The following is a 111,159-nucleotide window of genomic DNA, read 5'->3' as shown; positions in this document are numbered from 1 at the left end:
ACCGCCCCGAGCTCGACCCCGACGCCGAACGCCCCTGGGAGCGCCCGATCAGGCGGCTGGCCTCCCGACACCAGGTGCTGGCCGTGGAGGTCATCGACCCGCGCGAGCTGGAGCTGCCGGACGTCGGCCGGGTGGCGTTCACCGATCCCGAGACCGGGAACGTACGTGAAGTGCACCTTTCTCCCAAAGTCCGGCAAGCATATGCAGAAGCCGCCGCCCTCCAGCGTGAGGGCACCCGGCTCGCCCTGCGCCGCGCCGGGATCGCCCACCTGGTGCTGCGGACCGACAGGGACTGGGTGTTCGACGTGGCGCAGTTCGTCCTGCGCCAGCGCCGCATGAGCCACCTCGCCCACCGGAGACCCGTATGACGTTTCTCGCCCCCGGCTGGTTGTGGCTGTTCGTGCTGGTGGCGCTGCTGGTGGCCGGATACGTCGTGGCGCAGTTCGCCCGCCGCCGCTACACCGTGCGCTTCACCAACCTGGCGCTGCTCAACCTCGTCGCCCCCGCCGGGCCGGGCTGGCGCCGGCACGTGCCTCCGGCGCTGTTCCTGGTCATGATGTCGTTCCTGGTGGTCGGCGCCGCCAAACCCGCCGACCAGGTACGCGTCCCCCGCGACCGCGCCACCATCATGATCGCCCTCGACGTCTCCCTGTCCATGGACGCCGGCGACGTGCAGCCCAACCGGATCAGCGCCGCCAAGGCAGCCGCCCAGGCGTTCGCCAGGGAGCTGCCCGACCGCTTCAACGTCGGCGTGGTGTCCTTCGCCCGCTCGGCCAACGTCGTCATCTCGCCCACCACCGACCACCAGGCCGTCGTCACCGCCATCGGCAACCTGACCACCCGGCCCGGCACCGCGATCGGCGAGGCCGTCTTCAACTCCCTCGACTCGGTGCGCTCCTTCGACCAGCAGGCCGCCACCGACCCGCCGCCCGCCGCGATCGTGCTGCTGTCCGACGGCGACAACACCTCCGGCCGGTCGGTGAACGAGGCCATCGAGGCCGCCCAGCAGGCCCACGTCCCGGTCTCCACCATCGCGTACGGCACCCAGGAGGGCACCGTCGACATCGACGGCAGGCCCGTGAACGTCCCGGTCAACAAGCAGACCCTGCAGTCGCTCTCCGACGGCACCAGCGGCCGGGCCTACGCCGCCGAGTCCGGCAGCGAGCTGCGCGACGTCTACGAGCAGATCGGCACCTCGCTGGGGTTCAAGCTGGTCAGCCAGGAGATCACCCAGTGGTTCATCGTGGCCGCGATCGTGCTCGGGCTGCTGGTGGCCGGCGCCGCGGTCTTGTTCGGCACCCGCATCCCGTAACGTTTTCCCACGTGGCCCACTACTTCTCCGAACGTCCCGAGACCGCGAGCAGGCCGGGCTCGGTCGACCTGGTCCTGCCCGACCTGCACCTGCGGCTGGAGACCGACCGGGGCGTGTTCTCACCCGACCGGGTCGACGTCGGCACGCGCGCGCTGCTGGAGTCCGTCCCGCCGCCGCCGCAGGAGGGCGACCTGCTCGACCTGGGCTGCGGCTACGGGCCCATCGCGCTGACGATGGCCTCGCGGGCGCCAGGGGCGACGGTGTGGGCCGTCGACGTGAACCGGCGCAGCCTGGAGCTGACCGGGCGGAACGCCCAGGCCGCCGGCCTTTACAAAGTAAGACCTGTTCATGTTGATGAAGTGCCGGATGACGTGAAATTTCGGGCCATCTGGTCCAATCCCGCCATCCGGATTGGCAAGCCGGCTCTGCACAAGATGCTCACCAGGTGGCTCACCCGGCTGACGCCCGACGGCGTCGCCTACCTGGTCGTCCAGAAACACCTCGGCTCGGACTCCCTGCAGCGCTGGCTCGGCGAGCAGGGCTGGCAGGCCTCCCGCGAGGCCTCCCGAGCCGCCTACCGCATATTGAAGGTGGCCCGATGAGAAGGCAGCTGCGCCCCACCGACGTCAAGCGGCTCAACCGCACCTGGCGCAGGAACACCGACAACCGGCTCGCGCTGATCCTGGAGTCGGTGACGGGCCCGTTCAACGTCGGCTCGATCTTCCGCAGCGCCGCGGCGTTCGGCGTCGACCAGATCTGGCTGGCGGGCAACGCCACGCCGCCCACCAACCCCAAGGCGGGCAAGACGGCGCTCGGCACCGAGCGCCTGGTCACCTGGCACGAGCCGGTCCCGGCCACCGAGGCGGTCAAGGCCGCCAAGGACGACGGCTACGCCGTGCTGGCCATCGAGCTGACCGGCGAGGCCGTGCCGCTGCACCGCGCCGACCTCGGCCGCGACGTGTGCCTGGTGGTCGGCAGCGAGGACCACGGCTGCTCCCCCGCCCTGCTGGAGGCCGTCGACGGCGTCTGCTACATCCCGCAGGTCGGCCGGGTGGGCTCGTTCAACGTGTCGGTGGCCGCGGCCATCGCGCTGGCCGAGGCGCGCCGCCAGGAGTGGGAGAATCTCCCCGAACCGTGACCGAACCGTCCACCATCGGAAGGGACACCGGGTCGTGCTCAGCCGTCGTTTCGCCTTTCTCGACCATCCGGGGCCGCTGGCCTTCGCCCACCGCGGCGGCGCGCTGGAGGGCGCCGAGAACTCCCTGGCGGCCTTCGAACGCGCGGTCGGGCTCGGCTACGACTACCTGGAGACCGACGCGCACGCCACCGCCGACGGCGTGCTGCTGGCCTTCCACGACCACACCCTCGACCGGGTGACCGACCGGCGGGGCCGCATCTCCGAGCTGCCCTACCGGGAGGTCCGGCAGGCCCGCATCGCCGGCGTGCACGAGATCCCGCTGCTGGAGGACCTGCTCGGCACGTGGCCGCAGGTGCGCTTCAACATCGACGTCAAGGAGGCGGCGGCCATCGCGCCGCTGGCCGGGGCGGTCCGGCGCACCAACGCCTACGACCGCGTCTGCCTGACCTCCTTCTCCGACGAGCGCCTGGTCATGGCCAGGGCCGCCATGGGCCGCGAGGTGTGCTCGGCGCTCGGCCCGCGCGGCGTGGCAGCGCTGCGGGCCGCCGCCGCCACCTCCGGCTACGGCCGGCTGCTGGCCCGCCTGTCGCGCGCCGGGATCCCGTGCGCGCAGGTGCCGATCGGCTTCCGCGGCCTGCGCGTCACCACCCGCCGCCTGGTCCGCACCGCCCACGCCATCGGCATGCAGGTGCACGTGTGGACGATCAACGACACCGTCCGCATGGAGCACCTGCTCGACCTCGGCGTCGACGGGATCATGACCGACAACGTCACCGGCCTGCGCGAGGTCCTCGAACGGCGGGGCCTGTGGCACCCGCGCGGCATGGCGGCCTGACCGGCCCGCCGGCGGCGACCTTCCTCTCCTGAGGTGATCACTGTAAGGTCATGTGCACGACACGTGGACGTGACCCACGACCTGCGAAGATGGGCACTTCGTCAGGCATGACCCCACCCCGTGGCCGGGCCGCGCGAGGCCCCCCGGCCCCCGGCCGCAGAGGAGCGACACGACACCATGGCCTCCACCGCACCCCCCGCGGCCCTCGACGACTCCCCCGCGGCGCGCCGCCGCGAGCAACGCGGCTGGTACTTCTACGACTGGGCCAACTCGGCCTTCTACACCACGATCATCTCGGTCTTCCTGGGCCCGTACCTGATCCCGGTCGCCAGGACCGCGGCCTGCGCGAAGGACTTCCCCGCCCTGGCGCCCGGGACGTGCGCGTCCCAGTTCGACGCGCTGGTCCTGCGCCACCCCGGCCTGGGGTACGTCGACGTGCTCGGCGCCGACATCAGGCCCGCTGCCTTCTTCGGGCTGACGCTGACGGTGGCGGTGTTCCTGCAGATCGTGTTCCTGCCCATCGTGGGCGCGCTGGCCGACCACACCGGCCGCAAGCGGGAGCTGCTCGGCGGGTTCGCCTACGCCGGCGCGCTGGCCACCATGGGCCTGTACTTCGTCGAGGGCGACCGCTACCTGCTGGGCGGCGTGCTGTTCGTGGTGGCCAACCTCGCCTACGGCTCCTCCGTGGTGGTCTACGACTCCTTCCTGCCGCAGATCTCCACCCCCGAGGAGCGCGACGGGGTCTCCTCGCGCGGCTGGGCGATCGGCTACCTCGGCGGCGGGCTGCTGCTCCTGCTCAACCTCGCGCTGTTCCTGCAGCACGACAGCCTCGGGCTGAGCGAGGGCATGGCGGTGCGCATCAGCATGATGTCCGCCGGCCTGTGGTGGGCGACGTTCACCGTCATTCCGCTGCTGCGGCTGCGCAACCGTCCCGTGGCGGCGCACGAGACCACGGCGCTGCGCTCGGTGCGCGGGAGCTTCCGCCAGCTCGGCCGTACGCTGGCCGAGCTGCGGCGGTACCCGCTGACGCTGCTGTTCCTGGTGGCCTACCTGGTCTACAACGACGGCGTGCAGACGGTCATCGGCAACAGCGCGGCGTTCGCCTCCGAGGCGCTCAAGCTGGACAAGACCGTACAGATCACGGCGATCCTGATGGTGCAGTTCGTGGCGTTCTTCGGGGCGCTGCTGCTGGGGTGGCTGGCGCGCGGCTTCGGCACCAAGCGCACGGTGCTGGCCAGCCTGGTGCTGTGGACCGGGATCGTGGTGGTGGCGATGTTCGTCGGCGAGGGGCAGGCGCTGCAGTTCTACCTGATGGCCTTCGCCATCGCGATCGTGCTGGGCGGCACGCAGGCGCTGTCGCGGTCGTTGTTCTCGCAGGTGATCCCGAAGGGGCGGGAGGCGGAGTACTTCAGCCTGCTGCAGATCAGCGACAAGGGGTCGGCGTTCATCGGGTCGCTGACGGTGACGATCGCGCTGCAGGTCACCAACAGCTACCGGATCGCCATCGTGTCCATGATCATATTCTTCGTGGTGGGCTTCGTGCTGCTCGCCCTGACGAACCTGCCCAAGGCCATCAGGGCGGCCGGCAACGAGGTCCCCTCGCGGATCTGACCCGCGTCAGGGGCCGTAGCGGCGCGAGAGCCAGTACGAGGTGCCCACCAGGGCGCCGGTGCCCAGGATGGCCAGCAGCACCAGCGGGCCGACGTGCCCGCCGCTGGTCATGGTGCCGCTCTCCAGCCGGATCTCGGCCCGTCCGGGAGCCTGGGCCGGGCGGGTGACGGGCTCGGGGGGCCGGGAGTCGCGGGCCTCCAGGCCGGGGATGGCCTCGACGTCGTCGTCCCGGCGCGGGGCGTGGGCCTGCTTCCTGGCCGGTTCGTGCCGCCCGGACCGGGGGGCCGCGTCGTCGTCGCCGTCGTCACTGTCGTCACTGTCATCGTCGTCGCCGTCGTGGGCGGCCAGGGCGAGCGCCGGGGGCGGCCCGGCCGCCGCCTGGGCCGGAAGCAGCACCCCTCCCCCGGCGAGGACGAACGCGAGCGCGGCGACCGCCGCGGCCCAGCGTGGCATGAGATCCATCTACGCCTCCTGATCGACGTCGCGGTCCCCTGAAGCCTGCGCGGCCGCCGTGGGGCGGCCGTGAGCGGGCCATGAGAGTCCTCTCACGAAGGGTCGCGCGTCAAACACGCAACGTCACAGATCGGCGGCCAGGACCATGGTGCCCGGCCCCCGGGCGGCGCCGGGACCGGGCATCGGCAGCACGGTCTCGGCGGTGGCCTCGCCGCCGCAGTGGGGGCAGGTGACGACGGGCGTGAACTCCCGCCCGCAGGAGTGGACGAGCAGCGCGGGCGGCCCGCCGGGCGGGGTGGACCACCGGTCGCCCCAGGCCATGAGCGTCAGCAGCGCGGGCACGACGTCACGCCCGGCCTCGGTCAGCAGGTATTCGTGCCGCACCGGACGCTCCTGGTAGGGGCGCTTCTCCACGACGCCGGTGGCGACGAGATGGTCGAGCCGGCGGGCCAGCAGGTTGCGCGAGATGCCCAGGTCCTCGGCGAGGTCGTCGAACCTGCGCAGGCCGAGGAACAGGTCGCGCAGGATCAGCGGGGTCCACGGCTCGCCGATGACGCCGACGGCCTGGGCGATGGAGCAGTGCATCTCACCGAACCTGTTCATGCACCCATGATAGTGGGTTGATAATGTGAACCCATGACAGTTCACATTCAGGACTCACCCGCCGGCGCGTACCGCCGGGCCGGCGAGGCGCACGACGCCCAGGCACTCAAGGCCACCCTCGCCGACGGCGTGGTGTTCCACTCGCCGCTGAGCCACCGGGCCGGCTTCGAGGGCCTGCCCCAGGTCGGAGCGCTGTTCGAAGCCGTCTTCGACGTGCTGTCGGACCTGCGCTACCAGAGCGACATCGGCGATGACCGCACCCGCATGCTCACGGCGACCGCCCGGGTGGGCCGCCAGCCGCTGCACGAGGTGGCCCAGCTCGAACTGGACGACGACGGCCTGGTCCGGGAGATCACCATGTGGATCAGGCCGCTGCCGGGACTGACCGCGCTGATGGCCGCCCTGGGCCCCCGCATCGCCAGGGACAAGGGCAGGCCGGGCCTTCCGCTGCTGGTGAAGGCGGCCTCCGCGCCGCTGGCCGCGATGACGAGGTTCGGCGACCGGACCCTGGTGCCGCTGCTGGCCTGAGACGCAGGCTGCGGCCGTCGCTCTAAAGAGAGAGCAGTGCTCTTGACAGGAGAACACCTGCCACGAGAGCATTGCTCTCACAACAGAGCAACGCCCTCAGCCAGGAGTCACCCATGACCTCCCCCCGCCTCACCTCCGCCGCCTTCGCCCTCGGCGGCGTCCTGCTGTTCGTCTACCCGGTGGTACGGCCGTCCGGCGACGACGCCGCCGCCATGGCCTCGACCGCCTGGGTCACCGGCCATCTGGCCGCGATGCTCGGGTTCGTCCTGCTCGGACTGGGCACGCTCGGCCTGCACCGGGTGCTCGGCGACCGCCTGTCGCTGCGCGCGGCCGCGGTGACCTGGGCCGGCGCCGGCCTGACCCTCCCCTACTACGGGGCCGAGGACTTCGGCCTGCACGTCATCGCGCAACGTTCGCTGCGCGACGGCGCGCCCGCGCTGATGGAGCTGGCCGAGCAGTTCCGCTTCGCCCCGGCGGCGGTCACCATGTTCGCCGCCGGGCTGGCGCTGCTGGGCGCCGGCACGGTGATGGCGGCCGTGGCCGTGTGGCGTTCGGGGATCCTGCCCAAGGGGGCCGGGACGGCGCTCGCGCTGGGTCTGGCGCTGTTCATCCCGCAGTTCTTCGGCCCGTACCCGGTGCGGATCGCGCACGGGGCGCTCGTCATGATCGGCGGGTTGTGGCTGGCGGCGAGCCTGCTCAGAGCCCCGCGGACGACCGTCGCGGCCTGAGGAAGCGGCACCGCTGGGAGCGGACTCGAATAACCGAGGCCCCAAGCGCGATTGGATCACCCCGCGGGTGGGAATCCCATCACGGTACCAAGCGTTAGACACCGTGGGAGACAGACCCCCCACGTATGGGGGCCCTGTAGGAGGCATTTAGACATGGGCGAGCGCGCGCTTCGTGGCACCCGGCTCGGGGCAACCAGCTACGAGAACGACCGTAACACGGATCTGGCCCCACGCCAGGAGGTGTCCTACACCTGTCCTAAGGGCCATCGCTTCGAGGTTCCGCTTGCCGCCGAGGCCGAGATCCCCGCTACCTGGGAGTGCCGCATGTGCGGCGCGACCGCGGTGCGGGTCGACGGTGAGCAGCCGGAGTCGAAGAAGACCAAGCCCCCACGGACTCATTGGGACATGCTGCTGGAGCGGCGGTCCATCGAGGATTTGGAAGAGGTGCTCAACGAGAGGCTCGCGGTCCTGCGTGCCCAGCGGCGCAAGAGCGCCTGACCCCTTCTCACGGTGAAAACCCCCGGGCGACGCCCGGGGGTTTTGCTGTGCCCGCTACCAGCGGTTGCGCGCCTCCTCGGCCCAGCCGGTGAGGCCGTCGAGGTCCACCCACGCGCCGTCGTCGTCCTGGACGCGGCCGGAGAAGTGGCCGAAGCACTGGTGGGTCTCGTTGGCCACCACGCCGAGCTGGGTACGGGCCACCTTCTCGTGGAACGGCCGGAACTCCACCTCGACCCGCGGGCCGCTGATCCGCCAGGGGCGCAGCCAGTCGCCGCGGTCGTAGGTCCACTCCAGCTCGTCGCCGATCTTGTGCAGCCGGCCGCCGGTGAACAGGGCGTTCTCGGTGACGCCGGTGCCGTCGGTCCACTTGCCGCCGAGCTGGACGGACCTGCCGGGCCCGCTGCCGGCCGCCCAGTTCCAGGTCACCGCGTACGGCCACTTGCCCCGGCCGTGGTCGAGCACGGCGAAGGAGTCGGCGGGGTCGATCGCGAACTCGTCCTGGCCGAGGCGCAGCCGTCCGCGGGCCGGGCGGCCGACGTCCTTGACCGTGTACTGGAACCGGTTCGGCCCCCAGGGGACCACGACGCCGAGCGACTCGTGGCCCTGCGGCAGCGGCACCTCCAGGTCGATCCGCACGCCGGGGGCGGTGGCGCGGATGACGGTGGCGGCCGGGTCCTGCCGGATGTCGATCGCCAGCCCGCCGCCGCGCACGGACACCGTGCCGGCGCCGCTGCGGTCGGGGAAGACGGCGCCGCGGGCCAGCGGCACGACGACGTCCTTGGCGAACTCCGCGCCGCCGGCCCGGTCGAGCACGTAGACGCCGTGCACCCCGGCGTAGTCCAGCGAGGAGGCCACCAGGCCGATGATGTGTGAGGGGGTGACGACGCCCCAGTACTCCCAGCGCTTGCGCCGTCCCCAGCCGCGCAGGTTGGCCCGGTGCAGCGGCGTGCGGGTCCAGCCGACCGCGGCGGGGTTCAGCCGCCCGCCGGGCAGGCACAGGTCGGCGGGGGCGGTGAGCTCCCGTTCATGGGTGGTCATGGAAGGCGAGCCTCCTCGTGACGGAGCGGATGAGGTCGGCGGGCAGCTTCAGCTCGGCCCGGTCGTAGGTGAGCAGGCCGTTCAGCTCGTCCTCGACGTCGGAGAGCTGGGTGTAGACGGTGGCGCTCAGGCCCTGGCGGATGGCCGGGACGATCTGCTCCTCGTGCAGCCGGACGAACGCCGCGCCCAGCTCTTCGGCGGTGCGGTAACGCCGGTAGCCGAACTCCTTCTCGCCCCAGGTGCGGCCCTCGACGGCCAGGCTGTAGCCACCGTACTCCGTCAGGGCCAGGACGCGGCCGTCCGGGCGGGGCGGCCGGAAGCGGCGGAAGTAGACGTGCAGGCTGAGCAGGTCGCCCGCGCGCTGGTCGTGCCAGCCGCTGGCGTGGTCGATCGTGCGGGTGGGGTCGAGCCGGGCCAGCTCGGCGGCGATCCGCGCGGCGTCGAACTGGCCCCACCCCTCGTTGAACGGCACCCAGACCGCCAGGCCGACCACGTTGCGCAGGTGCTCGACGGTCTCGCGCAGCTCGGCCTCGAACGCGGCCCGCCCGGCGGCGTCGGCCCGTCCGAAGCGGTGGTGGCGGCGGTCGTCCAGGCGCAGCGGCAGCAGCGCGGGGGTGGTGACGACCAGCGGCCGGTAGCTCTCGCCGCCGTTGACCAGGTCCTGCCAGACGAGCATGCCGAGCCGGTCGCAGTGGTGGTACCAGCGCAGCGGCTCGATCTTGATGTGCTTGCGCAGCATGGTGAAGCCGAGCTGCTTCATCATGACGATGTCGTCGACCATGGCCTCGTCGGAGGGCGGCGTGTAGAGGCCGTCGGGCCAGTAGCCCTGGTCGAGGATCCCGGCGTGGAAGTACGGCCGGCCGTTCAGCAGCAGCCGGGGCACGCCGCCGGCGTCGGGGCCGACGGAGAAGGAGCGCATGCCGACGTAGCCGCGGACGCGGTCTTGGCCGAGCGAAACGCTCACGTCGTACAGGAAGGGGTCCTCGGGGCTCCACGGGCGCGCGCCGGGCAGCGGGACGCGCACCGGCCGGCCGGCGGGGACGGTGGCGCGGGCCGCCACCTGGCCGTCGGCGAGGATCTCGACCTCGGCCTGGCCGCCCGCGGCGTGCACGGTCACCTCGACGCACTCCTCGGCGAGCACGGGCGTCAGCGTGAGCCGTTCCACGTGCGGCTCCGGCACGCGCTCGGCCCAGACGGTCTGCCAGATGCCCGACTGGGCGGTGTACCAGATGCCGCCGCGGCGCAGCCGCTGCTTGCCGCGCGACTGCCAGCCGGTGTCGCTGTCGTCCCGGACGGCCACGTCGAGGGTGTTGGCGCCCTCGGTCAGCGCGTCGGTGACGTCGAAGGAGAACGGCAGATAGCCGCCGCTGTGGCCGCCCACCTCGACGTCGTTGACCCACACCCGGCAGGTCTGGTCCACGGCGCCGAAGTGCAGCAGCACCCGACCGCCGGCGGGCCCGGCGGGCGGTTCGAACGTGCGGCGGTACCACAGGGTCTCCCCCGGCAGGAGCTGGCGGCCGACGCCGGACAGCGGCGCCTCCGGCGAGTACGGCACGAGGATGTCGCCGTCGTAGGCCCCGGGCCGCGCGCCGTCGTTGATCGCGTATCGCCAGCGGCCGTTGAGGTTGACGTAGCTGTCGCGGACGAGCTGGGGGCGGGGGTACTCCGGCAGCGGGATCGGGTCGCCGGTCACGAGAGCCACACCGCCGTGTCGGCGGGCAGGACGCCGCCGTCCAGGGGGCCGCTGGCCAGCAGGACGTCGTGGTGCGGGGGCAGCGGCACCGCGTCCGGGCCGAAGTTGACCATGAGCGTGAAGCCGGGCTCGCGGCGCAGGGCCAGCACGCCGGGCGGCGCGTCGAGCCAGGTCAGGTCGCCGTCGCCGAGCGCGGGATGCTCGCGGCGCAGGGCGATGGCGGCGCGGTGGAGGTTGAGGGTGGAGCCGGGGTCGTCCCGCTGGGCGGCGACGGTGAGGTGGGCCCAGTCGGCCGGCTGGGGCAGCCACGTGCCGCCCGGACCGAACCCGTACGGCGCGGACGTGCCCGACCAGGGCAGCGGCACGCGGCAGCCGTCCCTGCCGATGAAGGCGCGGCCGGTGCGCTCGAACATCGGGTCCTGCCGCGCCTCATCCGGCATGTCCAGATATTCAGGCAGGCCCAGCTCGTCGCCCTGGTAGAGGTAGGCGGCGCCGGGCAGGGCGAGCAGCAGCAGCGTCGCGGCGCGGGCGCGCCTGAGCCCGAGCTCGCGGTCGACGGCGACCTTCCCGAGCAGCACGTCGGCGGTGGGGGCGCGGACGAGGTCCTGGTCGATGCCGAACCTGGTCGCCATCCGCGGCACGTCGTGGTTGCCCAGCACCCAGGGGATCGACCCGCCCGTCTCGCGGGCCAGCCGGTACGACTCCTCGATCACCGCGCGGAACTCCCCGGCCGACCACGGCAGGGGCATCAGGCGGAAGTTGAACAGCTGGGCCAGGCCGTCGCCGGTGAGGTAGGGCCGGGCCTGGGCGGGGTCGGCGAACCAGATCTCGGCCACCGTGCCGCGCGGCCCGGGGTAGGCGGCCAGGATCTTGCGCCAGGACCGGTACAGCTCCAGCAGTTCGGGCTGGTGCTCGTACGGCACCGCGGACTGTCCGGGCGCCAGCGGCGCGCCCTGGCTGCCGGGGACGACGTCGGACAGGCCGTCCTCCTTGAACAGCATGGCGGCCACGTCGATGCGGAACCCGGACACGCCGCGGTCCAGCCAGAACCGCAGCACGTCCTCGAACATGGCGGTGACGCCGGGGTGCCGCCAGTTCCAGTCGGGCTGGGCGGAGTCGAACAGGTGCAGGTACCACTGGCCGTCGGGGGTCCGGGTCCAGGCGGGGCCGCCGAACATGGACTGCCAGTTGTTGGGCTCGTCGCGGAAGACGAACCAGTCGCGCTCGGGGCTGCCGGGGCCGGCGGCCAGCGCCTGCCGGAAGCGCGGGTGGGCGGCGGAGCAGTGGTTGGGCACGATGTCGACGATGACCTTGATGTCCCGGGCGGTGGCCGCGGCGACGTAGGCGTCGAAGTCGGCCAGCGTGCCGTAGCGGGGGTCCACGTCGGTGTAGTCGGCGACGTCGTAGCCGCCGTCGGCCAGCGGCGAGGGGTAGAACGGGCTCAGCCAGACGGCGTCCACGCCCAGGTCGGCCAGGTGGTCCAGGCGGGCCAGCGCGCCGGGCAGGTCGCCCTGGCCGTCGCCGTCGGCGTCGGCGAAGCTGCGGGGGTAGATCTGGTAGACGACGGCCTCGCGCCACCAGGCGTCGCCGTCGAAGACTGCGGATCGGTCGGGCACTGCGTTATCGGACACTGCGGATTCTCCAGATGAGGCAGGCGCCGAGCGCGGCGAAGGCCGCCGCGACGGCGTACATGAGCGGGTAACCGCCCGCGGAGGTGACCAGGGGCGCGGCGATGACCGGCCCGAACGTGCTGGAGGCGGAGTTGGCCAGGCTGACGATCCCCAGGTCCTTGCCGCGGTCGGCGTCGGCGGGCAGGAGCTGGGTGACCATGGCCTGGTCCACGGCGGCGAACATGCCGTAGCCCGCGCCGAGCAGGACGCTGGCGGCGATGGCGGCGGGCCAGCTGGTCAGGAAGGTCAGCACGAGCCCGGAGGCGGCCATCGTGAGCCCGCCGACGAAGACGGCCGTCCTGCGGTTGCCGAACCGGTCCGACAACCAGCCCGCGACCAGGGTGGGCGCGACGCTGCTCAGCGTGAAGACCGCGACCAGCACCACGACGCCCTGCTCGACGGTGGAGCCGGGGAAGAGCGCCTCGTAGCCGACGCCGTCGCGCAGGTAGTACTGCAGGTAGCCGATCGCCATGGCGAGGGTGAGGGTGATCAGGAAGCGGCTCAGCCAGGCCCAGGCGAAATCGGGGTGCTTGCGCGGGCTCACCTTGAAGCTGCGCAGCAGCGCGCGCAGCCCGAACGGCGGCAGGTCGGCCGGCGCGCTCGCGGGCTCCTTGGTGAACAGGCTGAACGGCAGCACCAGCAGCAGCACCAGGACGGCCATCGCGACGAACCCGGCCTGCGAGCCGGTCGCCACGACGGTGACCACGACGCCGCCCAGCAGCGGCCCGGCGAGCTGGCCCACGCCCGCCAGCGCCGACGCCTTGCCCCGCTGGCTGATCGGCACCTGGTCGGGCACGGTGGCGATGGCGGTGGCCAGGGCGGCGGTGAAGGCGAGCTGGGCGACCGCCCAGCCGACGACCAGCCCGGCCAGGGAGTCCTGGCGGGACAGGAAGACCAGGGACGCGGCGCAGACCAGCGCGCCGCCGGCGACCCAGGGGCGGCGCCGGCCCATCCGGGCGCGGGTGCGGTCGGACAGGGCGCCGAACAGCGGGTTGGCCACGATCGTGCAGACGGCGGCCACGGCGAAGACCACCGCCAGCGACGCCTCCTTGTGCTGCGGATCGATGCGCGCCACGTGGGAGGGGAGCAGGATCTGGTTTCCGACGGTCATCGCCATGATGACCCCCATCTGGGCCAGCGCCAGCAGGGACATCCAGCCCGCGGACACCCGTCTGTCAGGCGCTAGGCGCGTTTCGGCCATGCAGGTCCTCCCTGGGGGGAACGTGAGAGGATGTCACGTTAGAACATGACAGGTCGTTATGTTAAGACTTGTTCGTGGAGAACCCCGGCATCCGGCGCCGACCGGTCCAAAGGCGCAGCATCGACAGGGTCGAACGCATCCTCGACGCCTGCGCCCGCCTGCTGGACGAGGTCGGCCTGGACGCCCTCACGATCTCCGACGTCGCCAGGAGCGCCGGCGTGCCCTCCGGCACGATCTACCAGTTCTTCGACGGCAAACCGGGCATGCTGCGCGAGCTGGCGCTGCGCAACCTGGAGGTCCTGCTGGCCCGGCTGCGGGCCAGGGTCGCCGAGGAGCCGCCGCTGACCTGGCCGCGGGCGGCCGAGCTGGTGCTGGCCGAGACGGTGGAGATGCGCAGGAGCGTGCCGGGCTTCACCGTGGTCGACTTCGCCGACACCCGGCCGGGCGGCCCGTCGTTCCTGCCCGCCGGGCGGGTCCGGGAGAGCGGGGACGTGCTGGCCGAGCGGCTCTACCACTTCGCGCTGGAGGAGGCGGGGCTGCCGGCGCTGCCGGATCCGTACCGGGTGATGCGGCTGGCGATCCAGTCCACGGCGGCGGTGCTGTACCTGACGTTCTCCGCCACGCCGCAGGGCGATCCGGCCATGATCGAGCAAGGACGCAGGCTGCTGCGGGCCTACTTCGTGGACGTGGCCTCAGAAACATTCCGGTAACAAGGATTGACCGTTCAAAACCGGACGAACTACCGTCTTCCACATTCTATAGAAAGCAGAATGCAGGAGGCGGTGCATGGACGCGACGGCACGCGCGGCGATCGTCACCGACGTCGCGGGAGCGGTGGAGGTGCGCGAGTACGGCCTGCCGCAGCCCGGTCCGGGAGAGTTCGTCCTGGAGGTCGAGCTGTGCGGCATGTGCGGCACGGACGCCCACATCTACCGTGGCCGGCTGGCCAGCGTGCGCTTCCCCGCGCTGCTCGGGCACGAGATCGTCGGCCGGCTGGCCGCGCTCGGCGACGGCGTCGCGGCCGACCACGCGGGGCGGCCGGTGGCCGTCGGCGACCGGGTCGGCGTGTTCCCGTCGCTGAGCTGCGGCCGGTGCTTCGAGTGCCAGGTGCGGCGCAGGCCGGGAAGCTGCCCGGACCGGCGGCCGTCCTACGGGTTCGCCTCCCCCGCCGACCGGCCGCCGTACCTGACCGGCGGCTTCGCCACCCACCTGTACGCCTCGAACGCGGGAACGGTGTTCTACCGGACCGATCTGCCCGCCGAGGTCGCCGTGCTGCAGGAGCCGCTGTCGGTGGCCCTGCACGGCGTGGAACGTTCCGCGATCCGGATCGGCTCCACCGTCGTGGTCCAGGGGGTGGGCGCGATCGGCCTGATGGCCGTGGTCGCCGCCCGCGCCGCCGGGGCGGCCAGGGTGGTCGCCGTCGGCGCGCCGGGCGCCCGGCTGGAACTGGCCGCGCTGCTCGGCGCGGACACCGTCGTCGATCTCGGCGAGGGCCCGGACGGGCGCCGCCGGGCGGTGTTCGACGCTCTGGGACGCCCGGGCGCCGACGCCGTCATCGGCACCGCCGGCTCGCCCGAGGCGTTCACCGAGGCGCTCGGCCTGGTCGCCGACGGCGGCGTGCTGGCCGAGCTGGGCAACTTCACCGACCGCGGCGCCGTCCCGTTCAATCCCCACAGCGACCTGCTGAAGCGGGACCTCACGATCGCCGGCGTCTACGGCGCCGGCCCCGACATGCAGCGCCGCTACCACCAGGCGCTGACGATCCTGGAACGCGGCGGCAGCCCCTTCGAGCGCGTGGTCAGCCACCGCGTGCCGCTCGGCCGGGTCCGCGAGGCCCTTGAGGCCCTGGGCTCGGGCCACCCGCTGGACGGCCGGGACGTCGTCAAGCTCGCCGTCGCCCCCTCCGCCTGAAATCCCCCATTCCCCTCCGGGAGGACACCAGTGTTGACCAACACCCGGCTCGTCACGGCCGCGGCCGTGCTCGCGCTCAGCGTCGCCGCCTGCGGCTCGCCGTCGCAGGAGGTCGCGGCCGACGGCGGCGGCCTCGGCACGGCGCAGGCCCCGGTGTCGATCCGCGTGATCGCCAACGACGCGTTCGCCAAGCAGTGGCAGGACAAGCTCGTGCCGGAGTTCGCCAAGAAGCATCCCGGCATCAAGGTCACCGTGGACGGCATCCCCTACAACGACCAGCTCCCCAAGACGATGCTGGAGCTGACCGGCACCACCGCCACCTACGACGTGGTGCTCGCCGACGACCCCTGGCTGCCGCAGCTCGCCAAGACCGGCGCCCTGTACGACCTCAAGGGCCCCGAGCTGGCCAAGTGGAACGACCCCGGCTACGACTGGGCCGACTTCAACCCCTCGCCGCTGGCCGCCGGGGAGTGGGAGGGCAAGCAGTACGCCGTGCCGGTGCGCTCCAACCTGCTGCTGATGTTCTACAACAAGTCGCTGTACAAGAAGGCCGGCGTGGCCGAGCCGACCGCCGAGACCACCTGGGAGCAGTACTTCAAGGACGCCCCCAAGCTCGTCCAGGACACCGACGGCGACGGCAAGACCGACTCCTGGGCCGTGGGCACGTACTTCACGAAGGACCCGCTCACCCCCACCGTGTGGCAGACCGTGCTCAACTCCGACGGCGGCAAGATCCTGGACGGCACGAAGGTCGCCTTCGGCGGCCCGGCGGGCGTCAAGGCCCTGCAGACGCAGGTCGACCTGCTCAAGTACGCGCCGCCCGGGGCGAGCACGTACCAGTTCAACGAGCCGCTGGAGGCCTTCCGGCAGGGCAAGACGGCCACCATGTTCATGTGGGGCAGCGTCTACAAGGGCACCGCCGTGGACAAGGAGACCACCACCCTGACCCCCGAGCAGGTGGGCCTCACCACCCTGCCCGCCGGATCGACCTCGCCGGGCGCCCACCGCGGGATCTGGACGGCGGGCGTCTCCAAGAAGTCCACGCACCCGGCCGCCGCCTGGACCTGGCTGCAGTGGGTGACCTCCAAGGAGGGCGAGCAGTTCACCGGCAAGGCGTTCGGCACCTTCCCCGCCCGCAACTCCAGCCTCGACGGCACGCCGCCGGCCGAGTGGGCCGGCCCGGTCTACAAGGCGCTCAAGGACGGCTACGAGGTCGTCTCCAAGGGTGAGATGTGGCGGCCCAGGCTGCCCGAGTCCGACGCCGTGCAGCAGATCCTGGCGCTGCAGACCAGCCGGGCCATGTCCGGGCAGGCCACCGCGCAGCAGGCGATCGACCAGGCCGCCAAGGAGATCGGCGACCTGCTGACGTCCAAGGGCTACAACCAGTGAGGCGTGCCCGACTGGGAGAGCCGGGCACGGCCTGGCTCTTCCTGGCCCCCGCCCTGCTGCTGCTGGCGGGCATGCTGCTCTACCCGATCCTCTACACGGCCTGGGTCAGCGTGTCCGACTTCGACCTGGCCTCCTTCCAGCCGTCCGGCTGGGTCGGCCGGCAGCACTACGAGGCCGTGCTGCGTGATCCGGGCTTCCTGGACTCGCTCCGGGTCACCGGCGTCTACCTGGTGATCGCGCTGCCGTTGCAGATGGTGCTCGGGTTCGCCATCGCGTTCCTGCTCAACGTCGCCTGGCGGGGGCGGGGCGTGCTGCGCGCCCTGTTCCTCATCCCGATGGTGGTGGCCCCGGTGGTCGCCGGCGGCGTGTGGCGGATGCTGCTCGACCCGCTGTGGGGCGTGGTCAACTACGCCCTCGGCCTGGTCGGCGTCGGGCCCGTCGAGTGGATCGGCGACCCGGCGCTGGCCATGGTCAGCCTGATCGTCATCGACACCTGGCGCTGGACGCCGTTCGTGGTGCTCATCGCCTCGGCCGGGATCATGGCGCTGCCCGGCGACGTGTACGAGGCCGCCCGCTCCGACGGCGCCGGCCGCTGGGCGATCCTGCGGCACATCACGCTGCCGCTGCTGGTGCCGGTGATGGCCGCCGCGTTCGTGGTGCGCTGGCTGGGCGCGGTCAAGATGTTCGACATCGCGCTGGCCGCCACCAGGGGCGGGCCGGGCAACTCGACCAACGTCATCAACCTCTACATCTACGAGAAGGGGTTCCGGAGCCTGGAGTTCGGCTCGGCCTCCTCGATGGCGACGATCGTCCTGGTCCTGACGATGCTGATCACCTTTGTCCTGTTCCGCGTGACCCGGCGTCTGGAGAACCGATGGTGAGACGGTACGCGGCCGTCACCGGGGCCGTCCTGGTGACGCTGGCCTTCCTGTTCCCCGTGCTCTACATGGTCTCGATCTCGTTCAAGCTGCCCAGGGACATCTTCACGGTGCCGCCGCGGTGGCTGAGCGAGTTCACCCTCGACAACTACGTCAGCTACTTCCGGCAGGCGCGCATCCTGCCCCGCATGGTCAACACGGTCATCGTGGCGGCCGGCGCCTCGGCCATCTCCATGGTCGCCGGCTCGATGGCCGGGTACGCGCTGTCGCGGCTGCGGATGCGCGGCGCGGGCGTGGTGGGCGGGCTGATCCTGGCCTCGCGCGCGGTGCCGCCGATCGCGCTGGTGGTGCCGCTGTTCCTGGTGGCCAGGAAGCTGGGGCTGACCGACCAGTACATCACCGTGATCCTGGCGTACGTGACCTTCCTGGTGCCGTACGTGGTGTGGCTGATGCGGGCCTTCTTCCGCGGGCTGCCCAAGGAGCTGGAGGAGGCGGCGATGATCGACGGCTGCTCGCGGTTCGGGGCGTTCTTCCGGATCATCGTGCCGACGAGCCTGACCGGCCTGGTCTCGACGTTGATCTTCTGCATCATCCTGGCCTGGGAGGAGCTGCTGTTCGCGCTGATCCTCACCAACGACCGGGCGGTCACCATCCCCGTCGCCATCGCCGGGATCGCGGCCGACACCGAGAAGGGCGGGATGTGGGGGCCGCTGGCCGCGGTCGGCGTGCTGACCGTGCTGCCCGTGGTGGTCTTCGCGCTGCTGGTGCAGAAGTACCTGATCAAGGGTCTCGCGGACGGCGCGACCAAGGGGTGAGGAGCCGATGAGGATCACAGACGTCCGCGCGCGGGTCATCGAGCTGCCCTATCCCCGGCCGTTCGTGCCGTCGTGGGCCCCGGAGGGCGCGCACCGGGCGATGTCGGCGGTCGTCGTCGAGGTCGAGACCGACGAGGGCATCGTCGGGGTGTCCGGCGGCGACATGGGCCACGGCACCGGGCCGATGCTGCTGGAGGCGATCCGCGGCTGGATCCGCCCGCAGCTCGTCGGCCTGGACGCCTTCGACACCACGCACGTCGCCAACCGGCTGCGGTACGTGGCCGAGTACGTCTTCCCCCGGCCGTGGGTGGTCGGCGTCGCCGTGTGGGACGCCGTCGGCAAGGCCTGCGGGCAGCCGCTGTACAAGCTCTGGGGCGGGCACTCGGGAGCTGTCCGCGCGTACGCGAGCTTCGGCGAGCTCCGCGACCCCCGGCAGCGGGCCGAGGACGCCCTGGCCGCCGTCGAGCGCGGTTTCCAGGGCATCAAGCTGCGCGTGCACGCGGCCACCGTGGCCGAGGACGTGCGGCAGGTCGCCGCCGTCCGGGAGGCGGTCGGCCCCGACGTGGCGATCATGGTGGACGCCAACCAGGCGGCCGCCCGCTGGCGCTACGCCCCCGACGGCACCCGCCTGATCTGGGACTTCGAGCGCGCCCTGACCACCGCCAGGGAGCTGGCCGGGCTCGGCGTGGCGTGGCTGGAGGAGCCGCTGCCCCGGCACGACTACCGCGCCCTGCGCGAGCTGACCGCGGCCTCGCCGATCCCGATCGCGGGCTGCGAGCACAACCGGGGCATCGGCCAGCTCGTGCGCATGCTGGAGGATGGTTGCTTCGACATCTTTCAGCCCGACGCGAACGAGAGCGAGGAGATCGGCGCGCTGCGCGACTTCGGCGCCATGGCCGCCGCCCGGCAGCGCAGGGTCATCCCGCACGCCTGGGCCACCGGGCTCGGGGTGGCGGGCAACCTGCAACTTTGCGCCTCGCTGCCGAACTGCGACTGGCTGGAGTACCCCTACGATCCGCCGGTGATCGTCCCGGAGGTGTTCCACGCCATGCTGACCGAACCGCTGCTGCCCGACTCCCGCGGTCTCGTCGCCGTTCCGACGGGGCCCGGAATCGGTGTAGAGCTGGACCACGCGGCGATCGAGCCGCTCACCGTCCAGCGGGTCTGAAGGGCTCCTCAACCATGGCCGAATCGCGTTCCCCCTTCCGCACCAAGGCGGATCTTGCGGCGGAGCACATCAAACATCTGATCATGAGCGGCGAGGCGCCTCCCGGCACCAAGATCACCACCAGGGTGGTGGCCGAGGCCGTCGGCATCAGCGAGACGCCCGTGCGCGAGGCGATCAAACAGCTCTGCTCCGAGGACTGGCTGGTCGAGCGCCCGCACGTCGGCGCCGTGGTCGCCGAGCTCACGGTGGCCAACGTGCGCGAGCTCTACAGCGTCCGGGCCGCGCTCACCGCGCTGGCGCTGGAGCTGGGCGGCGTGCCGCTGGAGGGCGCCCGGCTGGCCGAGGTCGACGCGGTGCTCGCCGAGTGCGAGACCGCCGTCGCCCGCGAGGACGTCGCCGCCTTCGCCCGCCTCAACCGGCGCTTCCACTCCCTGCTGTGCGACACCGAGCACAGCAAGCTCACCCACCGCATGCTGCAGAGCCTGTGGGCCCGCACGGAGACCGCCCAGCGCGGCTTCCGCCTGGTGCCCTGGCGGCTGCCCAAGTCGCATGCCGAGCACATCGCCATCAGGAACGCCCTGGTCGAGGGCGACATCCCGCTGGCGGGCAGGCTGCAGCACGCGCACGAGATGGCCGCCATGAAGGCCCTCATCGAAGGAATCCAGGAGACATATGGCTGACACCCGCAAGGCTCTCGTCGGAGCCGCATGGCAGGAGGCCGACCAGACCTTCACCGTCCGCTCCCCCGCCACCGGCGAGCCGCTGGCGCAGGTCGCCGACTGCGGCCCGGAGCTGGCCACGCAGGCGATCGACGCGGCCGCGGCGGCGCTGCCCGGCTGGCGGGCCATGCCCGCCCACGAGCGCGCCGACCTCATGCGCGCCGCCGCCCGCGAGCTGACCGCCCGGGCCGACCGGATCGCCGCGATCATGACGGCCGAGCAGGGCAAGCCGCTCGCCGAGGCGACCGGCGAGGTGCTCTCCGGCGCCGACCACCTGCTGTGGGCCGCCGAGGAGACCCGCCGCCTGTACGGCGAGACCGTGCCCGGCGCGCACGAGGGCAACCGCATCTGGCTGCTGCCCGAGCCGGTCGGCGTGGTCGCGGGCATCACGCCGTGGAACTTCCCGGTCTCGATGATCACCCGCAAGCTCGGCCCGGCGCTGGCCGCCGGGTGCACGGTCGTGCTCAAACCGGCCGAGCAGACCCCGCTGTCGGCGATCGCGGTGGCCGAGGCGTTCGTCGCGGCCGGGCTGCCGCCGGGCGTGTTCAACCTGGTCACCACGTCCCGGCCGGCCGGGTTCGGCCAGGCGGTGATGAGCGACCCGCGGGTGCGCAAGGTGTCCTTCACCGGCTCCACCGAGGTCGGCCGCGAGCTGATCAGGCAGAGCGCCCACGACGTCAAGCGGCTCAGCGTCGAGCTGGGCGGGCACGCGCCCGTGCTGGTCTTCCCGGACGCCGACCCGGTCGCCGCGGCCCGCGCGGTGGCCCGCAGCAAGTTCCTCAACGCCGGGCAGGCCTGCACCTCGCCCAACCGGATCTTCGTCCACTCCTCGCTGGCCGCCGCCTTCACCGGCGAGCTGGTGCGCCAGGCGCGGGCGGCCGTGCTGGGCCCGCTCATCGACGAGGCGGCCGTGGCCAAGGTGAGCAGGCACGTCGAGGACGCCGTCGCGAAGGGCGCGGCCGTGCTGACCGGCGGGAGCCGTCCGGAGGGGGCCGGGACGTACTACCCGGCGACCGTGCTGGGCGGGGTGAGCGAGGACATGCTGGTCTGCCGGGAGGAGACGTTCGGGCCGGTCGCGCCGGTGCTGGAGTTCGACGACTGCGACAAGGTCGTCGAACGCGCCAACGCCACCCCGTACGGGCTGACCGCCTACGTGTGGACCAACGACCTGACCAGGACCCTGCGCGTGGCCGAGGAGCTGCAGTTCGGCATGGTCACCGTGAACGGCGGCCCGCTGGCGCCGCCGCAGGCGCCGTTCGGCGGGATCAAGAGCAGCGGCTACGGCCGCGAGGGCGGCCACCACGGGGTGGCCGACTACCTGGAGTACAAGTACCTCAGCGTGGGGCTGGGACGATGACGGAGAGCACGATGAAGACGAGCCCGCGCGCGGTCGCCGAGCGCGAGATCACCCGCCGGGTCGACCTGTGCCTGCCCGACGGCCGGCTCAACCCGGCCGCGGTCGGCTGGAGCCGCACCCCGCTGCACCGCGCCAACATCCGCGGCTGGGGCCGCACCATGCGCTGGGACTACTGGTGCGTCACCAGCCCCGGCCACGTGTTCGCCTTCAGCGCCAGCAGCCTCGACTACCTGGCCGGCGAGTCGGCGTTCTTCCTCGACCGGCGCACCGGCGAGCAGGTCTCCAGCCGGGGCCTGCTCGTCCCGGCCAGGGGCGTGTCCTTCTCCGAGCGCGGCGGCGAGGGCAGCGTGCGCATCGGCGCCGGCCCGGTCCGCATCAGCGTCGACGAGACCGCCGGCGGCACCCGGCTGCGGCTGAAGTCGGCCGAGATCGCCGCCGACGTGCTGGTGCGCCGGGTGCCGGGCCGCGAGAGCCTGTCGGTCGTGGTGCCCTGGGGCCCGCGCCGCTTCCAGTACACGGTCAAGGACGTCGGCCGGCCCGCCGAGGGCACCGTGCGCGTGGGCGGCCTGACCTACGAGTTCGACCCCGCCGACGCCCTGGCCACGCTCGACCTCGGGCGCGGGCGCTGGCCCGGCGACATCCGCTGGAACTGGGGCGCGGCCGCCGGGCGCCCCGGCGGCCGCGACGTCGCCCTGCAGCTCGGCGGCAAGTGGACCGACGGCACCGGCAGCGTGGAGAACGGCCTGATCCTCGACGGCCGCCTGCACAAGATCAGCGAGGAGCTGGTCTGGCGGTACGACACCACCGACTGGCGCGCTCCCTGGCGCATCGAGGGCGAGCGCGTGGACCTGGAGTTCGTCCCCGAGCACGTGCGCGAGGCCGACGTGCGGCGCGCGTTCTACATGCGCAGCCAGGAGGCCCAGGCGTTCGGCCACTACCGCGGCACGGTCGTCGCCGACGACGGCGAGAGCGTGACGGTCGACGGCCTGTACGGCTGGGCCGAAGAGGTCTACCGGCGCTGGTAGCGGCGGTGGCGCCGTCAGGCGTCGCGGTCGCGGCGGACGACCTCGCCGTGCACGACCCCGTCGCGCCCGGCCTCGTCCCGCCGGGGCTCGTCGTGGACGACCTCGCCGTGCACGACCTTGCCGCCCTGCGGGGCCCGGTCCGCTCCGGAGCCGGGCGGGAACAGGTTCGCGTACGGCGAGGCCGCCGCCATCCGCTTGACCCGCCGGTCGAAGAACCCCGAGGCCAGCCGCCGCATCAGCGGCCGGGTGAAGGGCAGCACGAAGACGAAGCCGACGAGGTCGGTGAAGAAGCCCGGGATCATCAGCAGCGCGCCGCCGGCCAGCAGCAGGCCGCCGTCGGCCAGCTCGCGGTCGGGCACCCGGCCCTCCGACAGGGCCGCCTGCAGACGCCGCCACACCCGGCGGCCCTCGCGGCGCACCAGCCAGGCGCCCAGCAGGCTGCCCGCGACGAGCAGGCCGACGGTCGGCCATCCGCCGATCATCGATCCGACCTGGATCAGCAGCCAGACCTCCAGCACCGGGACGCCCAGCAGGGCCAGCAACAGCAGCAGCCGCATCGTTTCCTCGATTCCGCGCACACGTACATCAGGAACAACGTCCGGCGGGCCGCGCGCGTTCCTGGACGCGGATCCTCAGCGCCCGCCAGCCGCCCCTCAGCCGCCCGTCAGCCGGCCGGTCAGCCGCGGGTGCGGCGCAGGCGGCGCGGCAGGCCGGTGACGCCCCACATGCCGATGCGCCACAACGCCTCGGACATGACCTTGCCGTTCATCTTGCTCTTGCCGACGGTGCGCTCGACGAACGTGATCGGCACCTCCACCACCCGCAGGCCGTGCCTGGCCGTGCGGAGCGTGAGGTCGACCTGGAAGCAGTAGCCCTGCGACTCGACCCCGGCCAGGCCCACCTTCTCCAGCGTGGCGGCCCGGTAGGCGCGGAACCCGGCGGTGGCGTCGCGCACCGGCAGGCCGAGCATCACCCGGGTGTAGATGTTGGCGCCCTTGGACAGCAGCTCGCGCCGGTGGGGCCAGTTGACCACCTTGCCGCCGGGCACGTAGCGGGAGCCGATCGCCAGGTCGGCGCCGTCGGCCAGCGCCTGCAGCAGCTTGGGCAGCTCCTCGGGCTGGTGGGAGCCGTCGGCGTCCATCTCGACCAGCACGTCGTAGCCCTCGCCCAGGCCCCAGCGGAACCCGGCGATGTAGGCCGCGCCGAGCCCCTGCTTGCCCGGCCGGTGCAGCACGTGGACGTGCTCGTCGGCCTCGGCCAGGGCGTCGGCGACCTCACCGGTGCCGTCGGGGCTGTTGTCGTCGGCCACCAGCACGTGGGCGTCGGGCAGGGCGGCGCGCACCCGCTCGACGATCGCGGGCAGGTTGTCGCGCTCGTTGTAGGTCGGGACGACGACCAGCACCCGGCCGACAGTCTCCATCATGAGCCGTTCCCCATTCGGTCGCCTCGCCTGCCGCGCCGTGCGGCGACTCCGACAGCCACCGCTCCCATCAACATCAATGCCCATTCAGGAAGCTCGCCCACCTGTGTGGCGATCGTTTCCTGGGTGCGCACGGGCACCTTGACCACGTTCATGTCAGGGACAAGTTCACGGGTCTGCCAGGAGACTTTACCGTCAGGCGTGACATATGCGGAGATCCCGGTCGTGGCGGCCGTGACGACGGCCCTGTTGTGCTCGACGGCCCGCAGCTTGGACATCGCGAGCTGCTGCGGCGGCAGGTTGGACAGCGCGTAGCTGGCGTTGTTGGTCTGCACCACCAGCGGGGTGCCGCCGGCGCGCACGGTGCCGCGCACGGTGTCGTCGTAGGCCACCTCGTAGCAGTTGACCGCGCCGACCGTGACCGGGCCGAGCTTCAGGTCGCCCGGCTTGGTGCCCGCGACCGACTGCCGGCCGACCAGGTTGGCCCGCTCCCACAGGGCCAGCACGATCTCCTTGAACGGCGTGTACTCCCCGAAGGGCACCAGGTGCTGCTTGTCGTAGTGGGCGCCGGGACCGCTCACCGGGTCCCACACCAGGCTGCGCGTGGCGCGGTGCTCGTCGCCGATGGCCACGACGGCGCCGACCAGGGTGGGGACGCCGACGTACTTGACCGACTCGTCGATGACCTGGCGGGCGAAGGCGCTGGTGTAGGGGTCGATGTCGGTGGAGTTCTCGGGCAGGACGACGATGTCGGGCCTGGGCAGGGCCCCGGCGCGCACGGCGTCGGCCAGCCGCTTGGTCTCCTCGGCATGGTTGCGCAGGACGACGGCCGGCTCGTCGCCGAGCGGGTGCATGCCGCGCCCCGGGACGTTGCCCTGCACGATGCCGACGTTGATCGAGCGGCCCTCGTCGCCCGGCCGCGGCAGCGCGAGCGTGAGCAGCGGCACGGCCAGCGCCAGTGCCACCGGGACGGCCCTGCGCACGGCCGTGTTCACGGCCGGGTTAACGGCCTTGTCCACGGCCTTGTCCACGGCCTTGTCCACGCCGGCGGCGGGCCGCACCAGGACGGCGTGGGCCAGCAGGGCGCCGCACAGCGTGACGGCGAAGGACACCAGCGGCGCGCCGCCCAGCGCGGCGTAGGAGGTGAACAGCGACTCGCCCTGGCTGAAGGCCACCCGCGCCCACGGGAAGCCGCCGACGGGCACCAGGCCGCGGGCCCACTCCATCATCACCCACAGCGCGCCGAACCACAGCGGCCACAGCCGCAGCCGGAACACCAGGGCCGCCAGCGCGGCCATGACGGCGTAGAACACGCTCTCGGTGGCCACCAGCATGACCCAGACGTCGTCGCCGATCGTGCGCACCCAGGCCAGGGCCGGGAACAGGAACACGGCGCCGCCCAGATACCCCAGCCACGCGGCGCGCCGCGGACGGGCCCGGTAGAGGGCGGCCACGATCAGCCCGATGCCGACCGGCGCGCACAGCCACCAGTCGAGCGGCGGGAAGGCGGTGTAGAGCAGCAGCCCGCCGGCCACCATGGCCACGACCCGCGCGACCAGGACCCGCCGGCCCTCGCCCGTGGCGCGGACCCCGTCGCCCTCACCCGAAGAGGAGGCGGCGGTGTCGGAGGCGTCCGCCTCGGGAGCCGGTTCGCGCCCGGGGACGGGCGGAACGCTCGTCTTGTCCTGAACCACGCCGGGTCTCCTCGCAAAATCGCACGCCTGCTTGCGAAAACGCTACCGCCCCCGGGCCGCGCTCAGACCGGCGGCGCACACGGAGATCGAAAACGGCCGCTCACAGGCGGCCGGCTGGGTGATCCCGTTTCGGGACGGGATCACCCGGCGCGATCCGCGATCCTGCGCACGAGAGCGGGAAGAGGGCCCGGAAACCCTTCGGACCGGACCCGTCTCGTCGGCGGCGAGCGCGGAATTCCGTTGTCTACTGGGCTCCCGGACCCGTCCCGGGTCCAACCCCCCAACCGGTTGGGGTGCCCCGACTCGACGGACCGACGGCCCTGCACCTGGCTGTGTGGACGAAGTCACACTCCGTCACGGACGCAGGATCCGGCGATGTCAGAGACGGCCAACCGGCCAAGTCCCGTGCTGGACTGCGCAGCAAACTACCGACTCCACCTCAGATGTCAACCGTGTCCCGATCAGCGGGAACATCAAGTTTCCGCAGGTGGGACATGTTCGGCCTGCCGTCGTAAAGCGGGTCAAACCCCATTTGCCGACGTCGGGGACCTGCCCGGCAGGCCCGACAGCGCCTGCGACAACGGCCCTTCGTGGACGACGCCCAGCCGTTGCGTGGCACGCGTCAGAGCAACATACAGGTCGCTCGGCCCGCGTGGCGACTGGGCGGCGATGAGGTCCGGCTCGGCCACGATCACCGAGTCGAACTCCAGGCCCTTGGCGTCGGCCACGCCCATCACCGCGAGGGGCGCGTCCAGGGCGGCGGCCCCGGCGGCCCGTCCGGCGCCGGGCGTGACCACCGCGGCGCCCTCCACGGCCGCGACCAGCCGCGCGCCGAGCGTGTCCAGCAGCGCGTCGGGCACCACCACGGCGACCTTGCCGCCCTCCCGGACCTCGGACCCGGCCAGCTCGGGCAGCGCGGCCAGCGGCGCCGACCAGGGCCGCGCGCCGAGCTCGCGCACGGACGTCGGCGCCTCCAGGGCCGGGTCGATGGTGGCCAGCACCCGCGCGGCCACCTCCATGAGCTCCACGGGCGTGCGGTAGTTGACCGTCAGGCGCTCCTGACGCCAGCGCCCGGCCACGTACGGGTCCAGCACCTGCGCCCACGAGCGCGCCCCCGCCGCCGAGCCGGTCTGGGCGATGTCGCCGACGATCGTCATCGACCGGGTCGGGCAGCGCCGCATGACCGCCCGCCAGGCCATCGGCGACAGCTCCTGCGCCTCGTCCACGATCACGTGCCCGTAGGCCCAGGTGCGGTCGGCGGCGGCGCGTTCGGCCGTGGTGAGGTAGGGGCCGTCGCCGCGCTGGCGATCGGCCAGCCGCTCGGCCTCCATGACGTCGGACAGCCCGGTCAGCTCCAGCACCTCGCGCGCGTAGGCCAGCTCGGCCTCGCGCTGGTGCTCCTCGGCCTGGCGGGCCGCGGCCAGCTCCTCCTCGGCCTGCATCGCCGAGGCGCGCAGCACGTGCTCGTCGATGTCGCCCAGCAGTTCGGCGGCCTCGTCCAGCAGCGGCACGTCGGCGTCGGTCCACTCGGCCGAGTCGCGGCGCAGCAGCGCCCTCTCCGCGGGGCTCAGGACGCCCCCCGCCGCGTCGAGCCGCTCGGGCGACCCGTACAGGCCCAGGAGCAGCCGCTGGGGCGTCAGGTACGGCCACAGCCGGTTCAGCGCCGCCTTGACCACCGGCTCGGTCCGCAGTTCCTCGCGCAGGTCGGCCAGCTCGTCGTCGTCGATGAGCCCCTTGCCGATCTTGCGGGCCTGCTGCCGGGCCAGCGCGTTCAGCAGCGACCTGACGAACACCGCGCGCGCCTGGTTGTGCGGGCGGCGCGAGCGCACGGCCTTGTTCTTGGCCGCGTCCAGCATGGCGCGGTCGACGGTGAGCGTCAGCCGCCCCAACGGCAGCTCGACGGGCTTGCGCGGCACCTTCTGCCGCTCGCGCACCGCGCGCTCGATCACCTGGGCCATCCGCGCGTCGCCCTTGACCGCGGCCACCTCCGGGCGGTCGCGCCGGGTCGCGGTCACGCCCGGGTACAGCTCGCCCACGGTGGACAGCAGCACGTCGGTCTCGCCGAGCGAGGGCAGGACCTGCTCGATGTAGCGCAGGAAGGTGAGGTTGGGGCCGAGGATGAGCACGCCGCGGCGCTCCAGGCGCTCCCTGTGGGTGTAGAGCAGGTAGGCGGCCCGGTGCAGGGCCACCACGGTCTTGCCCGTGCCGGGACCGCCCTGCACGACCAGGACGCCGTTGAGGTCGCTGCGGATGACGCGGTCCTGCTCGGCCTGGATGGTGGCGACGATGTCGCGCATGCGGCCGGTGCGGCGCTCGTCGAGGGCGGCCAGCAGCGCGGCCTCGCCGTTGAGGGTGGCGCGGTCGTCGTCGGTGAGCGCGTCGAGGTCGAGCAGGTCGTCGTCGACGCCGACGACGCTGCGCTCCCTGGTCTGCAGGTGGCGGCGCCTGGTCACGCCCATGGGCGCGGCGGGGGTGGCGCGGTAGAACGGCTGCGCGACGGGCGCGCGCCAGTCGATGAGCAGGCGGCGTTGCTCGTCGTCGGTGAGGCCGAGCTTGCCGATGTAGAGCCGGCCCTCCTCGACGTGGTCGAGCCGGCCGAAAACCAGGCCGCGCTCCACCGCCCACAGCCGGGCCAGCCGCCCGGCGTACATGTCGGCGAAGGAGTCGCGCTCGGATCTGTTCTGCATCGTGCCGACGGCGCCCGTGGCCAGCACCTCCTTGAGCCGGCGCTGGGTGCGCTCGCGCAGCTCGTCGAGGCGGTCGTACAGACCGGTGACGTAGGACTGCTCCTTGGCGAGCTCCGTTTGACGAGTTGCCGCCTGACCATTATTGTGGTTAATGGGACACTCCGGGCCATTCTGCTTGTTGTTGCGACAAACGATGACATTAGCACGCCTGTCGAGGCACTCCCATCTTCCCTTCCCCCTTCCGGGTCACGGCTTGGTTTCGCCCTCTTGACCAGCATGGGAGAACTCCCTATGTTCACGAGTTAGGAAAGTTTCCTAACTTCGTCGAAGGGGTCCTCCTGATGAGCGGTCCGGTTCCGGGAACGCCCAGTCTGCTGCGTGCGATCAACGACCGCGCGGCCCTGCGGGCGCTCCTCGAGCGCGGGTCGCTGACCCGTCCGGAGCTGGGCGCCCTGACGGGCCTGTCCAAGCCCACCGCCTCCCAGCTCCTGTCGCGCCTTCAGGACGCCGGGCTGGTGGTCCTGGACGGCATCAGAGAGGGCCTGCCGGGCCGTACCGCCGAGGTCTACCGGATCAACCCGGCGGCGGCCTACGTGGGCGCCCTCGACGTCACCCCCGACCGCATCGAGGCCCGCGTCGCCGACATCACCGGCACGGTCGTGGGCTCGTACACGCTGCCGACGGCGCGGCGGCCGGGCGGCGAGCTGGTCGACCGGCTGGGCGCGGCGCTGGCCGGCGCGAACCCGCCGGACAAGCTGCGCCGGGTCGTCATCGGCGTGCAGGCGGCGATCGACCCGGCCACCGGCCGGCTCGGCTACGCCGCCGCCAAGGACGTGCCCGGCTGGCAGATCGACGACCTCGTGCCCACCCTCAGCGCGGGTCTCGGCACGGCCGTGGACGTGGAGAACAACGTCAACCTCGTCGCGCTGGCCGAGCAGGCGCACGGCGCGGCGCGCGGGCACTCCGACTTCGTGCTGCTGTGGGCCGACGAGGGCATCGGCTCGGCCATCGTGCTCGGCGGGCGCATGCACAGGGGCGCGACCGGCGGCGCGGGCGAGGTGGGTTACATGCCGACCCCGGGCGCGCCGACGGCCCGCGAGGCCGGCCGCTACGCCAACCACGGCTACCAGGCGCTCACCGGCGGCCCGGCCGTGCTGCGGCTGCTGCGCTCCTACGGCGTGCACGGCACCGACTTCCGCCAGGCCATCGCCAAGGCGGTACGCGTGTCGGAGGGCTCGGGGCAGAAGGCCGACGACGCCAAGGCGGGGCTGCGCGACATCGCCGCCCGGCTGGCGGTGGGCCTGGCGGCCATCACCTCCGTCATCGACCCCGGCCTGATCGTGCTGACCGGCGGCGTCGTGCTGTCGGGCGGCGAGCCGCTGCGCGAGCTGGTCGAGCACGAGCTGCACGCGCTCACCATCCCCCGCCCCGTCGTGCGGCTGTCGCACGTGGAGGGCAACCCGGTGCTGGCGGGCGCGCTCGACCTGGCTCTGGACACCGTGCGCGACGAGGTCTTCAGCTCGACCGTCCCTTCGTGAGCCATTTTTTCCCTTTCATGATCCCCCAGCGGTAGGAGGCACCCCCCGTGCGCTTCGTCCCCCTGGCGGCTGTCGCGATCCTCGCGCTCGCCGCCTGCACCGCCGGCAGGGAGGCCGGGCCCTCGCTCGGCTCCCAGCCAAGGCCCTCGGGCTCGGCCTCCGCGGCCCTCCCGGCGGCCACGATCCAGCTCTGGCACGGATTCTCCACCGACGCCGAGGTCAAGGCGTTCGAGGAGGCCATCGCCGGGTTCCACGCCAAGTTCCCGCAGATCACCGTCAAGGCCACCAAGGGCGTCCAGGACGACCAGATCACGCAGGCCATCCGGGGCGGCAACGCGCCGGACGTGGCGGCCTCGTTCACGACGGACAACGTCGCCCAATGGTGCAGGTCGGGATCGTTCCAGGACCTCACCCCGGTCATCAAGCAGGACGGCATCGACCTGTCGGTGCTGCCCGAGGTGGCACGTTCCTACACCGGCTTCGGCGGCCGGCAGTGCACGCTGCCGCTGCTGGCCGACGCCTACGGCCTCTACTACAACAAGGCCCTGATGAAGGGCAACCAGCCGCCCAGGACGCTGACCGAGCTGGCCGAGCTGACCAAGAAGCTGACCGTGCGGGACGCGAACGGCGACATCAAGGTGGCCGGGTTCGTCCCCAGCACGCAGTACTACGAGAACAGCCCCAGCCACCTGGCCCCCATGGTCGGCGCCACCTGGTACAACTCCGACGGCACCTCGGCCATCGGCACCGACCCGGCGTGGAAGGCCCTGCTGCGCTGGCAGAAGGACCTCATCGACTGGTACGGCTACGACAAGCTGGAGAAGTTCCGCAAGAGCCTGGGCGACGAGTGGAGCGCCGACCACCCGTTCTACAAGGGCAAGATCGCGATGGTCCTGGACGGCGAGTGGCGCAACGCCATGATCGCCAACGACGCCAAGAAGCTCGACTACGCCACCGCTCCCCTGCCGGTCGCCGACGACAAGCCCGACCTGTACGGCAGCGGCTTCACCGCCGGCACCGTCATCGGCGTCCCCAAGGGCGCCAAGAACCCGCAGCAGGCCTGGGAGCTGGTCAAGTACCTGACCACCGACACCAGCTCGCTGGTGACGCTCTCCAACGCCCTGCGCAACGTCCCCACGACCAAGGCGGCGATGGAATCGCCCGACCTGGCCAAGGACGCGAACTTCGCCACCTTCCTCGACGTCTTCTCCCACCCCAAGACCTCGACGCTGCCGCCGAGCGTCAACAGCGTGTTCAACCAGGAGGCGCTGGCGACCTTCGTCGTCAAGTGGGAGAAGGGCGCGGTCACCGACCTCGACGCCGGGCTCAAGGGCGTGGACAAGCAGATCGACGACAAGCTGAAGCTGTCCGGGGGCTGATCGGCGATGGCCTCCTCCCCCCACGCCGCGCCGCCCAGGCGGCGCGGCGAGGGCCTGCGCGCCCTGCTGTGGCTGTCGCCGTGGATCGTCGGCGTGTCGGTCTTCTTCGTCTATCCGCTGCTGTCCACGGTGTACTTCTCCTTCTACCGCTACGACATGACCAGCACGCCGGAGTTCATCGGGCTGGACAACTACGCCTACCTGCTGCACGACCCGCGGGTGGCGATGTCGGCCAAGAACACGCTGTGGCTGGTGGCGATCATGGTGCCGGCCACGGTGCTGTTCTCCCTGGCCCTGGCGCAGCTCGTGGTCCGCCTCAAGGCCGGCGTCGGCGTGCTGCGGACGATCTTCTATCTGCCGTCGCTGGTCCCGCTGGCGGCCGGGACGATCACCTTCGTCTTCCTGATGAACCCGGCCACCGGGCCGTGGAACAAGTTCCTGGCCCTGTTCGGCATCCACGGGCCCGACTGGTTCGGCGACCCGGCCTGGTCCAAGCCGAGCCTGACGCTGCTGTCGCTGTGGAGCTGCGGCCAGCTCGCCGTGATCTTCATGGCGGCGCTGCTGGACGTCCCCCGCCACCTGTACGAGGCCGCCGCCATCGACGGCGCCGGGGCCTGGCGGCAGTTCCGCAGCGTGACGCTGCCGACGATCGCGCCGGTGCTGATGTTCGCCCTGGTCACCAACGTCATCTACGCCCTGCAGTACTTCACCCAGGCGATGATCGCCTCCCGGGTGGCCTCGGGCTCGACCGACTCCCCCGGCTCCACCTTCACCCCCGGCTACCCGGACGAGTCGCTGCTGACACTGCCTCAGTGGCTCTTCCAGTCGGGTTTCCGCGACTGGACGATGGGCTACGCGTGCGTGCTGGCGCTGCTGCTGTTCGCCACGTCGATGATCTTCACGTTGATCCTGCTGCGGCAGTTCCGCCGGGCCGAGGAGGCGATATGAGCGCGACCATGACCGCCCCGGCCCCGCCCGCGGCGCCCGCGCGGCGGCAGGGGGTCAGGGCGCGGCGGCGGCGCACGCTGATGTGGATCGCCACGCACGCGACGGCGATCGTGCTGGCCCTGATGTTCCTGGCGCCGGTGGTGTTCCTGACGCTGACCGCGCTGATGACCGACGAGCAGGCGCTGACCGGCGACCTGTGGCCGCGCACGTGGAACTTCGACAACTTCGTGGTGGTGTTCGAGAAGTCGAAGCTGCTGCGCTGGGGGATCAACACGCTGCTGTACGCCGGCCTCGGCACGGTCTTCACGCTGGCCTCCTCGATCCCGGTGGCCTACGCGCTGGCCCGCTTCCGCTTCCGGGGACGCCGGGCGGCGTTCCTGCTGGTGATCACCGCCATGATGCTGCCGCCGCAGGTCATCGCGGTGCCGATCTACCTGGTGTGGGCCCGGCTGGGGCTGACCGACAGCCTGTGGCCGCTGATCCTGCCGATGCTGTTCGGCGACGCGTTCTCGATCTTCCTGCTCCGCCAGTTCCTGATCACGATTCCGCGCGAGTACATCGACGCGGCGAAGGTGGACGGCTGCTCGGACTTCAGGACGCTGGTGCGGGTGATCCTGCCGATGGCCCGTCCGGCGGTCGCCGCCGTCGCCCTGTTCCAGTTCTTCTACTGCTGGAACGACTACTACGGGCCGCTGCTGTACGCCGGCGTCGAGCAGGAGGGCTGGACGCTCTCGCTGGGCCTGGCCACGTTCAAGGCGTTCCACAGCGTCCAGTGGAACCTCACCATGGCCGCCACCCTGCTGGTGACCGCCCCGGTGATCATCGTGTTCTTCCTCGCCCAGAAAGTCTTCATCGAGGGCGTGACCTTGACAGGAGTGAAGGGTTGAAACTCGCCGTGGTCGGGGGCGGCTCGACGTACACGCCGGAGCTGATCGACGGGTTCGCGCGGCTGCGCGACGAGCTGCCCGTGACAGAGATCGCCCTCATAGATCCGGATCCGTCCCGTCTTGAGCTGGTGTCGGGGATGTCGCGGCGCATGCTGGCGCACGCCGGGCATCCGGCGCGCGTGCTGGCCACCTCCTCGGTGGCCGAGGGGGTCGCGGGGGCCGAGGTCGTGCTGTTCCAGCTCCGGGTGGGCGGGCAGGCGGCCAGGAACGTCGACGAGACGCTGCCGCTGGAGTGCGGCTGCGTGGGCCAGGAGACGACCGGCGCGGGCGGCCTGGCCAAGGCGCTGCGCACGGTCCCCGTCGTGCTGGAGCTGGCCGAGATCGTACGCCGGGAGGCCCCGGACGCCTGGATCATCGACTTCACCAACCCGGTCGGCATCGTCACCAGGGCGCTGCTCGACGCCGGCCACCGGGCCATCGGGCTGTGCAACGTCGCGATCGGCTTCCAGCGCCGCTTCGCCGCGGGTCTGGGCGTCGACCCCGGCCGGATCTCGCTGGGTCACGTCGGGCTGAACCACCTGAGCTGGGAGCGTTCGGTCCACCTCGACGGCCGGGACGTGCTGCCCGAGATCATCGACCGGGCCGGTGAGGAGATCGCCGAGGCCCTCGGGCTGCGGGTGGAGCTGATCCGGCGGCTCGGCGTCATCCCGTCGTACTACCTGCGCTACTTCTACGCCCACGACGCGGTGGTGCGCGAGCAGCGCGCCAAGCCGTCGCGGGCGGCCGAGGTGGCCGAGATGGAGACCCGGCTGCTGGAGCTGTACGGCGACCCGTCGGTGGTGACCAAGCCGGAGCTGCTGGACCGGCGGGGCGGCGCGTTCTACTCCGAGTCGGCGGTGGCGCTGATCGCCTCGCTGCTCGGAGACCGGGGCGACGCCCAGGTCGTCAACGTGCGCAACCAGGGCACCCTGCCCTTCCTGGACGACGACGCCGTCATCGAGGTGCCCGCGGCCATCACCGCCGCCGGCGCCGCGCCGCTGCCGGTGCCGCCCGTCGAGCCGCTGTACGCGGGGCTGATCGCGCACGTGTCGGCGTACGAGGCCCTGGCCCTGGAGGCCGCCCGCCGGGGCGGCGCGGACCGCGTGCGCGACGCCCTGCTGGCGCACCCGCTGATCGGCCAGGACGACGTCGCCGAGGAGCTGACCGGCCTGCTGCTGGCGGCCAACCGCGAGCACCTGCCCTGGACGGTGGGCTAGTGGCGGGCCCCCGGCTGCTCCTGGCCGTCGACGGCGGCAACAGCAAGACGGACGTCGCGGTGGTCGCGGACGACGGCGAGGTGGTCGCGACCGGCCGGGCGGGCCCCTTCGAGCCGCAGAGCGCCGGCGTGGCTACGGCCGTGGACGTGGTGGCCGAGGCGGCGGCCCGCACCGGCCTGCCGGCCCAGGCGTTCGGCCACGTGTCGGCCTGCCTGGCCGGGGCCGACTTCCCGGTGGAGGAGGAGGCGCTGGCCGCCGAGTTCGCCGCCCGCGGGTTCGGCGACGTGGTCGTGCGCAACGACACCTTCGCCCTGCTGCGGGCCGGTACGTCGGCCCCGTGGGGGGTCGCGGTGGTGTGCGGCGCGGGCATCAACGCGGTCGGCGTCTCCCCCGGCGGGCAGGTCGCCCGCTTCCCCTCGCTCGGCCGGATCAGCGGCGACTGGGGCGGCGGCCAGGGCGTGGCCGAGGAGGCGCTGTGGCACGCCGTGCGCGCCGAGGACGGCCGCGGCGCGCCGACGGCCCTGGCGGAGCTGGTCACGGCCCACTTCGGCACGGCCACCGTCGAGGAGCTGGTGCTCGACCTGCACTTCGGGCGCGTGGACGAAGGGCGGCTGCACGAGCTGGCCCCCGGCGTGCTGGCCGTCGCGGCGGCCGGGGACGCGGTCGCCCGGTCGCTGGTCCAGCGGCAGGCCGAGGAGGTGACCGTGATGGCCGAGGTCTGCCTGCGGCGGCTCGGCCTGCTGGGGACGCCGGTCGAGGTGGTGCTCGGCGGCGGCATGCTGACGGCCCGTGACCCGCTGCTGACGCCGCTGCTGGAGGCGGCGTTCGCGGCCAGGGCGCCGCAGGCCGAGCTCGTGGTGGCCGACCTGCCGCCGGTGGCGGGGGCGGCGCTGCTGGGGCTGGAGCACCTGGGTGCTCCGGAGGCCGCGCTGGCCCGGCTGCGCTCGCACTTCGCGCTCCCGGTCACCCGCTGACGGGCCCGTCCCGCTCATCGGGTACGCCCCCGGGCGCCGGTCCTGCGGGGACGGCGCCCGGCTGGGCGTTCAGGGGAAGGCGTTTCACGGTCGGGCCCGGCGGGCGTTCCGGCAGAAGGGGCACCGGCCGGGCTCGGCGGTCTTCGGGGGAAGGCGTTCCGGTCGGGCTCGGCGGTCTTCGCGGGAAGGCGTTCCGGTCAGGCTCGGCGGCTTCAGGCGGAGGCGTTCTGGTCGGGCTCGGCGGGGGTGACGTCGGGGGCGACGACGGGGGCGCGGTGCTCGTAGGGCGTGCTCAGGACCACGGTGGTGCGGGTGGAGACGTTGGCCGAGGCGCGGATCTGCTGCAGCAGGTCCTCCAGCGCCACCGGCGAGGCCACGCGGACCTTGAGGATGTAGCTCTCGTCCCCGGCGACGCTGTGGCAGGCCTCGATGGCGCTCAGATGGGCCAGCCGCTCGGGGGCGTCGTCGGGCGCGGCGGGGTCGATCGGCTTGATCGACACGAACGCGGTCAGCGGCAGCCCGATCGCGTCGTGGTCGATGACGGCGGCGTAGCCGCGGACGACGCCGCGCTTCTCCAGGCGGCGTACGCGCTGGTGGACCGCGGAGACGGAGAGGCCGGTCTCCCTGGCCAGGTCGGTGAAACTCATGCGGCCGTCGTGGGCGAGCAGCGTGACGATCCGGCGGTCGATCTCCTCCATCGGTCAAAGGTAGCCGGTGATGGTCACGACATGGTCCCGACGGGAGCGACCCCTCGGTTCATCGCGTGCTCGACCAGGGTGATGAGCACCTGGCGGCCGGAGTCGCGCCGGCGGGCGTCGCACAGCACGATGGGCACGTCCGGTTCCAGCCCGATGGCCGAGCGCACCTCGCCGACGGTGAACGGGCGGGTGCCCTCGAAGCAGTTGAGCGCGATGATGAACGGCTGCTCGCGCTTCTCGAAGTAGTCGACGGCCGGGAAGCAGTCGGCCAGGCGGCGGGTGTCGGCCAGCACCACGGCCCCGAGCGCGCCCATGGCCAGCTCGTCCCAGACGAACCAGAAGCGTTCCTGCCCCGGGGTGCCGAACAGGTAGAGCATGTAGTCGTCGCGGATGGTGATGCGGCCGAAGTCCATCGCGACGGTGGTGGTGAGCTTGCGCTCGACGCCCGACAGGTCGTCGACGTGCGTGCCGACGTGGGTGAGCGCCTCTTCCGTGCGCAGCGGGCGGGTCTCGGAGACGGCGCCCACCATGGTGGTCTTGCCCGCGCCGAAACCGCCGGCGATCAAGATCTTGATCGCGGTCGGCAGCCGCCAACGGTCGACGCGACCGAATTCCATCCAGCACCGCCCGTACAGGTCCCGCGCACGTCGCGGCCTTCGCGCATGGTCAGTGATATCTGTCAAGGCGCGTGGTGAAGGCCGTTCGACGTGCCTGGCATCGAGTCACCCTAGCAACGCCACATTTTCCACTCAAGACATAAACTTTCACAACGAACCAAATGTCACGATTTATCGTCGCTAGTCCCATAAATCGCCTGGCGGGCGACGGGCGGTCAAGAGACTTGTCAGCTTATTCGACGAGATCGTTAGGTCGCGGGGCCCAGGTCCGAAATGCCGGTGAAGCCGGCGTTGAAGCCGATCCGTCGGCCCAGGTAGGCGGCCGTCCGCGGGCTGCAACCGCGCAGCGCCTCGATCAGGCCGGTCGCCTCGCCGGCCAGGGCGGCCATCGCCGTGGTGACCTCGCCGCCGGTGACCCCGAGCCCCAGGACGTTCAGGTCGCCCCAGCTCAGGTCCCTGCGGTAGGAGGCGACGTCGCCGAGCAGGTGCAGGTATCGCTGCACCTGGCGGCTGACCGTCCGCAGCTCGTCCAGGTGGCCCCTGGTCCAGCCGTCGCCGGTGTAGATCCAGTGGGACAGGTCCACGAAGCAGGAGCCGCGGCTGTCGGCGTTGTCGAGGTAGCGCTCCAGCGTGGGCACGGCCCTGGTGTCCCGCCACACCCAGGCCCTGGCCATCCCGGCCAGCGTCCGGGCGAGCTGGTCGTGCCAGAGCCGCCGCGCGAGGCCGAACCCCTCGACGGTGGCCAGCTCGTCACGCAGGTCGGCCAGGAAGCGGGTGACCGGCGACCGCGGCACCGCGCCGCCGGCGACCTCGACGCACTCGCGCGTCAGCCGGTCGACCTGCTCGCGGGTGGTGGCGGTGTGGTCGACCAGACGGCCGACGGCCAGCACCCACAGGGCGCTGCGGTTGACCGCCTTCAGCCCGCCCGCGCCCGCCCAGGGGGCGCTGAAGGCCGTGCCGAGCGTCAGGGCCTGGTAGAACTCGGCGTCGAAGGCGGCGCCGGGGAACAGGCCGTCGTACAGCTGGGCGCAGCGCCGCAGGTCCCTGCCGCACTCGGCGGCCAGGGCGCAGGTGCGGCCGAGCCGGTACGCCTCCTCCAGCTCCTCGCCGGGCACCCTAGGGCCACCCGCACGGTACACAGCTCATGGCGACGCCCCCCAACCCCCGGCCGGACGAATGCACCTGCCGAAGAATTCTTTCATGATCACATACACCCCATCAACCCATCCCCCGGCAACGCGGAAGGCGGCATCACATGGGAGCGGCGCCGGGTGGGAGCGGGGGGAAGTCAAGGGACAGGGAAGGCAGCCCAGAGAGCCGGGGCGGCGCCGGGTGAGAGCGGGGCGAAGTCGGGACGGAGGCAAGGCGGCCCAGAGGGCCGGGGCGCCGGGCGAAGCGGGGCGAAGTCAGGAGGGAGGGAAGGCGGCCCAGAGGGCGGTGGCGTCGTCGTGGGGCTTGCCGCGGACCGCCCCGCGTTCGGCCTCCAGCCCCCGTACGGCCGAGATCACCGCCCCCGGCCCCCCGGCGGACAGCTCGGCCAGCACCGACTCCCAGCTCCACCCGTACCACTCCACCAGCCGGGTCACCCCGTCGGTGAACAGCCCGGCCCCCAGCAGCCCGGACGCCTCCACGACCCCGCTGACCGCCTGACCGGCGGCCTCGGGCCGGGTGGAGGCCACCCAGAACCCGCCCTCGGCGTTGCGCATGCGCCGCACCAGCTCCGGCGAGTACGGCCGCCCGCCCGGCAGCCGCTCCACCCGGTCGTCGCCGATGACCTCGGCCCCGCCGTCGGCCCGCGCGAGCACCACCGGGGAGTCCCCCAGCACGAGGTACTCCACCGCTCCCCCGCCGAGGCGCATCATGGCCACGGTCGTGGACGGCGAGTCGGGGTCGACCAGGTCGCACGTGCCAGCATGGGCGCCCATGGTGACGGAGATGGCCTCGGCCAGGATGTCGGCCAGCGGCGAGCGCCCGCCGGCGGCCAGCCCGGCGGCCAGCGCCCCGCCGAGCCGCCCGACCAGCCAGGCGACGCCGTGGGCGCAGCCGCCGCCGGCCCCGGCCGCCGCCGTTGCCCCGTCGAGCACGACCGCCCACGAGGGCCCGGCCACCGCCAGGTCCTCGTTGGGCCGCGCCGACCCGGGCCGGGTGGCGTACCTGACCTCGGTGAACATGCCGTTACGGCTGGACGGTCACCAGCTCGCGCGGCGTGTTGTTCAGCCGCTCGCCGCCGGTCTCGGTGCAGACCACGATGTCCTCGATGCGGGCGCCGTGGCGGCCGGGCAGGTAGATGCCGGGCTCGACGGAGAAGGCGAACCCGGCCTCCATCGGCTCGTCGTTGCCCGCGACGATGTAGGGCTCCTCGTGCGTCTCGATGCCGATGCCGTGGCCGGTGCGGTGGATGAAGTAGTCGCCGTAGCCGGCCTCGGCGATGACCTCGCGGGCCGCCGCGTCGATCGACTCGCACGACACGCCCGGCCGCACCGCGGCGCAGGCGGCTTCCTGGGCGCGGCGCAGCACCTCGTAGTAGGCGGCGAACTCGGCGGGCGGCTCGCCCACGCAGTAGGTGCGGGTGGAGTCGGAGCAGTAGCCGTTGTGGAGCTGGCCGCCGATGTCGACGACGACCGGCTCGCCGGCCTGGATCACCCGGTCGGACACGTCGTGGTGGGGGCTGGCGCCGTTGGGCCCGGAGGCGACGATGACGAAGTCGACCGTGGCGTGGCCGGCGGCCAGGATCGCCTCGGCGATGTCGCGGCCCACCTCGCGCTCGGTGCGACCGGCGCGCAGCAGCTCGGGCACCTGCCGGTGGACCGCGTCGATGGCCTCGCCGGCCTCGCGCAGGGCCGCCACCTCGGCCGGCGACTTGCGCATGCGCAGGTCGCGCAGCACCGTGCCGGCCAGCACCTGCTCGGCCTCCGGCAGCACGTCGCGGAAGCGCAGCGACGACATGGCCCACATGCGGTCGGCCAGCCCCACCTTGGCCACCCGGCCCAGCCGGGCGGCGGCGATGGCGTAGGGGTCGTCGGTCTCGTCCCAGGCCACGAACTCCAGCCCGAGCCGGGAGGCGGGCGAGGCCTGCGCGGCCGGCAGCTCAAGGCGGGGCACCATCATGTACGCCTCCCCCGAGGCGGGCACCACGAGGCAGGTCAGCCGCTCCAGCGGCTTGGCGTCGTAGCCGCTGACATAGCGCAGGTCGGGCCCGGGGGTGAGCAGCAGGGCGTCGAGGCCGGCCTTGGCGGCGGCCTCCTGCGCGGCGGCAAGACGGGACACGGGATACAGGTCTGAGGACGTCACGAGCCAAATCTACTCGGACGCCCGGCGCCCCCACTCCAGCAGGCCGCTTGTCCGCCGAGGGCTAAAATCCGCGAAAACTTCTCACAACATGAGAGCCCATGACTACACTCCGTTCCACATTGATCACGTAGTGTGGGACCAATTGTCCAGTTCCACTGCACTTTGAGAGTGAGGCCATGGTCGACTTCGCAGGCGCGGCAGAGCTGGTCAGGGAGGCCCCGCACGGGCGGGCGCGCACGGCGGGGGCGGAGCTGCTGGCCGTCCGGCTGGCCCACGCCGAGCGGCTGGGCAACATGGGCTGGGCCGAATGGAACCTGCGCACCGGGGCCGCCATCTGGTCCGACCAGGTCTACGCGATCTTCGGAAGAGACCGTGAGGAGGGGCCGCTGTCCCTTCCCGACCTGGCCGCCATGGTCGAGCCGGCCGACCTCGACGCGCTCGACCGGCTGCTGTGGCACGTGGTGGAGGGCGTCGAGCCCGTGCACGCCGAGTTCCGCGTCAGGCGCGGCACGGGCGAGCTGCGCGACCTGCGCGTCGTGCTCGAACCGCTGATGTCACCCGGCGGCCCGGTCGGCATGCACGGCGTCATCCAGGACATCACCGGCCGCCGCAGGGCCGAGCGCATGATGTCGGAGTCGCGCCGCCAGCTCCTGGAGGCCCGCGAGCAGGCGGCCGAGGAGCGCCACGTGATGCTGGCGCTGCGCGAGGCCATCCTGCCCGCGCCCACCGGCTGCCTCGATCTGCCGGGGGCCAGGATCGCCGTCCGCTACGTGCCGGCCGAGAAGACCGCGAGCCTGGGCGGCGACTGGTTCGAGGCCGCCACCACGCCCGACGGCCGCCTGCTGCTGGCCATCGGCGACGTGTCGGGCCACGGGCTGCCCGCCATCGCCCACATGGCCCACCTGCGCCACGCCCTCGTCGGCCTCGCCATGACCGGCGGGCCCGCCGACCGCCTGCTGTCGTGGCTCAACGACCTCGTCCTGCACCAGCTGAAGGACACCACCGCCACGGCCGTCATCGGCCACCTCGACCCCGGCGCGCTGCTGTTCACCTGGGGGCAGGCGGGCAACCTCGCCCCGATCCTGGTGCGCGAGGGCCGGGCGTCCCTGCTGGACAGGCCGCTGGGCGTGCTGCTCGGCGCAGTCTCCGGGCGGCCCTACGAGCTGGCCCGCACCCGGCTGCGCCCCGGCGACCTGCTGCTGATGTTCACCGACGGGCTGGTCGAGCGGCGCACCCGCGACATCGACGTCGGCCTGGAACTGGTGCTGGCGGCCGCCGCGGGCCTGTCCGCCCACGACCTCGAGGCCGGGCTCGACCGCCTCCTGGCCGGCATCGGCGGCCCCAACCCCGAGGACGACGCGTGCCTGCTGGCCGTCGCCGTCCCGGAGCCGGACGGGAGGGCGGCGGGAGTGCGACCATAGACGGGTGCTCATGCTTCTGGACACACCGTCCCTCTACTTCCGCGCCTTCTACGGCGTGCCCGAGTCGGTCAAGGCGCCCGACGGCTCCCCGGTCAACGCGGTGCGCGGGCTCATCGACATGATCGCCACGCTGGTCCGTCAGCACTCCCCGGCGGCGCTGGCCGCCACCATGGACGCCGACTGGCGGCCCGCCTTCAGGGTGGCGGCGATCCCGACCTACAAGGCGCACCGGGTGGCCCACGGCGACGTCGAGGAGGTGCCCGAGGCGCTGGTGCCGCAGATCGCCGTGATCAACCAGGTCCTCGACGCCGTGGGCATCGCCCGTCCCGAGTCGCCCGGCTACGAGGCCGACGACGTGATCGGCACCCTCACCCACCAGGCGCGCGGCGCCGTCGAGATCGTCACCGGCGACCGCGACCTGTTCCAGCTCGTCGACGACTCCCGCCCGGTCCGCGTCCTGTACACCGCGCGCGGCATCCGCAACCTGCAGTTCGTCGACGAGGCGTTCGTCACCGCCAAGTACGGCGTCCCCGGCCGCGCCTACGCCGACTTCGCCACCCTGCGCGGCGACCCCAGCGACGGCCTGCCCGGCGTGCCCGGCGTCGGCGAGAAGACGGCGGCGGCCCTGATCACCCGGTTCGGCTCGCTCGCCGCGCTGCTGGAGGCGCTCGACTCCGGCGTCACCGAGGGCTTCCCGGCCGGCAGCCGCAACCGCCTGGCCGCCGCCCGCGACTACCTCGACGCCGCGCCCGCCGTGGTCGAGGTGGCCTCCGACGCGCCGCTGCCCGCCGCCGACCTGACGCTGCCGGACAAGCCGCGCGACCCGGAGGCCCTGGTGGCCCTGGCCGACCGCTACGGCCTGGACAGCCCGCTCAACCGCCTGCTGGAGGCGCTCAGGAGCTGAGGAACTCGCGCACGGCGTCCTGGGCCGCCTCGCGCAGGCGGCCGTGCACGGCGGCGTTCTCCTCGCGGTCGGTGCGCACCTCCACCACCCGCGGCCCCTCGCCGCGCATCGCCTTGGACAGCTCGCTGACGTCCCCGAGCAGCGTGTACGGCGTCCCGCTCGCGGCGGCGGCGTAGGCCAGGTCCACGCCGTGCGGCGTGCCGAAGACGCGCTCGAACGGTTCGCGCACCGCCGCCTGCGGCAGCAGCGAGAAGATGCCGCCGCCGTCGTTGTTGACCACCACCATGCACAGGTCCGGCCTGGGCTCGCGGGGGCCGAGGATCAGCCCGTTCTGGTCGTGCAGGAACGACAGGTCGCCGAGCAGCGCGTACGAGGGCCCGTTGTGCGCCAGCGCGGCCCCCATGGCCGTGGACACCAGCCCGTCGATGCCCGAGGCGCCGCGGCTGGCCATGAGCCTGATGCCGCGCCGCGGCCGCATGAACTGGTCGAGGTCCCTGATCGGCATCGAGGAGCCGCAGAACAGCAGCGCGCCGTTGGGCAGCGCGTCGGCCAGGTCGCGGGCCAGGCGCGGCTCGGAGGTGCCGGAGACGTCCAGGACCGCGTCGAGGGCCGACCGGACGGCCGCGTCGGCCTGCCGCCAGGCGTGCAGCCAGCTGTCGTCGCCGGAGGCCACCGGGATCTCCACGGCCTGCGCGACCTGGGTGGCCGACCGGGTCGGGTCGGGCCAGCGGTCGAGGTCGGGGGCGACCACGATGTGCTCGTCCGTCCGCTTCAGCCACGACAGCAGCGGCCGTGACAAGCCGGGGCGGCCCAGCGTGACGACCACGTCGGGGCGGTGGGAGTCGGCGAACTCGGGTGTGCCGAGCAGGTAGTGGTAGCTGGAGATGGAGTGGTCGCCGTAGCGGGCGCCGCCGTTGGGCTCCGACAGCACCGGCCAGCCGGCCATGCCGGCGGCGGCCACGTAACGCCGGACGTTGGCCGCGCCGTCGCCGACGACCAGCACGCCGCGCCTGGTGGGCGGGATGTGCAGGGCGATGGGCGGGGGCGCGACGCGGGCCCGCACCCAGGGGCCGTTCGCGCCGCCGTCGAGCGGCTCGGACCAGCTCGTGTCGCCGTCGGGGATGAGCGGCTCCCGGAAGGCCAGGTTGAGGTGGACGGGGCCGGGGTTGGCCGCCCCGGCGGCCCGCTGGTAGGCGCGGCAGGCCAGCGAGCGCCAGTAGGCGACCATGCCGGGACGGTCTTCCGGCACGCCGACCTCGGCGAACCAGCGGACGGCGGTGCCGTACAGCTTGATCTGGTCGATGGTCTGGTTGGCGCCGGTGCCGCGCAGCTCGGGCGGACGGTCGGCGGTCAGGACGAGCAGCGGCACGCCCGACTCGTCGGCCTCGATCACGGCCGGATGGAAGTTGGCCGCGGCCGTGCCGGAGGAGCAGATCAGCGCCACCGGCCGCTCGGAGCGCTTGGCCAGGCCGAGCGCGAGGAAGGAGGCCGAGCGCTCGTCGATGCGCACGTGCAGGCGCACCCGCGACTCGGCGTGCAGCGCCAGGGCGAGGGGGGCCGAGCGGGAGCCGGGGGCGAGCACCACGTCGGTCAGGCCACAGCGCACCAGCTCGTCGACGAGCACGGTGGCCAGCGCGGTTGCGGGGTTCAAAGTGACGCCTCCTGCATCCGGCCGAGCCACTGGGGAGATTCAATCTCAAATTCCGACAAATGCTGAAAATTCACCGAGGGGCGGCGCACCGGGAGCCATCCGTCCACGGGCACCAGCGAGTCCTCCACCACGTCGCCCGCCAGCAGCGACATCGTGCCCAGCCCGCACGCGTACGGCAGCGACGGCAGCGCCGCCGCCAGCGCGACCCCCGCGGCCAGCCCCACCGACGTCTCCACGGCGCTGGAGACCACGGCGGGCAGCCCGCACGCCTCCACCACCCGCAGCGCGGCGCGCACCCCGCCCAGCGGCTGCACCTTGACCACCGCGATGTCGGCCGCCTCGGCCGCCCTCACCTTCAGCGGGTCCTCGGCGCGCCGGATCGACTCGTCGGCCGCGATCGGCACGTCGACCGCCTTGCGCACCGCCGCCAGCTCCTCCAGGGTCGCGCACGGCTGCTCGGCGTACTCCAGGCCGAACCGGTCGAGCTGCTTGAGCCGGGTGACGGCCTCGCCGACCTCCCAGGCGCCGTTGACGTCGACCCTCAGCCGCCCGGACGGCCCCAGGGCGTCGCGCACCGCCTCCACCCGCGCCAGGTCGTCGGCGAACGTCTGGCCGCGCTCGGCCACCTTGACCTTCGCCGTGCCGCAGCCGGACCCCCGCACCAGCTCGTGGGCCTGCTCGGCGTCGACCGCCGGGACGGTGGCGTTGACCGGGACGCGGTCGCGCACCGGCTCGGGCCAGCCGTCGAAGGCGGCCTCACGGGCGCACGCCAGCCAGCGGGCGCACTCGCGCGGACCGTACTCGGGGAACGGGGAGAACTCGCCCCAGCCCGCCGGGCCGTGCAGCAGCACGCCCTCCCTGACGGTCTGCCCGCGAAACCGCGTCCGCATCGGAATCCGGAAGACCACGGGAGAACGCGTCACGACCCTACCCTGCACCTGTGTCCGACCTGTCGCCATTAACCTTACGAGCATGTGGAGGAACCCGTCGCATCCGGACCGTCCGCTGCATGCCATTGTGCAGCCTCCCGGCCCCGGCCTTTTCACCGCGATCCGCGACGCGCTCTCCGGCGACGGCCCGGCCGTCCTGCCGCTCCAGCCGGGCCACGAGCACCAGGCCCTCCAGGCGCTGCGGCCCACGCACGCCGGCGGTGAGCCGCGGCCCGGCGGCGAGGGCGTCCCCGCCGACGTGGCGGTCGTCATCGCCACCAGCGGCAGCACCGGCGCGCCCAAGGGCGTGCAGCTGTCGGCCACAGCCCTGCGCGCCTCGGCGTCGGCCTCGCTGAACAGGATCGGGGCCGCCGAGGGCGACCGGTGGCTGTGCTGCCTGCCCGTCTCCCACGTCTCCGGCCTGCAGGTGCTGGTCCGCGCCCTGCTGTCGGGCAGCGAGCCGATCATCCACCCCTCCTTCGACGTGCGGGCCGTGCTGACCTCCGGCGCCCACCACGTCTCCTTGGTGCCGACGCAGCTCCACCGGCTGGTCGAGACGGGCGCCGACCTGTCGGTGTTCCGCACGATCCTGCTCGGCGGCGCGGCGCCCAGGGCGGGGCTGGTCGAGCGGGCCGTGGAGCTCGGCGCCCGGGTGTTCACCACGTACGGGATGAGCGAGACGTGCGGCGGCTGCGTCTACGACGGCCGCCCCCTTTACGATGTAGATCTCAAAATCGGCGAGGACGGCCTGATCAGGATCGCCGGGCCCGTCCTCTTCTCCGGCTACCGCTTCGCCGGTCGTAGCGCCTTCGACGGCGACTGGTTCGTCACCTCCGACCTCGGCGAGCTGCACGAGGGCCGGCTGCGCGTGCTCGGCCGGGCCGACGACGTCGTCAACACCGGCGGCGAGAAGGTCGTGGCCGCCGTGGTCAGCGCGGTGCTCGGCACCCACCCCGAGGTCGCCGACGTGGCCGTGGCCGGCCTGCCCGACCCGGAGTGGGGCGAGGCGGTCACGGCGTTCGTGGTGCCGGCCGACCCGGCCGCGCCGCCCACGCTGGCCGAGCTGCGCGCCTACTGCCGCGACCGGCTGCCCGCCCACGCCGCGCCGCGCGACCTGCGGCTCCTCCCCCGCCTGCCGCTGCTGCCCAACGGCAAGACCGATCTCGTACGGCTGCGCACAGGAACCTGACGCGGTGCGGCTGCGTCATAACGGGGAGAAGGAAGGGAGCCTTCATGAACCAGACCCGCAAGATGTGGGCGTCCGCGGCGGTCGTCGGCGTGATCGTCGTCGGCGGCGCGTCGGTCGCGGCGGCCGCCTCGGCGGGCAAGCTCGACGCGGTCGCCAGGGAGACCCGGGCCGTGGTCGACCAGACAGCCGAGCAGGCGGCCGACCAGGCAGCCGAGCAGGCGTCGCCGACCGGCCGTCCGGTGCCCTCGCCCGGCGACACCGACGGCGTCGTGGTGTCCACGGAGGTCAATCCCGACCCGCGCGAGGTCATCGACTACTGGACCGACAAGCGCATGGAAGAGGCCGAGCCGATGCCCATGCCCGAGGGGACCGGAAGCTTCGAGGTGGCGGAGTAGTTCCCGCCTTCCAGGGGGTGGCACGCCCTCTGGGCGTTCCGCCCCTTTTTCATCCCTCCGGGAACAAATAGCGGTGGATGGCGTTATTGATACTGGTGCGCCGTGCGGAGTGACCACCGCCCCACCACAACCTGCCTGATCGCTTCGACTCCGTACGGAGGAGGTGTCCTCATGCCCAGAACCGCCGTGGCGACCCCACCCGCGACTCTCGACCAGCTCATTGAACGAGGGCGAGCCCAGGGTCACCTTTCTCTGGCGGAGCTGCGCGACGCGTTCGCCGAGGCCGGCATCAGCCCCTCGGAAGGCCGCACGATCCTGCGCGAGCTCTCGGAGGCCGGTGTGAGCCTGGCTGCCGAGAACGAGCCGTCGCTGACCAAGACCGCCGCCAGGAAGACCACCCAGAAGACCGCGACCAAGAGCGCCCCCAAGCCGAGGAAGGCTTCCGGGGCAAAGGCTACCGGCCGCACGGCCGCCGAGGCAAAAAACCCGGTGGACGGCAAGCCGGAGCACGAGGAGGACGTGGCCCCCGACGACCTCGAACTGACGGCCGAGGACGCCGAGATCGAGACCGAGGCCATGGACCTCGACGACAACCAGTCCGTCATGGGCGACTCGGTGCACACGTACCTGAAGTCGATCGGCCGCCGGACCCTGCTCACCGCCGCCCAGGAGGTCGAGCTGGCCCGCCGGATCGAGGCCGGCCTGTACGCCGAGTACAAGCTGGAGACCGACCCGGACGTGCCGCCGTCCGTGCGCGACGACCTGCACCTGGTCATCGAGGACGGCCGGCAGGCCAAGGACCACATGCTGGAGGCCAACCTGCGCCTGGTGGTCTCGGTGGCCAAGAAGTACACCGACCGCGGCATGTCCCTGCTGGACGTCGTCCAGGAGGGCAACCTGGGGCTGATCAGGGCCGTGGAGAAGTTCGACTACACCAAGGGCTTCAAGTTCTCCACCTACGCCATGTGGTGGATCCGGCAGGCCATCCAGCGCGGCTTCGCCGACTCCGCCCGGACGATCCGGCTGCCCGTGCACGTGCTGGAGATGCTCTCCAAGCTGTCGCGGGTCGAGCGGGACATGCACCAGAGGCTGGGCCGCGAGCCCACGCCCGAGGAGCTGGCCGTCGAGCTCGACAAGACGCCGGACCAGATCGAGGAGCTGCTGCGCACCAGCCGCCAGCCGATCTCGCTCAACGCGACCATCGGCGAGGACGGCGAGACCACGATCGGCGACCTCATCGAGGACGTCGACTCGCCGGAGGCGTCGGAGATCGTCGACCGCCAGCTGCTGGGCGACCAGCTGCGCGGCGTGCTCGACAACCTCTCGCCCCGCGAGTCGAAGATCATGGCCCTGCGCTTCGGCCTGGTGGACGGCAAGCCGCACACGCTGGACGAGATCGGCAAGCACCTCGGCCTGACCCGCGAGCGCATCCGCCAGCTGGAGAAGGAGTCGCTGTCGAAGCTGCGCCACCCGAGCAACACCCGCCCGCTGCTCGACTGGGCCAGCTGATCCGTACCACCCGGGCCGTCAGCCCTTGGCGGTGACGGCCCGGAACGCACGAAGAGCCCCGGCGCGCACGGCGCCGGGGCTCTCGTGTGCCTTCGGTCGGACCCTCCGGTCAGACGGTGGCGGGCACCGGCCGGGGCACGCGCGGGATGCCCCACATGCGGTTCTCCTCGCGCAGCGTGCGCAGCCGGTCGACCTCGGCCGTCCACATGGCCCCGCGGGGGGTGGCCCTGGCCTTGCGGCGCGCGATGCGGTCGTCGTAGGAGCGCACGCCGAACGTGGCCCGCTGCCCCGCCTCGGCGGCCCGCAGCGCCTCGGTCAGCGCGACGTCGAACGCCCGGCCCGCCGCCAGCAGCTCGATCTCGTCGGCCGCGGCCGCACGCAGGTCGCGCACGATCTGCTCGGCCTGCCTGGCCTTGTCAAGCAGCTGCGGGAAGCCCTTGGAGATCTCCTGGTCCGCGTGGTAGCGAACCTCGGCCTCCCGGCTCACCCGCGGACGGAAAAACGCCATCGACCCTGCCCTTCACGCAGTCTTTGCTGTTCAACCCACAAGGGTACGCCGTCCGACACCGCCCCCGAACACCGGGCGACGGACGGGGCCGCCCAGTAAGATGATCACCATGCCCGCAAAGAGACCTCCCGTCCCACTCTCCCGCGAGCGCATCATCGAGGCCGCACTCCACATCGCCGACAGCCAGGGGCTGCGCCGGCTCACCATGCGCCGGCTGGGCGACGCCCTGGAGGTGGAGGCCATGGCCATCTACCACCACCTGCCCCGCGGCAAGGAGGCGCTGATGGACGCGCTGGCCGAGCACGTCACGTCCGTGCACGTGGAGCAGGCGGCCACCTGGCAGGAGACGGCCAGGGCGTGGTGCCGGGCGGGCCGGGAGCTGCTGCGCGAGCATCCGGGCGTGCTGGCGCTGGCCCTGACCAAGCCGCCCAAGGGCGCCACCGCCGTCGCCATCAGGGAGCAGACCGAGCAGCTCGCCGACGGCGGCCTGAGCGACGCCCCCGAGGCCGTGCGCGCGCTGCGGGCGTTCGTGTTCGGCAGCGTGGCGGTCGAAGTCCAGCAATCCGGATGGGCTGACCCGGAAGTCGATGAATGGGTCAGGCGAGACGAAAGGGCGGATGTGGACTTCGAAAGAGGGCTCGACGCTTTGCTCAAGGGGTTGCAAACGTAGTGCGCGTGTCGCGCTTGGCCCGTTATCCTGCATAAGGCACGCTGTGTCGAAGGTCACACGACCGGGGGATCCTCCTGTAACAGTCCGAACGGGCTATGTCGGACCGTGTGACCCACGTCGCACACTTGCCAGAACAACAAACCCGAGCCGCTCCCGTCCCTCTCCCGGGAGCACCCACGAGATATCGGAGGCACGCCGATGTGCCCGCACGACCCGGCCTGTCCGTCTGCCGAGGCGCCGGACCGCGAGGCAGCACGCACCCTCGCATGCCACCCCGAGCAGGGGTGGAGCCTTCTCTGCAACGGCGTCGTCCTGTTCGAGGACACCGGGGAGCTGCTGCCCAGCGGCACCGTCATCGCGCCGCACCGGCCCGACCCCCTGGTGGGCGCCGCCTGACGGCGGCGTAATCACCGATCCACCGGGCCACGACCTCGCCCACCCGGGCGGGGTCCCGCTTCAGGTCGTGGCCCTCGCCCGGCAGGACCACCAGCCGGGCGCAGTCCGCCGGATCCGGCACTCCGAACGGATCCCGGTCCCCGTTGACCACCAGCACGTCGACCCCGGCCCCGCGCAGCTCCTCGGCCCTGGAACGCTCCGGCCTGCCGGGCGGGTGCAGCGGGAAGGCCAGCGCCACCACCGCCGCCGCGCCCACCGCCGAGGCCGTACGGCAGGCCACCCGGGCGCCGTTGCTCCGGCCGCCCTGCACCAGCGGCAGCCCCGGCCACCCGGCGCGCAGCTCGCCCAGCACCACTTCCCAGGCCTCGTCCTGCCGGGCGGCCGAGCCCGGCGCCCGCGCCCCCGCGACCCGGAACGCCTGCGACACCCTGGCCACGGTCGCCCCCGCCCCGAGCGCGGCGTCACGGACGGCCAGCAGGTCGGGCGCGTCCACTCCCCCGGCCGAGTCGTGGGTCAGCACCAGCAGCAGCCGGGGCTCGGCCGCCTCGTCGACCTGCACCAGCGCCGGCCCCCGCGGAGTCATGATCTCCATGGCAGCACCGTACCTGGGGAGGATCCGCCGTTGGCTCCCAGGTCTGATGACGGCGCGCCGGACAACCGGGATGATGGCTTGCATGCCAGAGATGCGCCCCATCCGGGATGACCTGCAGGCCACCCTCGACGCCCGCCGCGACCTCGGCCCCGACTACGAGGCCGCGCTCGTCGAGTCCTTCGTCGAACGGCTCGACGCCACCATCGCCGCCCGCGTCCAGGCCGAGCTGAGCGGCCACGACCTCACCCCGGCCAAGCCCAAGCAGCGGCAGAACAACGGCGCGGCCATGATCCCCGTCGCGCTGGGCTCGATGGGCCTCGGCATCCCGCTGACCGCCATCGCGTCCGGCAACTCGGGGCTGGTCGGCCTGACGATCACGTGGCTGGCGATCGTCGCCATCAACGTGGCCGCCGCCGTGGCCATCATGCGCCGCGGCTGAGCCTTCTCCTCGGGCGGCGCTCAGGCGTCGCGGTGGAAACGCAGCCGGACCTCGGCGGCCATGGTCTGGTCCTCGTGCTCCAGGCCGTAGGTCCACACCTGGCCGGCGTCCTCGGTGCGCCCGCGCAGCGGCAGCGTGCGCGCCAGCAGCTCGATGGCCAGCGCGCCCGTCTGGGGGTCGGCCCCGCTCTCGACGGCCTCGGCGAACTCGGCGCAGGCCAGTTCCAGGTGCGCGATGCCGAGCAGCACCCGCAGGCCCGGCAGCTCCCGCGCCGGGGCGAACTCCAGCGCGTCCAGCAGCAGCCCGGCGGCCTCCCCCGGGTCGCCGTACTCCAGCAGCGTCTCGGCGAGCTGGCGGGCCGCGTGCGCGGCGGCCTCGGCGTCGCCTGAGTCAAGGCTCGCGTCGAGGGCCGAGCGCAGCTCCTTGCCGGCCTCCTGGGGGCTGCCGGCCAGCCGGGCCAGCGCGAGGTGCGCCAGCGGGACGTAGGCCGGGGTGCCGACGCCGAGCACGGCCTGCCAGGCGGCCCTTGCCTGGTCGTCGCGGCCCTCGCGTTCGAAGCCCTGGGCCAGGTGGCAGGCGGCCTGGGCGGCGTACTCGGGATGGCCGGTGGCCAGCGCGGTGCGGGCCGCGGCGCGGGCGGCCTCGGTGTCGCCGCGCTCGTCGAGCACCACGGCCAGCCCCACGGCGGCCTGGGCCCGGTCGGGGCTGTCGGGGTCGGCGACCAGCTCGGTCAGGATCGCCGCCGCACCCTCCAGGTCGCCGCCCTCGGCCAGCCGGCGGGCGGTGTCGAGCGGCGGGGTCTGCAGCTCTGAGAACGTCAAGAGAGCTCCTTCCGGCGACGGATCGCACCGAGCCTAACGGCTCGTCGCGATCATGTCTGCTCACTTGACGGTGCAGGACTGGGCCGGGTCCGGCGCGGGTCCCCGGGCGGGGACCCGCGCGGGCGGATCAGTCCTCGTACGCCTCCAGCGGCGGGCAGGAGCACACCAGGTTGCGGTCGCCGTACGCCTGGTCGATGCGGCGCACCGGCACCCAGTACTTGCCCTCGCGCAGCGAGGCCACCGGGTAGGCCGCCTCGGTCCGCGAGTACGGGTGGGCCCACTCGTCGGCGGTGACCGACTCGGCCGTGTGCGGCGCGTTGCGCAGCGGGTTGTCGGTCTTGTCGTAGTCGCCGGAGGCCACCTTGGCGATCTCGCCGCGGATGGCGATCATGGCGTCCACGAACCGGTCGAGCTCGTCCAGGTCCTCGCTCTCGGTCGGCTCGATCATCAGCGTGCCGGCCACCGGGAACGACATGGTCGGCGCGTGGAAGCCGTAGTCGATCAGGCGCTTGGCCACGTCGTCGACGGTGACGCCGGTCTCCTTGGTGATCTGGCGCAGGTCCACGATGCACTCGTGGGCCACCAGGCCGCCGCGGCCGGTGTAGAGCACCGGGTAGTGCGGGGCCAGCCGCCTGGCCAGGTAGTTGGCCGACAGGATGGCCTGCTCGGTGGCCGCGGTGAGGCCCTCGGAGCCCATCATCCGCACGTACGCCCACGAGATCGGCAGGATGCCCGCCGAGCCGTACGGGGCGGCCGAGACCGGGCCGACCGGGCTGCCGTCGCGCAGCGGGTGGCCGGGCAGGTAGGCGGCCAGGTGGCCGCGGACCGCGACCGGGCCGACGCCGGGGCCGCCGCCGCCGTGCGGGATGCAGAACGTCTTGTGCAGGTTCAGGTGGGACACGTCGGCGCCGAACTCGCCCGGCTTGGCCAGGCCCACCAGGGCGTTGAGGTTGGCGCCGTCGACGTAGACCTGGCCGCCGGCCTCGTGCACCTTGGCGCAGACCTCGGTGATCGACTCCTCGTACACGCCGTGCGTGGACGGGTACGTCACCATGATCGCGGCGAGCTTGTCGCGGTGCTTGGCGATCTTGGCGTCAAGGTCGGCCAGGTCGATGTTCCCGTCGCTGTCGCAGGCCACGACCACGACCCGCATGCCCGCCATGACGGCGCTGGCCGCGTTCGTGCCGTGGGCCGAGGACGGGATCAGGCACACGTCCCGCTCGGTGTCGCCGTTGGCCTGGTGGTAGGCGCGGATGGCCAGCAGGCCGGCGAACTCGCCCTGGGAGCCGGCGTTCGGCTGGATGGAGACCGCGTCGTAGCCGGTCACCTCGGCCAGCCAGCCCTCCAGGGTGCCGACGAGCTCCCGGTAGCCCTCGGTCTGGGCCTCCGGCGCGTACGGGTGCACGCCGGCGAACTCCGGCCAGGTGATCGGCTCCATCTCGGTGGTCGCGTTCAGCTTCATCGTGCACGAGCCGAGCGGGATCATCGAACGGTCGAGCGCGATGTCCTTGTCCTGCAGCCTGCGCAGGTAGCGCAGCATCGCGGTCTCGGAGCGGTGACTGTGGAAGACCGGGTGGGTCAGGTAGTCCGACTCGCGCAGCAGTTCGGCCGGCAGCGCGTCGGCCTCCAGCGCCACGTCCTGGCGCTCGACGCCGAAGGCGGCCCACACCTTGACCAGCTCGGCCGCGCCGGTCTTCTCGTCGCAGGCGATCGAGACGTGGTCGTCGCCGGCCTGCCACAGGTTGACGCCCCGCTCGGCGGCGGCGGCAACCACCTCGGCGGCCCCGCCGGGCACACGGACGAGCACGGTGTCGAAGAACTCGCCGTGCACGACCTCCAGGCCGGCCTCGCGCAGCCCGCCGGCCAGCGCGACGGCGTGCCGGTGCACGCGGTGCGCGATCCGGCGCAGGCCCTCGGGGCCGTGGTAGACGGCGTACATGCCGGCGATCACGGCCAGCAGGACCTGGGCGGTGCAGATGTTGCTGGTGGCCTTCTCACGGCGGATGTGCTGCTCGCGGGTCTGCAGGGCCAGCCGGTAGGCGGGGTCGCCGTCGACGTCGACCGACACGCCGACCAGGCGGCCGGGCATCTGCCGCTGCAGGCCCTCGCGTACGGACATGTAGGCCGCGTGCGGCCCGCCGAACCCGAAGGAGACGCCGAAGCGCTGGGAGGAGCCGACGGCGATGTCGGCGCCCAGCTCGCCGGGGGCGGCCACCAGCGTGAGGGCCAGCAGGTCGGCGGCGGCCACGACGAGCGCGCCCGCCTCGTGCGCCCTGGCGGCCACGTCGCGGAAGTCGCGCAGGCGGCCCGAGGCGCCCGGGTACTGGACGAGCACGCCGAAGCACTCCGGCAGCTCGCCGTCGAGGTCGTGCTCGACCAGCGTGATGCCGAGCGGCTCGGCGCGGGTGGCCAGCACGGCCTTGGTCTGGGGCAGCGTGTCGGCGTCGACCACGAACACGTCGCTCTTGGACCTGCCGGCCCGGCGGGCCAGCGTCATGGCCTCGGCCGCGGCGGTGGCCTCGTCCAGCAGGGAGGCGCCGGCGACGTCGAGGCCGGTCAGGTCGGAGACGACCGTCTGGAAGTTCAGCAGCGCCTCCAGGCGGCCCTGCGAGATCTCCGGCTGGTACGGCGTGTAGGCGGTGTACCAGCCCGGGTTCTCCAGCAGGTTGCGCCGGATGACGGCGGGCGTGACGGTGTCGTAGTAGCCCAGGCCGATCATGGAGGTCAGCACCCGGTTGCGGGAGGCCAGCTCGCGCAGCTCGGCGATGGCCTCGGTCTCGCTCGCGGCGGCCGGCAGCTTGAGCCGGTCCTTGACCCTGATGGCCTCGGGCACGGCCACGGCCACCAGATCGCCGACGGACTCGAAGCCCACGGCCTCGAGCATGCGCTGCTGCTCGGACTCGGATGGGCCGATGTGCCTGGACGAGAACGGCGGAGCGGACAGGTCGGTCATGGAGGTTGCCTCCCGAGGCTTGGAGACCGGCGCCAGGGCGCGGGCGAGTGCCGGATCTCCCCCTCTGTCATCGCGACGTCATCGCGACCTGAGAGCTTCACCCCACCATGGGGCTTGCACCGTCGGTGAGGTGCGCCTGGCGGGCGCACCTGCTTTCCAGAGTTGCCTCACCCGAGCGGTACGGGATGCCTGAGAGATTCCGGGGAGGGTTGCTCCTTCGGCGCCCCAGGACCGAAGCCCAGGGACTCTCCCGCACGGGGTCATCAGCCTTACTCTGTCCTAGATTACTACGGTGTGTTCAGCGGTTCAGCTCACCCCGTGCGGCGTGCGCGACGCCGCTTGGCGAGCTCGTCAGCGGGATGGTCGGCCGGGACGGTGTCCTCGACCGCCGCCCGTTCCCCCGGCAGCTCCGCGAGGGAGCCCTCGACCTCTCGCCAGACCCGGCCGAGCGCGATGCCGAACACGCCCTGGCCGCCCTGGAGGAGATCGATCACCTCGTCGGCCGAGGTGCACTCGTAGACGCTGACACCGTCGCTCATGAGCGTGATCTGCGCGAGGTCGGCGACCCCGCGGTCACGCAGATGCTGCACCGCGGTGCGGATCTGCTGCAACGACACCCCGGTGTCGAGCAGCCGTTTGACGACCTTGAGCACCAGGATGTCGCGGAAGCTGTAGAGCCGCTGCGAGCCCGAGCCGTGCGCGGCTCTTATCGTGGGCTCGACCAGGCCCGTGCGCGCCCAGTAGTCGAGCTGCCTGTAGGTGATGCCGGCCGCCGAGCAGGCTGTGGGCCCGCGGTATCCGATGTCGTCGGGCACCGTCGCGGGCTGCTCGTCGAAGAGCAGTCCCTGCTCTCCGGCACGCTGCCGCGCGCTCTCGCGCCGCACCGGATCTTCCTGGCCGGCCGTCTTTCCCTCGCCGCTGCTGACCGCCACGCGGACCTCCGGCTTTCTCTCATCCCATGGCCTGATCTGGGGGTTCGTAAAGGGCGACCACGGGTTTCACTTGCACCGTAGGACCGTGACCATGCTCAGTCAACGATCCGGCTCGGCGCGTCGTGAAGCGTAAATGCACTGAAATACCTACCCCGCCCTGCCGAAGTCCTCGGGAGTGATCGTGTCAAGGAACTCCCTGAACTTCTCCACCTCGTCCTCCTGGTCGTCAGGGATGATCACACCGGCCTCCTGGACGACCTCTTCGCTGGCGAAGATGCGCGCGCCGGTGCGCAGCGCCAGGGCGATGGAGTCGGAGGGGCGGGCGCTGACCTCCACGCCGTTGGAGAACACCAGGTCGGCGAAGAAGATGCCGTCACGCAGGGCCACGATGTTGACCGCGCGCAGCCCGACGCCGAGCGCGCTCAGCACGTCCCTGAACAGGTCGTGGGTGAGCGGCCGGGGCGGCGGCTCCTCGGCCTGCGCCAGGGCGATCGCGGTCGCCTCGGTCATGCCGATCCAGATCGGAAGGAACCGTTCCCCGTGTGCCTCCTTGAGCAAGACGATCGGCTGATTTGTGGGCATCTCAACTCGAACGCCCACGACCTCCATCTGCAACACGGGCTGCTCCGTATTCGGCCGGCCGGTCACCCGGCACAGCTGTTGACTGGGTCGTTTCTGCTACACGCCTATGCATTTCAACGTAACACCCGGCAGGCCTGGAATGTGCCCCGGCCTTCCAGCTCTGTGCCCTCAGCGGCCCAGGACAGACCTGACGCCGAGACGGACCAGCGAGGCGTGCAGGTCGAGCAGGAGCGTGGACAGCTCCCTGGCGGCCTCGTCGGCCTCGCCGATGGCGCCGGGCGCGCGCCGCTTGAGTATGGGCGCGACGGTCTGCTCGACCAGCCCGCACTCCCGCTCGGCGGCGGCCTTGACCGCGCGCAGATGGCGGGCGTGCAGGCCGAAGCGGGCCAGGGCGCCGACGCTGCGCGCGATCTTCAGCGCCTCCTCGTCGTAGCGCCTGGCCACGGGGGCGAGCAGGCCGTAGTCCTCCAGCTCGGCGAGGGTCTCCTCGTCGATGCCGGCCGCCTCCAGCAGCTGGGCCCGGTCGTACCGGATCTCCTGGGTCTGCTGCACCGCGCGCGGACGGCCGAAGCTCTCGGCCATCCTGTCCTTGATCACCCGCAGCGGCAGGTAGTGGTCGCGCTGCTCGGTCAGGATGAAACGCAACTGCTCGACGTGGAGATGGGTGAACTTGCGGTAGCCCGAGGGGCTGCGCTCGGGCTCGATCAGCCCCTCACCCTCCAAGAAGCGGATCTTGGACACGGTGACGTCGGGGAACTCGCCCTGCAGCAGGGCGAGCACCTCCCCGATGCTCATGTGCGAGCGTGCCGCCTGTGAGCTCATGCGCCGGCGTTGACCCTCATCAGGAAGACGAGGCGGAACTTGCCGATCTGCACCTCGTCTCCGGAGTGCAGGGGAACCTCCTCGATGCGCTCCCGGTTGACGTAGGTGCCGTTGAGGCTGCCCACGTCGCGTACGGAGAACTGGCCGCCGCGGTGGCGGTAGAACTCCACGTGGCGGCGGGAGACGGTGATGTCGTCGAGGAAGATGTCGCTCTCCGGGTGGCGCCCGGTCGTGGTGAGGTCTTTGTCCAGCCGGAACCGGCTGCCCTGGTTGGGCCCTCTGGTCACCGTGAGCAACGCCGTGCCGGGCGGGAGCTGTTCGACCAGCGCCCGTTCGGCCAGGAGCATGTCGCCTGTCTCAGCCTCGTACGCCTCGATTCCCGCGACCGAGATCGTCGACGTGGTGTCCCCGGAGACCTCGGGTCTGGTCAGCGGTGACCCACAGCGGGAACAGAAACGGGCATCCTCGGGGTTGGCGTGCCCGCACTGCGTGCAGTAGACGCTCGGCATCGATCGGCTCGGCCTCCTACCGCGAAGACGCGGCGACGGTGCTGGGGACGCGCCTGCCTTCGCTCTTCAAGTTTGCGAATGCCGCAACTTACGCTGATCAGCGGCAAAGGTCAAGGCGGGGCGCTGGACTGCGGTTCGGACGCTGACAAAGTTACCGCCGCCCCCACCCCGTGGTCCATGCCGCCGCGCGTTTCTACATTACGATCTTGCGGCACTCCGCGCGCACATCTCGGGCGAAGGCTTTTCCGCTACTCTACGTGATCAGACGGCCGCCTGCTCGACCACGCGGGCCCACCGTTCGAGCAATGCCTGCGCGCCGTCCATGTCGGGGGCCTCGGCCCACAGCTCGGTGACCGGCTCGGCGGCGGCGGGCAGGATCAGCACCCACGACCCGTCGTCGCGGGCGACCCGCACGCCGTCGGTGGTGTCCACGCGCCAGCCGTCGGGCTCGGCCTCGGCGGCCTCGATGACCGAGCGCATCACCGCGCCCTTGGCCGCCCACTGGGTCGGGACGCTCCGGCGCAGCAGCTTGACCTCGGGGATCCTGGCGTCGATCTGGCTGAGCGACAGCCGGGTGCGGGCCACCAGGCCCAGCAGGCGCATGAACGCGGCCAGGCCGTCGATGGCCGGGCTGAACTCCGGCACGACGAACCCGCCGCGCCCGTCGGCCGCGAAGATCATGTCGGGGCCCTGGGCGGCGGAGGTCAGGGCGTCGAGCGCGGTCGAGGTCCACTGCACCTGCACGCCGTGGAAGCGGCAGACCTGCTCGGCGACCCGCGTGGTGGTGACCGGCAGGGCCACCCGGCCGCCCCGGCGCTCGGCCGCCACCAGGTCCAGCACGACCAGCAGGGCGCGATCCTCGCTGATGAGCTGGCCGGTCTCGTCCACCAGCGCGATGCGCTCCCCGACCGGGTCGAAGCGGACGCCGAAGGCCGCCCGCGAGGAGCTGACCAGCTCCGACAGGCGTTGCAGGTCGCGCCGGCGCTCGGCCAGCGTCTCGGTGGGCGAGACGTCGTCCAGCCGGGCGTTGACGGTGAGCACCTCGACGCCGGCGCGGCTGAGCAGCGTGGGCATCACCAGGGAGGAGGTGCCGCCGGCGCAGTCGACCACGACTTTCATGTCCCTGACGCCGGTGACGCCGATGGCCCGCATCAGCTCGTGCGTGTAGCCCTCGACGGCCCTGGCCGGGTAGTGCAGCTCGGCGATCTCGCCGGGGAAGGCCCGCCGGTACTCCTGGCGGGAGAAGACCCGCTCCAGCTTGCGCTGGGCGGCCGGGGGCAGGTCGGCGCCGCGGTCGTCCATGATGACGATGTCGACGCTCTGCGGGTCGCCGGGCGTGGTGCGCAGGGCGATGCCGCCGGCGGCCGACTCGCGGGCGGTGTGGAAGCGGGCCACGGGCAGCGGCGCGGCCTCCAGGTCCAGGACGTTGATCGCGGCGGCGGTCAGGGCGCCGATGACGGCCCGCTTGAGCGCCCTTGCGGCCAGGGAGCAGTCGCGGGAGGTGACGACGTAGGCGCCCTTGCGCAGGGTGGTGGCGTACGCGCCGGCCAGCCGGACGCACAGCTCGGCGGTGATCTCGACGTTGACCAGGCCGCTGACCCCGCGCGGGCCGAACAGGTTGCGCTGGCCGCGCGACTCCCAGATGACGCTGGTGTTGACGACCGCGCCGGCCTCGATGGTCTTGAACGGGTAGACCTTGACGCCGCTGGAGACGTACGCCTCGGCCTCGATGACGCACTCGTCGCCGATGACGGCGTTCTCCTCGACGCGGGCGCCGCCCATGACGTCGGTGCTCTTGCCGATGACGCAGCCGCGCAGGTGGGCGCCGGGGCCGACGTAGACGTTGTCGTGGACGACCGCGCGGTGCAGGAAGGCGCCCTCGCGCACGACCGCGTTGTTGCCCAGCACGGTGTACTCGCGCAGTTCGGCGCCCGCCTCCACCTTGGCGTAGTCGCCGATCAGCAGCGGGCCCTTCAGGACGGCGTCGGGGTCGACCGTGGCCGAGTCGGCCACCCAGACGCCCGGGGAGAGCTCGAAGCCGCCGATGTCGAGGCGGACCCGGCCGGACAGCGCGTCGGCCTGGGCCTTGAGGTAGCTGGCGTGGGTGCCGACGTCCTCCCAGTAGCCGTCGGCGACGTAGCCGTAGATGGGGGCGCCGCGTTCCAGGAGGGCGGGGAAGACGTCCGAGGACCAGTCGACCGGTTCGCCGTCGGCCACGGCGTCGAGGATCTCGGGCTCCATGACGTAGATGCCGGTGTTGACGGTGTCGGAGAAGACCTGGCCCCAGGTGGGCTTCTCCAGGAAGCGCTGAACGCGTCCGTTCTCGTCGAGGATGATGATCCCGAATTCGAGCGGGTTGGGAACGCGCTTCAGACCGATGGTGACAAGAGCCGAATTTTCGCGATGAAAACGGATCATGTCGGATAAGTCGATATCTGTGAGGGCGTCGCCGGAGATGACCAGGAAGCGGTCGTCGCGCAGGCGGGCGGCGGCGTTCTTCACGCTGCCCGCGGTGCCGAGCGGCAGGTCCTCGGTGGCGTACTGGAGGTTCATGCCCAGCTCGTCGCCGTCGCCGAAGTAGTTGCGCACGAGGGCGGCCAGGAACTGCAGGGTGACGACCGTCTCGGTGATGCCGTGCCGTTTGAGCAGGCGCAGGACGTGTTCCATGATCGGGCGGTTGGCCACCGGGAGCAGAGGTTTGGGCTGGTTGGCGGTCATCGGACGCAGCCGAGTCCCCTCCCCGCCCGCCATGACGACCGCCTTCACCCGATCACTCCTTCGTGGTCGCGGTTACGAGTTGGCGCACCTGCACCACATACAGGATCCCTGCCCACCAATACAGGCCGGTGCCCCAGATCGCGAAGGCCCACCCGGCAATTCGCGCTATATCGGCATACCACCCGGTGTGGGAGGCGAGGAAGAGCAGCGGGAAGGCGTACATGAGGTTGAACATGGCGGCCTTGCCCAGGAAATGCACCTGAAGTGCCTTATATCCGTGTTTGCGAAGTACGGGGAACGAACAGGCGACGAAGAGCTCCCGCGCCACGATGACGGCCACCAGCCACCACGGGATGACCTCGCGCAGCAGCAGCGCCAGGATCGTGGCGAAGACGTACAGCTTGTCGGCGGCCGGGTCGATCACCCGGCCGAGCTTGCTGGTCTGGTTGAACGCGCGAGCGATCTTGCCGTCGAGCCAGTCGGTGAACCCGGCCACGATGAGGATGCCGATGGCCCACCCGTCCGCCCTGGGCCCCAGAACCAACCAGAGGAACACGGGCACGCCGAGCAGGCGCAGGAAGCTCAGCAGGTTGGGAACCGTCCAGATCCGGTCCTCGGCGGAAGTTTCGCTCACGCAGAGACCCTACTGCGTGGAACTCCGGCACAGACGCCCCACCAGCGACCATTCCCCGCGGGGCCGGTGGGGGTTGATGGCGTTTCGCGGCATGTGGGGGCGGGAAAAGCCTGGATGATCGATCCCCCCGCGCTGCCGGCCTGCCTTGGGGGGATCGGATGTGGCCCTGGGAGTCCGGCGTGCTGCGGGACGCGCCGGAGATCGCCTTGTTCCTCTGCCTGGCCCTCGGGTTCGCCCTGGGCCGGCTCAGGTTCCGCGGGGTGGCCCTCGGCGGCGCGGCCGGGACGCTGGCCGTCGCCCTCGCCGCGGGGCTGCTGACCGGCGGCGTCGAGGTCCACCAGCAGGTGCGCGTGATCGCCTTCTCGATCTTCGCCTTCACCATCGGCTACACCCTCGGGCCCGCCTTCTTCGCCGCGTTCACCGGGCGCAACCTGCGGTACCTGTGGTTCACGGTCGTCGAGGTCGTCGGGGCGCTGGCGGTCGCGGCGCTGGTGGCGGACGCGCTCGGGCTCGACCCGGGCACCACGGCGGGGCTGGTCGCCGGGGCGGCGGCCGGGCCGGTGGCGCTGGGCACGGCGTCCGACGCCCTGCAGGCCGCCGGGATCGCGCACCAGGCGCTCGGGCCCGCGTACGTCCTGTCCTACCTCCTCGCCCTGGTCACCGTCGCGCTGCTGACCGTCAGGGCCGCGCCCGCGGCGCTCCGGTTCGACCCCGGGGAGGAGGCCGCGGCGCTGTGGCGGCGGCTGGACGGCGCGGAGGAGACGCCGCCGCCTTCGGTGCTGGGCCGGGCCCACCAGGTCACCACCGGCGAGGGCAGGACGGTCGGGCAGGCGGAGATCGCCATGGGCACCCGGGTCTCGGTGGAGCGGCTGCGCAGGAACGGCCGCCCGATCCCGTTCGGCCCCGACACGCTGCTCCAGCGGGACGACGAGGTCGTGGTGGTCGGCGTGCGGCAGGACGTCGTCAACGCCGGCGCGGTGGTCGGGCCCGAGGTGCCGGGCGGGCGGGAGCTCGACCTGGACGTGGAGGTGGCCGACGTCATGCTCGGAAGCCGGCCGCCGGCGACCGTGCGCGACCTGCGCGCCGGGCTGTCCGGCCAGGGGGTGCAGGACCTGCACGTGTGCGAGGTGCGGCGGGTGGGGTGCCGGTTGCCGGTCAGGCCGGGCACGCGGCTGTGCGCCGGTGACGTGGTGCGGGTGACCGGGCTGAAGCGGGACGTGGACCGGGCGGCGTCCTGGCTCGGGGCGCGGGCGGAGGCCGGGCGGCGGGCCGACGTCGTCTACCTGGCCGCCGGGCTCGTGGCGGGGATGGTGGCGGGCCTGGCGGGCGGCCTGACGGCCTCGCTCGGCTGCCTGGCGGCCGGGCTGGTGTTCGGCCGGGCACGGACCGGACGGGCCGGCTTCGGCCAGTACGACGCCGGCGCCGCCCGGGTGGTGGGCGAGGTGGCGCTCGGCGTGTTCGTGGCGGCGCTCGGGCTGTCGGCCGGCCCGGCGGCGGTGGAACTGGTGGCGCGGCACGCCTGGCAGGTGGCCCTGGGCGCGGTCGCCACGGCGGCCGTGCCGGTGGTGATCTCGCTGGCGCTGGGGGCCAAGCTGATGATGCTGCCGCCGCCGCTGGTGCTGGGCGCGGTGACCGGGCAGCACGGCCTGACGACCGTCCTGGGCGGGGTGCGGGTGAGGTCGGGGAACGGGACGCCGCTGCTGGCCTACACCATGGTGCACGCGTTGTCGGGGGCCGTGCTGGCCCTGCTGGGCCCCGCCGCGGTGGCCCTGGCCCGCTGGGTGGGCGCCTGAGCGCCCGGCCCCAGGGCGGCCGGGCGGGCGGTCAGGTGCGCAGGAAGGCGTGGGTGTATCCCACGGGCTCGAAGCCGAGGCGGGCGTAGAACTCGCGTGGCCAGTCGGCGGCGTCGGCGACCAGGAACGTCAGCTCGGTGTCGGCCGTGGCGGCCAGCAGCGCGGTCAGCAGGGCGCGGGCGTGGCCCTGGCCGCGGTGGCGGCCGAGGGTGTAGACATTCTCGATCTGGGCGACGCCTTCGTGCACGTAGAGGTCGGCGTGGGCGGCGATCTGCCCGCCGGGGGCGCGTACGGCGTGGAACTCGACCCGGTCCGCGCCGGACACGCGGGCCGCGGCGCGGGCGGCGAGCCCGTCGGCCACGCCCGGCGACGCCTGCGGCAGCGACTCGCGCCACTCCTCGCGCAGCACGGGCAGCAGCTCCTCCAGCGTGAGCGGCTCGGTGGCGACGGCGGGCGCGGCGGGACGGGCGCCGCGGAAGGCCATGACGACGTTGGTCTCGTGGCCGTAGCCGGCGGCGGCGAAGGCGGGCCGGAACTCCTGGCCCAGCCGGTCGTCGTCGACGCACACCAGCCGGTGGCCGAGCCCGGCGAGCCGCTCCTCGGCGGCCGCGAGCACCGGCTCCGGGCGGCCGCTCCGGACCACGAGCTTGTTGTCGTCGTGGGACATCGGGTAGCGCTCGTCGAGCACCGCGAACCCGCCGGGCACCGGCGCCACGACGGGCGCCTTGCGCCGGGCGAAGCCGTGCACGAAGGAAAGGGCCCGCGCCAGCTCGTCAGCCACCGCGCGCGGCCCGCAGGAAGGCCCTGATCAGGGCGGAGTCCTTGACGCCCGGCGCGGTCTCGACGCCGCTGGACACGTCGACCCCCCACGGGCGGGCGGCCTCGACGGCCTCGGCCACGTTGGCCGGGTCGAGCCCGCCGGCCAGCATCCACCGGCCGGACGGGCGGCCGCGCACCGCCGCCCAGTCCCACGGCTCCCCCGAGCCGGGACGCGGGGCGTCGACGATGAGCAGGTCTTCGTCGTAGGCGCCGCACCGCAGGTCGGCGGCGGCGTCGACGGCCCGCACGAGCGGCCGGCCGAGGTCTTTCAGCGCGGTGAAGTCGGCGTGCGGGTGGTGGCCGTGGAGCTGCACGGCGCGCACACCCGAGGCCAGCGCGGCGGCCCGGACCTCCTCGGGGGTCTCGCCCCGGAAGACGCCCACGGTGAGCACGTGGGCCGGGATCGGCGCGGCCAGCTCGGCCGCCCGCTCGGGCGTGACCCTGCGCGGGCTCCGGGTGAGCACGAACCCGATGGCGTCGGCGCCCGCCTCGACGGCGGCCTCGACGTGCTCGGGCTCGCTCAACCCGCAGATCTTCACATACACACCTCAGACCTTAGCGGCGCCGCGCGGCCGACGGCGACCACGACCAGACCAGCAGCGCGCCGATGAGGCCGAACAGCAGCACCCCGTTGGGCAGGTGGGCGCCCAGCCAGAGCCAGGTGACGTGCTGGAGCCCGCCGACGACGAACAGCGCGACGCTGGCCCACACCGGCCAGCCGGCGCCGCGGCCGGGCCGCCAGACCAGGATCGCCAGCACGATCTGCACGAGCGCCACCAGGTGGACGACCATGCCCGCCATGACGTGCGTCTCGGCCACCGGGCCGCCGCCCGCCGACACGGCCTGCCCGGCGAACGAGGCGGCCACGAGCAGCGCGGCCGCCTGGGCGATGATGGCGACGCGCAGGCTGTGGAGCAGCCCGGCCGACACCTGCCGGGTCGTGCCGGGACGCGGCATGACCTGTGTCTCCCCCATGATGTGGATCCTTTCTGCGAACGAAGGACCCATATCGTGTCGAGGGCGGCCGCACACGGTCGTCAGCCTGCGGGATGACCCCCCGGTCCCCCACGTGGCGGACGGACCGGGCGGAAGGCGGCGTCCACGAGACCGGAGCGGTGGGCGACCACGGCGGCCTGGATGCGGTTGCGCAGGCCGAGCTTGTCCATGGCGGCGGCGATGTGCGTCTTGACGGTGGTGACGCCGACGTGCAGCTCCTCTGCGATCTCGGCGTTGGACAGGCCGGTGCCGACCAGGGCGAGCACCTCCAGCTCCCGCTCGGTCAGCCCGGACGGCGGCGGCGCGGCGGCCTGCTCCTCGGCGGCCAGGAAGCGTTCCACGACCCGGCGCAGCACCGAGGGGGCCAGCAGCTGCTCCCCCGCGGCGGCCCTGCGCACGGCGTCGACCATGCGTTCCGGCTCGTCGTCCTTGACCAGGAAGCCGACGGCGCCGGCGCGCAGGGCGGCGTGCACGTCGGCGTCCTCGGCGAAGGTGGTGAGCACGACCACGCGGGCGCCGGGGCGGGCCGCCAGCACCCGCCTGGTCGCCTCCAGGCCGTCGACGCGGGGCATGCGCAGGTCCATGAGGATGACGTCGGGCACGTGGCGTTCGGCCAGGCGGACGGCCTCGGCGCCGTCCTCGGCCTCGCCCACGACCTCCATGTCCCCCGCGGCCTGCAGCAGCATGCGCACGCCCGCGCGGACCAGCGCCTGGTCGTCGGCCACCAGGACGCGGATCACGCGGCGCTCCTGGCGGGCAGGCTGGCCAGCAGCAGCCAGCCGCCGTCGCCGTCGGGGCCGGCGCTGAGGGTGCCGCCGAGGGCGCGCACCCGCTCGCGCATGCCGGCCAGGCCGCGGCCGGAGGAGGGCAGCCGCTCGATGGCGGTGGGCGGGCGGCCGTTGCGGATCTCGATGGACAGCCCTTCCTGCGCGGGGGCCACGGTGACGCGGACCCGGGTGCCGGGTCCGGCGTGTTTGAGCACGTTGGTGAGACCTTCCTGGACGATGCGCGCGGCGGAGGCGCGGGCGATGAGCGGGGCGCGGTCGCTGGCCGGGTCGAGGTCGAGGTCGACGACGAGGCCGGCGGCGGCCATGCGTTCGGCGGACTCGCGGACGACGTCGGCCGGGTTGGCCAGCAGGTCGGGGCCGCGGTCGGGGTCGCGCAGCAGGTCGAGCAGGTCGCGCAGGTCCTGCAGCACCTGGTGGCCGGTCTCGCGGATGTCGGACAGCGCGTCGGCGACCGGCCCGTCGGGCGCGGTGTAGCGGGCGGCGCTGGCGCGCAGCACCATGGCGCCGACGTGGTGGGCCACGATGTCGTGCACGTCGCGGGCGATGCGCTCGCGCTCGGCGAGCTGGTCGGCGCGCACCTGGGCGACCGCGAGCCGGGCCGACTCCTCGGCGCGCAGGCGTTCGGCGGCGGCGGCGGCCTGCCGCATGCCGAGGTAGCGGCCGATCGCGATGGGCGTGGCCACCAGCGTCATCAGCACGCCGACGCGGAGCGGGGTGATCTCGGTGCCGTCGCCGACGACGGCGATGGCGGCCAGCAGGCAGCCGGTGAGGTACGCGGCCCCCGTCCAGGCCCAGGAGGCGACGCGCATGGAGAACACGCCGATCGCGATGAGCGTGAGGATCAGGCAGGTGTTGACGGCGTCGTTGAGGTAGGTGTCGGCGGCGATCAGCAGCACCCCCTGCAGCAGCAGGACCAGGCCGGGCAGGCGCCGGGCGACGCCGAGCGACAGCCCGCCGACCACGGCCAGCAGGCCGATCACCCACACGGGCAGGGCGCCGCTGTGCCAGGAGGTCCAGGTGCTGAGCACGGTGATGGCCACGCCGCCGGCGGCCAGCAGCGCGTCGGGCGTGACGTCGGGCTCCTCCAGGCGCTCGGCCGAGCTGCGCAGGTAGGCTCCGAGCACGGTGGGGAAGACGGGCAGCAGCACCGAGTACATCCAGGTGTTGCCGGTCATCGCGATGCCGGGGTCGGCGATGTTGACCGCCGTGGCCAGGACGGTGGCGCCCACGCCGGCCATGGCGGGCCGCGACGGGACGCGGAAGCCGACCACGCCGAGCGCGACGCAGATGAGGATCTGCGCGGTGTTGGAGGTGTAGGAGCCGAGCTGGTCGCTGAGCACGAGGAAGGCGGCCAGGTAGAAAGTGACGGCCAGCGGCCGCCGCCGCACGAACCCCATGGGCAGGCCCACCAGGAGGGCCATGGGGATGTTCATCGCCGCCGGCAGGTACGCGGTGTCGCCCGCGTGGGCCGTCGTCAACAGGTCCAGCCCCACGCCTGATGCCGCGAGCAGGACATCGAGCGGCACACCACGCCAACGCATGGCCTCACGCTATCCACCCTCGGCCGATACCTGATCCTCCGCGCGGAGGACCCCGTCTCCTCCTACTGGCCGCAGGTTCGTCCAGAGGGGGGAGCGCAGAGGGTGATCTTCCCGATACGTTCGAGGCCATGTCCAACGACACCGCAATGTTCCTCGGCCAGTTCCTGCGCGCCCCCGCCGTGATCGGCGCCGTCGCCCCGAGTTCGCGCCGGCTGGCCGCCGCCGTCTGCGCGCCGGTCCCGGAGCGCGGCGAGCCGACCGTGGTGGAGCTCGGGCCGGGCACGGGCCCGTTCACGGCGGAGATCCAGCAGCGGCTGGCCGGGCGCGGCCACCACCTGGCCGTCGAGGTGAACGAGCGGCTGGCGAGGCTGCTCGCCGCGCGGTTCCCCGCCGTGGACGTGGCCCACGCGGACGCGGCGCGCCTGGGCGAGCTGCTGGCCGGGCGCGGGCTGAGCCACGCCGACGTCGTGGTGAGCGGCCTGCCGTGGGCGGCCTTCCCCACGGGGCTGCAGCACGAGCTGCTGGACGCGGTGACGTCGGTGATGAGCCCCGGCGCGGCCTTCACCACCTTCTCCTACATCCACGCCATCCCGCTCAGCTCGGCCCGGCGGTTCCGGGCGCTGCTGGCCGAGCGGTTCGAGGAGGTCGTGCCCGGACGCACGGTGTGGCGCAACACGCCGCCGGCCTTCGTCTTCCACGCCCGCAGACCTCGACCCTGAACAGAACGAACTTCTACGATGGCGGGATGGATTTCACCCTTCCCGAGAGCGCCCAGGCCGTCCAGCGCGGCGTCGCCGAGATCTGCGCCCGCTACGACCTCGACTACTGGCAGCGGTGCGAGAGCGACAAGCGCTGGCCGGAGGAGGTCTGGGCCGACCTGGCCAAGGGCGGCTGGCTGGGCCTGGCCGTGCCGGAGGAGTACGGCGGGGGCGGGCAGGGGCTGCTGGAGCTGGCGGTGGCCACCGAGACGCTGGCGAGCTCGGGCGCGGCGGGCGGCTCGGCCTTCACGTACGTGCTCACCCCCGGCTTCGGCGCGCTCACCCTGGCCCGGCACGGCACCGCCGAGCAGCGGGCCGAGCTGCTGCCCCGGCTGGCCACGGGCGAGGTCGAGACGTGCTTCGCCCTGACCGAGCCGGACGCCGGCTCCAACTCGCTGGCGATCACCACCTCGGCCCGCCGCGACGGCGGCGACTACGTGCTCAACGGCCAGAAGATCTGGATCACCGGCGTGCAGCGCGCCACCTGGATGCTGCTGGTGACCAGGACGGTCCCGGCGGCCGAGGCCAGGCCGCGCACCCACGGGCTGACCGTGTTCCTGGTGAACGTGCCCGAGGCGGTCGCCGCCGGGCAGCTGTCCTTCCGGCCGATCCCCAAGATGGGCGCCAACACCACGCCGTCCAACATGGTGTTCGTCGACGACCTGCGGGTGCCCGCCACCAGCGTGGTCGGCGAGGTGGACGGCGGCGCGGCCGTGCTGTGGGACGTCCTCAACCCCGAGCGGGTGCTGCTGGCCGCCTCCGCGCTGGGCGGCGCCGAGGTGGCGCTGCGGGTGGCGGTCGGCTACGCCAAGGAGCGCGAGGTGTTCGGCCGCCCGATCGGCGCCAACCAGGCCATCGCGTTCCCGCTGGCGCAGGTCAAGGCCAAGATCGAGCTGGCGCGGCTGATGCTCTACAAGGCGGCCTGGTCCTTCGACCGGCGGCTGCCGTGCGGCACCGAGGCCAACATCGCCAAGCTGACCGCCTCCCAGGCCGCGTGGGAGGCGGCCGACGCCGCGTTCCAGACGCACGGCGGCATGGCGTACTCGCTGGAGTACCCGGTGGCCAGGTTGCTGGCCGACGCCCGTATCGGAAGGGTGGCACCCGTGACGGAGGAGCTTCTGCTCAACTACCTCGCGACACAGGTGCTCGGGTTGCCCCGGAGTTTCTGACGGACCTCAGGCCCTGCCCGTCGCCTTGCGGATCACGTCACGGGCCCTGTCCATGATCGCGGCGGGCGGGCCCGCCAGCAGGTTCTTCGGCGCGGTCTCGACGCCGGCGTGCGGGTGCGTGGGCGCGAGCGCCTCGGCGGCCTTGACGCCGATCGCCATCGCGTGCAGCTCCTTCTCACCGGCGGCCTGCCTGAGCCTGGGGAACTCCTCGCGTTCCTCGGCCTCGGCGTGCTCGACGACGGCCTTGCGCAGCGTGGCCAGGTTGGCCGCGAACTGCGGGTCGTCGACGCCCGCCCGCTCCATCAGGGTGAGCATGTCCTTGGCCGCGTTCTCCTCGGCCAGTCGCTCGTCCACCAGGTCGTCGCCGTCGTCGACGTGGCGGCGCGCGTACGGGTGGACGATCTCCTCCTCTGCTGTCTCGTGGACGGCCAGCAGGCGCACCAGCCTCTGGAAAGCCGCTGCTTTGTCCTCGGGGGCAGCGTTCTCGACCTCCGTGAACTGGCTCTTGATCTGCTCGTGCTGGCGCACCAACAGGTCGACCACATCGTTGTCCGTCATGAGGGTGCGCCTACCCCGGGCCCGGACAAGCACACGCGCCCGGCTCAGCCGAAGGAGGGCGGCCGCTTCTCGCGCACCGCGCGCACGCCCTCGACCACGTCGGGGCCGGTGAAGCCGAGGAACTCCATCGCCAGCGAGGCGTCGAAGGACGGGCCGGCCAGGCGCAGCCAGTTGTTGAGCGAGTACTTGGTCAGCCGGATCGCCTCCTGGGAGCCCTGGGCGAGCCGGACCGCGATCTCCATCGCCTTGTCGTGCACCTGGTCGTCGTCGACGCACAGGCTGACCAGGCCCATGCGCTCGGCCTGCTCGCCGGTGACGGGCTCGCACAGCAGCAGGTGGTACTTGGCCTTGGCCATGCCGCACAGCAGCGGCCAGATGATCGCGGCGTGGTCGCCGGCGGCGACGCCAAGCCGGGTGTGGCCGTCGATGATGCGCGCGGTGCGGCCGGCCACCGAGACGTCGGCCAGCAGCGCCACCGCGAGCCCGGCGCCCACGGCCGGGCCCTGGACGGCCGAGACGATGGGCTTGGAGCAGTTGAGCACGTTGTAGACGATGTCGCGGGCCTCGGCGAACACGCGCATCCGGGTGGCGTGGTCGCGGGTCATCTCCTCGATCATCGACAGGTCGCCGCCGGCCGAGAACGCCGTGCCCTCGCCCCTGACCACGATCGCCCGGACGGAGTCGTCGCGGTCGGCCTCGCGCCAGATCTCGCTCAGCTCGCGGTGGCCGGTCATGTCGACGGCGTTGAGCCTGCCGGGCTCGCTGATCGTGACACGCAGCACGCCCTCGGCCGGGGTGTCGAGCTTGAGCTTGGTGAAGGTCACAGGTGCTCCCGCAGGCGGTCGGCGATGTACTGCCTGGCCTCGGCCGCCTGGTCGAACAGGCCGGGCAGGCCGAAGAAGCCGTGGATCGCGCCGTCGAACCTGCGCGCCTCCACCGGCACGCCGGCATCGGCCAGGCGGCGGGCGTAGTGTTCGCCCTCGTCCCTGAGCACGTCGCACTCGGCGGTCAGGACGGTGGCCGGCGGCAGGCCGGTCAGGTCGGCGATGCGCAGCGGGCTCAGCAGCGGGTCGGCGGGGTCGGCGCCGGACGCGTAACGCTCGGCGAACCAGGCCATCTCGGCGGCGTCGAGCCCGAAGCCCTTGGCGTAGGCGTGGTAGCTGGGGGTGTCCATGGCCGTGTCGAGCACCGGGTAGACCAGCGCCTGGTGGGCCAGCCGGATGCCGGACCCGGCGGCCCGCCAGGCGGCGACGGCGGCCAGGTTGCCGCCCGCGCTGTCGCCGACGACGGCCACGCTGCCGTTGCTCTGGTAGAAGGCGGGCCTGGCGAAGACGTCGCGCACGACGGTCCAGGCGTCGTCGGCGGCGGCCGGGAAGGGGTGTTCGGGGGCCAGCCGGTAGTCGGCCGAGACGACCACGGCGCCGGTGCGCAGGGCCAGGTCGCGGCCGAGCGCGTCGTTGCGCCTGACGCTGCCGAAGACCCAGCCGCCGCCGTGGAAGTAGACCACGACGGGCAGCAGGCCGTCGCCGGGGTCGGCGCGGTAGATGCGGATCGGCACGTCGCCGGCGAGCTCGTCGCGGACGAACGGGAGTTTGGTCAGCGGCCCCCGCTGGGCCGCGAAGCCGTCGTGCGCGCGCATCTCCTGGATCGTGGCCAGGTCGAGCGTGGCCAGGTCGGCGTTGAGGTCCGACGGGTAGAGGGCGACGTAGTCCCGCGCCTGGGGGTGCAGCGGCATGAGCGCAGCCTAGCGGGCCGCCTCGACGAACGCATCGAAGAGCCGATTGTCCCCGCCGCGTTCGGGATGCCACTGGACGCCGACGCAGAACCGGTGGCCCTGGAGCTCGACGCCCTCGACGATCTGGTCGTCGGCCCAGGCGACCGCGAGCAGGCCGCTGCCCAGGCGGCGCACGGACTGGTGGTGCGGCGCGACCGCCTCGACGTGGTCGCCGACGGCCTTGCCGAGCCTGCTCGACACGCTCACCTGGATGTCGTGCGCCGCGCCCGGCTCGCCGTGCCGCCCGTGGCCGAGCACCTCGGGCAGCCACGGGATCAGCGTGCCGCCCTGGGCGACGTTGAGGACGTGCAGGCCGCGGGCGATGGCCAGGATCGGCAGGCCGGCCCGGACGGCGGCCCTGGCCAGGGCCAGCTCGTACCGGTCGCGGTGGGCCTGCGGCTCGGGCGCGCGCTCGTCGTGCCCGCCGACGTAGGTGGCGGCGCCGAGGCCCGCGCCGCCGGCCAGCAGGACGCCGGACAGGCCGCCGACGTGGTCGCCGGCGACATGGGGGTCGAGCGGCGGCAGCAGCACCGGCGCGCCGCCGGCCCGCTCGACCGCCTTGGCGTAGGACGGCGGTGACAGCACGGCCTCGCGCACCCAGTCGCCCCAGCGGGCGGCCTCCAGGTAGGCGGTGATGCCGATGAGCGGTCGGGACATGCGGATCTCCAGGGGCGGGTCAGGGCAGGCGGGAGGCCGTCCCGGCGGTCAGCCGGGCCTCGCCGGGCCGGGGTGGAGGACCGCCATGGCGGGATGTTACGCCTGCGCCGTCCGGCGGGAAACAGCGGAAACCGAAAGACGAAAATCACTTTTATTCGTTTTCTCCGCCGGAAAAGCCCATATCGCAATTGGGGTGAATCGGTTGTGACGCATCAGAGGTGGTGTAAGACTCATTTCCGAGCGCGCCGGATGTGCCGGGGCACGCAGCGCGTTCACGACCCGGAGCCGTCAGGAGGTGGCCGACGCGGCCGGAATCGATTTTCCGGTCCAATGGGGTGGGGTTGAGTGCATGTCGTTGAATCCGCGACTGGTGAAGGAGAGCTTCTCACTCGTCGAGCCCGTGGCCGACAAGGCGACCGCGTACTTCTACGGGCGGCTGTTCGCCGCGAGCCCGCACCTGCGGGGGATGTTCCCGCCCGCGATGGACGTCCAGCGCGACCGGCTGTTCGGCGCGCTGACCCGGATCGTGTGGAGCCTGGACAGCCCGGACGGCCTGGCCGCCTACCTCGGCCAGCTCGGCAGGGACCATCGCAAGTACGGCGTGCTCGCCGAGCACTACACGGCCGTCGGCACCGCCCTGCTGGCCACGATCCGGCGCTTCGCCGCCGAGGTGTGGAACGACGAGATCGAGGCGGCGTGGGTGTCGGCGTACACGGCGGCGGCGAACCTGATGATCGAGTCGGCCGAGTCGCAGGCGGGCCTGTCGCCGGCCTGGTGGCCGGCCGAGGTGGTCGACCACGAGCTGCGCCGTCCCGACATCGCGGTGATCACGCTGCGGCCCGCGCAGCGGCTGCCGTACACGGCGGGCCAGTACGTCACCGTCCAGACCGCGCGCTGGCCGCGGGTGTGGCGCACGTTCTCCATCGCCAACGCGCCGCGCCCGGACGACACGGTCACGCTGCACGTGCGCTCGGTGCCGGGCGGCTGGGTGTCCACGGCGCTGACCAGGCACACCAGGATCGGCGACACGGTCATGCTCGGGCCGCCGATGGGCTCGATGACGCCGCGCGAGCACAGCGCCCGCGACCTGCTGTGCGTGGCCGGCGGCACCGGGCTGGCCCCGCTGAAGGCGATCGTCGAGCACGTCATCGCCTCGGGCCGCCGGCCGCGGATCCACCTGCTGCACGGCGTGCGCACCGCCGACGAGCTGTACGACCTGCCCGACCTGCTGGCGATGCAGGCGTCCTTCCCGTGGCTGCAGGTGCTGCCGGTGGTCTCCGGCGACCCGTCCTACGCCGGGATGCGCGGCCACCTGCCCGAGGTGACCGCGCGCTTCCACTCCTGGCGCGAGCACGACGTGTACGTCTGCGGCCCGGGCGGCATGGTGGACGCCACCGTGCGCCGCCTGCGGGACGACGGCGTGCCGCTGTCGCGCGTCCACCGCGACGTCGTCCCGGGCGAACGCTAGGACGCGCTCCCGGAAGGTACGGTCAGGAGGCCGCCGGGTCGCGGCGGAAGGCGGCGGCGGTCTCCTCGTCGGCCGGCCAGAACGTCTCGATGGCCAGCTCCGAGACGGTCACGTCCATCGGCGTGCCGAAGGTGGCGATGGTGGTGAACATGGACAGCACGCGGTCGCCGTCGGCGATGCGCAGCGGCAGCAGGATGTCCCCCGGTCCGGGCACGTGGGCCACGTTGAGGTTGACGCCGGGGTAGGTGTAGGCGGCCAGCTCGTCGTGCAGCTCGGCCAGGCGGCCGTCGGCCGACGCCTCGGCCTGCCTGCGGAGCTGGTGCAGCAGGTACGCGCGGACCTCGGCCAGGTTCAGCAGCCTGCCGCCCATCGCGTCGGGGTGCAGCGACAGCCGCATCACGTTGACCGGCTCGGCCAGCAGCTCGGCGGGCACGCCCGCCATGAACATGGCGGCCGCCGAGTTGGCCGCCACCAGGTTCCAGGCCGCGTCCACCACCAGCGCCGGGTACGGCTCGTGCCCGGCCAGGATCTTGTCCAGCGCCTGGCGCACGACGGCCATCTCCGGGGCGCGCACCTCGCGCTCGGGGAAGACCGGCGCGAACCCGGCGGCGACCAGCAGCCGGTTGCGGTGGCGCAGCGGCACGTCGAGCTCCTCGGCCAGCCGCATCACCATCTCGCGGCTGGGCCGGGCGCGGCCGGTCTCCAGGAAGCTGACGTGCCGGGAGGAGACGTCGGCCTCGATGGCCAGGTCGAGCTGGCTCACCCGGCGCCGCTGCCGCCACGAACGCAACAAATCAGCAAAAGTCTCTTCTTGTATCGCTAGTGCTCCCATGTCAGGAAATCTAGCGGTGAGAGGGAAGTATCACGATTACCTGCCGGGTAATGCCCTGACTGTCCCGGCCGTCCGCGGGCGGCCGGGCGGCCGGCGTGCGGCAAATCTCCCAGTCCTCGGCACCGCCGCCGCGCGCGTGGCACGATGGCGGCAAGCGAACATGGGAGCGATGCTATGAGTGACGCAGTCCTCGCGATCGGCACCCGCAAGGGCCTGTTCCTCGCCCGTTCGGCGGGCGGCGGCCCGTTCGAGATCGAGCCGATCCGGTTCTCCACGGTCGCGGTGCCCTCGGTGGCCATCGACACCCGGGGAGGCGCACCCCGGTTGCTGGCCGGCATCGAATACGGCCATTTCGGTCCGTCCGTCATGTACTCCGACGATCTCGGCGAATCGTGGGGCGAGGCGCCCCAGCCGCCCATCGCCTTCCCCGACAAGACCGACGCGACGCTGGCCCGGGTGTGGCAGCTCACGCCCTCGCCGTCGGAGCCGGGCGTGGTGTGGGCCGGCGTCGAGCCGGCCGCGCTGTTCCGCTCGGAGGACAACGGCGTCAGCTACCGGCTGGTCGAGGGCCTGTGGGACCATCCGCACCGGCCGCGATGGCAGCCGGGCGGCGGCGGGCTGTGCCTGCACACGATCGTGCCCCACCCCACCGACCCCGAGGTCATGGGCATCGCGATCTCCGCGGCCGGCTTCTACCGCACCCGCGACGGCGGCATGTCGTGGGAGGCCGCCAACCAGGGCATCCGGGCGCCGTTCCTGCCCGAGGGGCAGCAGTATCCCGAGTTCGGGCAGTGCGTGCACAAGGTCTGCCTCGACCCCGCCCGGCCCGACCGGCTCTACCTCCAGCACCACTTCGGCGTCTACCGCAGCGACGACTTCGGCGGGAGCTGGCACGACATCGGCTCCGCGCTGCCCTCCGACTTCGGCTTCCCCATCGTGGTCCACCCCACCCGCCCCGACACGATCTTCGTGCTGCCGCTGACGGCCGACGTCGACCGCACCCCGGTCGGCCACCGCTACCGGGTCTGCCGCAGCCAGGACGCCGGCGCCACCTGGCAGGAGCTCGGCGAGGGCCTGCCCGAGGGCCCCGTGCACGCCACCGTGCTGCGCGACGCGATGACCGCCTCCCCCGCCGGGCTGTTCTTCGGCACCCGCGACGGCGAGGTCTACTGCTCGCGCGACGACGGCGAGAGCTGGTCGCAGGTCGCCCGGCACCTGCCCGACGTGCTGAGCGTGCGCGCGGCGGTGCTCTGACCGATGGCCAGGTCATTCACCAAGCCCGTGACGATGGTCGTGTTCGTGCTGCCCAGCTCGCTGCGGCGGTGGGTGAGCGGGCGCACCGAGGTGAAGGTGTTCGCGGTCGGCGCCGACCGCGACTCCCCGCCCACGCTCGGCTCGGCGCTCGACATGCTGCGGCGCACCCATCCGCTGCTGGAGGAACGGCTGCGCGACGACTACGGCCGCATCCGCCGGCACATCAGCATGATCGTGTGCGGGGAGAACGCGCGCGGGCTCGGCGGCCTGGACTGCGCCCTGCCGCCGGGCGCCGAGGTCTACGTGCTGCCCGCGCTCGCCTGACGCCTCAGACCTTGCGCCAGCCCGGCACCCAGGCCCCGTCCTCGACGACATAGTCGCCGAACAGGGCGGGCGCCTCCTTGCGCATGAGCTCGCCGATGCGCTGGAACAGCAGGCGGATCTCCTCCTCCGCGCCGACGGCGGTGCGGGCCTCGATCGTGTGCCGCAGCGTGCGCACGTTGGCCGTCCAGACCAGGCCGGTGGCCAGGCCCTCGGGGGCGAAGCGGCGCATGAACGACGTGCGGTGCTTCTTCTCCGAGAACGGCACGCCCTCCTCGTCGAGGCCGAAGTGCCCGGCCATCCAGAGCTGGAACTGCTCCAGCTGCTCCAGCACGGCCGTGGCCCGCTTCATCAGCTCCGGGTCCTGCTGGGCCCACTCGGGGAACCAGAACGGCAGCTCGTCGAGCCGGACGAAGCGCAGCGACTCCTGGGAGATGGCCACGCCGGGCCGGTGGCGCACCAGCTCGTGCGTCAGGACGCGGCTGACGTTGTGCAGCACGAAGCTGAAGCTGACGTGTTCGAGGACCGAGCCGTGCGCGCTGGCCAGGATGTTGCGCAGGTAGTCGTCCTGGTTCTCCCTGATGCGCACCACGTTGGGGTTGAGGCCCGGCTCGAAGGAGCGGTAGCACAGGCGGCCGGCGAACTCGGCGAGGTTCTGGGCGTCGAGGTCGCCGCGGTCGAGCCGCTCCAGCCAGCTCTCGCCGCCGACCTCGCCCAGGTAACGGGCGAGCTCGTCGTAGTCAAGCTCAGGACGGGCGACGATGAAGACCTCGGGTTCGACACTGCGCATAAGGGAGCCCCCCGCTCGGGTTCTGTGGTTTGTGACGGGCTCAAGCAAACCAGCTCGCGGGGCTGCGCGCGACTCGGCGCCCGCCGTCCCCTCCGGAGGGCACGGCGGGCGCCGGGCCGACGCCCTTGCCAGGTCAGCAGCGGTGCGCGGGCCTGTCGCGGGTCACCAGGTCGGTGTCCCCGGCGGTCCCGTCCAGCCACAGGACGCGGCCCGCCGCGCCGGCGGCGAACAGCGCCTGCTCCCCGCGGTTGCAGGAGTAGCGCTCAAGGGCCCCGCCGGCGACCGGAACCTGGTAGATCTTCGTCAGGTTCGCGTTCTCCAGCGTGGTCCCGTCGGGCTGCACGCCGACGGTCACCCGCGACTCGCTCGCGTCGAGCCAGGTGGCGTACGGCGCCTGCGGCCCGTCCGGCACGACCGGCGTCCGGCCGGTGCCGTCCAGGGCGGCCCGCATGACGCCCATCCGGCCGTCGCGATCGGCGTCGTAGAGCCAGACGACGTGCCCGGCGGTCAGCGACGGATAGACCGACAGCGACGGGATCGCGCCGGCCGGCGGCACCTCGGGCACCACGACCTCCTTGCCGGTCGCCAGGTCGTGCACGACGGGCGTGCTGTGACCGCCGCCGGAGCCGAAGCTCACCCGCACGTAGACGAGCCGGCCGCCGGTGATCGAGGGCATGTACCCGGCCACGCCCTTGCCGTCGGTGAGGTTGACCGGGGCGGCGTTCCCGCGCTTGAGCCACAGCTCGACCTCGCCGGTCGCGGGGTCCTCGCCGGACCAGGCCACGGCGTCGCCCGAGACCGCGGCGGCGTAGACGTAGCCGGTGGTCTCGTGCAGGACGGTGGACGGCGCCGAGGCGTCGAGCGGCCGGGCGCGGACCTGGAAGCGGCCGGCTTCGGGGTCGAGGGCGACCCACACCGCGCGCCTGCCGTCGGTGGCGGGCGTCCAGTCCCAGCGGCCGTCGTCGGACACGGTGGTCGCGGGGCCGCCGCCGACGCGCCCGGTCCGGATGACGGTGGGGCCGTTCGCGTCGGGGGTGCTGTCGGTGACGGCGTACCGGTCACCGGCCAGGGCGGGCGGGTCGATGGCGTCGGTGAGGCCGTCCAGGACGACGCGGCTGTCGGTGCGGATCAGCCGCTCCCAGCCGGGCCTGATGCCGTGCCGCTCGAAGGCCAGCGCGATCGCCAGCCGGTCGCGCGCCGGCAGCCGGGCGGCGCGGGCGGCCGACTCGACGGCGCGGCGGCCATCGGCGAAGTCGTCGAGCGGGGTCATGTACTCGGTCAGCGCCTTGTAGACGATCTTGTCGAAGCCGGCGCCGAGCCGCTCCCTGACGTCCCACAGGGCGCCGGAGAAGATCGTGGAGTTGAGGTGCACGCCGCCGGCGTCGATCGCGGTGGTGACGCCGAGGTAGTCCTCGGCGGCGTCGCGGTCGTCGTCCAGGTCGCGGGTGGCGCACTGGGCGGGCGGCAGGCTCTTGCACAGGTCCTCGCCGAGCAGGCTGGCGTCGGGGTCGCTCATCGGGATGCCGAGCGCGCCGGTCTGGATGGCGTTGCCGAAGTAGTCGGCCAGGCCCTCGTTCATCGCGCCCGACTGGCCCTGGTAGACCAGGTCGGCGCTGTGGGTGATGACGCCGTGGGTCATCTCGTGGCCGACGACGTCGAGGCCGGCGGCGAAGGAGTGCAGGTCGGCGCCGCCGCCGCCGTAGACCATCTTGGTGCCGTCCCAGAAGGCGTTCTCGAACGGGCTGCCGTAGTAGGTGACATTGACGACCGAGTACATCGTGCCGCCCTTGCCGTCGAGCCCGTCGCGGCCGAGCCCCTTGTAGTACTCGTAGACCTTGCCGGCGCCCCAGTGGGCGTCCACGGCGCCGCTGCCGGTGTGCTCGGGGCCGAAGGCGGGCGTGGGCGACTTGGCGAGCTCGGTGCCCGCCGGCACGCCGGGTTCGAGGAACTGCTGCACGTCGGCGCCGGCGGCGTCGTAGCTGAGGATCTCGCCAGTGGCGCCGTTCCACATCGGGCGGGCGCGGTCGCGCAGCTCGTACGCGCCGTCGGCCCGCTGGTAGGCGTTGAGCGGGACGGTCCTGCCGTGCGCGGTCTGACCGCTGCCGGTCGCCGGGCCCTCCATGCGCAGCCGGTCCAGGGCGAACAGCGGCCGGCCGGAGTGGGCGTCCACGTAGGCGTCCAGCAGGACGGGCCGCTTCCTGGCCGCGTCGGCGCCGGTCAGGGTGACGTGCCAGGCCAGCACGCCCGTGCCGCGCGGCAGCACGACGAGCTCGCCGGGCGTGGCCTTGACCGTGGCGCGGACCTGGTCGTCCCGGACGAGCCGGGCGCGGGCCAGCCGGGCCGCCAGCGCGGGGGTGACCGTGGGCGTGGTGTTCACGTCGAGCTCGGTGAGGAAGCGGCCGCCGGCGCCGGTGACCTCGCGGTCCGCGCCGTCCTTGCGGAAGCGGACCAGGTACTGGGCGCCGAAGACGGGCAGGTTCCGGTACCGCTGGGCGAACCTGACGGTCTCGTCCTGGCCGTTCACGACCGTGCGCAGGGGCACCAGGTCGGCGGGGTCGAGGTGGTAGCGCGGGTCGGCCAGGTGGGCCTTGGCCGCGGCGACGGGGTCCGCCGCGGCGGCGGGCTCGGCCAGCCCGCTCACCTCGGCGGGGGCCCGGGTGCCGGCCCGGGACTCCACCTGCGGCTGCGGCGGGTCGTCGGCCGCCGCGACACCGGGGACGGCCAGCGCGAGTGACAGGGCTGCGGCCGTGAGGGCCAAGGGACGCCAGGACACGACACCTCCAGGTGTGGCGTAGGGGTTCTGGCGCCCACGATCATCACAGCAATATTGACAAACAGACAAATCACAATTTGATTACCGGAAATGCAAATTTCCGATTAGCGCATGAAATGTCGCGAATTAATGGCATTCCGTCACGGCCACAACGCGCACCGCCGCCACCGGCGGCGTGCGGCCCACCAGGCGGGGCCCCCTTTGAGTCGTCACCCGCGGCGGGCGGCCGTCAGAGGCGGTACACCCGGCGGGCGTTGCCCGAGCCGATCATGTGGGCGATCCTGGCCGCGTCGGCCGGGCTCCACTCCCCCGCCTCCAGCCGGGCCAGCAGGGCCGCGCCCAGCGCCTGCCGGTGGTACAGGGCGCCGAGGTAGCCGCTCTCGGCCACGCCGCGGCAACCGGAGCTGAACAGCTGCTTGTGGAACGGCGCCAGCTCCAGCAGCTCGTCCATGACGCGGGCCGAGGCGGCGGCGGTGTGCGGCAGGGCCGGGCCGACGTCGACGTAGACGTGCGGGTAGACGCCCGCCAGGTAGGCGGCGGTGCGGTGGTAGGGGTAGCAGTGGAGCAGGATGACCGGCACGCCGAGGGGCTGCAACGCGTCCATGAGGGCGCTCAGCCTGGCCGGGTCCGTACGGTGCAGGTCGGGGCCGCGCCCGCCGAACCCGGCCTGGAACTGCACCGGCAGCCCCCGCTCGCGGGCCACGTCGATCGCGCTCCACAGCAGGTGGCGCAGCAGCACCGGGTCGGTCAGCGGCCGTTTGGGGTCGGCCAGGCGGCGGTTGGCCCCGGCGATGACCGAGCCGGTGCTCGGCCTGGCCGGGTCGAAGTCGAGCCCGCAGCGGGCCGCGACGACCGTCTTGAGCCCGACCGCCCTGGCGGCCCTGGCCGACAGCTCGTCGGCCAGGCCGTCGAGGTAGTCGACGGCGAGCTGCGCCGACTCGGCGACGTCCTGCTCGATCTGCTCGATCCGGACGATCTCGTCGGCGGCGGCCCCGCCGTGGCGGCCCATCTCGGCCGCCGACAGCAGGTCGATGTCCTCGTCCCCGGTGTCCACCAGGAACGCCACCACCCCCGCCCCGGCCAGCAGGCGCCGGTTGACCTCTCCGGCGCCCAGCTCGGCCCGCCGGGCGAGGTAGACGGCCGGCGGCGCGTGCGGCTCCAGGCCGAGCAGCGGGGCGCACCAGCGGCGCAGGCTCAGGCCGAACGGCGAGTCGAAATGCGTGGTGCCGGGCGGGGCCGGGGCGCCGCCCGCGTTGATCAGCGGCTCGAACTGGGCCCGGGTCAGGTCGTCCCGGCGAACCCCGTGACAGTGGTGGTCGACGAGCGGGGCGAGCAGCGCGTCACGCACCGTGTCGGGCAGGGCTACGGGGAGCATGCGGAGACTCTAGGGGAGCCCCGCACGCCCCCGCGGACGTTTTGCCCTACGACAGGAACACCCTGCCCCTTCCCAGACGAACCGGCGCGGGTCAGCGCCGGGTGAGCCGCAGCACGTTCGCGATGATCTTCGCGCCCGCGCCGCCCTCCTGGGTGAGGATCGACTCGGGGTGGAACTGCACGGCGAAGCGCCGCCGCTCGACGTCCTCGATGGCCATGACGTTGCCGTCGGGCGTGAGCGCGGTCGGGGTGAAGCCGACCACGCCGGGCCGCTTGGCGTGCAGCGAGTGGTAGCGGGCCGCGGTGAACTCCTCGGGCAGCCCCTCCAGCAGCGCGCTGTCGCCGAGGCGGCTGACCTGGCCGCGCTTGCCGTGCTCGGGATAGTCGAGCAGCTCCAGCGAGCCGCCGGCGTGCTCGACCATGGCCTGCAGGCCCAGGCAGACGCCGAAGACGGGCAGGTCGCGGGCGTAGATCTCGTCGATGAGCGCCGCCATGCCGAAGTCGGACGGCCAGCCGGGGCCGGGCGAGAGCACGACCAGGTCGGGCGCGACGTCGTCGATGGTGTGGGCCGGGAAGCCGTGGCGCAGCGTCACCACGTCGGCCCCCTCCTGGCGGAAGTAGTCGGCCAGCGTGTTGACGAAGGAGTCCTCGTGATCGACCAGCAGCACCTTCATGCCGGCCCCCGGCTGCTCCCTGACCACGGCGGGCGGGACGACGTCGGGCTGGTTGACCGCGGCCAGGGCGCCGAGCAGGGCGCTGGCCTTGAGCTCGGTCTCGCGCTCCTCGGCCTCGGGGTCGGAGTCGAACAGCAGGGTCGCCCCGGCCCGGACGGTGGCCACGCCGTTCTTGATCTGGGCGGTGCGCAGGGTCAGGCCGGTGTTCATGGAGCCGTCGAAGCCGATGAAGCCGATGGCGCCGCCGTACCAGCGGCGGGTGGTGGCCTCGTGGTCCTCGATGAACTGCATGGCCCACGTCTTGGGGGCGCCGGTGACGGTGACGGCCCACATGTGGGTGAGGAAGGCGTCGAGGGCGTCGAACTCGGGACGCAGGCGGCCCTCGATGTGGTCGACGGTGTGGATCAGGCGCGAGTAGAGCTCTATCTGGCGGCGGCCGATGACCTTGACCGTGCCGGGGACGCAGATGCGCGACTTGTCGTTGCGGTCGACGTCGGTGCACATGGTCAGCTCCGACTCCTCCTTGACGCTGCTCAGGAGGGTGCGGATGGCCTCGGCGTCCTCGACCGGGTTGCTGCCGCGGGCGATGGTGCCGGAGATGGGGCAGGTCTCGACGCGGTCGCCGTTGACCCGGACGTACATCTCGGGCGAGGCGCCCACGAGGTGCTCGCCGTCGCCGAGGCTGATGATGAACTCGTACGGCGCCGGGTTGCTGTGGCGCAGGCTGCGGTAGAAGGCCGACGGGTCGGTGCAGACGGCGTGGAAGACCTGGCCGGGCACGACCTCGAACAGGTCGCCGCGCTTGAACCGCTCCTTGGCGGCGGCCACGACCTTGGCGTACTCGCCGCGCACGGGGTCCTTCGGCAGCTCGCCGGGGACGACCTGCGGGACGGAGGTGCCGGTGCGCTCCAGGCCGCGGGTGGTGGCGCCGTCGACGGTGAACTCGTAGCGGTACTCGACGCTGGTCTCGCGCTGGCGGTCGATGACGACGATCCGGTCGGGCAGGTGGAGCACCAGGTCGCGCTGGTCGTCGGGACGGGCCAGCTCCTGCCGGATGGGCTCGAACTGGAAGGCCAGGTCGTAGCCGAAGGAGCCGTAGAGGCCGAGGTGGGGGTCGTCGCCCGCGAAGGCGGCGATCACCTCGCGGATCGCGGTGAACACGGTGGGCCGGCGGCTGCGCATCTCCTCCGGCAGCAGGTCCTCCGACTCCGGGACGTGCACCTCGACGCGGTCGGGCGTCGGCTCGCTGACCGGCTTGCCCGCGGCGAGCAGGCAGGAGGCCACGGCGGGCAGCACGACCCTGCCGCGCTCGTTGAGCGCGGTCGCCGAGATGACCCGCCCCTTGGCGACCAGCTCCAGGCAGGGGTCGACGTAGCCGAAGGCCCATCGGCTGTAGCGGCCCGGGTAGTCCATGCCCGACGAGAAGGCGCCGCCGCGCCGCTCGCCGAGCGCGGTCACGATCTCTTCGAGCGCCTCTTCCGACACGTCGCGTGCCTCGCGCTCGACGCCGACGCCCCCGGCGGTGGTATATCCGCTGCTCTCCACTTGCTGCCCCTTACCACGTCACATCATGAGGCCCCGGGGGCGGACACGAGAAAGGCCGCCATCCGGGGCGGCCGTCCTTTGAGAGGAATGCGAAAACGCGCCGCCTAGGAGCGGCGCCACCACTGGATCTGAGGGCGATTTCGCATGCCCCCAGGTTAACCGGCGGACCAAGATCGCGCAACGCGACACCCGCTCCGGCAGTGACAAACGGCAAGGAAAGGATCTAGCCTCGACGTCCATGGAACGGCCCTGGGCGTGGCGTCCGGTGACGGTGACCGCGGTCCTGACCGCCGGCGTGGCCCTCGCACTGAGCCCCTGGTACGGCTACCACCGCGACGAGCTGTACTTCCGCGTCCTGGCCGGCCACCCGGCCTGGGGGTACGTCGATCAGCCCCCGCTGACGCCGATGCTGGCCAAGGCGGCGCTCGGCCTGTTCGGCGACACGGTGACGGCGCTGCGGGTGTTCCCCGCGCTGGCCGCCGCGGTCGTGGTCGTGCTGGTGGCGCTGGTGGCGCGGGAGCTGGGCGGCGACCGGCTCGCCCAGACGATGGCCGCCGTGGGCGCGGCGACCGGGGCGTACACGCTGATCGCGGCGCACACGCTGCTGACGGTCAGCTTCGACCTGCCGCTGTGGACGGCGGCGATCCTGTTCGCGCTGCGGGCGCTGCTGCGCGAGCAGCCGCGCTGGTGGCTCGCGGCGGGCGCGGTGATCGGGCTGGCCACCTACAACAAGCACCTCATCGCGCTGCTGGTGCTGGGCCTGGCGGCGGGCCTGCTGATCGCCGGGCCGCGCCGGGCGCTGGGCAGCCCGTGGTTGTGGGGCGGCGCGCTGGTGGCCGCCGTGCTGGCCGCGCCGAACCTGATCTACCAGGCCACGCACGGCTGGCCGCAGCTGTCGATGGCCGCCGCGCTCAGCGCGGACAAGGGCGCCGAGATGCGGGCGCTGTTCGTGCCGATGCAGCTCACGCTGTTCGGGCCGGTGGTCTCGGTGATCGCGGCGCTGGGGTTCGTCCGGCTGTGGCGCGAGCGGCGGGCGCGGGCGCTGGCGGTGGCCTATCCGGTGACGGCGGTGCTGACGCTGGTCAGCGGCGGGCGCTTCGACTACACCGCGGGGCTGATCGTGGCGCTGTTCGCGGCCGGGTGCGTGAGCGTGTCGCGGGCGCGGGCCGGGCGGGTGCGCGCGGCGTGGGCGTTCCTCGCGGTCAACGCGGCGGCCTGCGCGGTGCTCGCGCTGCCGCTCGTGCCGGTCGGCGCGCTGGCCGCCACACCGGTGCCGGCGATCAACGAGGTGGCCCGCGAGTCGGTCGGCTGGCCGCGCTTCGCCGCCGCCGTCGGCGGCGTGCTGCAGGGGCTGCCGCCGGACGAGCGGGCCCGCGCGGTGGTCGTGACGGGCAACTACGGCGAGTACGGCGCCCTCGACCGGGCGGGCCTGACCCGCGTGTACTCCGGCCACAACCAGCTCTGGGCGTACGGCCCGCCGCCGGACGACGCGACCGTGGCGATCCTGGTGAACATGGGCGGACGGGCCCGCGCGCTGTTCGGCTCCTGCGAGCAGAAGGCCCGCGTGGACAACGGCGTGGACGTCGGCAACGAGGAGCAGGGCCTGCCGGTGTGGCTGTGCCGGGATCCCGTGCGGCCGTGGTCCGCCACCTGGCCGATGTGGCGACATTTCAGCTGACCACATTACATTTCGGGATTTTTCGGAGCTTGTTAGGATCAGCGCCCTTGCTTTCCCGACAGGATCTCTTCACCCTTCTCGACAGAGGCGGAAAGATCACCTCTTCCTCACCGTCGTGAACGTCGTGAAGGAGAGCACGTGCGCAACACCCTCACCTGGCGTGCGATCCTGACCGGGATCGTCACCGCCGCCGCCCTGGCCGTCCCCCAGGCCCCGGCGCACGCGGCGCCCGAACCCGGCAAGATCTCCCGGACCGTCCAGGCCGAGCTGGACAAGGACGGCAAGGCCACCTTCTGGGTCCGGATGAAGGGCACCGCCGACCTCGGGGCCGCCCGCCGGGCCGCCACCAAGCGGGCCCGGACGCAGCTCGTCTACCAGGCCAAGACCGAGCGGGCCAGGACCTCGCAGGCCGGGCTGGTCAAGCTGCTGGACGCCCAGAAGGCCGACTACACCTCGTACTGGATCGTCGACGCCGTCCGGGTGACCGCGGACGCCAAGCTGGCCTCGGCGATCAGCGAGCTGCCCGAGGTGGACCGGATCGACCCGGTCACCGTCGTCGCGCTGCCCAAGCCCGTGACCGGCCGGGCCGAGCCCAGGGCCGGCGCGGTCGAGTGGAACGTCGACCGCGTCGGCGCGCCGCGGGTGTGGAGCGAGCTGGGCGACCGGGGCGAGGGCATCGTGGTCGCCTCGATCGACTCCGGCGTCCAGTACGACCACCCCGACCTGGCCGCGAGCTACCGGGGCAGGAACCCCGACGGCTCCTACACCCACGACTACAACTGGTTCGACCCGGCGCGCATCTGCCCGTCGGCGGCGCCGTGCGACAACAACGGCCACGGCACGCACGTCATGGGCACGATGGCGGGCGCGAACGGCATCGGCGTGGCGCCCGGCGTGCGCTGGATCGCCGCCAAGGGCTGCGAGGTCAACACCTGCACGGACGCCTCGCTGCTGGCCGCCGGCCAGTGGGTGCTGGCCCCGACCGACCTCAACGGCGGCAACCCGCGTCCCGACCTCGCGCCGGACATCGTCAACAACTCCTGGGGCGGCAACGGGTTCGACCCCTGGTACGTCGAGACCGTCCAGGCGTGGGTGGCCGCGGGCATCTTCCCCGCCTTCGCCAACGGCAACGAGGGCCCGGCCTGCCGCACCAGCGGCTCCCCCGGCCAGTACGCGATCAGCTACAGCGCCGGCGGCTTCGACGTCAACAACGTCCTGTACGGCAGGTCGAGCAAGGGCGAGGGCCAGGACGGCGAGATCAAGCCGAACATCGCGGCCCCCGCGGTGAACGTGCGCTCCTCGGTCCCGGACGACGACTACGACTCCTACACCGGCACCTCGATGGCCTCGCCGCACGTGGCCGCCACGGTGGCGCTGATCTGGTCGGCCGCGCCCCGGCTCCAGGGCGACGTGGCCGCGACCCGGCCGCTGCTGGACCGCACGGCGATCGACGTGGCCGACACGAGCTGCGGCGGCACCGCGGCCGACAACAACGTCTGGGGCGAGGGCCGCCTGGACGCCTACGCCGCCGTCCAGGCCGCGCCGGACGAAGGGCTGGGCGAGTTGCGCGGCACGGTCACGGCGGCGGGCGAGCCGGTGCCGGGCGTGACGGTCAAGGTGACCGGGCCGCTGGCGCGCGCGGTGGTCACCGGCCAGGACGGCACGTACACGATCCCGCGCCTGCTGCCCGGTGAGTACGCGCTGACGGCGGAGAAGTTCGGCTACGACCGCGGCAGCGCCACGGCCACGGTGACCGCCGAGCAGGTCACGACCGGCGACGTGGCGCTCACCCGGCAGCCGTCCGGCACGCTGTCGGGCACGGTCAGCACGGCCGGTGTGCCCGAGGCGGGCGCGACCGTGGCCGCCGGCGGCACGCCGGTGAGCGCGGTCACCGACGCCTCCGGCCGGTACACGATGACGCTGCCGCGCGGGACGTACCCGCTGACGGTCACCCCGGTCTCGCGCTGCTCCAGCGGCGCGAGCGCGCAGGTCGCCGTGGACGGGGACACCGTCAAGGACGTGGAGCTGCCGCTGCGCGGCGACGGCTTCGGCTACACCTGCCGGGCGGCGGCGCAGCCGTACGTCGCCGGGACCGAGAGGCTGGCGCTGACCGGCGACGACGAGGCCGTGCAGGTGACGCTGCCGTTCGCGGTCCCGTTCTACGGCACCGGGCAGTCGAAGGCGTGGATCAGCACGAACGGGTTCGTCACCTTCGCCGCCGACCGGGTCACCACGGGCAGCAACAGCCGCCTGCCGGGCACGGGCACGCCGAACAACGCGGTCTACCCGTACTGGGACGACCTGAAGGTGGACGCCGAGGCGGGCGTCTACACCGGCGTCGTGGGCACGGCCCCGCACCGCCAGTACGTCGTGGAGTGGCGCAACGTCACCTTCTACAGCGGGACCGGTGAGCGGGTGTCGTTCGCGGCGCTGCTGGGCGAGGACGGCTCGGTCTCCTTCCGGTACAAGGACGTCGAGAGCGAGCGCGACCAGGGCTCCAGCGCCACGGTCGGCATCGAGAACGCGGCCGGCACGGACGCGCTGCTGTACTCCTACGAGGAGGCCGCGCTGGCCACCGGCCGCGGCGTGACGTTCACCGCGAGCCGGCACGGCCTGGTGACCGGCGTGGTCACCGACGCCAACGACGGCGAGCCGCTGGCCGGGGCGTCGGTGAAGCTGGGCGACGCGGCCTCGTTCACGACCGGCGCGGACGGGTCGTTCTTCGGGCAGGTCCCGGCGGGCGACTATGACGTGGTGGTGGCCAAGGAGAACTACGGCACCTTCACCAAGCCGGTCACGGTCGCGCCCGGCACGCTGACCAGGATCGACACCGCCCTGGTCACCGGCCGGGTGAGCGCCTCGGCCGCCGAGCTGACCGCGGTCATGCCCGCCGGGGCGACCAGGACGCGCACGCTGGAGCTGACGAACCTGGGCTCCCCCACCGCCTACACGGTGACCAGTGACGCCGACTGGGCGTCGGTCACGCCGCAGGCGGGCGAGCTGGCCAGGGGCCAGAAGGCGACGCTGCGGGTGACGCTCTCCGGCGCCGGGGTGACGCCCGGCGGGATGCGCACCGGCAAGCTGGTCGTCAAGTCGGCCAGCGGGCGGCAGCCGGCCATCGAGATCAAGGTGACCGTGGTGGTGCCCAAGTTCCAGGTGGCCGTGGACGCCGGCGGGACGAAGGCGCTGACCGACGCCGACGGCGACGCCTGGACGCCCGACCGCCGCTGGGCCCAGGGCGGGTACGGCTACGTGGCGACCTCCTCCAAGACGGCGAGCACGTCCAGGACCATCGCGGGCACCGCCGACCAGGCGCTGTTCCGGACGGCCAGGGAGGGCATGCTGGAGTACCGGTTCGACGGCGTGCCCGCCGGGACGTACACGGTGGAGCTGGACTTCGCCGAGGTGAAGAGCACGCAGATGGGCAAGCGGGTCTTCGACGTGCTCGTCGAGGGCCAGCTCGCGATCCCGGCGCTGGACCTGGCGCTGGAGGCGGGCACGTACACGGCGGTGGCCAGGCAGTACACGGTGAAGGTGACCGACGGTCAGCTCAACGTGCGCTTCGCCGCCCGGCAGGGGGCCACGCTGGTCAACGGCGTGCGCGTCTCCGAGCGCCCGGACAAGGCGCTGCCCTGACCGTCCGGGGTCCCGCCGTTCCTGGTACGGCGGGACCCCGGGCCGCCGGCCGGATCAGCGGCCAGGGTCAGCGGCCAGGGTCAGCGGCCGGGATCGGCGGCGGGCCGGGGCCGGGGTCAGGGGCCGGCGGTGGGCAGCGGGGCGAGGTCGGGGCGCTTGGGCGCGACGCCGTCGCCCGAGGAGCGCCGGTTGATGCGCCTGCCGATCCACGGGCCGAGGTAGGTCCTGGCCCAGCGCAGGTCCTCGCGGCGGGCGGCCGTCCAGACCGGCGGCCGCCTGGCCGGGTAGGCCTCCCGCCAGTCCTCCGCCACCGGCACGCCGAGCACCTCGGCGGCCCGCAGCGCCACCCGGCGGTGGCCGTCGGGGCTGAGGTGCAGGCGGTCGGCGTTCCAGGCGCGCGGGTCGCGCAGGACCGGCATCGGCCACAGGTCCACCAGCAGCGCGTCGTAGCGGCGGGCGATGTCGTGGATGTGCAGGTTGTAGACCTCGATCTTGGAGTGGGCCAGCCGCATCACCGGCACGTGCCGCAGGTCGAAGCCGGTGAACATGAGCACCCGGCTGCCCGCCTCGGTGAGCGTCCTGACGCCCTCCTCCAGCCGCCTGGCCACGGACGCCGGTCCGCTGCCCGGCCGCAGGATGTCGTTGCCCCCGGCGCACAGCGAGACCAGGTCGGCGCCGAGCTCGACCGCCTTCGGCACCTGCTCCGACACGATCTGGTCGATCAGCCGGCCGCGCACGGCGAGGTTGGCGTACCGCAGTGCGGGCTCCCCGGCCCGGCGGCGGTCGGCCTCGATGTGCTCGGCCAGCCGGTCGGCCCAGCCGCGGAACCCGTGGTCGGCCGGGTCCTCAAGTCCTTCGGTGAAACTGTCCCCTAGGGCGACATACGAAGTGATTCGTCCCATGACCGGATAGTTTGCCAAGGACCTTTGTCCTTACGCGACCGTAACCCCCGGCTACCACCCGTCGCGCCCTATCTGTTACTGGTTAGGACATGAGACGCGTGCGGCTCCGGCGGGACATCCCGGTCCCGATGCCCGACGGTGTGACGCTGCTGGCCGACCATTACGCCCCGGGGCACGGGCGGCCGGGCCCGGCGGTGCTGATCCGTTCGCCGTACGGCCGGCGCGGCCTGTTCGGCTGGATGTACGGCCGCGGCTTCGCCAGGAACGGCTTCCACGTGCTGATCCAGAGCTGCCGGGGCGGCTTCGGCTCCGGCGGCAGCCTCGACCCGCTCGGCGACGAGCACGACGACGGCCTGGCCACCATCGCCTGGCTGCGCGAACAGCCCTGGTACGGCGGCTCGTTCGCCATGTTCGGCCCCTCCTACCTCGGCTACGCCCAGTGGGCCGTCGCCGCCGAGGCCGGGCCCGAGCTCAAGGCCATGGCCACGCAGATCACCGCCTCCCAGTTCAGGGACGCCGCCTACGTGGGCGGCGCGTTCGCGCTGGAGTCGACGCTGAGCTGGACCACGCTGACCGACACCATGACGCGCCGCTTCGTCGGCGGGGCCGCGATGCTGACCGCCCCCAGGCTGACCCGCCGGGCCGTGCTGTCGGGGCGGCCGGTGGCCGAGCTGGACCTGGCCTCGGCGGGCCGGCCGCTGCGGTTCTTCCGCGACCTGCTGGCCCACCACGCCGACCCGGCCGTGCCGTACTGGCACAAGCGCGACTTCTCCCTCAAGGTCGGCGAGGTGGAGGCGGCGGTCACCATGCTCGGCGGCTGGTACGACGTGTTCCTGCCCTGGCAGCTCAAGGACTACGCGGCGCTGCGGGCGGCCGGGCGGCGGCCGTACCTGACGATCGGGCCCTGGTACCACGTCGACTCCCGGCACGGGCGGCCCTCGAAGGCCGAGGCGCTGGCCTGGTTCCGCGCCCACCTCATGGACGACCCGTCCGGCCTGCGGGCGGACCCCGTGCGGCTGTACGTCACCGGGGCCGGGGAGTGGCGCGACTACCCCGACTGGCCGGTGCCGGGCATGCGGGAGCAGCGCTGGCACCTGCGGCCGGGCGGCGGGCTGGACCCGCGCGAGCCGGAGGAGGCCGGGTCCGACCGGTTCCGCTACCACCCCGCCCATCCGACGCCGGCGATCGGCGGTCCCGTGCTGCTGGCCGACTCCAGGCCGCGCGACCAGCGGCGCCTGGAGGCCCGCCGCGACGTGCTGGTCTACAGCTCGGCGGCGCTGGAGGCGGACGTGGAGATGATCGGCCCGGTGCACGCCGACGTCCACGTCCGATCCAGCACGCCGCACGTGGACGTCGTGGTCCGGGTCTGCGACGTGCACCCCGACGGGCGCTCGCTCAACCTGTGCGAGGGGGTGCGCCGGCTGACCGCCGTCGAGGGGAACGGCGACGGCGTGCGCCGCGTCCGGGTGGAGTTGTGGCCGATCGGCCACCGGTTCCGGCGCGGCCACCGGATCCGGGTGCACGTGGCGGCCGGCGCGTACCCGACGATCGCCCGCAACCCGGGCACCGGCGAGCCGGTGGGCGCGCCCGGCGGCCCGATGGTGCCCGCCGACGTCGAGGTGTTCCACTCCCCCGCCCGCCCCTCGGCCGTGGTGCTGCCGCTGTGCGCGCCGCGCGGCTGATGTCGCTGGTCCTGCTGTTGCAGGCCAGGGGCGGGATGACGGCGGCCGAGCTGGCCAGGGAGCTGGAGGTCTCCGAGCGCACGGTGCACCGCGACGTGCTGGCGCTGTCGGAGGCGGGCGTGCCGGTCTACGCCGACCGCGGGCGCGGCGGCGGCTACCGGCTGCTGGACGGCTACCGCACCCGGCTGACCGGGCTGGACCGGGCCGAGGCCGAGGCGCTGTTCCTGTCGGGGGTGCCCGCGGCGCTGCGCGAGATGGGGTTGCAGGAGGTGGCCGCGACGGCCCGGCTCAAGGCCGCCGCGGCGCTGTCCCCCTCGCTGCGCGACGCCCCCGCCACGGCCGCGCAGCGTTTCCACCTGGACGCGCCCGGCTGGTACGCCGCCGACACGCCGCCGCCCCCGGCGCTGGCCCCGCTGGCCAGGGCCGTGTGGAACGACCTGCCGGTCACGGTGGTCTACAAGGAGCGCACGCGGGAGCTGGAGCCGTACGGGCTGGTGCTGAAGGCGGGCGCCTGGTACCTGGTGGCCCGCCTCGGCGAGCGGTTCCTGATCTTCCGGGTGGACCGCATGGGGGACGTCCGCGCCCGCGAGCCGCGTTTCGAACGGGACGCGGACTTCGACCTGGCCGCCTTCTGGGCCGGGCAGGCGGCCGAGTTCAGCCGCTCCCTGCTCAGGGACGTGATCACGTTGCGGCTGACCCCGGCCGGCCGGCGCATGCTGCGCTATGTCGCCGACCCGGCCGCCCTGGACGACGCCCTGGCCTCGCTCCAGCCGGACGGGACCGTCCACCTGGCCGTGGAGTCGGTGCGGGTGGCCTTCACCCAGGTGCTGCGGTTCGGCCCGGAGGCCGAGGTGCTGGCGCCGGAGGAGCTGCGCGCCCAGGTCGCCGACGCCGCCGCCCGCATGGCCGAGCTCTACCGGCGCTGAGGACGCCCGCGTGACCGGGCTCCACCGGCGCTGAGGACGCCCGCGTGACGGGGCTCCACCTGCGTCGAGAACTGCCCGGCCGCGCGGCGGCGGTCAGCGGTAGTCCTCCCAGCCGCCGTCGCCGCCCTTCTCCATGACCTCGGCGATGTAGCGCCACACCTGCGGCCGGCTGCCGTCCACGTCGGTGACGCCGTACGCCTCGGCCAGCTCGCCGCTGGTCACCGAGGATCCCGACCACCTGCGCCGGTCGGGATCCCGGGCCAGGGCGGCCACGCCGCGGCCGACGTAGGCGGGGGTCTCGGAGACCATCCACGCGCGGTCCGCCTTCGCCTCGCGCCAGTTCTCCTCGGTGACGCCGAAGCCCTCCAGCATCGCCTCCGAGCGCAGGAACCCGGGCGTGACGGCCACCGCCGTCCCGCCGTACGGGCGCAGCTCGTGGGACCAGGCGAAGGCCAGCCGGTTGACCGACAGCTTGGCCAGGTCGAAGTAGACGTTCTCGCGGTAGCGGGTCCGGTTGAACTCCCAGGTGCCGTCGGTGACCTCCACGACCAGGCCGCCCTCGTGCCGGATCAGCAGCGGCAGCAGGTGGCGGGCGCTGATGAGGTGGGTGTCGACGGCCAGCCTGAGCAGGCGCAGCCCGTCGTCCAGGTCGTGCTCCCAGACGGGGGTCTCCCACTTCCACAGGCCGTCGCCGCCCCACACGTCGTTGACCAGCACGTCCAGCCGCCCTTGTTCCCGCTCGACGCGGGCGGCCAGCCCGGCCACCGCCGCCGGGTCCAGGAAGTCGACGGGGACCGCGATGCCCGTCCCGCCCGCCGCGCTCACCAGCTCGGCGGTCTCCTCGATCGTCTCCGGACGGTTCATCTCCGAACGTCGCTCGCGCGTGCTGCGTCCGGCGCAGTAGACCGTCGCTCCGGCCGCCCCGAGGGCGACCGCCATTCCTCGTCCCGTTCCGCGGGTCGCGCCCGCCACCACAGCAATCACGGGCACGATCGTGGCCCGGATACCCGCCACCTCCTGTCATGTTTTCCATCCGGACGCTGTGATAAGTAGTTGATTACCATGAACAGCGAATTCGAGCTCCGCGGGGTCAACCACATCGCCCTGGTCTGCTCGGACATGAAGCAGACCGTCGACTTCTACTCCGGCGTGCTGGGCATGCCGCTGATCAAGACGATCGAGCTGCCCCTGGGCTGGGGTCAGCACTTCTTCTTCGACTGCGGCGGCGGCAACGCGCTGGCCTTCTTCTGGTTCCCCGACGCGCCCGAGGGCGTGCCGGGGGTCTCGGCGCCGAAGAACCTGCCGGACCGGGGCGAGCTGCTGTCGGCGGTCGGCTCGATGAACCACATCGCCTTCGACGTGCCGCCCGAGCGCATCGAGGAGTACCGCGACCGGCTGGTGGCCAAGGGCATCGACGTGGGCGTGCTGCTCAACCACGACGACAGCGAGTTCGGCGTGGCGCCCGCGATGCACGAGGGCGTCTTCGTCCGGTCCATCTACTTCAAGGACCCCGACGGGATCCTGGTGGAGTTCGCCGCCTGGACGCGGCCGGTCGGGCAGCCGGGCGACGTCCGGCACGAGCCCAGGACCGCCGCCGACCGGACCGTCTGATGCCGCGCCTGCGGCGGGTGCCGCCCGAGGAGGTGACCGACCCCGTCGTCCGGTTCTTCCACGACCGGCTGCTGTCGCCCGACGGCACGGGGACCGCGACCGGCTCGCCGGGCGACTGGTGGACGGTCTTCGCCCTCGACCCCAAGATCTTCCGCCACTGCGTCAAGGGCTTCCAGATCTACCGGGAGTCCCGGCTGGACCCGGTGCTGCGCGAGCTGGGGCAGACCAGGGCGGGCTGGGCGCGGCAGAGCCAGTTCGTCTACTCCCAGCACTGCAAGCAGCTCAGGGCGCTCGGCGTGCCCGAGGAGAAGGTGCGGGCGGTGGCCTCCTGGCAGGTCAGCGACCGGTTCGGCGAGCTGGAGCGGGCGGTGCTGGCCTACACCGACGGCCTGGTGCTCGACGGCGGCCGGGTGCACGACGAGGTGTTCGCCGTGCTGCGCGCCCACCTGCCCGACGAGCAGATCCTGGAGCTGACCTACATCGTCTGCCTGTACGAGATGCACGCCACCATGGCCCGGGCGCTGCGGCTGGAGTTCGACGACCGCCCCGACCCGATCACCGAGGTGCCCGCTCCCGAGGGGTACGGCACGCGCGACATCGCCGACGAAGTGACCGTTCGTCGCGAGTAGCCGACCATTCGCCGATCGCCCCGTTCCGCGCGGCGCGGGAGCGACTTAACGTGCCGTTGGCGAGGGGTGGCTTTGGTCTCGCATATTGAGATTTCATCTCGACATTTAGGCCAAACCGTAATGTTCCGGACATTGGGTTTAATACCACCGGAAAGCTAATCTCCCTCCATTGACGACGTTGTCAGGAGCCGGTCAACACGCCGCTCCTGATCCCCCAATCGGAGGGCCGATGACTACCGGGGAATCCGGGCAGCCGCCGCGTACCGACCGCAGCCCGTGGAACTGGCTGCTGGTCGTGCCGATCGTGCTGCCGCTGCTGACGTTCCTGTTCAACTCCGACGAGCCGCGCCTGCTCGGCTTCCCGCTGTTCTACTGGCTGCAGCTCGCCTTCATCGTGGTCGGCGTCGGCTGCACCACGATCGTCTACAGGATGACCAAATGAGCGGGCACGTGACCGAGCTGGTCGTCTTCGGGCTGCTGTTCATCCTGGTCAGCGGCATGGGCTTCGTGGCGGCCCGCTGGCGGCGGCCCACCGACCTGGCCAGCCTCAACGAGTGGGGCCTCGGCGGCCGCAGCTTCGGCTCGTGGGTCACCTGGTTCCTGGTCGGCGGCGACCTGTACACCGCCTACACGTTCGTGGCCGTGCCCGCGCTGGTGTTCAGCTCCGGCGCGCTCGGCTTCTACGCGCTGCCCTACACCGTGGTGGTCTACCCGCTGGTGTTCCTGGTGCTGGCGCGGATGTGGTCGGTCTCGCACGTGCACGGGTTCGTCACGCCGGCCGACTTCGTCCGGGCCCGGTTCGGGTCGCCGACGCTGGCGCTGCTGATCGCCATCACCGGACTGGTGGCCACGATGCCGTACATCGCGCTGCAGCTCGTCGGCATCGAGGCCGTGCTGAAGTCGATGGGCATCACCGGGCACCTGCCGATCATCATCGCCTTCGCGATCCTGGCGGCCTACACCTACCAGTCGGGCCTGCGCGCGCCCGCGCTGATCGCCTTCGTCAAGGACGCGCTGATCTACATCGTGATCCTGGCCGCGGTCATCTACATCCCGGCCAAGCTGGGCGGCTGGGGCAACATCTTCGACATGGCGCAGGCCAAGTTCGACAAGACCCCCGCGCCGGGCGACGGCATCCTGCTCAACGGCGCCAACCAGCTCCAGTACGTCACGCTGGCCTTCGGCTCGGCCCTGGCGCTGTTCCTCTACCCGCACAGCCTCACCGGCGTGCTGGCCTCCAAGAACCGCAACGTCATCAAGCGCAACATGTCGGCGCTGCCCGCCTACAGCTTCGTGCTCGGCCTGATCGCGCTGCTCGGCTTCATGGCCATCGCGGCCGGCACCAAGCCGGTCGGCGGCGACCCGAACACGATCGTGCCGAACCTGTTCGACCAGCTCTTCCCCGACTGGTTCGCCGGCGTGGCGTTCGCGGCCATCGGCATCGGCGCGCTGGTGCCGGCGGCGATCATGTCGATCGCGGCGGCGAACCTGTTCACCCGCAACATCTACCGCGAGTACATCAACAAGCAGGCCACCGACGCCCAGGAGGCCAACGTCTCCAAGGTCGTCTCGCTGGTGGTCAAGGTGGGCGCGGTGCTGTGCATCCTGCTGCTCGACCCGCAGTTCTCGATCGACCTGCAGCTCATCGGCGGCGTGATCATCCTGCAGACGCTGCCGTCGGTGGCGCTCGGCCTGTACACCCGCTGGTTCCACAAGGGCGGCCTGATGGCCGGCTGGGCCGCGGGCCTGGCGGCGGGCATGTGGATGCTCTACCTCATCCCCAACCCGGCCAAGGGCAAGGAGCACTTCGGCGGCTCGGCCTTCGGCCTGTCGAACCTGGGCCTGGACACCAAGATGACCCTCTACGCGGGCTTCCTCGCGCTGATCGTCAACCTGGTGGTCGCCGCGGTCGCCACGCTGATCTTCCGGGCGGCCAAGGTGGCCGACGGCGAGGACGCCACCCGGCGCGGCGACTACTTCGCCGACGAGGGCGACCCGGGCGTCAAGGACCTGGACCTGGCCGGGTCCCACTGACGCTCACGGCTGCTGGAGGTAGCCGGGATCGGCCACCTCCAGCTTGGCCCGGACGGCCTGGACCAGGGCGGCGGTGAGCGCGTCGTCGCCGTCGAAGCGGCCCGCGCGGACGGCGGCGGCCAGCTCGGCGTCGTCGGCCACGCCCAGCGCCGCCAGCCGCGCGGCGTGCTCGGCGGCCTGGTCCTGGCCCAGCTCGATCTCCCGCTCGACCATGGCCAGCACGTTGATCGCCACCCGCGTGTGGAAGCGCACCCGCCCCTCGACCGCGGGCAGCACGTCGTCCCGCAGGAACCCGCGGACGGCCGCGACGAGCTGCGCGGCGGTGGGCACGTCATGGGGCTGCGCCATCGGCGGCACTCCCGTCCCTCGGCTCCGGAGCCGTACGCCCGCGCACGGCCAGTCGTGAGCCCAGGCATAAGGATCGTTCCCCCTGCCTGTCAAGGCCCCCGGCCCGTGGATGACCTTTCTCCCCCCCGGGACGACAGACCTTCCCCCGCGATCGGCGTGTCTCTACCGAACCGCCCCTACCGGCGGTGGCGGGTCCCCGCGCGACGATGGCACGCTTCCCGAGCGGCCCGGCCCTCCGGGGTCACGCGGACGGCCCGGACGGCTGGGAAAGTCGCCCGGCGCAGCTCCCGGCCCCCGGCTTCCCGGGCCGCTCAGCCGCAGTCAACCCGAGGGAGCGCAGCATGAACGACGACGTACGCGTCAAGGCCTGCCGCATCAACGACCACGTGGAACTCATCCACGACTCCTCCCCCGACGTGATCCTGGAGATCCCGCGCCGCGACTGGCAGCACTTCCTGGAGGCGGTCAGGTCGGGCGCGTTCGAGCTGGAGGTACTGCCCCGCAAGGCCGAGGAGAACGCGGCCTGACCCCGTCCCCTCCGAAGGGTCCGGCGGCCGCGGATGCACTGCGGCCGCCGGGCCCTTTCCCGTGCCACGGCGGGTCCGCAGCGGGTCCACAGCGGGTCCGCGGCGGGCCTGCGGCGGGTCTGCGCGGTCCGGGCGGGCGCGGGCGGCACGATGGGGGCCGGTTCTGTCGGTGGGCACGCGTACGGTCGTCCCAACCGGACGGTGGGTGGTATGTCGGTGACCGAGGAGCAGGCCGCGGTGCTCGCCCTGACCAGGGCCACCGCCGGGCCGTGGCACCACACCGCGCGGGTCGTGGAGGCCCGGGGCAGCGCGCTGCGGCTGGCCCGCGGCGACCTCGGCGGGCTCGGCGAGCCCGACAGGGCGCACGCCGCGCGGGTCGTCGCGCGGCTGCGGCCGGGCGACCTCGGCCGGGCCGAGGCGCTCATCGCCTCCTGCCCCGCCGCGCTGGTGACCGTCCTCGACGACGGCTATCCGGGCAACCTGGCCGCCGCCTACAACCTCCAGCCGTTCCTGTGGGTGCGCGGCCGGTTGAGGGGCTGCGACCACCGGTCGGTGGCCGTCACCGGCGACGCCCCCGGCGCCTGCGCCGCGGCCCGCGCCCTGGCCGCGGCCGGCCTGACCGTCGTCTGCGACGCGCCACGCACCGCCGCCGCCGCGATGACGGCCGGAGGCCGCGCCATCATGGTCGCCCCGCACAACAGCCGGCCGGTGACCGAGGAGCCCGACGCCCTGACGGTCGGCCCCGACGGCGGACGGCAGGTGACCCCGGAGCCCCAGGCCCTGGGGGGCGGGCCGGGCGGGGGCGGGGTCCTTGTGGTGGTGTCGGCGTTCTGGCCGGGCACTGTTGTGACGGACCGGACGCGGGCGGTGGCCGGGCTGGTGACCAGCGGGATGGCCGCCGCGTTCTACGCCGGTGGCGCGGGCGACGGCGAGCGGGCGGCGATGGCGCTGTCCCAGGGCAAGCACGTCTTCGCCGCGCCCGGCCTGCCCTGGACGCCCCGCCTGGCCTACCGGGGAGGAGTCACTGTCGTAGCGGGCATTGACGACCTGGCGCGCCAGGCGGTCAATCTTGTAGATGTGACCCGGCTGACGACCGTCTTCTGACCATGGGCGACGCCCGCGCGGTGACCGAGGCGTACCTGCAGATCTTCCGCAACGTCCCGGCCGCCGGCCCCGGCGTCTGCCGGATCTGCCACACCGGCGCCGGCGGGCCGTCCGGCCTCTGCGTCACCTGCGGGGTCACCACCCAGGGCCTGTACCGCCACACCGAGCACGTCGTGCCCGTCTCGCTGTGCGTGCGCGACGGCGACGGCGCCCAGTTGCACGCGATCGTCACTCGCCGCAGGGACCCGCCGGGCAGCGTGCGGCGGGTGCCCTTCCTGGCCGCCACCGTGGCGCGCTTCCACGGGGCCCACTCCGCCTGCCTGACCCGGCTGGCCGGCGGCCCCTTCACGATGGTGACCACGTTGCCCGGCACCCGGCTCGACCGGCCCGTCGAGGTCTTCGGCCCGATGCCGCGGATCGTCGACATGGTGGGCGACCTGCGGGGGCTGCACCGTCCCGTGCTGATGGCGGGGTCGGCGCAGGCGGCCGAGAATCTCGCGCGGCGGCGTTCGGACGAGCGGGCCTTCCAGGTGCTGGGCCGCGTCGACGGCGCGCGGGTGCTGCTGGTGGACGACCTGTTCGTCTCCGGCGCGCACGTCCAGAGCGCGGCCTCGGCGCTCTACCTGGCCGGGGCGCGGGCGGTGGTCGCGCTGGTGATCGCGCGGCTGGTCTTCCCGCGCGCCGGCGGCGAGACCGCCCGCCTGTGGGAGCGGGCCTGCGCCGAGCGGTTCGACTTCGACCGCTGCTGCTGCGCGGGCGCGCCGACCGTTGACCGCGCAACGGATTTCGGTTGAGATCACCCCATGAGCTTCGCCGTACCCGAGCACGTCCGGCCGATCCGCGACGCCGTGCGCGCGTTCATGACCGAGCGCGTCGAACCGGCCGAGGAGGTGCTGCACGAGGGCGGGCCGCGGGCCGCCGCCACCATGGCCGGGCTGCGGGACGAGGCCAGGAAGGAGGGCCTGTGGGCCCTCGGCCACCCGCGCGAGCTGGGCGGCGGCGGCCTGCCGTTCCTCGACTACGTCTACGTCAACGAGGTCCAGGGCCGCAGCGAGTACGGGCAGCTCGCCCTCGGCACGTTCACGCTCCAGGACTCGCTGATGCTGCACGAGCACGCCTCCCCCGAGCAGCGCGAGCGCTACCTGGAGCCGCTGGTGCGCGGCGACATCTCGCCCAGCTTCGCGATGACCGAGCCGGAGGTCTCCAGCAGCGACCCCACCCAGCTCACCACCTCCGCCGTGCTCGACGGCGACGAATGGGTGATCAACGGGCACAAGTGGTTCACCACGGGCGCGTCGGCGGCGGCGTACACGACCGTGATGTGCCGGACCGAGCCGGACGCGCCGCCCCACCGGGCCTTCTCCATGATCCTCGTGCCGACGGACACGCCCGGCTACACGATCGTGCGCGAGACGCCGGTGCTCGGTCTCGGCGGCGCGCACTGCGAGGTGCGCTACGACGACGTGCGGGTGCCGGCCGCGAACCTGCTGGGCGAGCGCGGGCACGGCTTCGTCATCGCCCAGCGGCGTCTCGGGCCCGGCCGGATCTTCCACTGCATGCGCTGGCTCGGGCAGGCGCAGCGGGCCTTCGACCTGATGTGCCGGCGGCTGCACGCGCGCACCGCCTTCGGCGAGCCGCTGGCGGCCAAGCAGCTCATGCGGCAGCACGTGTTCGACTCCTACACCGAGATCCAGGCCGCCCGCCTGCTCACGCTCCAGGCCGCCGAGGCCGTGGACGCCGGCTCGCAGGCCCGCGTCGAGATCGGCGCGATCAAGGTGGTGGGGGCGCGCATGCTGCACAACGTCATCGACCGGGCCGTCCAGGTGTACGGCGCGGCCGGCCTGACCCCCGACACGCCGCTGGACCGCATGTACCGGCACGCCCGCGCCGCGCGCGTCTACGACGGCCCCGACGAGGTGCACATCGACGCGGTCGGCCGCCGCCTCCTGGGCGCGTACGCGGCCGGCGGGGCCTGGGAGTTCGGCCCGCGATGAACCGCGTCGAGACGATCGTCCGCGAGGTGTACGGCCCCGACGCGGCCGTCCCGTACGCGGTCAGGCTGCCCGGCGGGGCCTCCAGGGAGACCTGGGCCCTGGACGTGGTCGTCCCCGGCGGCGACCGGCACGAGCTGGTGCTCCGGCTCGACGGGCCGGGGGCCGCCCTGGAGGCGGGTACGGGACTGGCCGAAGAGGCGCGGCTGATGCGGGCGGCGTCCGCCGCCGGAGTGCCCGTCCCGCACGTCGTCGCCGCCGGCCCGCCCGCCCAGCCGCCCGCCCAGCCGCCCGCCGGGTCGTACGTGCTGATGAGCCGGATCCCCGGCGAGACCATCCCGCGCCGGATCCTGCGGGACGAGGCGTACCGGGAGGCCCGGCCGAGGCTGGCCGCCCAGTGCGGGCGGGCGCTGGCGGCGATCCATCGCATGCCGCTGTCATGCCTGCCCGAGCCCGAGCCCGAGCCCGAGCGCGCGCCCGAGACCGCGCCCGAGACCGCGCCCGACCCCGCGCCCGAGCCCGCGACCGAGCCCGCGACCTCCTCAGAGACCGCGCCGCAGAGCGTGCCCGCTGACCCGCTGCGCCGCTGGCGTGACGTGCTGGACCTGACCGGCGAGCCGCACCCGGTGTTCGAGCTGGCCCTGCGCAGGCTGGAAGCCGACCGGCCGCCCGCCGTCCCGGCGTGTGTCGTGCACGGCGACTTCCGCAACGGCAACCTGATCGTCGGCCCGGAGGGCGTCCGGGCCGTGCTCGACTGGGAGCTGGCCCACGCCGGCGACCCGCTGGAGGACCTGGGCTGGCTGTGCGTCAAGGCGTGGCGGTTCGGCTCGCCGCTGCCCGTGGGGGGGTTCGGCGGCTACGCCGAGCTGGCCGCCGCCTACGAGGAGGCCGGCGGCCGGCCCGTCGACCTGGACGCGCTGCGCTGGTGGGAGACGTTCGGGGTGCTGAAATGGGGGATCATCTGCGTCATGCAGACCATGCGGCACCTGCGCGGCGGCGCCTCCTCGGTGGAGCTGGCCGCCCTCGGCCGCCGTGCCTGCCAGAACGAGTGGGACCTGCTCGGCCTGCTGACCTGACCGGGCCGCCGCCCGTCCGTCAGGCCGCCCGTCCGTCAGGCCGCCCGTCCGTCAGGCCGACGGGCCTCAGCCCACGGCGACGGCCGCCGCGATCACGTCGACCAGCCCCTCCACCACCTGCGAGCGGTCGACCTCCGGATGCTCCAGCCACCAGTCGCCCGTCGTCTGCACCATGCCGACGAACGCGTGGCCGAGCACCTGTGCCCGCACCGGGTCGGCCACCACCCGCTCGTCGGCCAGCACCCGGCCGAGCTCCTCGCCCAGGCCGCGCACGAGCGAGGTCATGTGGGAGCGGATGCGGGTGTCCTCGGCGCTGGCCCGGTGGAACAGGAAGCGGTAGAGGTCGAGGTTGGCCGAGATCAGGTCGAGATAGACGCCGATGGCGGCGCGGGCGCGGGCCCGCAGGTCGGTGCCGGGCCCGGCGAACTGCGGGCGGAGCTGGGCGATGACCGTGCGCACGTGGCGGTCGGCCAGCGCCTGGTACAGGCCGCTCTTGTCGCCGAAGTGGCGGTAGAGGACGGGTTTGGTGATGCCGGCCTCGGCGGCGATGGCCGCCATCGACACCTCGGGACCCTCGGCCAGGATGGCCCGGTCGGCGGCGTCGAGCAGCGCCCTGCGCCGGTCGGGGTCCCGTCTGCTCATCTGCTCAGGATAGATCGCAGACGACGCGGCAGCAGCGCCGAGAAGACCAGTAACGCGCCGGTGTAGGCGTACAGGCCGGTCGCCCCGGCGAGGGTGCCGGGGGGCTCGGCCCACGGCGGCTCCCACAGGCCGGGCAGCGCGGCTGCCAGGCCGATCGCGGCCCGCAGGTCGAGGGCGAACAGCACGCCCGCCACCGCCAGCGGCAGCCCGCAGGCCAGCGCCGCGGCGGGCCAGGCGGCCAGCAGCGCGACGATCAGGGCCGCCGCCGCCAGCAGGCCCGGCCCGGCCGGGGCCGGGGCGAAGGCCGCCTGCCCGGCCCGCAGCGCCCTGGCGCCCGCCTCGGTCAGGTAGTAGACGGGGGGAACGGCGGCCAGGCCCACGCCGACGCCGATCAGAACTCGTACCTCACCGGTCACAGAGGCCATCGTCCCCCGCTCACGCGCGGCTCACGCGGCGGTTAGGTTTTTGGGCATGAAGAACACCGGCACAGGCCCAGGCGTCATCACCCCCGACGGATCCCCGGTCGAGTTCTACACCCTCCTCCGGCCCGGCCGCGACGCCGAGATCGTCATCCGGGAGACCCCGCCGGGCGGGTCCGTCCTGGAGCTCGGGGCCGGTGTCGGCAGGGTCACCCACGCGCTCGTCGAGGCCGGGTTGCAGGTGGTGGCCGTGGACGAGTCCGCCGAGATGCTGGCCCACGTGCGCGGGGCCGAGACCGTGCACGCGCGGCTTCAGGACCTGCGGCTCGACCGGCGCTTCGACACCGTGACGCTGGCCTCCCAGCTCGTCAACGTCGTCGACGTGGAGGTCAGGCGGTCCTTCCTGGCGGCGTGCGCGCGGCACGTCAAGCCGGGCGGGGCGGTGCTCGTCCAGTGGATGACGGCCGAGCGGCACGACGGCTGGCGGGCCGGCTCGGGCCGCAAGGACGGCGACGTCACGATCACCCTGGCGCAGGTCGAGCAGATCTCCCCCGCCGTGTTCGCCGCGACCATGCGCTACGAGCACGGCGACCGGGTCTGGACCCAGTCGTTCACCTCGCGCCGCATGACCGACGACGAGCTGGCCGACGCCCTGGCCGCCGAGGGGCTGCGGCTGGAGCGGTTCGTCACCGAGGACCGCATGTGGTTCCTGGCCCGGCCCTTTACATCGTAGATTTCGGTGTAAATACTGGGAAATACTGGAACTGTTGATACCCTCGCGCCATGAGTGACCCGCTGGACGAGCTGGAGCGGCGGATCGACGAGCTCCGGGCCGGCGTGCGCAGGGCCATGCGCGTCAAGGACGGCGCGACGGCGCGCGTCCTGCGTGCCGAGCTGCGCGCCGCCGAGCGCGCCTGGGACGCCCTGGTGAGCGGCGAGCAGCCGCGCGCCAAGGCGGAAGGGCCCCGGCTGGTCACCGTGCGCGAGCAGGTGCACCAGGCGCTCGCGCTGCTCGGGGCCGCCGCGCAGCCGCGCCTGGTGGTGGCGGTCAGCGGCGCGTTCTTCGCCGGCACCATCCGCAGCGCCCAGCTCACCAGCCTGCGCCGCGACGAGGAGCGCTCGTTCCGGTCCACGCCGCACGGCAGGCCGTACTACCTGTGCGCGGCGCTGACCGACCGCCTCTCCCCCGCCCGCGGCCTGCTGACGCTCAGCACGTGGCCGCTGGAGCGGCGGGTGGTCGGCCCGCTCAGCCCCCGCGTCGACTTCCTGACCTGCGCCGTCGCGGTGGCCTCGCACGACAGCGAGGACGAGCGGGCCCTGCGCTTACTGGCGCGCATGGCCAGGAACGTGCCCGGCGCCACGGCCACCGACCTCGGGCCGCCCGACCGCCGGCGGATCGCCGAGGCGGCCAGGGCCGAGCTGGCGGTGCACGCAGAACGCGACACGCGCGACCGCGCCGAGCTGGCACGACGCGCCACATCCCAGCTCGGTGACGTGGCCAGGCTCTTCGGCGCCGCTACGCTGGGCACGATCAAGGAGGAGACAGCGACGTGAGCGGCTTGAGACGCGAGGACGGCCCGGCCCACCGGCTCGACGCGCTGCGCGGCACGACGCCGCCCAAGCCGCACGACGCCAGAGCGATCGCGGCCCTGGCCGCCAACCCCGGCTGCACCCGCCGGGCCCTCATGGACGGCGCCGGCGTCGACAAGGACGCCGCCGCCCGCCACCTGGGCTTCCCCGCCCCGTTCGGCCAGTCGCCGTTCGCGATCACCCGCGGGAACGCGTTCGAGGCGCTGGTGAAGGCCGACGGCTGCGCCGAGCTGCTGCGCATGCTGCGCGAGGTGCTGCACCTGCCGGTCGCCGAGGTGGCCTACCACGACGTGGAGAACGTCGGCGCGCACCTGCGCCACACCCACACCCGCGCCCTGTTCGACCGGGCGGCGCGCGGCGACCAGGACGCCGGCACGCTGTTCGACCACCCGCTGCTCAGCCTGGAGATCGCCGGCCACACCGCGTTCCTCGAACCCGACGTGGTGGCCTTCCAGCTCGGCGGGCGCTTCCACGTGGTGGAGATCAAGTCTTTCGCGGTGGTCGACGGGCAGGCCGAGCCGGCCGCGGTGGCCGCCGCCGCCCGCCAGGCCGCCGTCTATGTGCTGGCGCTGCGCACGATGCTGGCCGAGCTGGGGCACGACCCGCTCACCGTCTCCCACGACGTGGTGCTGGTGTGCCCCGAGAACTTCGCCAACCGGCCGGTGGCGACCCTGGTCGACGTGCGCAGGCAGCTCGCCGTGCTGCGCCGCCAGCTCACCCGGATGACCGGCCTCGACCGGCTGCTCGCCGCGCTGCCCGACGACCTCAGCTTCGACCTGCGGCCCGGCGAGGACGGCCGGCCCACTCGCCCGGTGGCCGAGCTGGCCGACGCGCTGCGCAGGACCACCGCCCGCTACGCCCCCGACTGCCTGTCGGCGTGCGACCTGTGCTTCTTCTGCCGGGACGAGGCCCGCCAGGAGGGCGCCTCCGACCTGCTCGGCCGCCAGGTGCGCGACGAGCTGGGCGGGGTCGCCTCGGTGGCCGAGGCGCTGGGCCTGGCCGACGGCCTGCGCGACCCGGCCGACGGCCAGGAGGAGATCGCCGGCCTGCTCCGCAACGCCGAACGCCTGCGCAGGGAGTGCCTCAGTTGAGCCTGCTCACCTCGCTCGCCCGGCTGCGCGCCCTGCGGGAGGGCATCGCCCAGCCCGTCGCCACGGTCCGCCACTGCCACGTGGGCGCGCGGCCGATGGTGTTCATCCCGCTCAAGCTGTCGGGCGAGGCCGCCGCGCCGCTGGCCGCCATGCTGGGCACCGACCGCGACCGGCCGCGCCTGCTCGTCGTCACCCAGCCGCGCAACCGCGACCTGCGCTTCGCCTGGGCCGCCGAGCTGGCCGGGGTGCTGCTGCCGTACGTCGAGGGGTTCACCGCCGACACCGAGACGGTCGAGCGCAAGAACTCCGACCCCTACGAGCGGTCGCTCGACGCGCCGCAGCTCGTCCTGCCGAACCTGGCGGGCGTCGGCTTCACCAGGCTGCTCGGCCGCTCCACGCGCTTCCGCAGGCCCGACGGGCCCTACCCGGTGCCGCCCGAGGTGCCGCTGCTGGGGCGGTGGCTGACGTACTTCGCCGAGCGGGCGGCCTACCCGGGCTCGTCGCTGACGCTGGCCGCGACCGAGGAGCTGGGCCGCCACTGGGCCAGCGGGCAGAGCGCGCTGGAGGACGCCAACCTGGCCGCGCTGCTGTCCTGGATCACCCAGGGGCCCTCCGACGACGCCGAGGACCCGCTGATCTGGCCGCCCGCCGGGCCCGCGACCGATCCGGGCTTCGACGCCGAGGTGCTCGCGCCGGCCATCGACAGCGAGTCGCCCGAGCGGGTCGCCGAGGCGCTGCGCACCCAGCTCGAACCCACCTGGCGGCTGATGTGGCAGGCGCTCGACCTGCTGGCCGGGCTGGAGCCGGGCGCGAGCGTGGCCCAGCGCTGGGAGCAGGACCGCGGCTCGTTCAGCGCCATGGCCGCCCACATCGCCGAGGGCGCGCCGCCGCAGGCCAGGCGCGACGGCGCGGTGGCCGCCGCGGCCAAGCTGGCCCGCATGGAACGTGCCCAGGCCGCCTACGACGTGCAGCGCGCCTACGACGACCCGCTGGTGATGGCCGAGTACCGGCTGACCGGCGAGGCGTTCGCCGGCGAGGTGGTCGAGACCGTCCCCGACAATGTCGAGGGCGAGGGCCGCTCGCGCAAGCTGCGTCCGCTGGTGGTGCTCAAGACCGACGACCCGGTACGCCTGCCGCCCGGCGCCTCGCTCGGCACCCCGCAGCGCCGCGGCCAGGGCGCCGAGCTGGTGGAGGCGCACGGCGGGCTGATCACCCTGAAGATCACCAAGGGCATGGGCCGGGGGAAGACGCCCGCCCCCGGCGCGGTGCCGGAGATCGGCGAGCGGGTCTGCTACACCTCGCTGACCGACGACTTCCAGGGCTCGCCGGCGCTGCCCGAGGCCGAGGCCACGCCGTGGACGCACGGCGGGCCGCCGCAGGAGTACATCCCCGACGACGAGGACGCCCAGGAGGAATGGTCGTGAGCGAGAGCCCGGAGCAGGTGATCGCGAACGTCCTGGCCGACCTGCCCAGGAACCGCGGCGTCGTGGTGGACTCCCCGCCGGGCGCGGGCAAGTCCACGCTGGTCGTGCGCGCGGCCGCGCACATCGCCGCCACCGGCGAGCCGCTGATGATCGTCGCCCAGACGAACGAGCAGGTCGACGACCTGGTGGCCCGCATCTCCGACAAGCACCCGCACCTGAAGGTCGGGCGGCTGTCGGCCGGCGGGTACGTCCCCCACCCGCGCATGCTGGAGCTGGCCGGCGTCACGATCGGCACCAGGATCCAGGACCTCGGCGACCCCGACATCGTCATCGCCACGGCCGACAAGTGGGCGTGGATCTCCGGCCGGGTGTGGCCGTGGGCGATCGTGGACGAGGCGTACCAGATGCGCTCGGACAAGCTGCTGCGCATCGCGGGGCTGTTCGAGCGGGCGCTGTTCGTCGGCGACCCCGGGCAGCTCGACCCGTTCTCGATCGTCGACGGCGACCGCTGGTCGGGGTTGTCGTGGGACCCGTTGCAGAGCGCGGTGGCGGTGCTGCTGCGGCACAACCCGGAGCTGCCGGTCCACCGGCTGCCGGTGTCCTGGCGGCTGCCCGCCTCGGCCGCGCCGGTGGTGTCGAAGGCGTTCTACCCGTTCACCGGGTTCCGGTCGGGCACCTCGGCGGGCGACCGGCGGCTCGAACTGACCGCGGGCGGCATGGGCACCGTGCACGACCGCGCGCTGGAGGAGGCCGCCCGGTCGGGGTGGGCGCTGCTGGAGCTGCCCGAGCGGCACACCGTGCGCACCAACGGCGAGGCCGTGCAGGCCGTGGCGCTGCTGGCGGCGCGGCTGCTGCAGCGCGGCGCGGTGGCCGCCTCCGAGCAGGGCGAGCGGCCGGTGACCGCCGACCGGATCGCGGTCGGGGCGGCCCACCGCGACCAGGTGGCCGCGATCAGGGCCGCCGGGCTGCCGCCGGAGATCACCGTGGACACCGCCAACCGCCTCCAGGGCCGCGAGTACGACGTGACGATCGTGCTGCACCCGCTGTCGGGCCGCCGCGACGCCACCGCCTTCCACCTGGAGTCGGGGCGGCTGTGCGTGCTGGCCTCACGTCATCGGCACGCCTGCGTGATGGTGGCGCGGGCGGGCATCGCCGAGCTGCTGGACGCCCACCCGTCGGCCGAGCCGGTGCAGCTCGGGGTGCCGGTGAAGTTCCCCGACGGCTGGGAGGCCAACCAGTCGGTGCTGGAGCACCTGGCCCGCCACCGGGTCTGAAGGGAGCCGGTGGCGGGACGCCGTCACACGCGGCGCCGCCAGACGTCGATGGCCAGCACGCGGCGCATGCCCGCCGACTCGTACAGGCCCAGCGCGGGGGTGGTGTTGTTGCTGTCCACGTGCAGGATCGTGCCCTTGCGGCCTCTGGCGGCGTCGGCGGCGAAGGCGTACCGGAGCAGGAAGCGGCCCAGGCCGCGGCCGCGGAAGCCCGGGTGCACGGCGAGCGTGGCGACGTAGCCGCAGTCTTCGTCGGGGACGAACTGGTTGCTGCCGATCAGCACGCCGGCGGGCTCCCCGTCGATCCTGGCCAGGGTGAGCTGGCTCCAGTCGGTGACGCTCATCGCCTGGCGGCGCTCGTACCAGTGGTCGTAGTCGACCGGGACGAAGCCGAAGTGCTCGGCGAAGCCGATCTGGTGCACCTGGTGCGCGGCGCGACGGGTCTGCTCGTCCTCGCCGGTGTGCAGGGTGAGGCCGGGCGGCGGGGCGGGCGCCTCGACCGGGGCCGCGTGGTCGGCGCGCATGCGGTGGAAGCTGGTGCCGGGCTCGAAGCCCTGCTCCTTGGCGTAGGACTGCTTGTCCTGGTCGGCGCGGTAGATGCCGATGTCGAGGGTGACGCCGTCGTGGCCGCGCTCGGCGCCGAGCTCGCGGGCGCGGGCGGTGACCGTGCGCCACAGCTCCTGCCGCAGGTCGTCCAGGCCGGGGCGGGTGACGACCTCGATGTTGACCAGGTCGCTGTCGCCCACCCGGCAGGCCCAGGCCCAGCCGGTCAGGCGGCCCGTCTCGTCGCGGGCCAGCCAGCCGTCCCTGTCGAGGTCGAAGCCCGGCTCGGCCAGCTCGTCGGCGATGTCGTCGAGCGTCATGTCGGGCGACCCGATGACCTCGGTGTCGTAGGCGGCGACCAGCTCGTGGATGGCCGCGGCGTCGTCGACCCGGGGGCGGCTCAAGATGTGCATGGGGAGGATTGTGCACACTTCACCCACCCCGGCGCCTCCCATTTTTCCCGGGGTGGCTAGGCTGGGCCGGGTGGTCGACAGGAAGCCGCTGCACATCGAGGTCGCCACGCCCGACGCGACGACCGTAGCGCTCGCCCTGTCCGGCGACCTCGACTACGAGTCCGTCAGCCGGCTGGGCGACTTCCCCATCGCCGCCGGTTGCACGGCGATCGACGTCGACCTGTCCCGGCTGACCTTCGTCGACTCCTCCGGCCTGGCCGGGCTCGTCCGCCTCCACCTGCGCGCCGCGGACGCCGGCGCCACCGTACGGGTGGTGGCGCTGACGCCCTACCTGCGCAGCCTGTTCCTGCTGACGGCGATCGACCGGCTGTTCAGCCTGCCGCCGGGCTGACCGCCTCCTGCGGGGCCGCCTCGGCGGGAGCGCCGCCGCGCAGCGGGATCTCCTTGATGAAGGCCGCCAGCAGCGGCACCACGACGGCGAAGGCGATGGCCCACCAGAACACGCCGGAGATGGAGGTCGCCAGCGACTCCAGGATCCCGGTGCGCATCTGCGGGGCGAGCTGTTCGAGCTGCTTGGGGTCCATCCTGGCGCCGCCGCCCGAGGTCATGCGCTCGGCCGCCTGGGCGCCGAAGCGGCCGGTCAGCTCCGACAGGTAGTGGTTGTTGAAGATCGCGCCGAACAGCGAGACGCCGAACGAGCCGCCGATCGACCGGAAGAACGTGGTGGCGCTGCTGGAGACGCCGAGGTCCTTCTGCTCGACGCTGTTCTGCGCGATGAGCATGGTGGTCTGCATGAGGAAGCCCATGCCGAGGCCGAGCACGGCGATGTAGAGGCCGGTCTGCCAGGAGGCCGTGTCGACGCCCATCGTGGACAGCAGCCACATGCCCGCGGCCATGCCGACGCCGCCGATGATCGGGTAGATCTTGTACTTGCCGGTGCTGGTGATGGCCTTGCCGACGAACAGCGACACGACCATGGCCGCGGCCATCATGGGCAGCAGCAGCAGGCCGGAGTTGGTGGCCGTGGCGCCCTGCACGGTCTGCTGGAACAGCGGCAGGAAGTTGATCGCGCCGAACATGGCGAAGCCGAGCAGGAAGCCGATGCCCGAGATCAGGGTGAAGTTGCGGTTGCGGAACAGCTGCAGCGGCATGATGGGCTCGGCCACGCGGCGCTCGACCACGATGAAGCCGGCCAGGAAGACCACGGCGACCGCGATCAGGGTGAGGATCTGCCAGGAGCCCCAGGTGTACTCGTTGCCGCCCCAGGTGGTGATGAGCACCATCGCGGTGATGCTGACCGACAGCAGGACCGCTCCGGCCCAGTCGATGCGCACCTTGTTGTGCGTGCGCGGCAGGTGCAGGTTGAGCACGAGCAGGACCAGCGCGACCGCGCCGACCGGCAGGTTCACGTAGAAGGCCCAGCGCCAGTCGAGGTGGTCGGTGATGAAGCCTCCGACGAGCGGGCCGGCGATCATCGCCAGCGACATGACGCCGGCCATGATGCCCTGGTACTGGCCGCGCTCGCGGGGCGGCACCAGGTCGCCGATGATGGCCATGACGTTGACCATGAGGCCGCCGGCGCCGAGGCCCTGGATCGCGCGGAAGGCGATCAGCTCGGTCATGCCGTCGGAGGGGCCGCCGAGCATGGAGGAGCCGGCCATGCCGCACAGCGCGGAGCCGATCATGAAGATGACGACCGAGGTGATGAAGATGGTCTTGCGGCCGTACAGGTCGCCGATCTTGCCCCAGATCGGCGTCGAGACGGTCGTGCCCAGGACGTAGGCGGTCACCACCCACGACAGATGGGTCAGGCCCCCTAACTCGCCCACGATGCGCGGCATGGCCGTGCCCACGATCATGTTGTCCAGCATGGCCAGCACCATGGCCAGCATCAGGCCCGGCAGGACGACCATGACCTCGCGGCGCCGTCCGACTGCCTCCGCCACTGCACACCCCCAGTTGTGATCTTGCTTACTTGCCGACCGGCAAGCTTAGAATAAGCTAGATACTTACTTGCCGACCGTCAAGTCGAAATCAAGGTGCAAAGTGCGGGAAGACACGCGGGCGCGGATCCAGGAGATCGCGCTGAAACTCTTCACGGAGCAGGGGTACGAGGCGACCTCGCTGCGCGAGATCGCCGAAGAGCTGGGCGTGACCAAGGCCGCGCTGTACTACCACTTCAAGACCAAGGAGGACATCATCGGCAGCCTGGTCGACCTCCGGGTCGCCGAGCTGCGGGAGCTGCTGGAGTGGGCCAGGAGCGCGCCGAAGACGCCCGAGACCCGCCGCGAGCTGCTGGAGCGCTACGCCGAACGGCTGCGCCAGCCCCGCTACCTGGCCGTCGCCCGCTTCCTGGAGAGCAACCAGACGGCGATGCGCAACCACCCCCAGCTCGCCAAGATGCGCGACACGATGATGGAGCTCACCGCCGAGATGAGCGACCCCGGCGCCACGCCCACCGAGCGCATCAGCCGCTCGCTGGCGCTGTTCGCGCTGCACGCCGGCAAGTGGCTGTCGATGGCCGGCGAGGGGCTGACCGAGGAGGAGATCGACAAGGCGTGCATGGAGGTGGCGCTGCGGCTCGTGGAGCAGTAGCGACCCCTGTGGCACTTCGACGGCGGCGCGGACGATTGGCACGCGGGATCCGGGGCAGAAGGCTCGCACGCATCCAGACGGGAGGAGACGCAGTGGAGGCGACGATAGCGCTCCGACTGCCCAGGGATGCGGCGAGCGTCCCGCTGATCAGGCAGATGCTGGACGGCACGCTGCGGTCGCTCGGCGTCGAGGCCCAGATTCGCGACGACATCGAGCTGATGCTGACCGAGGCGTGCGCGAACGTGGTCAAGCACGCGACGCCCAGCGACGACTACACCGTCAGCGCCTGCGTGCACGACGACCTGTGCATCATCAAGGTCGTCGACACGGGGGGCGGTTTCGATCCGAACAAGGTGATCGAACCCGGCCCGGGGGCCGAGCACGGCCGCGGACTGCAGATCATGCGCGCGCTCGCCGACGACATCCGCTTCACCAACGTGCGCGAGAACGGGGCGATGGTCTGCCTGGAGAAGAAGCTGCGCTTCACCCCCGGGGCGGCGGGACAGCATCTCATCGCCAGGTGACCCGCACACCGGGGCCGGGGGGGGGGGGGGGGGGGGGGGGGCGGCCCGGCGCCCGACGGGCGGACCACGAGAAAGAGGGAGGGGGA

General features: G+C 72.9%; 107 protein-coding genes and 1 riboswitch (1 of these 108 cut by a window edge). Of the genes, 59 read left to right on the top strand and 48 right to left on the bottom strand.

The features are described 5' to 3' along the window. The 6 genes from ACIBST_RS22290 to ACIBST_RS22265 form a co-directional block, all read left to right on the top strand. Positions 1-368, top strand: the 3' portion of a protein-coding gene (locus ACIBST_RS22290) for a DUF58 domain-containing protein (protein WP_397174132.1). The gene continues 565 nt to the left of window position 1, outside the view; the window shows 368 of its 933 coding nt (coding positions 566-933); its start codon lies off the left edge, out of view; the stop codon is at positions 366-368. Further along, on the top strand, positions 365-1,312 hold the full coding sequence (locus tag ACIBST_RS22285) for a VWA domain-containing protein (protein ID WP_397174130.1): 948 nt from the start codon (positions 365-367) through the stop codon (positions 1,310-1,312). The genes ACIBST_RS22290 and ACIBST_RS22285 overlap by 4 nt, the downstream gene beginning before the upstream one ends. Before the next feature lie 11 nt (positions 1,313-1,323). Beyond that, complete coding sequence (locus ACIBST_RS22280; RefSeq protein WP_397174128.1) at positions 1,324-1,914, top strand: class I SAM-dependent methyltransferase; 591 nt, start codon at positions 1,324-1,326, stop codon at positions 1,912-1,914. Beyond that, entirely contained in the window at positions 1,911-2,450 is a 540-nt protein-coding gene (locus ACIBST_RS22275; protein WP_352350753.1) for a TrmH family RNA methyltransferase, read from the top strand. The genes ACIBST_RS22280 and ACIBST_RS22275 overlap by 4 nt, the downstream gene beginning before the upstream one ends. Positions 2,451-2,484: 34 nt before the next feature. Beyond that, positions 2,485-3,285 carry a glycerophosphodiester phosphodiesterase family protein gene (locus ACIBST_RS22270; RefSeq protein WP_397174126.1) on the top strand — a complete coding sequence of 267 codons (801 nt, stop codon included), beginning with the start codon at positions 2,485-2,487 and terminating at the stop codon, positions 3,283-3,285. Between the two features lie 177 nt (positions 3,286-3,462). Then, the gene (locus ACIBST_RS22265; RefSeq protein ID WP_397174124.1) at positions 3,463-4,896 is read left to right on the top strand and encodes an MFS transporter; all 1,434 of its coding nucleotides are present in this window, start codon (positions 3,463-3,465) and stop codon (positions 4,894-4,896) included. A gap of 6 nt (positions 4,897-4,902) precedes the next feature. On the opposite strand, the gene ACIBST_RS22260 is transcribed toward ACIBST_RS22265, so the two are convergent. Together ACIBST_RS22260 and ACIBST_RS22255 are read right to left on the bottom strand one after the other, a co-directional pair. Continuing rightward, positions 4,903-5,358, bottom strand: a complete 456-nt coding sequence (locus tag ACIBST_RS22260) for a hypothetical protein (RefSeq protein ID WP_397174122.1) — start codon at positions 5,356-5,358, stop codon at positions 4,903-4,905. 114 nt (positions 5,359-5,472) lie between these two features. Beyond that, a complete protein-coding gene (locus ACIBST_RS22255; protein ID WP_352350760.1) occupies positions 5,473-5,952 on the bottom strand; it encodes a helix-turn-helix domain-containing protein in 480 nt (159 codons plus the stop codon). A gap of 33 nt (positions 5,953-5,985) precedes the next feature. Between ACIBST_RS22255 and ACIBST_RS22250 the strand changes: the two genes are divergently transcribed. The 3 genes from ACIBST_RS22250 (at position 5,986) to ACIBST_RS22240 (ending at position 7,706) form a co-directional block, all read left to right on the top strand. Next, positions 5,986-6,480 (top strand): nuclear transport factor 2 family protein, encoded by a 495-nt coding sequence (locus ACIBST_RS22250; protein ID WP_397174120.1) that lies wholly within the window; start codon positions 5,986-5,988, stop codon positions 6,478-6,480. A gap of 113 nt (positions 6,481-6,593) precedes the next feature. Then, positions 6,594-7,208 (top strand): hypothetical protein, encoded by a 615-nt coding sequence (locus tag ACIBST_RS22245; RefSeq protein ID WP_397174118.1) that lies wholly within the window; start codon positions 6,594-6,596, stop codon positions 7,206-7,208. A 153-nt stretch (positions 7,209-7,361) separates the two neighbouring features. After that, the gene (locus ACIBST_RS22240; RefSeq protein WP_043625492.1) at positions 7,362-7,706 is read left to right on the top strand and encodes an RNA polymerase-binding protein RbpA; all 345 of its coding nucleotides are present in this window, start codon (positions 7,362-7,364) and stop codon (positions 7,704-7,706) included. 54 nt (positions 7,707-7,760) lie between these two features. Here the strand turns inward: ACIBST_RS22240 and ACIBST_RS22235 are convergent, their stop codons facing one another. From ACIBST_RS22235 to ACIBST_RS22220, 4 genes are read right to left on the bottom strand one after another with little or no spacing between them, the layout of a single operon-like run. Next, positions 7,761-8,744, bottom strand: coding sequence for a DUF2804 domain-containing protein (locus ACIBST_RS22235; protein ID WP_397174116.1), 984 nt, complete (start codon positions 8,742-8,744; stop codon positions 7,761-7,763). Next, positions 8,731-10,437 carry a glycoside hydrolase family 2 protein gene (locus ACIBST_RS22230; RefSeq protein WP_397174114.1) on the bottom strand — a complete coding sequence of 569 codons (1,707 nt, stop codon included), beginning with the start codon at positions 10,435-10,437 and terminating at the stop codon, positions 8,731-8,733. Before ACIBST_RS22230 ends, ACIBST_RS22235 begins: the two co-directional genes overlap by 14 nt. After that, entirely contained in the window at positions 10,434-12,068 is a 1,635-nt protein-coding gene (locus tag ACIBST_RS22225) for an alpha-amylase family glycosyl hydrolase (protein ID WP_397174112.1), read from the bottom strand. Before ACIBST_RS22225 ends, ACIBST_RS22230 begins: the two co-directional genes overlap by 4 nt. Next, positions 12,058-13,308, bottom strand: a complete 1,251-nt coding sequence (locus ACIBST_RS22220; RefSeq protein WP_397174111.1) for an MFS transporter — start codon at positions 13,306-13,308, stop codon at positions 12,058-12,060. The genes ACIBST_RS22225 and ACIBST_RS22220 overlap by 11 nt, the downstream gene beginning before the upstream one ends. A gap of 74 nt (positions 13,309-13,382) precedes the next feature. On the opposite strand from ACIBST_RS22220, the gene ACIBST_RS22215 reads away from it, so the two are divergent. From ACIBST_RS22215 to ACIBST_RS22175, 9 genes are all read left to right on the top strand, one after another. Beyond that, positions 13,383-14,018 carry a TetR/AcrR family transcriptional regulator gene (locus tag ACIBST_RS22215; RefSeq protein WP_352324949.1) on the top strand — a complete coding sequence of 212 codons (636 nt, stop codon included), beginning with the start codon at positions 13,383-13,385 and terminating at the stop codon, positions 14,016-14,018. A 76-nt stretch (positions 14,019-14,094) separates the two neighbouring features. Next, positions 14,095-15,219, top strand: coding sequence for a zinc-binding dehydrogenase (locus ACIBST_RS22210; RefSeq protein ID WP_397174109.1), 1,125 nt, complete (start codon positions 14,095-14,097; stop codon positions 15,217-15,219). 30 nt (positions 15,220-15,249) lie between these two features. Continuing rightward, positions 15,250-16,608, top strand: a complete 1,359-nt coding sequence (locus ACIBST_RS22205) for an ABC transporter substrate-binding protein (protein WP_397174107.1) — start codon at positions 15,250-15,252, stop codon at positions 16,606-16,608. Continuing rightward, positions 16,605-17,489 carry a carbohydrate ABC transporter permease gene (locus tag ACIBST_RS22200; RefSeq protein WP_397174105.1) on the top strand — a complete coding sequence of 295 codons (885 nt, stop codon included), beginning with the start codon at positions 16,605-16,607 and terminating at the stop codon, positions 17,487-17,489. Before ACIBST_RS22205 ends, ACIBST_RS22200 begins: the two co-directional genes overlap by 4 nt. Beyond that, positions 17,483-18,301 (top strand): carbohydrate ABC transporter permease, encoded by an 819-nt coding sequence (locus ACIBST_RS22195; RefSeq protein ID WP_397174103.1) that lies wholly within the window; start codon positions 17,483-17,485, stop codon positions 18,299-18,301. The genes ACIBST_RS22200 and ACIBST_RS22195 overlap by 7 nt, the downstream gene beginning before the upstream one ends. 7 nt (positions 18,302-18,308) lie before the next feature. Then, positions 18,309-19,469, top strand: coding sequence for a mandelate racemase/muconate lactonizing enzyme family protein (locus tag ACIBST_RS22190; protein WP_397174101.1), 1,161 nt, complete (start codon positions 18,309-18,311; stop codon positions 19,467-19,469). A gap of 14 nt (positions 19,470-19,483) precedes the next feature. Then, positions 19,484-20,149 (top strand): GntR family transcriptional regulator, encoded by a 666-nt coding sequence (locus ACIBST_RS22185; protein WP_397174099.1) that lies wholly within the window; start codon positions 19,484-19,486, stop codon positions 20,147-20,149. Beyond that, complete coding sequence (locus ACIBST_RS22180) at positions 20,142-21,545, top strand: NAD-dependent succinate-semialdehyde dehydrogenase (RefSeq protein ID WP_397174097.1); 1,404 nt, start codon at positions 20,142-20,144, stop codon at positions 21,543-21,545. Before ACIBST_RS22185 ends, ACIBST_RS22180 begins: the two co-directional genes overlap by 8 nt. 11 nt (positions 21,546-21,556) lie before the next feature. Beyond that, the gene (locus ACIBST_RS22175; RefSeq protein WP_397174095.1) at positions 21,557-22,570 is read left to right on the top strand and encodes a DUF2804 domain-containing protein; all 1,014 of its coding nucleotides are present in this window, start codon (positions 21,557-21,559) and stop codon (positions 22,568-22,570) included. 14 nt (positions 22,571-22,584) lie between these two features. Here the strand turns inward: ACIBST_RS22175 and ACIBST_RS22170 are convergent, their stop codons facing one another. The 4 genes from ACIBST_RS22170 to ACIBST_RS22155 all read right to left on the bottom strand — a co-directional run bounded on the left by ACIBST_RS22170 (position 22,585) and on the right by ACIBST_RS22155 (position 28,371). Next, positions 22,585-23,127, bottom strand: a complete 543-nt coding sequence (locus tag ACIBST_RS22170; RefSeq protein WP_397174093.1) for an FxsA family protein — start codon at positions 23,125-23,127, stop codon at positions 22,585-22,587. A gap of 119 nt (positions 23,128-23,246) precedes the next feature. Next, positions 23,247-23,993 (bottom strand): polyprenol monophosphomannose synthase, encoded by a 747-nt coding sequence (locus tag ACIBST_RS22165; protein ID WP_397174092.1) that lies wholly within the window; start codon positions 23,991-23,993, stop codon positions 23,247-23,249. Further along, complete coding sequence (lnt, locus tag ACIBST_RS22160) at positions 23,990-25,684, bottom strand: apolipoprotein N-acyltransferase (protein WP_397174090.1); 1,695 nt, start codon at positions 25,682-25,684, stop codon at positions 23,990-23,992. Before lnt ends, ACIBST_RS22165 begins: the two co-directional genes overlap by 4 nt. Before the next feature lie 521 nt (positions 25,685-26,205). Beyond that, positions 26,206-28,371, bottom strand: coding sequence for a HelD family protein (locus ACIBST_RS22155; RefSeq protein WP_397174088.1), 2,166 nt, complete (start codon positions 28,369-28,371; stop codon positions 26,206-26,208). Between the two features lie 341 nt (positions 28,372-28,712). On the opposite strand from ACIBST_RS22155, the gene ACIBST_RS22150 reads away from it, so the two are divergent. From ACIBST_RS22150 to ACIBST_RS22125, 6 genes are read left to right on the top strand one after another with little or no spacing between them, the layout of a single operon-like run. Continuing rightward, the gene (locus ACIBST_RS22150; protein WP_397174087.1) at positions 28,713-29,909 is read left to right on the top strand and encodes an ROK family protein; all 1,197 of its coding nucleotides are present in this window, start codon (positions 28,713-28,715) and stop codon (positions 29,907-29,909) included. A gap of 47 nt (positions 29,910-29,956) precedes the next feature. Then, complete coding sequence (locus ACIBST_RS22145; RefSeq protein WP_397174086.1) at positions 29,957-31,288, top strand: ABC transporter substrate-binding protein; 1,332 nt, start codon at positions 29,957-29,959, stop codon at positions 31,286-31,288. A 6-nt stretch (positions 31,289-31,294) separates the two neighbouring features. After that, the gene (locus tag ACIBST_RS22140) at positions 31,295-32,236 is read left to right on the top strand and encodes a carbohydrate ABC transporter permease (RefSeq protein ID WP_397174085.1); all 942 of its coding nucleotides are present in this window, start codon (positions 31,295-31,297) and stop codon (positions 32,234-32,236) included. Beyond that, positions 32,233-33,123 (top strand): carbohydrate ABC transporter permease, encoded by an 891-nt coding sequence (locus ACIBST_RS22135; RefSeq protein ID WP_352350803.1) that lies wholly within the window; start codon positions 32,233-32,235, stop codon positions 33,121-33,123. The genes ACIBST_RS22140 and ACIBST_RS22135 overlap by 4 nt, the downstream gene beginning before the upstream one ends. Beyond that, a complete protein-coding gene (locus tag ACIBST_RS22130) occupies positions 33,120-34,379 on the top strand; it encodes a 6-phospho-beta-glucosidase (RefSeq protein ID WP_397174083.1) in 1,260 nt (419 codons plus the stop codon). The genes ACIBST_RS22135 and ACIBST_RS22130 overlap by 4 nt, the downstream gene beginning before the upstream one ends. Next, positions 34,379-35,353, top strand: a complete 975-nt coding sequence (locus ACIBST_RS22125) for an N-acetylglucosamine kinase (protein WP_397174082.1) — start codon at positions 34,379-34,381, stop codon at positions 35,351-35,353. Before ACIBST_RS22130 ends, ACIBST_RS22125 begins: the two co-directional genes overlap by 1 nt. A 212-nt stretch (positions 35,354-35,565) precedes the next feature. Here the strand turns inward: ACIBST_RS22125 and ACIBST_RS22120 are convergent, their stop codons facing one another. The 5 genes from ACIBST_RS22120 to ACIBST_RS22100 form a co-directional block, all read right to left on the bottom strand. Next, positions 35,566-36,051: an Lrp/AsnC family transcriptional regulator gene (locus ACIBST_RS22120; protein ID WP_352350809.1), complete on the bottom strand. Its 486-nt coding sequence runs from the start codon at positions 36,049-36,051 to the stop codon at positions 35,566-35,568. 23 nt (positions 36,052-36,074) lie between these two features. Then, positions 36,075-36,668, bottom strand: coding sequence for an ATP/GTP-binding protein (locus ACIBST_RS22115; protein ID WP_352326803.1), 594 nt, complete (start codon positions 36,666-36,668; stop codon positions 36,075-36,077). Positions 36,669-36,916: 248 nt separating this feature from the next. Beyond that, entirely contained in the window at positions 36,917-37,783 is an 867-nt protein-coding gene (locus tag ACIBST_RS22110; RefSeq protein WP_397174080.1) for a terpene synthase family protein, read from the bottom strand. 291 nt (positions 37,784-38,074) lie between these two features. Next, on the bottom strand, positions 38,075-38,839 hold the full coding sequence (locus tag ACIBST_RS22105; RefSeq protein ID WP_397174078.1) for a protein phosphatase 2C domain-containing protein: 765 nt from the start codon (positions 38,837-38,839) through the stop codon (positions 38,075-38,077). Positions 38,840-38,843: 4 nt separating this feature from the next. Further along, a complete protein-coding gene (locus ACIBST_RS22100) occupies positions 38,844-39,959 on the bottom strand; it encodes a M24 family metallopeptidase (protein WP_397174076.1) in 1,116 nt (371 codons plus the stop codon). Positions 39,960-40,135: 176 nt separating this feature from the next. On the opposite strand from ACIBST_RS22100, the gene ACIBST_RS22095 reads away from it, so the two are divergent. After that, on the top strand, positions 40,136-41,380 hold the full coding sequence (locus tag ACIBST_RS22095; RefSeq protein WP_397174074.1) for a PP2C family protein-serine/threonine phosphatase: 1,245 nt from the start codon (positions 40,136-40,138) through the stop codon (positions 41,378-41,380). A 10-nt stretch (positions 41,381-41,390) separates the two neighbouring features. Next, a complete protein-coding gene (locus ACIBST_RS22090; RefSeq protein WP_387675590.1) occupies positions 41,391-42,284 on the top strand; it encodes a 5'-3' exonuclease H3TH domain-containing protein in 894 nt (297 codons plus the stop codon). On the opposite strand, the gene menD is transcribed toward ACIBST_RS22090, so the two are convergent. Further along, positions 42,274-43,935: a 2-succinyl-5-enolpyruvyl-6-hydroxy-3-cyclohexene-1-carboxylic-acid synthase gene (gene menD, locus ACIBST_RS22085; RefSeq protein ID WP_397174072.1), complete on the bottom strand. Its 1,662-nt coding sequence runs from the start codon at positions 43,933-43,935 to the stop codon at positions 42,274-42,276. The two genes, ACIBST_RS22090 and menD, sit on opposite strands and share 11 nt — an antisense overlap. Continuing rightward, positions 43,932-44,825 (bottom strand): o-succinylbenzoate synthase, encoded by an 894-nt coding sequence (locus ACIBST_RS22080; RefSeq protein ID WP_397174258.1) that lies wholly within the window; start codon positions 44,823-44,825, stop codon positions 43,932-43,934. The genes menD and ACIBST_RS22080 overlap by 4 nt, the downstream gene beginning before the upstream one ends. 82 nt (positions 44,826-44,907) lie before the next feature. Here ACIBST_RS22080 and ACIBST_RS22075 point away from each other — a divergent pair, with 82 nt between their 5' ends. From ACIBST_RS22075 to ACIBST_RS22065, 3 genes are all read left to right on the top strand, one after another. Then, positions 44,908-46,053 (top strand): AMP-binding protein, encoded by a 1,146-nt coding sequence (locus ACIBST_RS22075; protein WP_397174071.1) that lies wholly within the window; start codon positions 44,908-44,910, stop codon positions 46,051-46,053. A gap of 44 nt (positions 46,054-46,097) precedes the next feature. Beyond that, on the top strand, positions 46,098-46,448 hold the full coding sequence (locus ACIBST_RS22070; RefSeq protein WP_397174069.1) for a hypothetical protein: 351 nt from the start codon (positions 46,098-46,100) through the stop codon (positions 46,446-46,448). Between the two features lie 171 nt (positions 46,449-46,619). Continuing rightward, positions 46,620-47,957 (top strand): RNA polymerase sigma factor, encoded by a 1,338-nt coding sequence (locus ACIBST_RS22065; protein ID WP_397174067.1) that lies wholly within the window; start codon positions 46,620-46,622, stop codon positions 47,955-47,957. Positions 47,958-48,066: 109 nt separating this feature from the next. Here ACIBST_RS22065 and ACIBST_RS22060 read toward each other — a convergent pair whose 3' ends face one another. Next, positions 48,067-48,465, bottom strand: a complete 399-nt coding sequence (locus tag ACIBST_RS22060; RefSeq protein WP_352331214.1) for a hypothetical protein — start codon at positions 48,463-48,465, stop codon at positions 48,067-48,069. 109 nt (positions 48,466-48,574) lie between these two features. On the opposite strand from ACIBST_RS22060, the gene ACIBST_RS22055 reads away from it, so the two are divergent. Together ACIBST_RS22055 and ACIBST_RS22050 are read left to right on the top strand one after the other, a co-directional pair. After that, positions 48,575-49,135 (top strand): TetR/AcrR family transcriptional regulator C-terminal domain-containing protein, encoded by a 561-nt coding sequence (locus ACIBST_RS22055; RefSeq protein WP_397174065.1) that lies wholly within the window; start codon positions 48,575-48,577, stop codon positions 49,133-49,135. 198 nt (positions 49,136-49,333) lie between these two features. Continuing rightward, positions 49,334-49,531, top strand: a complete 198-nt coding sequence (locus tag ACIBST_RS22050; protein ID WP_125637444.1) for a DUF5999 family protein — start codon at positions 49,334-49,336, stop codon at positions 49,529-49,531. Here the strand turns inward: ACIBST_RS22050 and ACIBST_RS22045 are convergent. Next, positions 49,488-50,123 (bottom strand): alpha/beta family hydrolase, encoded by a 636-nt coding sequence (locus tag ACIBST_RS22045; RefSeq protein WP_397174063.1) that lies wholly within the window; start codon positions 50,121-50,123, stop codon positions 49,488-49,490. The two genes, ACIBST_RS22050 and ACIBST_RS22045, sit on opposite strands and share 44 nt — an antisense overlap. 82 nt (positions 50,124-50,205) lie before the next feature. Between ACIBST_RS22045 and ACIBST_RS22040 the strand changes: the two genes are divergently transcribed. Then, on the top strand, positions 50,206-50,562 hold the full coding sequence (locus ACIBST_RS22040; protein ID WP_397174061.1) for a hypothetical protein: 357 nt from the start codon (positions 50,206-50,208) through the stop codon (positions 50,560-50,562). A gap of 20 nt (positions 50,563-50,582) precedes the next feature. Here ACIBST_RS22040 and ACIBST_RS22035 read toward each other — a convergent pair whose 3' ends face one another. The 8 genes from ACIBST_RS22035 to ACIBST_RS22000 form a co-directional block, all read right to left on the bottom strand. After that, positions 50,583-51,383: a hypothetical protein gene (locus ACIBST_RS22035; protein WP_397174059.1), complete on the bottom strand. Its 801-nt coding sequence runs from the start codon at positions 51,381-51,383 to the stop codon at positions 50,583-50,585. A 127-nt stretch (positions 51,384-51,510) separates the two neighbouring features. Further along, a complete protein-coding gene (gene gcvP, locus ACIBST_RS22030; protein WP_397174057.1) occupies positions 51,511-54,336 on the bottom strand; it encodes an aminomethyl-transferring glycine dehydrogenase in 2,826 nt (941 codons plus the stop codon). Positions 54,337-54,502: 166 nt separating this feature from the next. Continuing rightward, a riboswitch (glycine riboswitch) is annotated at positions 54,503-54,599 on the bottom strand. Between the two features lie 48 nt (positions 54,600-54,647). Then, a complete protein-coding gene (locus tag ACIBST_RS22025; RefSeq protein ID WP_352325612.1) occupies positions 54,648-55,268 on the bottom strand; it encodes a MerR family transcriptional regulator in 621 nt (206 codons plus the stop codon). Between the two features lie 147 nt (positions 55,269-55,415). Next, a complete protein-coding gene (locus ACIBST_RS22020; protein WP_090771501.1) occupies positions 55,416-55,886 on the bottom strand; it encodes a bifunctional nuclease family protein in 471 nt (156 codons plus the stop codon). 132 nt (positions 55,887-56,018) lie between these two features. Next, entirely contained in the window at positions 56,019-56,645 is a 627-nt protein-coding gene (locus ACIBST_RS22015; protein WP_397174055.1) for a MerR family transcriptional regulator, read from the bottom strand. Between the two features lie 23 nt (positions 56,646-56,668). Continuing rightward, positions 56,669-57,181 carry an FHA domain-containing protein gene (locus ACIBST_RS22010; protein ID WP_352325615.1) on the bottom strand — a complete coding sequence of 171 codons (513 nt, stop codon included), beginning with the start codon at positions 57,179-57,181 and terminating at the stop codon, positions 56,669-56,671. 261 nt (positions 57,182-57,442) lie between these two features. Then, positions 57,443-59,947, bottom strand: a complete 2,505-nt coding sequence (locus ACIBST_RS22005) for a sugar phosphate nucleotidyltransferase (protein WP_397174053.1) — start codon at positions 59,945-59,947, stop codon at positions 57,443-57,445. Positions 59,948-59,951: 4 nt separating this feature from the next. Continuing rightward, entirely contained in the window at positions 59,952-60,533 is a 582-nt protein-coding gene (locus tag ACIBST_RS22000; RefSeq protein WP_364337341.1) for a CDP-alcohol phosphatidyltransferase family protein, read from the bottom strand. A 158-nt stretch (positions 60,534-60,691) separates the two neighbouring features. Between ACIBST_RS22000 and ACIBST_RS21995 the strand changes: the two genes are divergently transcribed. Then, positions 60,692-62,326 carry a hypothetical protein gene (locus ACIBST_RS21995; RefSeq protein ID WP_397174051.1) on the top strand — a complete coding sequence of 545 codons (1,635 nt, stop codon included), beginning with the start codon at positions 60,692-60,694 and terminating at the stop codon, positions 62,324-62,326. Between the two features lie 31 nt (positions 62,327-62,357). On the opposite strand, the gene ACIBST_RS21990 is transcribed toward ACIBST_RS21995, so the two are convergent. The 5 genes from ACIBST_RS21990 to ACIBST_RS21970 all read right to left on the bottom strand — a co-directional run bounded on the left by ACIBST_RS21990 (position 62,358) and on the right by ACIBST_RS21970 (position 66,470). Then, positions 62,358-63,107: a GNAT family N-acetyltransferase gene (locus ACIBST_RS21990; protein WP_397174049.1), complete on the bottom strand. Its 750-nt coding sequence runs from the start codon at positions 63,105-63,107 to the stop codon at positions 62,358-62,360. Then, the gene (locus ACIBST_RS21985) at positions 63,100-63,690 is read right to left on the bottom strand and encodes a phosphoribosylanthranilate isomerase (RefSeq protein ID WP_397174048.1); all 591 of its coding nucleotides are present in this window, start codon (positions 63,688-63,690) and stop codon (positions 63,100-63,102) included. The genes ACIBST_RS21990 and ACIBST_RS21985 overlap by 8 nt, the downstream gene beginning before the upstream one ends. Before the next feature lie 10 nt (positions 63,691-63,700). Beyond that, positions 63,701-64,120: a hypothetical protein gene (locus ACIBST_RS21980; protein ID WP_397174046.1), complete on the bottom strand. Its 420-nt coding sequence runs from the start codon at positions 64,118-64,120 to the stop codon at positions 63,701-63,703. A 62-nt stretch (positions 64,121-64,182) separates the two neighbouring features. Beyond that, the gene (locus ACIBST_RS21975) at positions 64,183-64,881 is read right to left on the bottom strand and encodes a response regulator (protein ID WP_397174044.1); all 699 of its coding nucleotides are present in this window, start codon (positions 64,879-64,881) and stop codon (positions 64,183-64,185) included. After that, positions 64,878-66,470: a sensor histidine kinase gene (locus ACIBST_RS21970; RefSeq protein WP_397174042.1), complete on the bottom strand. Its 1,593-nt coding sequence runs from the start codon at positions 66,468-66,470 to the stop codon at positions 64,878-64,880. Before ACIBST_RS21970 ends, ACIBST_RS21975 begins: the two co-directional genes overlap by 4 nt. Before the next feature lie 128 nt (positions 66,471-66,598). Here ACIBST_RS21970 and ACIBST_RS21965 point away from each other — a divergent pair, with 128 nt between their 5' ends. Together ACIBST_RS21965 and ACIBST_RS21960 are read left to right on the top strand one after the other, a co-directional pair. Next, positions 66,599-67,189: a class I SAM-dependent methyltransferase gene (locus ACIBST_RS21965; protein ID WP_397174040.1), complete on the top strand. Its 591-nt coding sequence runs from the start codon at positions 66,599-66,601 to the stop codon at positions 67,187-67,189. Positions 67,190-67,215: 26 nt separating this feature from the next. Beyond that, complete coding sequence (locus ACIBST_RS21960) at positions 67,216-68,397, top strand: acyl-CoA dehydrogenase family protein (protein WP_397174038.1); 1,182 nt, start codon at positions 67,216-67,218, stop codon at positions 68,395-68,397. Between the two features lie 6 nt (positions 68,398-68,403). Here ACIBST_RS21960 and ACIBST_RS21955 read toward each other — a convergent pair whose 3' ends face one another. From ACIBST_RS21955 to ACIBST_RS21940, 4 genes are read right to left on the bottom strand one after another with little or no spacing between them, the layout of a single operon-like run. After that, positions 68,404-68,955 (bottom strand): hemerythrin domain-containing protein, encoded by a 552-nt coding sequence (locus ACIBST_RS21955; protein ID WP_397174036.1) that lies wholly within the window; start codon positions 68,953-68,955, stop codon positions 68,404-68,406. A 44-nt stretch (positions 68,956-68,999) separates the two neighbouring features. Continuing rightward, the gene (locus tag ACIBST_RS21950) at positions 69,000-69,779 is read right to left on the bottom strand and encodes an enoyl-CoA hydratase/isomerase family protein (protein ID WP_397174034.1); all 780 of its coding nucleotides are present in this window, start codon (positions 69,777-69,779) and stop codon (positions 69,000-69,002) included. Then, a complete protein-coding gene (locus ACIBST_RS21945; protein ID WP_397174032.1) occupies positions 69,776-70,690 on the bottom strand; it encodes an alpha/beta hydrolase in 915 nt (304 codons plus the stop codon). Before ACIBST_RS21945 ends, ACIBST_RS21950 begins: the two co-directional genes overlap by 4 nt. A gap of 9 nt (positions 70,691-70,699) precedes the next feature. After that, positions 70,700-71,386, bottom strand: coding sequence for a gamma-glutamyl-gamma-aminobutyrate hydrolase family protein (locus ACIBST_RS21940; RefSeq protein WP_397174030.1), 687 nt, complete (start codon positions 71,384-71,386; stop codon positions 70,700-70,702). A gap of 349 nt (positions 71,387-71,735) precedes the next feature. On the opposite strand from ACIBST_RS21940, the gene ACIBST_RS21935 reads away from it, so the two are divergent. After that, entirely contained in the window at positions 71,736-72,854 is a 1,119-nt protein-coding gene (locus ACIBST_RS21935) for a globin domain-containing protein (protein ID WP_397174028.1), read from the top strand. A gap of 22 nt (positions 72,855-72,876) precedes the next feature. Here the strand turns inward: ACIBST_RS21935 and ACIBST_RS21930 are convergent, their stop codons facing one another. Then, positions 72,877-73,647, bottom strand: coding sequence for a helix-turn-helix transcriptional regulator (locus ACIBST_RS21930; protein ID WP_358009331.1), 771 nt, complete (start codon positions 73,645-73,647; stop codon positions 72,877-72,879). A gap of 213 nt (positions 73,648-73,860) precedes the next feature. On the opposite strand from ACIBST_RS21930, the gene ACIBST_RS21925 reads away from it, so the two are divergent. Beyond that, positions 73,861-74,940 carry a WD40/YVTN/BNR-like repeat-containing protein gene (locus ACIBST_RS21925; protein ID WP_397174026.1) on the top strand — a complete coding sequence of 360 codons (1,080 nt, stop codon included), beginning with the start codon at positions 73,861-73,863 and terminating at the stop codon, positions 74,938-74,940. 3 nt (positions 74,941-74,943) lie between these two features. Beyond that, positions 74,944-75,264 carry a hypothetical protein gene (locus ACIBST_RS21920; RefSeq protein ID WP_352330107.1) on the top strand — a complete coding sequence of 107 codons (321 nt, stop codon included), beginning with the start codon at positions 74,944-74,946 and terminating at the stop codon, positions 75,262-75,264. A 4-nt stretch (positions 75,265-75,268) separates the two neighbouring features. Here ACIBST_RS21920 and thyX read toward each other — a convergent pair whose 3' ends face one another. The 4 genes from thyX to ACIBST_RS21900 form a co-directional block, all read right to left on the bottom strand. Then, on the bottom strand, positions 75,269-76,051 hold the full coding sequence (gene thyX, locus ACIBST_RS21915) for an FAD-dependent thymidylate synthase (RefSeq protein WP_352350875.1): 783 nt from the start codon (positions 76,049-76,051) through the stop codon (positions 75,269-75,271). Positions 76,052-76,184: 133 nt separating this feature from the next. Continuing rightward, on the bottom strand, positions 76,185-78,824 hold the full coding sequence (locus tag ACIBST_RS21910) for a M4 family metallopeptidase (protein ID WP_397174024.1): 2,640 nt from the start codon (positions 78,822-78,824) through the stop codon (positions 76,185-76,187). A gap of 229 nt (positions 78,825-79,053) precedes the next feature. Then, complete coding sequence (locus ACIBST_RS21905; protein WP_397174022.1) at positions 79,054-80,199, bottom strand: amidohydrolase family protein; 1,146 nt, start codon at positions 80,197-80,199, stop codon at positions 79,054-79,056. A gap of 91 nt (positions 80,200-80,290) precedes the next feature. Beyond that, complete coding sequence (locus ACIBST_RS21900; RefSeq protein WP_397174020.1) at positions 80,291-82,417, bottom strand: anthranilate synthase component I; 2,127 nt, start codon at positions 82,415-82,417, stop codon at positions 80,291-80,293. 238 nt (positions 82,418-82,655) lie between these two features. On the opposite strand from ACIBST_RS21900, the gene ACIBST_RS21895 reads away from it, so the two are divergent. Together ACIBST_RS21895 and ACIBST_RS21890 are read left to right on the top strand one after the other, a co-directional pair. Continuing rightward, the gene (locus ACIBST_RS21895; protein WP_397174018.1) at positions 82,656-84,095 is read left to right on the top strand and encodes a glycosyltransferase family 39 protein; all 1,440 of its coding nucleotides are present in this window, start codon (positions 82,656-82,658) and stop codon (positions 84,093-84,095) included. A 138-nt stretch (positions 84,096-84,233) separates the two neighbouring features. Then, positions 84,234-87,731 (top strand): S8 family serine peptidase, encoded by a 3,498-nt coding sequence (locus tag ACIBST_RS21890; RefSeq protein WP_397174016.1) that lies wholly within the window; start codon positions 84,234-84,236, stop codon positions 87,729-87,731. 116 nt (positions 87,732-87,847) lie between these two features. Here ACIBST_RS21890 and ACIBST_RS21885 read toward each other — a convergent pair whose 3' ends face one another. After that, positions 87,848-88,633, bottom strand: coding sequence for an SGNH/GDSL hydrolase family protein (locus tag ACIBST_RS21885; RefSeq protein WP_397174015.1), 786 nt, complete (start codon positions 88,631-88,633; stop codon positions 87,848-87,850). An 89-nt stretch (positions 88,634-88,722) separates the two neighbouring features. Here ACIBST_RS21885 and ACIBST_RS21880 point away from each other — a divergent pair, with 89 nt between their 5' ends. Together ACIBST_RS21880 and ACIBST_RS21875 are read left to right on the top strand one after the other, a co-directional pair. Beyond that, a complete protein-coding gene (locus ACIBST_RS21880) occupies positions 88,723-90,315 on the top strand; it encodes a CocE/NonD family hydrolase (protein WP_397174013.1) in 1,593 nt (530 codons plus the stop codon). Continuing rightward, positions 90,297-91,241 carry a helix-turn-helix transcriptional regulator gene (locus ACIBST_RS21875; RefSeq protein ID WP_397174011.1) on the top strand — a complete coding sequence of 315 codons (945 nt, stop codon included), beginning with the start codon at positions 90,297-90,299 and terminating at the stop codon, positions 91,239-91,241. Before ACIBST_RS21880 ends, ACIBST_RS21875 begins: the two co-directional genes overlap by 19 nt. Before the next feature lie 93 nt (positions 91,242-91,334). Here ACIBST_RS21875 and ACIBST_RS21870 read toward each other — a convergent pair whose 3' ends face one another. Beyond that, positions 91,335-92,225 (bottom strand): SDR family oxidoreductase, encoded by an 891-nt coding sequence (locus ACIBST_RS21870; RefSeq protein WP_397174009.1) that lies wholly within the window; start codon positions 92,223-92,225, stop codon positions 91,335-91,337. A 78-nt stretch (positions 92,226-92,303) separates the two neighbouring features. Here ACIBST_RS21870 and ACIBST_RS21865 point away from each other — a divergent pair, with 78 nt between their 5' ends. From ACIBST_RS21865 to mctP, 4 genes are all read left to right on the top strand, one after another. Further along, positions 92,304-92,852 carry a VOC family protein gene (locus ACIBST_RS21865; RefSeq protein ID WP_358286477.1) on the top strand — a complete coding sequence of 183 codons (549 nt, stop codon included), beginning with the start codon at positions 92,304-92,306 and terminating at the stop codon, positions 92,850-92,852. Then, on the top strand, positions 92,852-93,481 hold the full coding sequence (locus tag ACIBST_RS21860; protein ID WP_387675525.1) for a carboxymuconolactone decarboxylase family protein: 630 nt from the start codon (positions 92,852-92,854) through the stop codon (positions 93,479-93,481). The genes ACIBST_RS21865 and ACIBST_RS21860 overlap by 1 nt, the downstream gene beginning before the upstream one ends. A 229-nt stretch (positions 93,482-93,710) precedes the next feature. Then, positions 93,711-93,923 carry a DUF3311 domain-containing protein gene (locus ACIBST_RS21855; RefSeq protein WP_352329975.1) on the top strand — a complete coding sequence of 71 codons (213 nt, stop codon included), beginning with the start codon at positions 93,711-93,713 and terminating at the stop codon, positions 93,921-93,923. Then, positions 93,920-95,515: a monocarboxylate uptake permease MctP gene (gene mctP, locus ACIBST_RS21850; RefSeq protein ID WP_397174007.1), complete on the top strand. Its 1,596-nt coding sequence runs from the start codon at positions 93,920-93,922 to the stop codon at positions 95,513-95,515. The genes ACIBST_RS21855 and mctP overlap by 4 nt, the downstream gene beginning before the upstream one ends. Before the next feature lie 3 nt (positions 95,516-95,518). On the opposite strand, the gene ACIBST_RS21845 is transcribed toward mctP, so the two are convergent. Continuing rightward, on the bottom strand, positions 95,519-95,863 hold the full coding sequence (locus tag ACIBST_RS21845) for a DUF6285 domain-containing protein (protein ID WP_397174006.1): 345 nt from the start codon (positions 95,861-95,863) through the stop codon (positions 95,519-95,521). A gap of 341 nt (positions 95,864-96,204) precedes the next feature. On the opposite strand from ACIBST_RS21845, the gene ACIBST_RS21840 reads away from it, so the two are divergent. The 5 genes from ACIBST_RS21840 to ACIBST_RS21820 all read left to right on the top strand — a co-directional run bounded on the left by ACIBST_RS21840 (position 96,205) and on the right by ACIBST_RS21820 (position 100,561). Then, positions 96,205-96,390 (top strand): hypothetical protein, encoded by a 186-nt coding sequence (locus ACIBST_RS21840; protein WP_397174004.1) that lies wholly within the window; start codon positions 96,205-96,207, stop codon positions 96,388-96,390. Positions 96,391-96,600: 210 nt separating this feature from the next. Continuing rightward, on the top strand, positions 96,601-97,494 hold the full coding sequence (locus ACIBST_RS21835; protein WP_397174002.1) for a hypothetical protein: 894 nt from the start codon (positions 96,601-96,603) through the stop codon (positions 97,492-97,494). Between the two features lie 2 nt (positions 97,495-97,496). After that, the gene (locus ACIBST_RS21830; protein ID WP_397174001.1) at positions 97,497-98,288 is read left to right on the top strand and encodes a hypothetical protein; all 792 of its coding nucleotides are present in this window, start codon (positions 97,497-97,499) and stop codon (positions 98,286-98,288) included. Positions 98,289-98,297: 9 nt separating this feature from the next. Then, positions 98,298-99,488 (top strand): acyl-CoA dehydrogenase family protein, encoded by a 1,191-nt coding sequence (locus ACIBST_RS21825; RefSeq protein ID WP_397173999.1) that lies wholly within the window; start codon positions 98,298-98,300, stop codon positions 99,486-99,488. Then, a complete protein-coding gene (locus tag ACIBST_RS21820; RefSeq protein WP_397173997.1) occupies positions 99,485-100,561 on the top strand; it encodes a phosphotransferase family protein in 1,077 nt (358 codons plus the stop codon). The genes ACIBST_RS21825 and ACIBST_RS21820 overlap by 4 nt, the downstream gene beginning before the upstream one ends. 66 nt (positions 100,562-100,627) lie before the next feature. On the opposite strand, the gene ACIBST_RS21815 is transcribed toward ACIBST_RS21820, so the two are convergent. Next, complete coding sequence (locus ACIBST_RS21815) at positions 100,628-101,203, bottom strand: TetR/AcrR family transcriptional regulator (protein WP_397173995.1); 576 nt, start codon at positions 101,201-101,203, stop codon at positions 100,628-100,630. Next, on the bottom strand, positions 101,200-101,619 hold the full coding sequence (locus tag ACIBST_RS21810) for a hypothetical protein (protein WP_397173994.1): 420 nt from the start codon (positions 101,617-101,619) through the stop codon (positions 101,200-101,202). The genes ACIBST_RS21815 and ACIBST_RS21810 overlap by 4 nt, the downstream gene beginning before the upstream one ends. A 55-nt stretch (positions 101,620-101,674) precedes the next feature. Here ACIBST_RS21810 and ACIBST_RS21805 point away from each other — a divergent pair, with 55 nt between their 5' ends. From ACIBST_RS21805 to ACIBST_RS21785, 5 genes are read left to right on the top strand one after another with little or no spacing between them, the layout of a single operon-like run. Then, entirely contained in the window at positions 101,675-102,355 is a 681-nt protein-coding gene (locus ACIBST_RS21805; protein WP_397173992.1) for a class I SAM-dependent methyltransferase, read from the top strand. A 50-nt stretch (positions 102,356-102,405) separates the two neighbouring features. Then, complete coding sequence (locus ACIBST_RS21800) at positions 102,406-103,176, top strand: hypothetical protein (RefSeq protein ID WP_397173990.1); 771 nt, start codon at positions 102,406-102,408, stop codon at positions 103,174-103,176. Then, positions 103,173-104,303: a hypothetical protein gene (locus tag ACIBST_RS21795; RefSeq protein WP_397173988.1), complete on the top strand. Its 1,131-nt coding sequence runs from the start codon at positions 103,173-103,175 to the stop codon at positions 104,301-104,303. The genes ACIBST_RS21800 and ACIBST_RS21795 overlap by 4 nt, the downstream gene beginning before the upstream one ends. Continuing rightward, positions 104,300-105,727 carry a hypothetical protein gene (locus tag ACIBST_RS21790; RefSeq protein WP_397173986.1) on the top strand — a complete coding sequence of 476 codons (1,428 nt, stop codon included), beginning with the start codon at positions 104,300-104,302 and terminating at the stop codon, positions 105,725-105,727. Before ACIBST_RS21795 ends, ACIBST_RS21790 begins: the two co-directional genes overlap by 4 nt. Next, entirely contained in the window at positions 105,718-107,001 is a 1,284-nt protein-coding gene (locus tag ACIBST_RS21785) for an AAA family ATPase (RefSeq protein WP_397173985.1), read from the top strand. The genes ACIBST_RS21790 and ACIBST_RS21785 overlap by 10 nt, the downstream gene beginning before the upstream one ends. A gap of 23 nt (positions 107,002-107,024) precedes the next feature. Here the strand turns inward: ACIBST_RS21785 and ACIBST_RS21780 are convergent, their stop codons facing one another. Then, entirely contained in the window at positions 107,025-107,954 is a 930-nt protein-coding gene (locus tag ACIBST_RS21780) for a GNAT family N-acetyltransferase (protein ID WP_397173983.1), read from the bottom strand. A 52-nt stretch (positions 107,955-108,006) separates the two neighbouring features. Between ACIBST_RS21780 and ACIBST_RS21775 the strand changes: the two genes are divergently transcribed. After that, positions 108,007-108,345: an STAS domain-containing protein gene (locus tag ACIBST_RS21775; RefSeq protein ID WP_397173981.1), complete on the top strand. Its 339-nt coding sequence runs from the start codon at positions 108,007-108,009 to the stop codon at positions 108,343-108,345. On the opposite strand, the gene ACIBST_RS21770 is transcribed toward ACIBST_RS21775, so the two are convergent. Then, a complete protein-coding gene (locus ACIBST_RS21770; RefSeq protein WP_397173979.1) occupies positions 108,326-109,900 on the bottom strand; it encodes an MDR family MFS transporter in 1,575 nt (524 codons plus the stop codon). The genes ACIBST_RS21775 and ACIBST_RS21770 overlap by 20 nt on opposite strands. Positions 109,901-110,000: 100 nt before the next feature. On the opposite strand from ACIBST_RS21770, the gene ACIBST_RS21765 reads away from it, so the two are divergent. Both ACIBST_RS21765 and ACIBST_RS21760 read left to right on the top strand, forming a co-directional pair. Next, the gene (locus tag ACIBST_RS21765; RefSeq protein WP_397173977.1) at positions 110,001-110,549 is read left to right on the top strand and encodes a TetR/AcrR family transcriptional regulator; all 549 of its coding nucleotides are present in this window, start codon (positions 110,001-110,003) and stop codon (positions 110,547-110,549) included. Between the two features lie 92 nt (positions 110,550-110,641). Beyond that, positions 110,642-111,073: an ATP-binding protein gene (locus ACIBST_RS21760; RefSeq protein ID WP_397173975.1), complete on the top strand. Its 432-nt coding sequence runs from the start codon at positions 110,642-110,644 to the stop codon at positions 111,071-111,073. The last annotated feature ends 86 nt before the right edge of the window (positions 111,074-111,159 follow it).

This window comes from Nonomuraea sp. NPDC049684 (assembly GCF_044465345.1).
GTDB lineage: Bacteria > Actinomycetota > Actinomycetes > Streptosporangiales > Streptosporangiaceae > Nonomuraea.
The sequence above is the reverse complement of the archived record's forward strand: the minus strand, read 5'-3'. Positions and strand labels throughout refer to the sequence as shown.

Excerpts from the sequence above, each read along its gene's own strand:
- ACIBST_RS22285 (WP_397174130.1), top strand. The coding sequence starts at position 365 with ATGACGTTTCTCGCCCCCGGCTGGTTGTGGCTGTTCGTGCTGGTGGCG.
- ACIBST_RS22275 (WP_352350753.1), top strand. The coding sequence starts at position 1,911 with ATGAGAAGGCAGCTGCGCCCCACCGACGTCAAGCGGCTCAACCGCACC.
- ACIBST_RS22265 (WP_397174124.1), top strand. The coding sequence starts at position 3,463 with ATGGCCTCCACCGCACCCCCCGCGGCCCTCGACGACTCCCCCGCGGCG.
- ACIBST_RS22260 (WP_397174122.1), bottom strand. The coding sequence starts at position 5,358 with ATGGATCTCATGCCACGCTGGGCCGCGGCGGTCGCCGCGCTCGCGTTC.
- ACIBST_RS22255 (WP_352350760.1), bottom strand. The coding sequence starts at position 5,952 with ATGAACAGGTTCGGTGAGATGCACTGCTCCATCGCCCAGGCCGTCGGC.
- ACIBST_RS22250 (WP_397174120.1), top strand. The coding sequence starts at position 5,986 with ATGACAGTTCACATTCAGGACTCACCCGCCGGCGCGTACCGCCGGGCC.
- ACIBST_RS22245 (WP_397174118.1), top strand. The coding sequence starts at position 6,594 with ATGACCTCCCCCCGCCTCACCTCCGCCGCCTTCGCCCTCGGCGGCGTC.
- ACIBST_RS22240 (WP_043625492.1), top strand. The coding sequence starts at position 7,362 with ATGGGCGAGCGCGCGCTTCGTGGCACCCGGCTCGGGGCAACCAGCTAC.
- ACIBST_RS22235 (WP_397174116.1), bottom strand. The coding sequence starts at position 8,744 with ATGACCACCCATGAACGGGAGCTCACCGCCCCCGCCGACCTGTGCCTG.
- ACIBST_RS22220 (WP_397174111.1), bottom strand. The coding sequence starts at position 13,308 with ATGGCCGAAACGCGCCTAGCGCCTGACAGACGGGTGTCCGCGGGCTGG.
- ACIBST_RS22210 (WP_397174109.1), top strand. The coding sequence starts at position 14,095 with ATGGACGCGACGGCACGCGCGGCGATCGTCACCGACGTCGCGGGAGCG.
- ACIBST_RS22195 (WP_397174103.1), top strand. The coding sequence starts at position 17,483 with ATGGTGAGACGGTACGCGGCCGTCACCGGGGCCGTCCTGGTGACGCTG.
- ACIBST_RS22190 (WP_397174101.1), top strand. The coding sequence starts at position 18,309 with ATGAGGATCACAGACGTCCGCGCGCGGGTCATCGAGCTGCCCTATCCC.
- ACIBST_RS22185 (WP_397174099.1), top strand. The coding sequence starts at position 19,484 with ATGGCCGAATCGCGTTCCCCCTTCCGCACCAAGGCGGATCTTGCGGCG.
- ACIBST_RS22180 (WP_397174097.1), top strand. The coding sequence starts at position 20,142 with ATGGCTGACACCCGCAAGGCTCTCGTCGGAGCCGCATGGCAGGAGGCC.
- ACIBST_RS22175 (WP_397174095.1), top strand. The coding sequence starts at position 21,557 with ATGAAGACGAGCCCGCGCGCGGTCGCCGAGCGCGAGATCACCCGCCGG.
- ACIBST_RS22170 (WP_397174093.1), bottom strand. The coding sequence starts at position 23,127 with ATGCGGCTGCTGCTGTTGCTGGCCCTGCTGGGCGTCCCGGTGCTGGAG.
- ACIBST_RS22165 (WP_397174092.1), bottom strand. The coding sequence starts at position 23,993 with ATGATGGAGACTGTCGGCCGGGTGCTGGTCGTCGTCCCGACCTACAAC.
- ACIBST_RS22155 (WP_397174088.1), bottom strand. The coding sequence starts at position 28,371 with ATGCAGAACAGATCCGAGCGCGACTCCTTCGCCGACATGTACGCCGGG.
- ACIBST_RS22150 (WP_397174087.1), top strand. The coding sequence starts at position 28,713 with ATGAGCGGTCCGGTTCCGGGAACGCCCAGTCTGCTGCGTGCGATCAAC.
- ACIBST_RS22140 (WP_397174085.1), top strand. The coding sequence starts at position 31,295 with ATGGCCTCCTCCCCCCACGCCGCGCCGCCCAGGCGGCGCGGCGAGGGC.
- ACIBST_RS22135 (WP_352350803.1), top strand. The coding sequence starts at position 32,233 with ATGAGCGCGACCATGACCGCCCCGGCCCCGCCCGCGGCGCCCGCGCGG.
- ACIBST_RS22120 (WP_352350809.1), bottom strand. The coding sequence starts at position 36,051 with ATGGAGGAGATCGACCGCCGGATCGTCACGCTGCTCGCCCACGACGGC.
- ACIBST_RS22115 (WP_352326803.1), bottom strand. The coding sequence starts at position 36,668 with ATGGAATTCGGTCGCGTCGACCGTTGGCGGCTGCCGACCGCGATCAAG.
- ACIBST_RS22105 (WP_397174078.1), bottom strand. The coding sequence starts at position 38,839 with ATGTTCACCGAGGTCAGGTACGCCACCCGGCCCGGGTCGGCGCGGCCC.
- ACIBST_RS22095 (WP_397174074.1), top strand. The coding sequence starts at position 40,136 with ATGGTCGACTTCGCAGGCGCGGCAGAGCTGGTCAGGGAGGCCCCGCAC.
- ACIBST_RS22090 (WP_387675590.1), top strand. The coding sequence starts at position 41,391 with ATGCTTCTGGACACACCGTCCCTCTACTTCCGCGCCTTCTACGGCGTG.
- ACIBST_RS22080 (WP_397174258.1), bottom strand. The coding sequence starts at position 44,825 with ATGCGGACGCGGTTTCGCGGGCAGACCGTCAGGGAGGGCGTGCTGCTG.
- ACIBST_RS22075 (WP_397174071.1), top strand. The coding sequence starts at position 44,908 with ATGTGGAGGAACCCGTCGCATCCGGACCGTCCGCTGCATGCCATTGTG.
- ACIBST_RS22070 (WP_397174069.1), top strand. The coding sequence starts at position 46,098 with ATGAACCAGACCCGCAAGATGTGGGCGTCCGCGGCGGTCGTCGGCGTG.
- ACIBST_RS22065 (WP_397174067.1), top strand. The coding sequence starts at position 46,620 with ATGCCCAGAACCGCCGTGGCGACCCCACCCGCGACTCTCGACCAGCTC.
- ACIBST_RS22060 (WP_352331214.1), bottom strand. The coding sequence starts at position 48,465 with ATGGCGTTTTTCCGTCCGCGGGTGAGCCGGGAGGCCGAGGTTCGCTAC.
- ACIBST_RS22055 (WP_397174065.1), top strand. The coding sequence starts at position 48,575 with ATGCCCGCAAAGAGACCTCCCGTCCCACTCTCCCGCGAGCGCATCATC.
- ACIBST_RS22050 (WP_125637444.1), top strand. The coding sequence starts at position 49,334 with ATGTGCCCGCACGACCCGGCCTGTCCGTCTGCCGAGGCGCCGGACCGC.
- ACIBST_RS22045 (WP_397174063.1), bottom strand. The coding sequence starts at position 50,123 with ATGGAGATCATGACTCCGCGGGGGCCGGCGCTGGTGCAGGTCGACGAG.
- ACIBST_RS22040 (WP_397174061.1), top strand. The coding sequence starts at position 50,206 with ATGCCAGAGATGCGCCCCATCCGGGATGACCTGCAGGCCACCCTCGAC.
- gcvP (WP_397174057.1), bottom strand. The coding sequence starts at position 54,336 with ATGACCGACCTGTCCGCTCCGCCGTTCTCGTCCAGGCACATCGGCCCA.
- ACIBST_RS22015 (WP_397174055.1), bottom strand. The coding sequence starts at position 56,645 with ATGAGCATCGGGGAGGTGCTCGCCCTGCTGCAGGGCGAGTTCCCCGAC.
- ACIBST_RS22010 (WP_352325615.1), bottom strand. The coding sequence starts at position 57,181 with ATGCCGAGCGTCTACTGCACGCAGTGCGGGCACGCCAACCCCGAGGAT.
- ACIBST_RS21995 (WP_397174051.1), top strand. The coding sequence starts at position 60,692 with ATGTGGCCCTGGGAGTCCGGCGTGCTGCGGGACGCGCCGGAGATCGCC.
- ACIBST_RS21980 (WP_397174046.1), bottom strand. The coding sequence starts at position 64,120 with ATGGGGGAGACACAGGTCATGCCGCGTCCCGGCACGACCCGGCAGGTG.
- ACIBST_RS21970 (WP_397174042.1), bottom strand. The coding sequence starts at position 66,470 with ATGCGTTGGCGTGGTGTGCCGCTCGATGTCCTGCTCGCGGCATCAGGC.
- ACIBST_RS21965 (WP_397174040.1), top strand. The coding sequence starts at position 66,599 with ATGTCCAACGACACCGCAATGTTCCTCGGCCAGTTCCTGCGCGCCCCC.
- ACIBST_RS21960 (WP_397174038.1), top strand. The coding sequence starts at position 67,216 with ATGGATTTCACCCTTCCCGAGAGCGCCCAGGCCGTCCAGCGCGGCGTC.
- ACIBST_RS21955 (WP_397174036.1), bottom strand. The coding sequence starts at position 68,955 with ATGACGGACAACGATGTGGTCGACCTGTTGGTGCGCCAGCACGAGCAG.
- ACIBST_RS21945 (WP_397174032.1), bottom strand. The coding sequence starts at position 70,690 with ATGCCGCTGCACCCCCAGGCGCGGGACTACGTCGCCCTCTACCCGTCG.
- ACIBST_RS21940 (WP_397174030.1), bottom strand. The coding sequence starts at position 71,386 with ATGTCCCGACCGCTCATCGGCATCACCGCCTACCTGGAGGCCGCCCGC.
- ACIBST_RS21935 (WP_397174028.1), top strand. The coding sequence starts at position 71,736 with ATGTCGTTGAATCCGCGACTGGTGAAGGAGAGCTTCTCACTCGTCGAG.
- ACIBST_RS21925 (WP_397174026.1), top strand. The coding sequence starts at position 73,861 with ATGAGTGACGCAGTCCTCGCGATCGGCACCCGCAAGGGCCTGTTCCTC.
- ACIBST_RS21920 (WP_352330107.1), top strand. The coding sequence starts at position 74,944 with ATGGCCAGGTCATTCACCAAGCCCGTGACGATGGTCGTGTTCGTGCTG.
- thyX (WP_352350875.1), bottom strand. The coding sequence starts at position 76,051 with ATGCGCAGTGTCGAACCCGAGGTCTTCATCGTCGCCCGTCCTGAGCTT.
- ACIBST_RS21905 (WP_397174022.1), bottom strand. The coding sequence starts at position 80,199 with ATGCTCCCCGTAGCCCTGCCCGACACGGTGCGTGACGCGCTGCTCGCC.
- ACIBST_RS21895 (WP_397174018.1), top strand. The coding sequence starts at position 82,656 with ATGGAACGGCCCTGGGCGTGGCGTCCGGTGACGGTGACCGCGGTCCTG.
- ACIBST_RS21885 (WP_397174015.1), bottom strand. The coding sequence starts at position 88,633 with ATGGGACGAATCACTTCGTATGTCGCCCTAGGGGACAGTTTCACCGAA.
- ACIBST_RS21880 (WP_397174013.1), top strand. The coding sequence starts at position 88,723 with ATGAGACGCGTGCGGCTCCGGCGGGACATCCCGGTCCCGATGCCCGAC.
- ACIBST_RS21865 (WP_358286477.1), top strand. The coding sequence starts at position 92,304 with ATGAACAGCGAATTCGAGCTCCGCGGGGTCAACCACATCGCCCTGGTC.
- ACIBST_RS21860 (WP_387675525.1), top strand. The coding sequence starts at position 92,852 with ATGCCGCGCCTGCGGCGGGTGCCGCCCGAGGAGGTGACCGACCCCGTC.
- ACIBST_RS21855 (WP_352329975.1), top strand. The coding sequence starts at position 93,711 with ATGACTACCGGGGAATCCGGGCAGCCGCCGCGTACCGACCGCAGCCCG.
- mctP (WP_397174007.1), top strand. The coding sequence starts at position 93,920 with ATGAGCGGGCACGTGACCGAGCTGGTCGTCTTCGGGCTGCTGTTCATC.
- ACIBST_RS21845 (WP_397174006.1), bottom strand. The coding sequence starts at position 95,863 with ATGGCGCAGCCCCATGACGTGCCCACCGCCGCGCAGCTCGTCGCGGCC.
- ACIBST_RS21840 (WP_397174004.1), top strand. The coding sequence starts at position 96,205 with ATGAACGACGACGTACGCGTCAAGGCCTGCCGCATCAACGACCACGTG.
- ACIBST_RS21835 (WP_397174002.1), top strand. The coding sequence starts at position 96,601 with ATGTCGGTGACCGAGGAGCAGGCCGCGGTGCTCGCCCTGACCAGGGCC.
- ACIBST_RS21830 (WP_397174001.1), top strand. The coding sequence starts at position 97,497 with ATGGGCGACGCCCGCGCGGTGACCGAGGCGTACCTGCAGATCTTCCGC.
- ACIBST_RS21825 (WP_397173999.1), top strand. The coding sequence starts at position 98,298 with ATGAGCTTCGCCGTACCCGAGCACGTCCGGCCGATCCGCGACGCCGTG.
- ACIBST_RS21820 (WP_397173997.1), top strand. The coding sequence starts at position 99,485 with ATGAACCGCGTCGAGACGATCGTCCGCGAGGTGTACGGCCCCGACGCG.
- ACIBST_RS21815 (WP_397173995.1), bottom strand. The coding sequence starts at position 101,203 with ATGAGCAGACGGGACCCCGACCGGCGCAGGGCGCTGCTCGACGCCGCC.
- ACIBST_RS21805 (WP_397173992.1), top strand. The coding sequence starts at position 101,675 with ATGAAGAACACCGGCACAGGCCCAGGCGTCATCACCCCCGACGGATCC.
- ACIBST_RS21800 (WP_397173990.1), top strand. The coding sequence starts at position 102,406 with ATGAGTGACCCGCTGGACGAGCTGGAGCGGCGGATCGACGAGCTCCGG.
- ACIBST_RS21785 (WP_397173985.1), top strand. The coding sequence starts at position 105,718 with ATGGTCGTGAGCGAGAGCCCGGAGCAGGTGATCGCGAACGTCCTGGCC.
- ACIBST_RS21780 (WP_397173983.1), bottom strand. The coding sequence starts at position 107,954 with ATGCACATCTTGAGCCGCCCCCGGGTCGACGACGCCGCGGCCATCCAC.